The organism is Streptomyces sp. NPDC086023, assembly GCF_044540325.1.
Lineage (GTDB): Bacteria > Actinomycetota > Actinomycetes > Streptomycetales > Streptomycetaceae > Streptomyces.
This window is the reverse complement of record NZ_JBITRX010000007.1, coordinates 227933-339836: the sequence shown is the minus strand read 5'-3', so window position 1 is coordinate 339836 and position 111904 is coordinate 227933. Positions and strand designations below refer to the sequence as shown.

General features: G+C 74.2%; 103 protein-coding genes and 2 pseudogenes (2 of these 105 cut by a window edge). 48 read left to right on the top strand and 57 right to left on the bottom strand.

From position 1 onward, the window contains the following. The 20 genes and pseudogenes from ACIF6F_RS17175 to ACIF6F_RS17080 all read left to right on the top strand — a co-directional run. On the top strand, positions 1-1464 hold the 3' portion of the coding sequence (locus ACIF6F_RS17175; protein ID WP_399947231.1) for a carboxylesterase family protein. 147 nt of this gene lie to the left of the window's left edge; 1464 of the gene's 1611 nt are visible here — the last part of the coding sequence; the start codon falls outside the window, past its left edge; it ends in the stop codon at positions 1462-1464. A gap of 92 nt (positions 1465-1556) precedes the next feature. Continuing rightward, a complete protein-coding gene (locus ACIF6F_RS17170) occupies positions 1557-2738 on the top strand; it encodes a 3-deoxy-7-phosphoheptulonate synthase (protein ID WP_399947229.1) in 1182 nt (393 codons plus the stop codon). 87 nt (positions 2739-2825) lie between these two features. Further along, complete coding sequence (locus tag ACIF6F_RS17165) at positions 2826-3722, top strand: SDR family NAD(P)-dependent oxidoreductase (protein WP_399947227.1); 897 nt, start codon at positions 2826-2828, stop codon at positions 3720-3722. A gap of 128 nt (positions 3723-3850) precedes the next feature. Continuing rightward, entirely contained in the window at positions 3851-4474 is a 624-nt protein-coding gene (locus ACIF6F_RS17160) for an isochorismatase family protein (RefSeq protein ID WP_399947225.1), read from the top strand. Then, positions 4471-6399, top strand: coding sequence for an anthranilate synthase family protein (locus tag ACIF6F_RS17155; protein ID WP_399947224.1), 1929 nt, complete (start codon positions 4471-4473; stop codon positions 6397-6399). The genes ACIF6F_RS17160 and ACIF6F_RS17155 overlap by 4 nt, the downstream gene beginning before the upstream one ends. Further along, positions 6396-6722 (top strand): hypothetical protein, encoded by a 327-nt coding sequence (locus ACIF6F_RS17150; protein WP_399947222.1) that lies wholly within the window; start codon positions 6396-6398, stop codon positions 6720-6722. The genes ACIF6F_RS17155 and ACIF6F_RS17150 overlap by 4 nt, the downstream gene beginning before the upstream one ends. Beyond that, the gene (locus tag ACIF6F_RS17145) at positions 6719-7696 is read left to right on the top strand and encodes an aspartyl/asparaginyl beta-hydroxylase domain-containing protein (protein ID WP_399947220.1); all 978 of its coding nucleotides are present in this window, start codon (positions 6719-6721) and stop codon (positions 7694-7696) included. The genes ACIF6F_RS17150 and ACIF6F_RS17145 overlap by 4 nt, the downstream gene beginning before the upstream one ends. A gap of 173 nt (positions 7697-7869) precedes the next feature. After that, positions 7870-8964, top strand: coding sequence for a thiamine pyrophosphate-dependent enzyme (locus ACIF6F_RS17140; RefSeq protein WP_399947281.1), 1095 nt, complete (start codon positions 7870-7872; stop codon positions 8962-8964). After that, the gene (locus tag ACIF6F_RS17135; RefSeq protein ID WP_399947219.1) at positions 8961-9989 is read left to right on the top strand and encodes an alpha-ketoacid dehydrogenase subunit beta; all 1029 of its coding nucleotides are present in this window, start codon (positions 8961-8963) and stop codon (positions 9987-9989) included. The genes ACIF6F_RS17140 and ACIF6F_RS17135 overlap by 4 nt, the downstream gene beginning before the upstream one ends. Beyond that, a complete protein-coding gene (locus ACIF6F_RS17130; protein WP_399947217.1) occupies positions 9986-11809 on the top strand; it encodes a dihydrolipoamide acetyltransferase family protein in 1824 nt (607 codons plus the stop codon). The genes ACIF6F_RS17135 and ACIF6F_RS17130 overlap by 4 nt, the downstream gene beginning before the upstream one ends. Next, on the top strand, positions 11806-12444 hold the full coding sequence (locus tag ACIF6F_RS17125; protein WP_399947215.1) for a TetR/AcrR family transcriptional regulator: 639 nt from the start codon (positions 11806-11808) through the stop codon (positions 12442-12444). The genes ACIF6F_RS17130 and ACIF6F_RS17125 overlap by 4 nt, the downstream gene beginning before the upstream one ends. A 30-nt stretch (positions 12445-12474) precedes the next feature. Beyond that, on the top strand, positions 12475-12882 hold the full coding sequence (locus ACIF6F_RS17120; RefSeq protein WP_399947213.1) for a chorismate mutase: 408 nt from the start codon (positions 12475-12477) through the stop codon (positions 12880-12882). Positions 12883-12958: 76 nt separating this feature from the next. Then, positions 12959-13408: a transketolase-like TK C-terminal-containing protein gene (locus ACIF6F_RS17115; protein WP_399947211.1), complete on the top strand. Its 450-nt coding sequence runs from the start codon at positions 12959-12961 to the stop codon at positions 13406-13408. 15 nt (positions 13409-13423) lie between these two features. Next, positions 13424-14710, top strand: coding sequence for a 3-phosphoshikimate 1-carboxyvinyltransferase (aroA, locus tag ACIF6F_RS17110; RefSeq protein WP_399947209.1), 1287 nt, complete (start codon positions 13424-13426; stop codon positions 14708-14710). 9 nt (positions 14711-14719) lie between these two features. Further along, positions 14720-15904, top strand: a complete 1185-nt coding sequence (gene aroC / locus ACIF6F_RS17105) for a chorismate synthase (RefSeq protein ID WP_399947279.1) — start codon at positions 14720-14722, stop codon at positions 15902-15904. Between the two features lie 95 nt (positions 15905-15999). Next, positions 16000-16482, top strand: a complete 483-nt coding sequence (locus ACIF6F_RS17100; protein ID WP_399947277.1) for a shikimate kinase — start codon at positions 16000-16002, stop codon at positions 16480-16482. Then, positions 16479-17576, top strand: a pseudogene (gene aroB, locus ACIF6F_RS17095) (3-dehydroquinate synthase); the annotation flags it as partial. The gene ACIF6F_RS17100 and the pseudogene aroB, both read left to right, overlap by 4 nt. Before the next feature lie 63 nt (positions 17577-17639). Beyond that, positions 17640-18074: a type II 3-dehydroquinate dehydratase gene (aroQ, locus tag ACIF6F_RS17090; RefSeq protein ID WP_399947275.1), complete on the top strand. Its 435-nt coding sequence runs from the start codon at positions 17640-17642 to the stop codon at positions 18072-18074. Positions 18075-18227: 153 nt separating this feature from the next. Then, positions 18228-19553, top strand: a complete 1326-nt coding sequence (locus tag ACIF6F_RS17085) for a hypothetical protein (RefSeq protein ID WP_399947207.1) — start codon at positions 18228-18230, stop codon at positions 19551-19553. A 97-nt stretch (positions 19554-19650) separates the two neighbouring features. Further along, entirely contained in the window at positions 19651-20145 is a 495-nt protein-coding gene (locus ACIF6F_RS17080; protein ID WP_399947205.1) for a hypothetical protein, read from the top strand. Between the two features lie 77 nt (positions 20146-20222). Here ACIF6F_RS17080 and ACIF6F_RS17075 read toward each other — a convergent pair whose 3' ends face one another. The 8 genes from ACIF6F_RS17075 to ACIF6F_RS17040 all read right to left on the bottom strand — a co-directional run bounded on the left by ACIF6F_RS17075 (position 20223) and on the right by ACIF6F_RS17040 (position 27344). Beyond that, on the bottom strand, positions 20223-20804 hold the full coding sequence (locus tag ACIF6F_RS17075) for a flavodoxin family protein (protein WP_399947203.1): 582 nt from the start codon (positions 20802-20804) through the stop codon (positions 20223-20225). Beyond that, on the bottom strand, positions 20804-22402 hold the full coding sequence (locus ACIF6F_RS17070) for an FAD-dependent oxidoreductase (RefSeq protein ID WP_399947201.1): 1599 nt from the start codon (positions 22400-22402) through the stop codon (positions 20804-20806). Before ACIF6F_RS17070 ends, ACIF6F_RS17075 begins: the two co-directional genes overlap by 1 nt. After that, a complete protein-coding gene (locus ACIF6F_RS17065; protein WP_399947199.1) occupies positions 22399-23973 on the bottom strand; it encodes a class I adenylate-forming enzyme family protein in 1575 nt (524 codons plus the stop codon). Before ACIF6F_RS17065 ends, ACIF6F_RS17070 begins: the two co-directional genes overlap by 4 nt. 98 nt (positions 23974-24071) lie before the next feature. Next, entirely contained in the window at positions 24072-24914 is an 843-nt protein-coding gene (locus ACIF6F_RS17060) for an arylamine N-acetyltransferase (protein ID WP_399947197.1), read from the bottom strand. 149 nt (positions 24915-25063) lie between these two features. Beyond that, on the bottom strand, positions 25064-26287 hold the full coding sequence (locus tag ACIF6F_RS17055; RefSeq protein ID WP_399947195.1) for an MFS transporter: 1224 nt from the start codon (positions 26285-26287) through the stop codon (positions 25064-25066). Positions 26288-26491: 204 nt separating this feature from the next. Beyond that, on the bottom strand, positions 26492-26737 hold the full coding sequence (locus tag ACIF6F_RS17050; RefSeq protein ID WP_399947193.1) for a hypothetical protein: 246 nt from the start codon (positions 26735-26737) through the stop codon (positions 26492-26494). Continuing rightward, on the bottom strand, positions 26734-27159 hold the full coding sequence (locus tag ACIF6F_RS17045) for an ATP-binding protein (RefSeq protein ID WP_399947191.1): 426 nt from the start codon (positions 27157-27159) through the stop codon (positions 26734-26736). Before ACIF6F_RS17045 ends, ACIF6F_RS17050 begins: the two co-directional genes overlap by 4 nt. Beyond that, entirely contained in the window at positions 27156-27344 is a 189-nt protein-coding gene (locus ACIF6F_RS17040; RefSeq protein WP_399947189.1) for a hypothetical protein, read from the bottom strand. The genes ACIF6F_RS17045 and ACIF6F_RS17040 overlap by 4 nt, the downstream gene beginning before the upstream one ends. Before the next feature lie 195 nt (positions 27345-27539). On the opposite strand from ACIF6F_RS17040, the gene ACIF6F_RS17035 reads away from it, so the two are divergent. Beyond that, positions 27540-28124: a hypothetical protein gene (locus tag ACIF6F_RS17035; RefSeq protein WP_399947187.1), complete on the top strand. Its 585-nt coding sequence runs from the start codon at positions 27540-27542 to the stop codon at positions 28122-28124. Next, on the top strand, positions 28111-28578 hold the full coding sequence (locus ACIF6F_RS17030; RefSeq protein ID WP_399947185.1) for an NUDIX hydrolase: 468 nt from the start codon (positions 28111-28113) through the stop codon (positions 28576-28578). The genes ACIF6F_RS17035 and ACIF6F_RS17030 overlap by 14 nt, the downstream gene beginning before the upstream one ends. Positions 28579-28643: 65 nt before the next feature. On the opposite strand, the gene ACIF6F_RS17025 is transcribed toward ACIF6F_RS17030, so the two are convergent. The 10 genes from ACIF6F_RS17025 to ACIF6F_RS16980 form a co-directional block, all read right to left on the bottom strand. Continuing rightward, positions 28644-29825: an NAD(P)/FAD-dependent oxidoreductase gene (locus ACIF6F_RS17025; protein WP_399947184.1), complete on the bottom strand. Its 1182-nt coding sequence runs from the start codon at positions 29823-29825 to the stop codon at positions 28644-28646. Continuing rightward, positions 29822-31621 carry an FAD-dependent oxidoreductase gene (locus ACIF6F_RS17020; protein WP_399947182.1) on the bottom strand — a complete coding sequence of 600 codons (1800 nt, stop codon included), beginning with the start codon at positions 31619-31621 and terminating at the stop codon, positions 29822-29824. The genes ACIF6F_RS17025 and ACIF6F_RS17020 overlap by 4 nt, the downstream gene beginning before the upstream one ends. Continuing rightward, complete coding sequence (locus tag ACIF6F_RS17015; protein ID WP_399947180.1) at positions 31618-34008, bottom strand: molybdopterin-dependent oxidoreductase; 2391 nt, start codon at positions 34006-34008, stop codon at positions 31618-31620. Before ACIF6F_RS17015 ends, ACIF6F_RS17020 begins: the two co-directional genes overlap by 4 nt. Positions 34009-34081: 73 nt before the next feature. Continuing rightward, positions 34082-35500 (bottom strand): MFS transporter, encoded by a 1419-nt coding sequence (locus tag ACIF6F_RS17010; protein WP_399947178.1) that lies wholly within the window; start codon positions 35498-35500, stop codon positions 34082-34084. 32 nt (positions 35501-35532) lie between these two features. Beyond that, positions 35533-36993 carry a 3-carboxy-cis,cis-muconate cycloisomerase gene (pcaB, locus tag ACIF6F_RS17005; protein ID WP_399947274.1) on the bottom strand — a complete coding sequence of 487 codons (1461 nt, stop codon included), beginning with the start codon at positions 36991-36993 and terminating at the stop codon, positions 35533-35535. 188 nt (positions 36994-37181) lie between these two features. Further along, positions 37182-39176: an FAD/NAD(P)-binding protein gene (locus ACIF6F_RS17000; protein WP_399947177.1), complete on the bottom strand. Its 1995-nt coding sequence runs from the start codon at positions 39174-39176 to the stop codon at positions 37182-37184. Further along, positions 39173-40438, bottom strand: coding sequence for an FAD-dependent monooxygenase (locus ACIF6F_RS16995; RefSeq protein WP_399947175.1), 1266 nt, complete (start codon positions 40436-40438; stop codon positions 39173-39175). Before ACIF6F_RS16995 ends, ACIF6F_RS17000 begins: the two co-directional genes overlap by 4 nt. A gap of 18 nt (positions 40439-40456) precedes the next feature. Continuing rightward, entirely contained in the window at positions 40457-42034 is a 1578-nt protein-coding gene (locus ACIF6F_RS16990; protein ID WP_399947173.1) for a class I adenylate-forming enzyme family protein, read from the bottom strand. Positions 42035-42190: 156 nt separating this feature from the next. Further along, a complete protein-coding gene (locus tag ACIF6F_RS16985; RefSeq protein ID WP_399947171.1) occupies positions 42191-42733 on the bottom strand; it encodes an SRPBCC family protein in 543 nt (180 codons plus the stop codon). Positions 42734-43016: 283 nt separating this feature from the next. Continuing rightward, positions 43017-43457: a GNAT family N-acetyltransferase gene (locus ACIF6F_RS16980; protein ID WP_399947169.1), complete on the bottom strand. Its 441-nt coding sequence runs from the start codon at positions 43455-43457 to the stop codon at positions 43017-43019. 103 nt (positions 43458-43560) lie between these two features. On the opposite strand from ACIF6F_RS16980, the gene ACIF6F_RS16975 reads away from it, so the two are divergent. Both ACIF6F_RS16975 and ACIF6F_RS16970 read left to right on the top strand, forming a co-directional pair. Then, entirely contained in the window at positions 43561-44535 is a 975-nt protein-coding gene (locus ACIF6F_RS16975) for an NADPH:quinone reductase (protein WP_399947167.1), read from the top strand. Between the two features lie 21 nt (positions 44536-44556). Further along, positions 44557-45861: a transaldolase family protein gene (locus ACIF6F_RS16970; RefSeq protein WP_399947165.1), complete on the top strand. Its 1305-nt coding sequence runs from the start codon at positions 44557-44559 to the stop codon at positions 45859-45861. On the opposite strand, the gene ACIF6F_RS16965 is transcribed toward ACIF6F_RS16970, so the two are convergent. After that, entirely contained in the window at positions 45773-46555 is a 783-nt protein-coding gene (locus ACIF6F_RS16965; RefSeq protein ID WP_399947163.1) for a 50S ribosomal protein L11 methyltransferase, read from the bottom strand. The genes ACIF6F_RS16970 and ACIF6F_RS16965 overlap by 89 nt on opposite strands. Positions 46556-46817: 262 nt before the next feature. Between ACIF6F_RS16965 and ACIF6F_RS16960 the strand changes: the two genes are divergently transcribed. Then, a complete protein-coding gene (locus ACIF6F_RS16960) occupies positions 46818-48737 on the top strand; it encodes a helix-turn-helix domain-containing protein (protein ID WP_399947161.1) in 1920 nt (639 codons plus the stop codon). Positions 48738-49119: 382 nt separating this feature from the next. On the opposite strand, the gene ACIF6F_RS16955 is transcribed toward ACIF6F_RS16960, so the two are convergent. Next, positions 49120-50481: an IS701 family transposase gene (locus tag ACIF6F_RS16955; protein WP_399947159.1), complete on the bottom strand. Its 1362-nt coding sequence runs from the start codon at positions 50479-50481 to the stop codon at positions 49120-49122. Positions 50482-50701: 220 nt separating this feature from the next. Here ACIF6F_RS16955 and ACIF6F_RS16950 point away from each other — a divergent pair, with 220 nt between their 5' ends. Both ACIF6F_RS16950 and ACIF6F_RS16945 read left to right on the top strand, forming a co-directional pair. After that, positions 50702-51670: an arylamine N-acetyltransferase gene (locus ACIF6F_RS16950; RefSeq protein WP_399947157.1), complete on the top strand. Its 969-nt coding sequence runs from the start codon at positions 50702-50704 to the stop codon at positions 51668-51670. A 114-nt stretch (positions 51671-51784) separates the two neighbouring features. Continuing rightward, positions 51785-52630 (top strand): indole-3-glycerol-phosphate synthase, encoded by an 846-nt coding sequence (locus tag ACIF6F_RS16945; protein WP_399947155.1) that lies wholly within the window; start codon positions 51785-51787, stop codon positions 52628-52630. Here ACIF6F_RS16945 and ACIF6F_RS16940 read toward each other — a convergent pair. Further along, the gene (locus ACIF6F_RS16940; protein WP_399947154.1) at positions 52627-53049 is read right to left on the bottom strand and encodes a DUF3151 domain-containing protein; all 423 of its coding nucleotides are present in this window, start codon (positions 53047-53049) and stop codon (positions 52627-52629) included. The genes ACIF6F_RS16945 and ACIF6F_RS16940 overlap by 4 nt on opposite strands. 292 nt (positions 53050-53341) lie before the next feature. Between ACIF6F_RS16940 and ACIF6F_RS16935 the strand changes: the two genes are divergently transcribed. The 13 genes from ACIF6F_RS16935 (at position 53342) to ddaH (ending at position 64936) form a co-directional block, all read left to right on the top strand. Then, on the top strand, positions 53342-53764 hold the full coding sequence (locus ACIF6F_RS16935) for a hypothetical protein (protein ID WP_399947152.1): 423 nt from the start codon (positions 53342-53344) through the stop codon (positions 53762-53764). Positions 53765-53835: 71 nt separating this feature from the next. Next, entirely contained in the window at positions 53836-54585 is a 750-nt protein-coding gene (locus ACIF6F_RS16930; RefSeq protein ID WP_399947150.1) for an ATP-binding cassette domain-containing protein, read from the top strand. Beyond that, the gene (locus ACIF6F_RS16925) at positions 54582-55820 is read left to right on the top strand and encodes a hypothetical protein (RefSeq protein ID WP_399947148.1); all 1239 of its coding nucleotides are present in this window, start codon (positions 54582-54584) and stop codon (positions 55818-55820) included. The genes ACIF6F_RS16930 and ACIF6F_RS16925 overlap by 4 nt, the downstream gene beginning before the upstream one ends. After that, positions 55817-56395, top strand: a complete 579-nt coding sequence (locus ACIF6F_RS16920) for a hypothetical protein (protein ID WP_399947146.1) — start codon at positions 55817-55819, stop codon at positions 56393-56395. The genes ACIF6F_RS16925 and ACIF6F_RS16920 overlap by 4 nt, the downstream gene beginning before the upstream one ends. Positions 56396-56573: 178 nt before the next feature. Next, the gene (locus tag ACIF6F_RS16915) at positions 56574-57419 is read left to right on the top strand and encodes a tryptophan 2,3-dioxygenase (RefSeq protein WP_399947145.1); all 846 of its coding nucleotides are present in this window, start codon (positions 56574-56576) and stop codon (positions 57417-57419) included. After that, entirely contained in the window at positions 57412-58665 is a 1254-nt protein-coding gene (gene kynU, locus ACIF6F_RS16910; protein ID WP_399947143.1) for a kynureninase, read from the top strand. Before ACIF6F_RS16915 ends, kynU begins: the two co-directional genes overlap by 8 nt. A gap of 207 nt (positions 58666-58872) precedes the next feature. Beyond that, entirely contained in the window at positions 58873-59745 is an 873-nt protein-coding gene (locus ACIF6F_RS16905) for an alpha/beta hydrolase (RefSeq protein ID WP_399947141.1), read from the top strand. Between the two features lie 132 nt (positions 59746-59877). Continuing rightward, complete coding sequence (locus ACIF6F_RS16900; RefSeq protein WP_399947139.1) at positions 59878-60282, top strand: RidA family protein; 405 nt, start codon at positions 59878-59880, stop codon at positions 60280-60282. Positions 60283-60479: 197 nt separating this feature from the next. Beyond that, positions 60480-61220 (top strand): 2OG-Fe dioxygenase family protein, encoded by a 741-nt coding sequence (locus tag ACIF6F_RS16895; protein ID WP_399947137.1) that lies wholly within the window; start codon positions 60480-60482, stop codon positions 61218-61220. A 127-nt stretch (positions 61221-61347) separates the two neighbouring features. Further along, a complete protein-coding gene (gene yedA / locus ACIF6F_RS16890; protein WP_399947135.1) occupies positions 61348-62250 on the top strand; it encodes a drug/metabolite exporter YedA in 903 nt (300 codons plus the stop codon). Between the two features lie 60 nt (positions 62251-62310). Then, a complete protein-coding gene (locus ACIF6F_RS16885; RefSeq protein ID WP_399947133.1) occupies positions 62311-62904 on the top strand; it encodes a formyltransferase family protein in 594 nt (197 codons plus the stop codon). A gap of 22 nt (positions 62905-62926) precedes the next feature. Next, entirely contained in the window at positions 62927-64120 is a 1194-nt protein-coding gene (locus ACIF6F_RS16880) for an argininosuccinate synthase (RefSeq protein ID WP_399947132.1), read from the top strand. A 3-nt stretch (positions 64121-64123) separates the two neighbouring features. After that, positions 64124-64936, top strand: coding sequence for a dimethylargininase (ddaH, locus tag ACIF6F_RS16875; protein ID WP_399947130.1), 813 nt, complete (start codon positions 64124-64126; stop codon positions 64934-64936). Between the two features lie 89 nt (positions 64937-65025). Here ddaH and ACIF6F_RS16870 read toward each other — a convergent pair whose 3' ends face one another. Then, positions 65026-66309 (bottom strand): adenylosuccinate synthase, encoded by a 1284-nt coding sequence (locus ACIF6F_RS16870; RefSeq protein WP_399947128.1) that lies wholly within the window; start codon positions 66307-66309, stop codon positions 65026-65028. A gap of 163 nt (positions 66310-66472) precedes the next feature. On the opposite strand from ACIF6F_RS16870, the gene ACIF6F_RS16865 reads away from it, so the two are divergent. Continuing rightward, complete coding sequence (locus ACIF6F_RS16865; protein ID WP_399947127.1) at positions 66473-67300, top strand: diacylglycerol kinase; 828 nt, start codon at positions 66473-66475, stop codon at positions 67298-67300. Positions 67301-67307: 7 nt separating this feature from the next. Here the strand turns inward: ACIF6F_RS16865 and ACIF6F_RS16860 are convergent, their stop codons facing one another. Further along, positions 67308-67844: a GbsR/MarR family transcriptional regulator gene (locus ACIF6F_RS16860; RefSeq protein WP_399947273.1), complete on the bottom strand. Its 537-nt coding sequence runs from the start codon at positions 67842-67844 to the stop codon at positions 67308-67310. An 83-nt stretch (positions 67845-67927) separates the two neighbouring features. Here ACIF6F_RS16860 and ACIF6F_RS16855 point away from each other — a divergent pair, with 83 nt between their 5' ends. Next, positions 67928-68881 (top strand): ATP-binding cassette domain-containing protein, encoded by a 954-nt coding sequence (locus ACIF6F_RS16855; RefSeq protein ID WP_399947125.1) that lies wholly within the window; start codon positions 67928-67930, stop codon positions 68879-68881. After that, positions 68878-70449, top strand: coding sequence for an ABC transporter permease (locus ACIF6F_RS16850; RefSeq protein WP_399947123.1), 1572 nt, complete (start codon positions 68878-68880; stop codon positions 70447-70449). Before ACIF6F_RS16855 ends, ACIF6F_RS16850 begins: the two co-directional genes overlap by 4 nt. Positions 70450-70485: 36 nt before the next feature. On the opposite strand, the gene ACIF6F_RS16845 is transcribed toward ACIF6F_RS16850, so the two are convergent. From ACIF6F_RS16845 to ACIF6F_RS16805, 9 genes and pseudogenes are all read right to left on the bottom strand, one after another. Continuing rightward, positions 70486-71703: a cytochrome P450 gene (locus tag ACIF6F_RS16845; protein ID WP_399947121.1), complete on the bottom strand. Its 1218-nt coding sequence runs from the start codon at positions 71701-71703 to the stop codon at positions 70486-70488. A gap of 16 nt (positions 71704-71719) precedes the next feature. After that, positions 71720-72310, bottom strand: a complete 591-nt coding sequence (locus tag ACIF6F_RS16840; RefSeq protein WP_399947119.1) for a Uma2 family endonuclease — start codon at positions 72308-72310, stop codon at positions 71720-71722. Positions 72311-72403: 93 nt separating this feature from the next. Then, the gene (locus tag ACIF6F_RS16835) at positions 72404-73063 is read right to left on the bottom strand and encodes a response regulator (RefSeq protein WP_399947117.1); all 660 of its coding nucleotides are present in this window, start codon (positions 73061-73063) and stop codon (positions 72404-72406) included. Beyond that, positions 73060-74382 carry a sensor histidine kinase gene (locus ACIF6F_RS16830; RefSeq protein ID WP_399947115.1) on the bottom strand — a complete coding sequence of 441 codons (1323 nt, stop codon included), beginning with the start codon at positions 74380-74382 and terminating at the stop codon, positions 73060-73062. Before ACIF6F_RS16830 ends, ACIF6F_RS16835 begins: the two co-directional genes overlap by 4 nt. Before the next feature lie 88 nt (positions 74383-74470). Further along, positions 74471-75148: a response regulator gene (locus ACIF6F_RS16825; protein ID WP_399947113.1), complete on the bottom strand. Its 678-nt coding sequence runs from the start codon at positions 75146-75148 to the stop codon at positions 74471-74473. Beyond that, a complete protein-coding gene (locus ACIF6F_RS16820) occupies positions 75145-76539 on the bottom strand; it encodes a sensor histidine kinase (RefSeq protein ID WP_399947111.1) in 1395 nt (464 codons plus the stop codon). The genes ACIF6F_RS16825 and ACIF6F_RS16820 overlap by 4 nt, the downstream gene beginning before the upstream one ends. After that, positions 76532-77706, bottom strand: a pseudogene (locus ACIF6F_RS16815) (acyltransferase). The gene ACIF6F_RS16820 and the pseudogene ACIF6F_RS16815 overlap by 8 nt, the downstream one beginning before the upstream one ends. A 92-nt stretch (positions 77707-77798) precedes the next feature. Beyond that, positions 77799-78755, bottom strand: a complete 957-nt coding sequence (locus tag ACIF6F_RS16810) for an alpha/beta hydrolase (RefSeq protein WP_399947109.1) — start codon at positions 78753-78755, stop codon at positions 77799-77801. A gap of 54 nt (positions 78756-78809) precedes the next feature. After that, positions 78810-80288, bottom strand: coding sequence for an MFS transporter (locus ACIF6F_RS16805; protein ID WP_399947107.1), 1479 nt, complete (start codon positions 80286-80288; stop codon positions 78810-78812). Between the two features lie 115 nt (positions 80289-80403). Here ACIF6F_RS16805 and ACIF6F_RS16800 point away from each other — a divergent pair, with 115 nt between their 5' ends. After that, positions 80404-80811, top strand: coding sequence for a MarR family winged helix-turn-helix transcriptional regulator (locus ACIF6F_RS16800; RefSeq protein ID WP_399947106.1), 408 nt, complete (start codon positions 80404-80406; stop codon positions 80809-80811). Positions 80812-81012: 201 nt separating this feature from the next. On the opposite strand, the gene ACIF6F_RS16795 is transcribed toward ACIF6F_RS16800, so the two are convergent. The 22 genes from ACIF6F_RS16795 to ACIF6F_RS16690 all read right to left on the bottom strand — a co-directional run bounded on the left by ACIF6F_RS16795 (position 81013) and on the right by ACIF6F_RS16690 (position 103404). Beyond that, on the bottom strand, positions 81013-82122 hold the full coding sequence (locus ACIF6F_RS16795) for a DUF6081 family protein (protein ID WP_399947104.1): 1110 nt from the start codon (positions 82120-82122) through the stop codon (positions 81013-81015). A gap of 106 nt (positions 82123-82228) precedes the next feature. Continuing rightward, positions 82229-83299: an alkene reductase gene (locus ACIF6F_RS16790; protein WP_399947102.1), complete on the bottom strand. Its 1071-nt coding sequence runs from the start codon at positions 83297-83299 to the stop codon at positions 82229-82231. Positions 83300-83484: 185 nt separating this feature from the next. Next, complete coding sequence (locus ACIF6F_RS16785) at positions 83485-84789, bottom strand: MFS transporter (protein ID WP_399947100.1); 1305 nt, start codon at positions 84787-84789, stop codon at positions 83485-83487. Positions 84790-84857: 68 nt separating this feature from the next. After that, positions 84858-85973, bottom strand: a complete 1116-nt coding sequence (locus ACIF6F_RS16780; protein WP_399947098.1) for an acyl-CoA dehydrogenase — start codon at positions 85971-85973, stop codon at positions 84858-84860. A gap of 172 nt (positions 85974-86145) precedes the next feature. Then, the gene (locus ACIF6F_RS16775; protein WP_399947097.1) at positions 86146-87015 is read right to left on the bottom strand and encodes an NmrA/HSCARG family protein; all 870 of its coding nucleotides are present in this window, start codon (positions 87013-87015) and stop codon (positions 86146-86148) included. A 64-nt stretch (positions 87016-87079) separates the two neighbouring features. Next, the gene (locus tag ACIF6F_RS16770) at positions 87080-87862 is read right to left on the bottom strand and encodes a class I SAM-dependent methyltransferase (protein ID WP_399947094.1); all 783 of its coding nucleotides are present in this window, start codon (positions 87860-87862) and stop codon (positions 87080-87082) included. Then, the gene (locus tag ACIF6F_RS16765; RefSeq protein WP_399947093.1) at positions 87859-88515 is read right to left on the bottom strand and encodes an antibiotic biosynthesis monooxygenase family protein; all 657 of its coding nucleotides are present in this window, start codon (positions 88513-88515) and stop codon (positions 87859-87861) included. The genes ACIF6F_RS16770 and ACIF6F_RS16765 overlap by 4 nt, the downstream gene beginning before the upstream one ends. An 88-nt stretch (positions 88516-88603) precedes the next feature. Beyond that, positions 88604-89578 (bottom strand): alpha/beta hydrolase, encoded by a 975-nt coding sequence (locus ACIF6F_RS16760; protein WP_399947272.1) that lies wholly within the window; start codon positions 89576-89578, stop codon positions 88604-88606. A 2-nt stretch (positions 89579-89580) separates the two neighbouring features. Then, positions 89581-90444: an NAD(P)H-binding protein gene (locus ACIF6F_RS16755; protein ID WP_399947092.1), complete on the bottom strand. Its 864-nt coding sequence runs from the start codon at positions 90442-90444 to the stop codon at positions 89581-89583. Positions 90445-90525: 81 nt separating this feature from the next. Then, positions 90526-91467, bottom strand: coding sequence for an ACP S-malonyltransferase (locus ACIF6F_RS16750; protein ID WP_399947091.1), 942 nt, complete (start codon positions 91465-91467; stop codon positions 90526-90528). A gap of 35 nt (positions 91468-91502) precedes the next feature. Beyond that, entirely contained in the window at positions 91503-92141 is a 639-nt protein-coding gene (locus ACIF6F_RS16745) for a 4'-phosphopantetheinyl transferase superfamily protein (protein ID WP_399947089.1), read from the bottom strand. A 167-nt stretch (positions 92142-92308) separates the two neighbouring features. After that, positions 92309-92506: a hypothetical protein gene (locus ACIF6F_RS16740; protein WP_399947087.1), complete on the bottom strand. Its 198-nt coding sequence runs from the start codon at positions 92504-92506 to the stop codon at positions 92309-92311. A gap of 5 nt (positions 92507-92511) precedes the next feature. Beyond that, positions 92512-93096, bottom strand: coding sequence for an NADPH-dependent FMN reductase (locus tag ACIF6F_RS16735; RefSeq protein WP_399947085.1), 585 nt, complete (start codon positions 93094-93096; stop codon positions 92512-92514). Further along, the gene (locus ACIF6F_RS16730) at positions 93086-94333 is read right to left on the bottom strand and encodes an MFS transporter (RefSeq protein ID WP_399947083.1); all 1248 of its coding nucleotides are present in this window, start codon (positions 94331-94333) and stop codon (positions 93086-93088) included. The genes ACIF6F_RS16735 and ACIF6F_RS16730 overlap by 11 nt, the downstream gene beginning before the upstream one ends. A 12-nt stretch (positions 94334-94345) precedes the next feature. After that, positions 94346-96691, bottom strand: a complete 2346-nt coding sequence (locus ACIF6F_RS16725) for an SDR family oxidoreductase (protein ID WP_399947081.1) — start codon at positions 96689-96691, stop codon at positions 94346-94348. Between the two features lie 4 nt (positions 96692-96695). After that, positions 96696-97649, bottom strand: coding sequence for an aromatase/cyclase (locus ACIF6F_RS16720; RefSeq protein WP_399947079.1), 954 nt, complete (start codon positions 97647-97649; stop codon positions 96696-96698). A gap of 144 nt (positions 97650-97793) precedes the next feature. After that, positions 97794-98579: a 3-oxoacyl-ACP reductase FabG gene (fabG, locus tag ACIF6F_RS16715; protein ID WP_399947077.1), complete on the bottom strand. Its 786-nt coding sequence runs from the start codon at positions 98577-98579 to the stop codon at positions 97794-97796. 110 nt (positions 98580-98689) lie between these two features. Then, positions 98690-98965, bottom strand: coding sequence for an acyl carrier protein (locus ACIF6F_RS16710; protein ID WP_399947075.1), 276 nt, complete (start codon positions 98963-98965; stop codon positions 98690-98692). A gap of 73 nt (positions 98966-99038) precedes the next feature. After that, positions 99039-100262 (bottom strand): ketosynthase chain-length factor, encoded by a 1224-nt coding sequence (locus ACIF6F_RS16705; protein ID WP_399947072.1) that lies wholly within the window; start codon positions 100260-100262, stop codon positions 99039-99041. Next, complete coding sequence (locus ACIF6F_RS16700; RefSeq protein ID WP_399947069.1) at positions 100259-101530, bottom strand: beta-ketoacyl-[acyl-carrier-protein] synthase family protein; 1272 nt, start codon at positions 101528-101530, stop codon at positions 100259-100261. Before ACIF6F_RS16700 ends, ACIF6F_RS16705 begins: the two co-directional genes overlap by 4 nt. A gap of 31 nt (positions 101531-101561) precedes the next feature. After that, positions 101562-101891 carry a TcmI family type II polyketide cyclase gene (locus ACIF6F_RS16695; protein ID WP_399947066.1) on the bottom strand — a complete coding sequence of 110 codons (330 nt, stop codon included), beginning with the start codon at positions 101889-101891 and terminating at the stop codon, positions 101562-101564. 43 nt (positions 101892-101934) lie between these two features. After that, entirely contained in the window at positions 101935-103404 is a 1470-nt protein-coding gene (locus ACIF6F_RS16690; protein ID WP_399947064.1) for an FAD-dependent monooxygenase, read from the bottom strand. Between the two features lie 274 nt (positions 103405-103678). Here ACIF6F_RS16690 and ACIF6F_RS16685 point away from each other — a divergent pair, with 274 nt between their 5' ends. After that, positions 103679-104419 carry a response regulator transcription factor gene (locus ACIF6F_RS16685; protein WP_399947060.1) on the top strand — a complete coding sequence of 247 codons (741 nt, stop codon included), beginning with the start codon at positions 103679-103681 and terminating at the stop codon, positions 104417-104419. A gap of 131 nt (positions 104420-104550) precedes the next feature. Here ACIF6F_RS16685 and ACIF6F_RS16680 read toward each other — a convergent pair whose 3' ends face one another. The 3 genes from ACIF6F_RS16680 to ACIF6F_RS16670 all read right to left on the bottom strand — a co-directional run bounded on the left by ACIF6F_RS16680 (position 104551) and on the right by ACIF6F_RS16670 (position 107629). Next, on the bottom strand, positions 104551-106377 hold the full coding sequence (locus ACIF6F_RS16680; protein WP_399947058.1) for a serine/threonine-protein kinase: 1827 nt from the start codon (positions 106375-106377) through the stop codon (positions 104551-104553). 129 nt (positions 106378-106506) lie between these two features. Continuing rightward, complete coding sequence (locus tag ACIF6F_RS16675; protein ID WP_399947055.1) at positions 106507-106995, bottom strand: MarR family winged helix-turn-helix transcriptional regulator; 489 nt, start codon at positions 106993-106995, stop codon at positions 106507-106509. Beyond that, a complete protein-coding gene (locus ACIF6F_RS16670) occupies positions 106988-107629 on the bottom strand; it encodes a type 1 glutamine amidotransferase family protein (protein ID WP_399947052.1) in 642 nt (213 codons plus the stop codon). The genes ACIF6F_RS16675 and ACIF6F_RS16670 overlap by 8 nt, the downstream gene beginning before the upstream one ends. A 170-nt stretch (positions 107630-107799) precedes the next feature. Between ACIF6F_RS16670 and ACIF6F_RS16665 the strand changes: the two genes are divergently transcribed. The 3 genes from ACIF6F_RS16665 to ACIF6F_RS16655 all read left to right on the top strand — a co-directional run. Then, positions 107800-109161 carry an aspartate aminotransferase family protein gene (locus ACIF6F_RS16665; RefSeq protein ID WP_399947049.1) on the top strand — a complete coding sequence of 454 codons (1362 nt, stop codon included), beginning with the start codon at positions 107800-107802 and terminating at the stop codon, positions 109159-109161. A gap of 87 nt (positions 109162-109248) precedes the next feature. Then, positions 109249-109932: a GntR family transcriptional regulator gene (locus tag ACIF6F_RS16660; protein ID WP_399947045.1), complete on the top strand. Its 684-nt coding sequence runs from the start codon at positions 109249-109251 to the stop codon at positions 109930-109932. 56 nt (positions 109933-109988) lie between these two features. Continuing rightward, a protein-coding gene (locus ACIF6F_RS16655; RefSeq protein ID WP_399947270.1) for a dolichyl-phosphate beta-glucosyltransferase crosses the window boundary here: on the top strand, positions 109989-111904 show its 5' portion. 493 nt of this gene lie beyond the right edge of the window; only the first 1916 of its 2409 coding nucleotides appear in the window; the start codon lies at positions 109989-109991; the stop codon falls past the right edge of the window.

Genomic DNA, 111904 nt, shown 5'->3' with positions numbered 1-111904 from the left:
GCCCCGCCCGTGGGCCCGCTGCGGTTCGCGTCGCCCCGTCCGCCGGCCGCCTGGAGCGGCGTACGGGACGCCAGTCAGGCGGCAGGAACGTTTCTCCAGCCGGACGGGAGCGGGTCCGAGGACGCCCTCCACGTCAACGTCTGGACCCCCTCGACCCACCAGACCACCGCCCGCCCCGTCCTCCTCCACGTGCACGGCGGCTCCTGGAGCTCCGGTGGCGCGGGCGGCGTCGACGGTGCCCGGCTGGCCGAGCGCGGCGACGTCGTGGTCGTGACCTTCGGCCACCGCCTCGGCGTCTTCGGCTTCGGCCTGCACGAGGAGCTCGCCGACCCCGAGACGGGCTCGTACGCGAACTGGGGCCTCCAGGACCAGGTCGCCGCCCTGCGCTGGACCCACGACAACGCCGCCGCCTTCGGCGGCGACCCCGGCAACATCACCCTCGTCGGCGCCGAGGCCGGCGGTGCGAGCGTGCACCAGCTGGCCCTGCTGCCGGTGACCCGCCCGCTGATCCGCCGCATCGTCCCCGTCAGCCCCGCGCACGTACGCGCCCCGGGCCTCGCCCTCACCGCCGAGGACGCCCGTACCGTGTACGACACCCTCGCCGCCCGCTTCGCCACCACCGTGCCCGGCCTGCGCGCGGTGCCGGCGGCCGAGCTCAACGCCGCCTGGCACCGGCTGTTCTCCGTACGCCCCGAGGAGCGCCTCGTGCGCAGCGGCCGCCACTACCGCGGGCCGGTGCTCGACGGCGTCTGGCTGCGCGCGTACGACCACGAACAGCCGCCACCGGAACTTCCCGTGCTCTCCGTGTACGCCGCTCCCGGCCGCCGGCCGGCCGGCCCCGGACCGGCCGACGAGGCCGAACTGCGTACCTGGATAACGGAGTTGCTGCGTCAGGCCGACCCGACAGCCGACCGTACGGCGGCGGACGAGGTGCTGCGCGCCTACCGCGAGGCGGCCCTCGCCGAGGGCCGGACCGCCGACCTCCCGTCCCTGTGGGCCGCCCTCCGCGAGGACGCCCACTTCCGCCACCCGGTGCTGCGCATGGCCGACCGCCACGCGCGGGCCGGTCGCTGGCCGCAGTACGTGATGGAGCTCGCCCTCCCCGCGGCCGCCGACCCGGCGGAACCCGGGCAGCCGGCCGCCCACCCGGGCGCCGCCCACGAGGACGCCGTGGCCCTCCTCTTCGGCACCCCCGGACCGGCGGGACGCCCCGCCGGCGCCGCCGGCGGGCAGCCGGACGGGGAGGTGACGGAGGCCGGCGAGGTCTTCGCCGACCTGGTGGTCTCCTTCGCGCGCACCGGAGTGCCGCGCGCTCCGCGTGTCCCCGACTGGCCGGCCCTCTCCCCCGGCCGGCCACGCGCGCTGGTCCTCGGCGGTGCTGCCGTCGCCGGGACCGGCGCGCTCCCCCCGCAGGGGCAGCTGCGCTTCTGGGACGACACGGGACGGGTGCCCGGCCGCGCCTGACCGCCCCGCCACCCCTCACCCCGGCGCGTGCCGAAGACGACGCGCGCCGAGTCACTCGTACCTCGGAACGATCTACGCACCAGGAGACACCCGTGGACAACACCCTGCTCGACATCGGCCTCAAGACGGCCCTCCAACAGCCCGAATGGGAAGACCACGCACAGGTCGAGCTCGTCCGCCAGGAGCTGGCCGCCCACACCCCGCTGGTCCGGGCCCAGGACGTGCGCACCCTGCGCGAGGCGCTCGCGCGGGTCGCCCTCGGCGAGGCCAAGCTGGTCCAGGCGGGGGACTGCGCCGAGGACCCCGACGAGAGCACCGCCCGCGACGTCCACCGCAAGGCAGCGGTGCTCGACCTGGTCGCCGGCGCGCTCAAGATGATCACCCACAAGCCGGTGGTCAGGATCGGCCGCCTCGCCGGCCAGTTCGCGAAGCCCCGCTCCAACCCCACGGAGATCATCGACGGCGTCGAACTGCCGGTGTACCGCGGTCACCTGGTCAACGGCCCCGAGCCGGACCCGGCCTCGCGCCGGCCCGACCCGCTGCGCATGCTCACCGGCTACATGGCCGCCTGTGAGATCAACAAGCACCTCGGCTGGTACGCGGACCGCCGCGACGGCAACGACGTGCTGCTGGAGCCGCCGGTGTGGACGAGCCACGAGGCGCTGCTCCTCGACTACGAGCTGCCGCAGGTCCGCCAGGACGGGGAGGGCGGCCGCTACCTGGCCTCCACGCACTTCCCGTGGATCGGCGAGCGCACCCGTCAGCTCGACGGCGCGCACGTGGCGCTGCTGGCGCAGGTCGAGAACCCGGTGGCCTGCAAGGTCGGCCCCTCGATGAGCCCCGAGGACGTGGTCACGCTCTGCGGGATCCTCGACCCGCGGCGCGAGCCGGGCCGGCTCACCCTGATCGCCCGCATGGGCGCGGACGCGGCCGCCGACAGGCTGCCCCCGCTGGTGGAGGCGGTGCGGCGGGCCGGGCACCCGGTGATCTGGCTGACCGACCCGATGCACGGCAACACCGTCTCGACGCCCGGCGGCTACAAGACGCGGTACCTGGAGACCGTCGAACGCGAGGTACGGGCCTTCCAGTTCGCCGTCGAGTCGGCCGGCGGCGTCGCCGGCGGCCTGCACCTGGAGACGACACCCGACGACGTCACGGAGTGCGTGGTCAACGCGTCCGCCGCCGACCGGGTGGGCGACGCGTACACGAGCTTCTGCGACCCGCGGCTCAACCCGTCGCAGGCCATCTCGGTGGTCACCGCCTGGCAGAAGTGACGCGGCCGCCGGCGGTGTCCGGCCGGCCGCGGTGACAACGCGGCCGCCGAGATGGGGCGGCCCCGCGATTTCCTTGGAGGGGAAAGCATGTTGGACAAGGTCGCCGTCGTCACGGGCGCGGCGGGGGGCATCGGACGGGCCGTCGTCCGCGCGCTGGCGCGGCGCGGGGCGCTGATCGCCGCCGTGGACCGGGACGCGGACACGCTGCGCACGGCCGTCGAGGAGCTCAACGAGGAGCTCCGGGTGGAGTGCGCCGCGGCCCGCGCCGCGGAGGCCGCCCACCTCGCCGAGGTGCGGGAGGCGGTGCGGATCGGGTCGGACGGCCAGTACGTGCCGGAGGCGCCGGCCGCCGAGTACAAGGGGCCGCGCATCTACGCGTTCGCCGCGGACGTCGCGTCCAGCGCGGCCGTGGACGAGCTGACGGAGCGCGTCGAGAACGAACTGGGTCCGATCGAGTACCTGGTGAACTCGGCGGGCGTGCTGCGGCTGGGCAAGGTCACGGACTACAGCGACGAGGACTGGCAGACCACCTTCCGGGTCAACGCGGACGGCGTCTTCCACCTGTCCCGCGCGGTCACCCGGCGGATGCTCACCCGCCACCGGGGCGCGCTGGTCACGGTCGCCTCCAACGCGGCCGCGACGCCGCGCGCCGACATGGCCGCGTACGCCGCGTCCAAGGCCGCCGCGGCCATGTTCACCAAGTCCCTGGGCCTGGAGGTCGCCCGGCACGGGATCCGCTGCAACATCGTCGCCCCCGGCTCCACGGACACGCCGATGCTGCGGTCGATGTGGCCGGACGAGTCCGCCGCGCGCGGCACGCTGGAGGGCAATCCCGAGGCCTTCCGCATCGGCATCCCGCTGGGCCGGATCGCCCAGCCGGACAACGTCGCCGACGCCGTGGCCTTCCTGCTGTCCGACGAGGCGGAGCAGATCACCCTGCACGTCATGACCGTCGACGGCGGTGCCTCGCTCGGGGCCGCCTGACCGGGCCCGTCCCTCCGCGGGGCCGGACCCCCTGTCCCGGGCCGGCCCCGCCCCGGGCCCGTGCGGCCCTGTCCCGAGTGCCGCACGGGCCCGTCCCTTCGCACCACTCCAGCCACGAGAGGACCGACATGGCCGGGATCCCGCCCATCACCTCCTACCCGCTGCCCACCGCCGGCGAGCTGCCCGGGAACACCGCCGACTGGACGGTGGACCCGGACCGCGCCGTGCTGCTCGTCCACGACATGCAGCGCTACTTCCTCAAGCCCCTCCCCGGCGACCTGCGTGAGTCGCTGGTCCACAACGCCGTGCAGGTACGGGAGTTCGCCGCCCGGCACGGCATCCCGACGTACTACACCGCCCAGCCCGGCAGCATGAGCGAGGCCGACCGCGGCCTGCTGAAGGACTTCTGGGGGCCCGGCATGCGGGCCGACCCGGCCGACCGGGAGATCGTGGAGCCGCTCGCGCCGCGCGACGGCGACACCGTGCTCACCAAGTGGCGCTACAGCGCCTTCTTCCGCACGGACCTGCTCGACCGCATCAGGTCGGCCGGCCGCGACCAGCTGATCATCGTCGGCGTCTACGCGCACGTGGGGATCCTCGCCAGCGCCGTCGAGGCCTTCACCCACGACATCCAGCCGTTCCTCGTCGCGGACGCGATCGCCGACTTCTCGGCCGAGGACCACTGGATGACCGTCCGGTACGCGGCTTCGCGCTGTGCGGTGGTCACGACAGCCAAGGAGGTCACCGCATGACGACCCAGGACCGCACCACCGGCACCACCGGCCACGACACCACCGGGCAGGACGACCTGCTCCGCCGGATCCTCGGCGAGCGCCCGCCCTCCTTCGCCGTACTGCACCGCCCGGAGACGAACGGCAGCCGCCTGGAGGTCCTCACCGGCGACGTGACCTCCTCCGAGACGCTGGCCGGCGTCCCCCTCGACCCGGCCGCCGGGCCCGGCCCCGAGGTGCTCACCCTCATCCCGTACCGCCAGCTCGCCGAGCGCGGCTTCCACGCGCCCGACGACGGCGCCCCGCTGCTCTCGCTGCGCGTCACCGGCCGCCAGGTCCTGCCGGTGTCCACCGCGCTGGAGCGGCTGCCGGACATCCCGCTGGGCGTGTCCGAGGGCGGCTTCGACGTCGACGACGAGACGTACGCCGACACCGTCCGCCGGATCATCGAGGACGAGATCGGCCGCGGCGAGGGCGCCAACTTCGTCATCCGCCGCTCCTTCGTCGCCGACATCTCCGACTACTCGCCGCGCCACGCACTCGCCTTCTACCGGCGGCTGCTGCGCACGGAGTCCGGCGCCTACTGGACCTTCATCGTCCACACCGGCGAGCGCACCCTGGTCGGCGCCAGCCCCGAGCGGCACGTCAGCCTGCACGACGGCACCGCCGTGATGAACCCGATCAGCGGCACCTACCGCTACCCGCCGCAGGGGCCCGAGCTGTCCGGGCTGCTGGACTTCCTCGCCGACCGCAAGGAGGCCGACGAGCTGTACATGGTGGTCGACGAGGAACTGAAGATGATGGCCCGCATCTGCGACGCGGGCGGCATCGTCACCGGGCCCCACCTCAAGGAGATGGCCCGCCTCGCGCACACCGAGTACTTCATCAGCGGACGCACCGACCGCGACCCGCGCGAGATCCTGCACCAGACCCTCTTCGCGCCCACCGTCACCGGCAGCCCGCTGGAGAGCGCGGCGCGCGTCATCGCCCGGTACGAGCCCGAGGGCCGCGGCTACTACAGCGGCGTCCTCGCCCTCATCGGCCGCGACGAGCGGGGCGCCCGCACCATGGACTCGGCCATCCTGATCCGCACCGCGGAGATCGACCGCACCGGCCAGGTCCGCATCGGCGTCGGCGCCACCCTCGTGCGCCACTCCGACCCCCAGGGCGAGGTGGCGGAGACCCGCGCCAAGGCGTCCTCGCTGCTCGGCGCCCTCAAGGACACCGGCCCCGCGTCCTTCGCCCGGCACCCCGAGGTGCTGTCCGCGCTGGCCGCCCGCAACGAGACGGTGGCCCGCTTCTGGTTCGACGACGCCGACGAGCGGCTCACCGCCCACCCCGACCCGGCCCTGGCCGGCAAGCGGATCCTGGTGGTCGACGCCGAGGACACCTTCACCTCGATGATCGAACAGCAGCTCCGCTCGCTCGGGACGCGGGTGACCGTACGCCGCTTCGACGAACCGTACGACGTGACCGCGTACGACCTCGTCGTGATGGGCCCCGGCCCCGGCGACCCGCGCGAGACCGGGCACCCGAAGATCGCGCACCTGCGCGGCACGGTCCGGCGGCTGCTCGACGAGCGGCGGCCGTTCTTCGCGGTCTGCCTGAGCCACCAGGTGCTCAGCACCCTCCTCGGCTTCGACCTGGTCCGCCGGGACACCCCGAACCAGGGTGTCCAGAAGCCGGTCGAGCTGTTCGGCGCCGACGAACTCGTCGGCTTCTACAACACGTTCGCCGCCCGCTCCGCCGAGGACAAGGCGGAGGTCGAGGGCGTCGGCGTCGTCGAGATCAGCGGCGACCGGGAGACCGGAGAGGTGCACGCGCTGCGCGGACCGCACTTCGCGTCCGTGCAGTTCCACGCCGAATCACTGCTCACCCGCAACGGGCCCCGGATCGTCGGCGGCCTGGTGCGGGAACTGCTCGCGGGAGAGGGGGAGGCCGAGTGAAGGCCGTCATCGCCTGGTGGGACCTGGAGGGCACCGGCCACACGCCCGAGTCGCTGCGGGAGTTCCTGCGCGACGAGGCCGTGGACCGCTGGGCCGGCTACGAGGGCCTGCTGCTGAAGGTGTGGATCAGCGACGAGGAGCGCGGCCGCTGGGGCGCCGTGCAGCTGTGGGAGTCGGCGGAGGCCCTCGGGCAGCCGCTGTCCACCCGCGCCGCCGAGATCATCGGCAGGATGCCGGACGAGCGGATGGTCTTCGACGTGGAGGCCACCACCGAGGGCGTGCACGCGCTGACGTCGCTGGCCCGGCTCGGGACCGCGCTGTGAGCACGGAGGTGCTCGCCGGGGCGGCCGTGGTCGCGATGCCCTCGGCCGCCGCCCGGCTGAGCACCTCCTTCAACGCCGGCTGGCTCGCCGCGGAGCTGCGCGGCGTACGGCCGCCCGCCGACGACTGGCGTTGCCTGGTGCTGCGTTCACCGGGCGGGCCGGGCGACTGGACCGATGCGCCGCTGCTGGAGCGCTTCCCGCACGTCCGGTACATCCTCGACACCTTCCCGGCGCCGGTGTTCGGCGCGCGCTTCATGTGCCGCCGGCCCGGCACCGGGGCGGCGGGGCGGATCGAGGCCGCCCAGGGGCTGCGCTGGGGCACGGCCCGGCTGCACGTCCCCGTGCAGACCAACACCGAGACGGCGCTGGTGCTGGACGGGGAGGTGCACCGGTGGGCTCCGGGGGACCTGTGGTTCGGGGACTTCACCCGGACCCACCAGGTGCTGAACCACGGCAAGGACCACTGTGTGCACCTGGCGCTCGACGTGCCGGTGACGGAGCGGCTGGTGCGCGCCTTCCCGGTGGCCTGGCGGGAGTTCTTCCTCCGCGGCGACGTGCTGGTGAACCGGCCGCCGCGGCCGCTGGCGCCGGGCGGGGCAGCGGTGCTGGCCGGGGAGCTGAGCGTGCCCGCCGGCTTCCTGGTGCGGGAGGACGAGGACCCGTTCCGGGCGGGGCAGGCGCGTACGGCCGTGACGCTGGAGCCGGCCGACGACCGGGCGGACCGGCTCTGGCTGCGCACCGGGGGCGGGCGGGTGCTGCCGCTGACGCACCTGGGCGGCGGCGAGTTCCGGTTCGCCGGGCGGAGCGAGGAGCGGACGCTGCGGGTGCGGCGGGCGGGCGGCCCGTACGGGGCTGGCGGCCCGTACGGGGCCGTGCTGTACGCACGGACCGGGCGCGGCACGGCCGAGCTGGCCGTACCCGGCGTGAGCAAGGGATCCACAGACCCACGAGGGCAGGAAGAAGGGAAGTCGTGAGCACCGTCGAACAGACGCGTTCCGCCGCGGGAGCCGGGGCGGGGGCGGGGGCCGAGACCAAGCGGCGGCCCGCCGCTGCGCGGGCCAGGCGGCCGCGGACGGCCGCGGCCGCGAGCGCGGCGGGGACGACCGCCGGGGGGCAGCCCGCCGGGGAGACGACCGCGGCGGCCGCCGTGCCGGGGCCCGGGCGGCATCCGCTGCTGCCCAGCGAGCGGCCCGTACGGTTCGTCGAGGCCGACGGCACCCTGACGGACGGGGCGGCGGACCGGCTGCCCGACGGGGCGCGGCTGCTGGCCGCGTACCGGGCGATGGTCGCCGGCCGGCGCTTCGACCAGCAGGCCACCGCCCTGGCCAAGCAGGGCCAGCTCGCGGTGTACCCGTCCGCGCACGGGCAGGAGGCCTGCCAGATCGCGGCCGCCCTCGCGCTGCGGGAGGACGACTGGCTGTTCCCGACGTACCGCGACTGCGTGGCGGTCGCCGCCCGCGGGGTGGACCCGGTCGAGACGCTCACGCTGATGCGCGGCGACTGGCACTGCGGCTACGACCCGGTCCGCTGGCGCACGGCGCCCCAGGCCACCCCGCTGGCCACGCAGGCCCCGCACGCAGTGGGCGTCGGGCACGCGGCGCGGCTGCGCGGCGAGCCGACCGTGGCGCTGGTGCTGATCGGTGACGGTGCGACCAGCGAGGGCGACTTCCACGAGGCGCTGAACTTCGCCGCGGTGTTCCGGTCCCCGGTCGTCTTCCTGATCCAGAACAACGGGTTCGCGATCTCCGTGCCGTTGGAGAGGCAGAGCGCCGCGCCTTCGCTCGCGTACAAGGGCATCGGGTACGGGATCCCGTCCGAGCAGGTCGACGGGAACGACGCGGCCGCGCTGCTGGCCGTGCTGGACCGGGCCGTGGCGCGGGCGCGCGCGGGTGAGGGGCCGACGCTGGTCGAGGCCCACACGTACCGCATGGACCCGCACTCCAGCGCCGACGACCCGTCCCGCTACCGGGACCCGGCGGTCACCGAGAGCTGGGTGGCCCGGGACCCGCTGGCGCGGCTGGAGGCGTACCTGCGCGGGGCCGGGCTGCTGTCCGACGCGGAGGCCGCCGACGCGGCGCGCGTCGCGGAGGAGCGGGCCGCGGACCTGCGGGAGCGGCTGGTCCGCTCGGCGCCGCCCGAGGCGGGCGAGCTGTTCCGGCACGTGCGCAGCGGCGGGTCCGCGCAACTGACGGAACAGGCGGCCCTGCTGGCCGCCGAGACGGTGCTGGAGGAGGGCCGATGAGCGCGCCGACCCTTGGGGTGGCCGATGCCGTGGCCGGCCGGGCCGCCGAGCGGGTCACGATGGCGGGCGCCCTGAACCGGGCGCTGGCCGACGCGATGGCCGAGGACCCGTCGGTCGTGGTGCTCGGCGAGGACGTGGGCCCGCTGGGCGGCGTCTTCCGGATCACGGACGGGCTCCAGGCGCGGTTCGGCGAGGAGCGGTGCTTCGACACGCCGCTGGCCGAGTCCGGGATCATCGGCATGGCGATCGGGATGGCGATGAACGGCTTCCGGCCGGTCGCCGAGATGCAGTTCGACGCCTTCGCGCTGCCGGCCTTCGAGCAGGTGGTGGGCCACGTGGCGAAGATGCGGAACCGGACGCGGGGGCGGCTGAACCTGCCGATGGTGATCCGCATCCCGTACGCCGGCGGCATCGGGGGCGTGGAGCACCACAGCGACTCCTCGGAGTCGTACTACGCGCACACCGCCGGCCTGACGGTGGTGGCTCCGGCGACCGTCGCGGACGCGTACAGCCTGCTGCGGGAGGCGGTCGAGCTGCCCGACCCGGTCGTGTTCCTGGAGCCCAAGCGGCTGTACTGGGCGAAGGAGCCGGTGGCGCTGCCGGTGCGGACCGAGCCGGTCGGCCGGGCGGTGGTCCGGCGGACGGGCACGGACGCGACGCTGGTGGCGTACGGGCCCTCGGTGCCGGTGGCGCTGGAGGCGGCCGGGGCCGCGGCGGCGGAGGGCCGCTCGCTGGAGGTGGTCGACGTACGGTCCCTCGTGCCGTTCGACCAGGAGACGGTGGCCGCTTCGGTGCGGCGCACCGGGCGGGCCGTGGTGATCGCGGAGTCCTCGGGCTTCGCGAGCGTGGCGTCCGAGATCGCCGCCCGCATCGGAGAGCAGTGCTTCCACGCGCTGCACGCTCCCGTGCGGCGGGTGACCGGCTTCGACATCCCGTACCCGCCGCCGAAGCTGGAACGGCACCACCTGCCCGGGGTGGACCGGATCCTCGACACGGTCGACGAACTCCAGTGGGAGAGCGCATGAGCACCGCGGTGAACACCGCAGCGAGCACCGGCCCGGCCACGACGGACTTCCTGCTCCCCGACCTCGGGGAGGGCCTGACCGAGGCGGAGGTCGTCCGCTGGCTGGTCGCGGAGGGCGACGCCGTCGCCGTCGACCAGCCGGTGGTGGAGGTGGAGACCGCCAAGGCCACGGTGGAGGTGCCGTCCCCGTACGCGGGCCGCGTCGCCACCCTGCACGCGGCCGAGGGCGCGGTGGTGGAGGTGGGCCGCCCGCTGATCTCGTTCGCGCCGGACAGCGGGGTGCCGGTTGCTCCGGGTGCGGCTGCCGGTGCGGATGCCGCCGGCACCGGCGCGGCGGAGCCGGAGGGCTCGGGCCGCGTCCTGATCGGCTACGGCACCCAGCCGTCCGGGGTCGGCCGGCGCCGCCCGCCCCGGCGCTCCCTGGCGGGCGCGGGTGTGGCGGCGGCCGGTCCTGATGCGGGCGCGAGTGCGGTCGCAGGCGTCGGTCCGGGGCCGGGGGCCGACGGCCCCGGGGCCCAGGCCGCCACAGCGGGGCCGGGGGCCGACGGCCCCGGGGCCCAGGTCGCCACAGCGGCCCGTGCCGCCGCACCGCGCACGGCCACGGCCGGCGTGGTTCCCTCCGCCGCGCCGGCCGCTCCGGCCGCCCCGGTTGGGCTGCCTGCTTCGGCCGCCCCGGCCGCCCCGGCCGCCTCGGCCGCCCCGGGCGCTCGGGCCGTGCTCGTCGTGTCGCCCGTCGTGCGGGCGCTGGCCGCCCGGCACGGGCTGGACCTGGCGGGCGTGAGCGGGTCGGGTGCGGGCGGGGTGATCACCCGTCAGGACGTCGACGCGGCACTCGCCGAGCGCGACCTGCGCCGCGCGGCCGAGCAGGCCCGGGCGGAGGCCGTGGCGACTGCCGCGAAGCCTCTCGGCGCGGCAGGCGCGGTGGTACCCGGCGGGGTCGTGGGCTCGGCGCCAGGCTGGGCACCGGCCGTGGCGCCTGGGGGAGTTGCCGGCGCGGCAGCGCCCGTCGCCGCCGCCCGAGCGGGCGATCAGGCGGATGCCGGGCCGTCCGGCGTCCATGCCGCGCAGGGCGCGGACCGGCACGGTCCGGCGCGGCACGGCGGCGATCGCGGTGCCCAGGCAGGGGACGGCACCGGCACCGGCGCGGACGGTGTCGACAGGGTTCCGCTCAAGGGCGTTCGGGGGGCCATCGCGCGGAAGCTGGTGCAGGCCGCCGCCGTGCCCACGGCCACCGTGTGGGTGGACGTCGACGCCACCGAGCTGCTGGCGCTGCGGGCCCGCCAGGACGCGGACGGGCCCGGGCTGCTCGCGCTGCTGGCGCGGTTCACCGTCGCCGGCCTGCGCCGGTACCCCGAGCTCAACGCCACCGTGCGCGACGACGAGATCCTGCGCCACCGCGACGTACACCTCGGCGTCGCCGCCCAGACCGACGCCGGACTGCTCGTACCCGTGGTCCGCGGCGCCGACCGGAAGTCGGCCCGCACCCTGCACGCCGAGGTGTCCGCCCTGATCGGCCGCGCCCGCGACGGCGGGCTGTCCCCGGCCGAGCTGACCGGCGGCACCTTCACCCTCAACAACTTCGGCGTCTTCGGGGTCGACGGCAGCTCCATGCTGCTCAACGCCCCCGAGGCCGGGATCCTCGGCGTCGGCCGGATCGTCGAGCGGCCCTGGTCGGTCGGCGGCCAGGTCCTCTCCCGGAAGACCACACAGCTCTCCCTCGTCTTCGACCACCGCGTGTGCGACGGCGGGGCGGCCGGCGGCTTCCTGAGGTTCGTGGCCGACTGCATCGAGGACCCGGTCCGGTCCCTGGCCGACCTGTGACGGCGGTCCGCACGGCCCCACCGGCCGCACCGCCCCCGCCGGCCGCACCGCCCGGGCGTGCCGGGAGCCCGCCCGCCCGGCGGACCCCGCACTCCCGCCACACCCTGCTCGCCGAGGCGGTCCGCCTCTTCAACGAGAAGGGCTTCGCCGGAGCCGGCATGGGCGTGCTCGCCGCACGCCTCGGCATCACCAAGTCCACCCTCTACCACCACGTCAGCGGCAAGGAGGAACTGCTGGAGATGGCCCTGGACCGCGCCGGCCGGCACCTCCTGTCCGCACTCCGCCCGTCGGAGGACGCCCACCCGGCGTTCGTCCGGCTCGAACGGTTCGTGCGGTCCGTGCCCGACCGGCCGGCCCGCGAACTCCCCTTCGTCCAGTTGCTGCTGGGACCCGACGGACGGTCCGTCACCGGCGCGCGCGCCGACCTGGAGCGGCGGGTCGCCGAGCTGATCCGCGACTGCGCCCGCGAGGGCTCCGTACGGCAGGACCTGCCGCCGGACCTGTGTGCCGGGCTGCTGCTCGACACCCTCGGCGCGGCCGTCGCCCGCCACACCGGCCGGGGCGCCGTCCCCGCCCGCGTGGTCGCGGCCCTCGCCCTCGGCGGGCTCCGCGCGCCCGCGCCCGCAGCCGTCTGATCGTTCGTCCCGATCACCAAGGGAGTTCCCATGTCCACCCTGTCCCTCGACACCGCGCTCGACGCGCCCCTCGACCTGGCCTTCGACCTGGCCACCGGGGTGCGCGCCGAGGCGCACAACGCGACCGAGGCCGTGGAGGCCGTACTGGCCCACCGGGCCGCCATCGACGAGGCGGACCGGCGCCTTATCGAGCTGATCAAGGAGCGGTGCCGGCTGTCCGGCGAGGTCCAGAAGGCCCGCATCTCCTCCGGCGGGCCGCGGGTCGTGCGCGGCCGCGAGCAGCTCATCGTCAGTTCCTACGAGGCCGAGTTCGGCGTCGTGGGCCAGGAGTTCGCCCGGCTGCTGCTCGAACTCGGCCGTGGGCGGCTCCAGCCCGTCAGGTCTCAGGGCCAGGTCCTGGGGTCGGGTCCGGCGTCGGGTCCCGGCGCCGGGACCTGACGTACCGGGGCACCGACCTGACGAGCGGGCCCCGGGGCCGTTGGAGGGTCCCGGCCCCCTGGCCCACGATGACCGCATGATCGACGAAGCGCGTGGCGGATACGTCCTCGCTGAGGCGGAGGCCTGCGGCGGTGAGCCGCAGACGGTACTCATCGCCGCCGTCGGCGAGACGGCCGTGGCCCTGGAGGCCCGGGACATCCTCGAACGGGACGGCATCGGCACCCGCGTGGTGTGCCTGCCGCGTCCCGAACGGTTCGCGGCCCAGGACCGCGCCTACCGCGACCGGGTGCTGGCCCCGCACGTGACCGCCCGGGTCTCCGTGGCGGCCGGGGCGGCACTCGGCTGGTACGCGATGGTCGGCGGGGCGGGGGACGCGGTCGGCCTCGAACGCTTCGGCGCCGACGGCCCGTTCCGCCGCCTGTACGGCCAGTACGGGCTCACCGCCGACCGCGTCGCGGCCGCCGCCCGCCACTCGCTCGCCCGGAGCCGTGCCCGCAGCCGTGCCCGCAGTCCACGCACCCGCTGAGACCCAGGAGTCACCATGCCGCTCGACACGTCCCGGCCGCCCGTGCTGTCGGCCCGCGTTCCCGGATCCAAGAGCCTCACCAACCGCGCCCTGCTGCTGGCCGCCGCCGCGTCCGGCACCTCCGGCCTGTGGGCGCCGCTGGTCAGCGACGACACCGTCGCCTTCCGGCGGGCGCTCGGCACCCTCGGCATCGCCACCTCCGCCACGCCCTCCGACGAGTGCTGGGAGGTCACCGGCAACGGCGTCGGCCCGTTCGCGCCCGGCCGGGTGTGGTGCGCCGACGCCGGCACCGCGGCCCGCTTCCTGCCGCCCTTCGCGGCCACCGGACGCGGCACCTTCGTCTTCGACGGCTCCGACCAGCTGCGCGCCCGCCCGCTCGGCCCGCTCACCCGGACGCTGGCCCGCCTCGGGGCCGACGTACAGGCCGCGCCCGGCGGCGGGCTGCCGCTGACCATCGCGGCGAACGGGCTGGCCGGCGGCCGGGTCGAGCTGGACTCCGGGCTGAGCAGCCAGTACCTGAGCGGCCTGCTGATGGCGGCGCCGCTGATGGGCGGACCGCTGACGGTGGACGTGCCGCGGCTGGTGAGCCGCCCGTACCTGGACATGACGATCGCGCTGATGCGGTACTTCGGCGCCGAGGTCACCGAGACCGGCGGCACCGTCGAGGTGGCCCCGACCGGCTACACGGCCACCGACTTCGTCGTGGAGCCGGACGCCTCCACGGCCTCGTACTTCTTCGCCGCCGCGGCCGTCACCGGCCGCACCGTCACCGTGCCCGGCCTGGGCTCCGGCAGCCTCCAGGGCGACCTGGGCTTCGCCGAGGTGCTCCGGCTGACCGGCGCAGAGGTGGAGATCGGCGACCACGCCACCACCGTCACCGGCCCGGCGGGCGGGCTGACCGGCGGGTTCACCGTGGACATGGGCGAGATCTCCGACACCTTCATGACCCTGGCCGCCATCGCCCCGCTCGCCGACGGGCCCGTCACCATCACCGGTGTCGCCCACGCCCGGCTCAAGGAGTCCGACCGGATCGCCGCCATGGCCGCCAACCTGCGGGCCTGCGGGATCCGCGTCGACGAGACCCCCGAGTCGCTCACGGTCCACCCCGGCCTGCCGCGTCCGGCGCTGATCGACTGCCACCGCGACCACCGGATCGCGATGTCCTTCGCGGTCCTCGGGCTCGGCAGCGGCGTGCCGCTGACGCTGGACGACCCGGGCTGCGTCGCCAAGACCTTCCCCGAGTTCCACACCGAACTCGCCCGCCTCTTCCCCCTGTACGAAGTCCCCACCAAGGAGAAGTGAGAGAAAGTGCTGAGCAGGCTGCGTTGGCTGACCGCCGGTGAGTCCCACGGACCGGCGCTCGTCGCCACCCTGGAGGGGCTGCCGGCCGGGGTCCCGGCCACCACCGCCCTGGTGGCCGACCACCTCGCACGACGCCGCCTGGGCTACGGGCGGGGTGCGCGGATGAAGTTCGAGGAGGACGAGGTGACCTTCCTCGGTGGTGTCCGGCACGGGCTGTCGCTGGGTTCGCCGGTGGCCGTGATGGTCGGCAACACCGAGTGGCCCAAGTGGGAGAAGGTCATGTCCGCCGACCCGGTGGACCCGGCGGAGCTGAAGGAGACCGGCCGCAACGCGCCGCTCACCCGCCCGCGCCCCGGGCACGCCGACCTGGCCGGCATGCAGAAGTACGGCTTCGACGAGGCCCGCCCGGTTCTGGAGCGCGCCAGCGCCCGGGAGACGGCCGCCCGCGTCGCCCTCGGCGCCGTGGCCCGGTCCTTCCTCAAGGAGGCCGCGGGCATCGAGATCGTCTCCCACGTGGTCGAACTGGGTGCCGCGAAGGCCCCGTACGGCTCCCTGCCCGCACCCTCCGACGTGGAGAAGCTGGACGCCGACCCGGTGCGCTGCCTCGATGCCGCGGCGAGCAAGGCGATGGTGGCCGAGATCGACCAGGCCCACAAGGACGGCGACACGCTCGGCGGCGTCGTCGAGGTCCTGGCGTACGGGGTCCCCGTCGGCCTCGGCTCCCACGTCCACTGGGACCGGCGGCTGGACGCGCGTCTGGCCGCGGCCCTGATGGGCATCCAGGCCATCAAGGGCGTGGAGGTGGGCGACGGCTTCGGGCTGGCGCGGGTGCCGGGCTCGCAGGCGCACGACGAGATCGTGCCGACCGGGGACGGGATCCGGCGTACGTCGGGCCGCTCGGGCGGAACGGAGGGCGGGCTGACCACCGGTGAACTGCTGCGTGTGCGGGCGGCGATGAAGCCGATCGCGACGGTGCCGCGGGCCCTGGCGACGGTGGACGTGGCGACCGGCGAGGCCGCCGCGGCCCACCACCAGCGGTCCGACGTGTGCGCGGTGCCGGCGGCCGGGATCGTCGCGGAGGCGATGGTGGCGCTGGTGCTGGCGGACGCGGTGCTGGAGAAGTTCGGCGGTGACTCGGTCGCCGAGACCCGCCGCAATGTCGCGTCGTACCTCCGGCACCTCAACTACCGGTGACGGGCCGGGCGGTGACGGGCCGGGCGGTGGCGGGCCGGGCGGTGGCGGGCCGGGCGGTGGCGGGCGGCGGGCCGGCGGTCGTGCTCGTCGGACCGATGGGGGTGGGGAAGTCCACCGTCGGCGCGCTGCTGGCGCGCCGGCTGGGTGCCGTCTACCGGGACACCGACCAGGACGTGGCCGCCGAGACCGGCCTGACCGTGGCGGAGCTCTTCGCCCGGGAGGGCGAGGCCGGTTTCCGCGAGCGCGAACACCGGGCCGTGGCACGGGCGGTGGCCGAACCGGGAGCGGTGCTCTCGCTCGGCGGCGGAGCGGTGCTCCACTCCGGGACACGTGCTCTCCTCACCGGTCTGCCGGTCGCGTTCCTCGACGTCTCGGCCGAGGTGGCCCTGCGCCGGGTCGGCGACGGCCGCACCCGCCCCCTGCTCGCCGCCGACCCGGACCGCCGCTGGCGCGAGCTGCGCGACCGGCGCCGCCCCCTGTACTCCGCGGTCGCCCGGGTCGTCGTGCCCACCGACGACCGCACCCCCGAAGAGGTCGCCGACGCGGTCCTCGACGCACTGGAGCTGGAGACCCCATGACGACCGCATCCCCCGCCGTGGCCCGCGTGCCCGTCGCCGCCTCGGCCGGCCATCCCGCGTACGAGGTGCTGGTCGGCCGGGCCCTCCTCGGCGAGCTCCCGCCGCTCGTGGGCGAGGAGCCCCGCCGCGTGGCCCTGATCCACCCCGACGCCCTCGGCGCGCGCGCCGCGGAGGTGCGGGACCGGCTCACCGGCCTCGGCCACCGCGTCACCACGCTCCCCGTCCCCGACGCCGAGGAGGCCAAGACCCTCCGGGTCGCCGGGGAGTGCTGGGCGGCCCTGGGCCGGGCCGGGTTCACCCGTACCGACGTCGTCGTCGGCCTGGGCGGGGGCGCCACCACCGACCTGGCCGGGTACGTCGCCGCCGGCTGGCTGCGCGGGGTGCGCTGGATCGCCGTACCGACCACCCTCCTCGGCATGGTCGACGCGGCCGTCGGAGGCAAGACCGGCGTGAACACCGCCGAGGGCAAGAACCTGGTCGGCGCCTTCCACCCGCCGGCCGGCGTGCTGTGCGACCTCGACGCCCTGGCCACCCTGCCCGCGGCCGACTACGCCGGCGGCCTCGCCGAGATCATCAAGGCCGGGTTCATCGCCGATCCGGCGATCCTGGACCTCGTCGAGGCCGATCCGGAGGCCGCCCGGACCCCCGAGGGACCGCACACCGCCGAGCTGGTGGTCCGCGCCGTACGGGTCAAGGCCGAGGTGGTCTCCGCCGACCTCAAGGAGGCCGGGCCGCGCGAGGTGCTCAACTACGGCCACACCCTCGCCCACGCCATTGAGAAGGCCGAGGGCTACACCTGGCGGCACGGCGAGGCCGTCGCCGTCGGCATGGTCTTCGCCGCCGAACTCGCCCGTGTGGAGGGGCGGCTGGACTGGGCCACGGTGCGCCGCCACCGCGCGTTGCTCGGTGCCGTCGGCCTGCCCCTGACCTACCGGGCCGACCGCTGGCCCGAGCTGCTGGACACGATGCGGGTCGACAAGAAGAGCCGCGGCGACCGGCTGCGGTTCGTCGTCCTCGACGGAGTGGGCCGCCCCGGCATTCTGGAGGGCCCCGCGAGGAGCACCCTGGACGCCGCCTTCGCGCAGCTCTCGGCCCCGGCGGCAGCGCCGTCCGAGGCTTCCGCCCCCGCAGGCGGCGACGGCACCGCCCCGCGCCGGGTGCTCGTGCTGAACGGCCCCAACCTGGGCCGCCTTGGCCTGCGCGAGCCCGGCATCTACGGCGCCACCACGCACGCGGAACTCGCCGACGGCTGCGTACGGCTCGGCAAGGAGCTGGACCTCGACGTCGAGGTGCGCCAGTCCGACGCCGAGGCCGAACTGGTGGGCTGGCTGCACGAGGCCGCCGACCACGGGATCCCCGTCGTCCTCAACCCGGCCGCGTTCACGCACTACTCGTACGCCCTCCGCGACGCCGTGGCCCAGCGCTCGGCCCCGCTGATCGAGGTGCACATCTCCAACCCGCACGCCCGCGAGGACTTCCGCGCCGTCTCGGTGATCTCCGCCGTGGCGAGCGGCACCATCGCCGGCTTCGGCCCCGTCTCCTACCACCTGGCCCTGCGCGCACTCGCGGACCCGCAGCGCCCGACCGCCTGACGGCGCCGCCCCGGGCGCGGACTGCCGGCAGGACGTATCCAGCCAACCGCGTTGGCCCGAAAGCGAGCAGACGCGCACATGTGTACGACATAGGGTGCTGTCGATCACGCCGGGGGACGTCGATCTCCTCGGCCAATCCGGCATGGAGGACGTGTGAAACGCAGACACATGCCCGTAATCCTCGGCGCGGCCGCGTTGGCACTCGCGCTGGGAATCACCCCCGGCACCGCCACGCCTCGGCCCGACGCTCCTACGCCACAGCAGCCCGCGCTGAAGACGGCCGCCGCCTACGCGCCCCTCGAACGCTCCGCCTGGACCGTGGAACCCGGACCGCTTCCCGCCGGACTCGATGCCACCGCCCCGGCCGACGACGTCATACCCGTCGTCGCGGAACGTCTCTACGAGCTGGGGGCGGCCCGGGGATTCACCCGTCAGGAGACCGACTACCCGCGCCGGGCGATCACCGTCCTGTGGAAGGGGACGCCCCCGGCCGACGTCACCGCCTACGCCGAAAGCCGTCCCTACGGCGTCACGGTCACGATCCGCACCGGGGCGAAGTACTCCCGCGCCGAAGCGGAAGCCGCCCGCACGAGGCTGCTCAACAGCCCTGCCGCAACCCGCCTGGGCATCACCTGGAGCGAGCTGAACGCCGACGGCAGCGGCGTCACGGTGGGTGTCGCCGCCCGCGCCCGGGCCGCAGCCGACCCCATGCCCGAGCTGCGCAACGCGGCCCGCATGCCGGACGTCGCGCTGAAACTCGGTGTCGCGGGGATCACCGACGACGCCCTGTTCTCCCGCGGCAACGACGCCCCGCCCTGGAAGGGCGGCATCCGCACCACCAACACCGAAGGGCTGTGTTCCACCGGGTTCGCCGTGCTGGCCGGGTCCACGGGAAAACTCCTCAGCGCGAGCCATTGTGACCCCTCCGGAAACCTTGCCGTGCGGGACGGGGCCGGGCAGACCATTGCCCCTGGCGGGGCGTCCGTCGCCGTCATCGCCGGCATCGACTCGATGCTGATCGACCCGTCCGACTCGCCCGCCACCACCCCGCGCGTCTTCCGCGGCGGCCACTCCTCCACCTCCACATCACTGGTGAAGGGCTGGTACTCCAACTGGCCGGGCGACCCGGTGTGCTCCTCGGGTGCCAGTACGGGCGAGCACTGCGGCACCGTCTACGACGACTCCGACGTCTACGTGAACGGAGACGGTGTGAGGATCGGCGTCATCCAGGTCGCGGCGCCGGCTGGTCAGATCATGGGCGGCCAGGGAGACAGCGGCGGTCCGATGTTCAAGACGGTGTCCGGCGGCGTGCAAGCCCGGGGCATCCTCATCAGTGCGGACACCACGGCGGGCTCCATGACGTACTCGTGCGGTTCCGTGGCCCCCGACGCCTCGGGCATCCTGTGCTCCCGGTGGGTCAACTACGTGCCGATCAGCACCATCCTGAACACGTGGGGCGTGTCGTTGGAAGTCGGCTGATGCGCGGCTGTGCCGGCGTGCGGAACGCGTACGGCGGCGTGGCCGTCCCATCTTGGAGCGCACGCCGGCCGTGCGCCTGGCGAACGGACGGGATGCCATGACAGACCAGCTCGACACGCCGATGCGAAAGACCGTGCCCCGCGGCGTAGCGGCTGTGGCGGCGGGTGTACTGCTGTTGTCCGGGCTCGCCGGCTGCGGCTCGTCCGCCGGTGAAGCCCCGGCGGACCGGACACCGAAGGCGACCGGCACGGCCAAGGACCCCCAGGGGCCGCCCCGGATGATTCTGCGCGGAAAGGGCGAGCCCACGGCCGCCCTGCTGGGGCTCCTCCCGGGAACCCTGGTGGTCACGGACAGGAACTGCGTGGCGGTGAAGGCGGAAACCGGCGGACGGATCGTCGCCCTCAACTGGGGGTACGGCTGGACGGTCCGCGTCGAGGGGGACAAGGCCGTCGTCTACGACGCTCGCGGAAAGGTCTTCGCGAGGGAGGGCGACAAGGTGAGTCTGGGCGGGGGAGCATCCGACCGGTTCACCGATCACCCGTGCGCCGGAGACGGCATGTTCGCGGTCAACAACGCCCCCGTCGACGAATAGAGCAGGCGGGGAGGCCCGGCCCCCGCTCTCCGCGAGCGGGGGCCGGGCCGTCGCCGTCGTACGCCGGGCCGGCCGGCTCAGACGGGCCGCGCCACCCCGTGCAGGGCGACCGCGACCTGCGCGATGCGCCGGCCCAGGTGGCGGACGGTCTCCGCGTCGGCCTTCGTGACGCCCTCCGCGCCCTGGTCGGTGTTGGCCTGGGCGCCGGCGCCCAGGTTGATGCCGAGGCGGTTGAGGTCGTGCTCCGAGCCCGTGGTGGAGTTCCAGCCCGGCGGGACGTCCAGGTTCACCCAGTGCATCCCGTGCTGGGCCGCGAAGATCGAGAAGTACTGCAGGGTGTGCAGCTTGTCCCCGTTCATCGAGCCGGCCACCGTGAAGCCGGCGGCCAGCTTGTCCTGCCAGGCCCGGGCCGCCCACCGCTTCGAGCTGGCCTCGGCGAAGGCGTGGAAGGCCGCCGAGGCGCTGCCCATGTAGGTCGGGGCGCCGAACACGATCGCGTCGGCGCCGTCCAGCAGCGCCCACCCGGCGTCATCCACCGTCTCCACGTCCACGAGCACCGCCCGGGTCCCGCCCTCCTCCGCGCCCTCCCGGGCGGCGGCGGCGAGGACGGCGGTGTGTCCGTATCCGGAGTGGTAGGCGACGACGACGAGGGGGCGCATCAGCGGGATCCGATCGGGAGGAGAGCCGCGGCCAGCTCGGCTTCGAGCCGGTTGAGGTCGCGGTCGTGGCCGTGCGCCGCGATGTGGCCGTCCGGCCGCACCAGGTAGTACCCGGGCCGCCAGCAGCCGGTGGCCCGCAGGGAGTTGCGCCGGCGGAGCCGTTCGACGCGGACCTGCGGCCAGCGGTCGACGATGTGGCCGATCTCGGTGAGCCAGTCGGAACCGCCGCTGGAGGGCGGCAGCACGGCCAGCGACCAGGCCTCCGGGTCCGCGTCGGGACCGGAGATCCGGTGGGAGACGGCCAGCCTGCGCGGGAAGACGGCGCCGACCTTCAGGCCGCCGGGCAGCTTCTCGTGCAGACCGCAGCCCGCCTTGCGGGAAGGCCGCTGGGTCTCCCGGACGATGTCGTACGCCAGCCGGCGCCCCGCCATCACGGGTGCGTAGAAGTGCGAGACGATCCCGGTGCGGTCCAGCACGCGGAACGCCGCGTCCCGCGCCCGCACCTGCACCCGCCCGTTGAACATCCAGGCCCGCGTCTGCAGGTCGGTGTCGCGGACGATGCGCTGGGTCGCGGCGGAGCGCTCGGGGCCGTACGTGTCGAGCAGCGCGGCGGGGGAGCGGCCCTGGATGACGGCGGCGAGCTTCCAGGCCAGGTTGTGGGCGTCCTGGAGGCCGTTGTTCATGCCCTGGCCGCCCGCGGGACTGTGCACGTGCGCCGCGTCGCCCATCAGGAAGATCCGGCCGCGCTGGAAGTCGGTCGCGGTGCGCGCGTGGACGCGGAAGACCGTCTCCCACACGGGCTCGGTCAGCTTCACGCCGCGCGGCCCCCGGTCGTACAGGATCCGCTGCATCATCTCGGTGCCGACCCTGCCCTCGCCGCCGCGCGGCATGACGGACAGGAAGCGGAAGACGCCGTCGGGCTGCGGGACGATGACGAGGGTGCCGTTCGGGTTCTGGAAGTACAGGATCTGGTCGGCCGGCAGGTGGCCCTCGATGCGGGAGTCGACCAGCGCGAACTCCATCTCGTACGTGCTGCCGGTGAAGCCCGAGCCCAGCTCGCCGCGCACCTTGCTGCCCGCGCCGTCCGCGCCGATCAGGAAGGGCACGCGGGTCCGTTCGATCATCCCGTCGCCGTGCTCCAGGACGGCCGTGACCCCGTCGGTGGCACTGATGTCACCGGAGTAGTCGACCTTCTCCACGCCCAGCAGCCGCACCCCGCGCTCGATCTTCCCGCCGAGCGCGTGCAGCCGGGCGGTGAGCGCCCGCTCCGTCTCGGGCTGCGGCAGGTGGCGCGGCGCGAGGTCCTCGGGGAAGTCGAAGGTGGCCAGGTGCTGCCGGTCGGAGTAGTAGCTGAAGCCGTTGATCTGCGTGGACGCGGCCCGGATCGCGGGACCGGCGCCCATGTCCTCCAGGATGTCCAGCGCGCGCGGCCACAGCGCCAGCGCCTTCGGGACCTCCAGCGGTTCCAGGGCCATGTCGATGACGCGGACGCGGACGCCGCGGCGCAGCAGCTCGCAGCCGGCCATCAGGCCGGTGGGGCCGGCGCCGACGACCAGGACGTCGTAGTCCGTGGCCGTGCTCTGGATGTGCTCGGTCACGACGCCTGCTCCAGCTGCGCGCGGAGGTCGGCCGCCAGCTTGATCCGCTGCACCTTCATGGTGGCGGTCCTGGGCAGGTCGGCCAGGGGGATCTGGATCGGGGCGGCCATCCGCGGCAGGTCCGCGACGGCCTGCGCCCAGCGGGCCTCGTCGAGCGGCTCGCCGTGGCGGGTGCACACGACCGGCAGCGGCTCCTGGTTCGGGCCGGGTACGAGGACCAGCTCGGCCAGCTCCTCCAGGCGCTGGAGCACCGCGTCCTCGACCTCCAGGGTGGAGTGGATGCCGGGGATCACGTCGACCTCGCGGTCGAGCAGGTGCAGGCAGCCGACCTTGGTGCGGAAGCCGACGTCGCCGCCGCGCCACCACTGGCCGAAGGCCTGCTGCGCGAAGCGCTCCTTCTCGCCGTAGTAGCCGATGGCCCGGCCCGGGGTGCTGACCTCGATGTAGCCGGGGTGCTCGCGGGAGGGGCGCTGCCCGTTGCGCGGCACCAGGCGGTACCTGGTGATGCCGGGCATCGGGAAGCCGAGGCAGCGGCCGTCCGCCTTGTGCGCGTTCTTGCGGGTGTACGAACGGCCGGTGAGGGGGCCGCACTCGCTCTGCCCGTAGATCTGGAAGAAGACCGCGTTGTCCCGGTCGGAGGCCTTCAGCAGGCGGTCCATCGTGCCGGGGTGGATGGCGTCGAACGTCGACGAGAAGTACTTGACGTTCGAGAAGGGGCGGCGCGGGTCCGAGGCCAGCTCCTCCCACTCCATGAAGGAGTTGGGGTGGGTCTCGACGAACCCCGGCCGGACGCGGGCGAACAGGTCCGCGACCTTGTCCGGCTCGGTGTCGTTCATGACCACCACGTGCATGCCCTTGCCGAGCAGCACCGCCATGCCCAGGTACATCCGGGAGTGGACGTACGACAGGTGGATGGCCGCCGTCTCGCCGCTCTTGATGAGGCGGGCCAGCCGGCGCTGGGGGCGGAAGCGCCCGTACAGGCTGCGCGCGGAGTGGATGACCAGCTTGGGCAGTCCGGTGGTGCCCGAGGTGTGGGTCATCAGGGCCGGCTGGTCGGCGTCGAGCAGCACGGGCTCGCGGCGCGGCGAACCGGCCAGGTCGTGCAGCGAGACGACGCCGTCGCGGGCGGGCGACGCCGAGATCACGCCGCGGGTGACGGCGGCGACCTCGGCGGCGTCGAGCACGCCGTCGAGCTTGGTGTCGTCCGTCAGCAGGTGCGGGGTGTCGAGGCGGCCGAGCAGCGCGGTGGCGCTGGGCCCGTCGAGGGCGGGGGACAGCATCACGGGCACGGCGCCGAGCCGGGAGGCGGCGCTGGCCAGGAGGTAGATGTCGAAGTTGTTGTTCTTGTAGATCGCCACGTGGTCGCTCGCCCGGACGCCCGCCGCGTACAGGCGTGCGGCCATGTCGTCGACGTGCTCGGCGAGTTCGGTGACCGTCAGGTGGCGCGAGACGTCCGGCAGCACGTCCAGGGCGTGGTCCACCGTGATCGTGGTGCCGGGGCGGGTGGCGGCGGCCTGCTCGGGCACGGTCCCTATGTAGAGCCCGCTCGTTCGGGCGGGATTCCGCAGCATCAGGTGTCTCCTCGTACGGGGTACGGGCAGGTGGGTACGGGCAGGGGGTACGGCAGGGGCCTGCTCCCGCATCGCGGGGAGCAGGCCCGTGGGAGCCGCTAGCGGGACAGGACGCCCTCGCGCAGCGCGCGCTCCTCGTCCGGCGTGAGGGTGATGCGGAAGGTCTCGCGCAGGTGCCGGACGGTCTCGTCGGCGGTCAGCTCGGTGACCTCCTGGCGGCCGTCGGGCCAGGTCCCGGTCAGCGTGCGGTGGCGCAGGACGTGGCGGACGGTGTCGCCGCCGCGCTGGGCCACCAGCTTGCCGATGAACGGCGAGGAGGGGTTGGTGCAGGTGTAGACGTTCGACACCTCGAAGTCGACCGGCGCCTGGAGCTCCTCGCGCAGGCTGTACACGTCGAACCAGCCGTCGTGGTGCAGGCAGCGCAGGATCCAGTCCTCGCCCTCCCGGTCCAGCCGCCAGGTCCAGTCGCCGGTGGTGACCTGGGCGCCGTCCTCGAACGGCAGCGGCTCCAGCGGGCCCTCGTCGCCGAAGCCGACGTCGGCCAGCCAGCGGCGGCCCCCGGCCTCGACGACGACCACCGCGTGGGAGCGGTAGCGCAGCGCCGTGCTGCCGCGGCGGACGCGGGCCAGGTGGCGGGTGACGGTGAAGCCGGCCTGCTCCAGCGCGGCGGCGAAGAGCAGGTTGGACTCCAGGCAGCAGCCGCCGCGGCCGGCGTCGACGATCTTCTTGTAGAGGCTGGGGACGTCGAGGGTGATCGGGTTGCCGAGGGCCAGGTCGACGATCTCCCAGGAGACGGCGTCGGTGTGGGCGCGGTGCAGTGCGCGCAGCGTCTCGGCGTCGGTGGCGATCTCGCCGGTGTAGCCGATGCGGTGCAGGTAGGCGTCGAGGACCAGCGCGTCGGAGTTCCAGTCCGTGCTCGGCGCGGGCGGCAGGGTGCTCATGTGGAAGAGACCTCTCGTACGGGGATCGGCGGACCTGGGGGGATCGGCGGACCTGTGGGGGGCGGCGGGCCGTGGGGATCGGCCGGGGCCGGTGGGACGGCGGCCGGTGGGGATCACTGGGCGGGTGGGGGTCAGCCGGCCGGTGGGGATCAGCGGGCCTGGCTGAGGACGGGGGTCGCCTTCTGCTCGGCGGCGGCCGTGCGGGCGGACGCCCTGGCGGCGAGCGTGACCAGCACGATGGCGGCGACGAAGGCCAGCGCGATCCAGAGGGCGAGGTGGGTGAAGACGTCCGTGGACTGCGGGACCTGGGCGCCGAGGCCGGCCCCGAGGTTGAGCAGGAAGCTGTAGACCGCGATGGCGGTGGCGCGGTCGGCGCCCGCGGCGCCGCCGACGGCCTGCACCAGCGCGGGACCGGCGGTGGAGGCGCCCACCATCGTGACGAAGAGCGCGACCCCGAGCACCAGCACGCTCTCGCCGGACAGCGCCGCCCCGACCATGCCCAGCGCGGCCAGCGCGAGGGCGCCGCAGGCGCGGGTGGTGGGCTTGATGTGGGCCAGCTTCGGGGCGGCGAGCACGGCCACCAGCAGGGAGGGCAGGGCGCTGGCGCGCAGCGCGAACATCGCGTCGGGGTCGCCGAGCGCGTCCGGGCCGTACAGCTGGACGCCGGTGTAGATGGCGGTCACGCCGCCGAGCACCGCCAGGGCGGTGACGAACAGCGGGACGAGGCGCGGGCTGCTCAGCACGTTGCCGAAGGCGAAGCCGCCGCGGGTGGTGCGCGGGGCGTCCGGGAGCATCACCTTGCGGGCGGCCACGGCGCCGAGCCCGAGCACCACGGCGGTGACCCAGAAGACGGCGCTCCAGCCGAGCTGGGCCTCCAGGAACTGGGCCGCGAGCTGGCCGAAGACCAGTGCGCCGCCGAGCGCGGCGGAGACGGTGGTCAGCGCGAGCGCGAGGCGCTGGGCGGGCAGCCGCTCGCCGAAGTACGCGAACACGACGGGCGCGAACACGCCGGCCGCGACGCCCTGCACGGCCCGCAGCGCGAGCCCGGTGCCCTGGCCGCCGGCGAGCGGCACGGCCACGGTGGCCACGGCCATCACCGCGAGGGTGGACCAGATGGCGCTGCGGCGGCCGAAGCGGTCGGCGAGCGGGCCGCTGAGCAGCGAGCCGCACGCGTAGGCGATGGCGAAGGCGGACGTGGCCCAGGCGGCCGAGGACTGCGAGACGCCCCAGGCCTCCGCGATCTGCGGCATGAGCGGGATCGTCACGTACGCCTGGCTGCCGAGCACGAGCCCGACGACGGCCATCACCGCGACCGTGGCCCCGAACGGGGCCTGGCCTGTCTGGTCTTGTTCTGCTGGGGCGGTACCGGACATGGTTCGACTTCCTCCGTCGGGGGAGCGTGCGTGGTGAGTCGCATGCATCCTGTTCCGGCCACGTTTCCCCGGCCATCGCGAACCCCGCACTCCGTCAGGTGCGGCCCGGGGTCCATCACGTAGGGGTCCGTCATGTCCCGGGTGGGGCCGTAGGGGTACACGCACCCCCGGAGCGACGGGCGGCGCCCGTCGCTCCGGCTCAGCTCAGCCGGCGGCCACCACGCGGAGGAAGTCGGTCACGATGCGGCGGAATCCGGTGTGGCCGGCGTGCCGGGCGTGGGCCGTACACCAGGCCGTCACGACCAGCTCGCCGCCGACCGGCCCCGACCCCTCCATGCACGTCGTGCACTCGACCTCGGTGATCGGCCCGCTGCCCCGGCGGTCTGCGACCAGCATGCGATCCGCGGGGCTGTCGACACGGGTCGGCGCCACGACTCGCGGCGCGCTCACCGCCAGACTCCCGCAGCGTCCGCCACCCCGCCCGTCGCGGGAGTCCACAACTCGGCCCACACGCGCTTGCCGACCCCGTCGCGCTCACCCACGGCCCACCGGTCCGCCAGGGACGAGACCACGAACAGTCCCCTGCCCCCGTCCCGCGCATCGTCCGGCACCGGCATCTCGGGGCGGGTGGCGCACGCATCGTGCACCTCGATCCGGACCCCGCGCGGCACGACCGAGAACCGTGTTTCGATCTGCCGGTCACCCGGTCCCGTGGCATGCCGGACGGCATTGGTGACGAGCTCGGACAGCACCACCATCGCGTCGTACTCCAGGCCGGTCAGCCCCCAGCCGGCCAGCGCTTTGCGCAGCTCGGCGCGGGCGCGGGTCGCGGACCGCGGCTCGCGGGCCCACCGCCGGACGACGTCGTTCATCGGACCGCCTCCCGCCCGTGGATGAAGCGCGGGCCGAGGTCGATGCCGTAGGTCGCGAGAACCAGTGCCCTGCGCCGTGCGCGTCGCAGCCGCGCGGCCCCGAGCATGCCGGCTCGGGGCCGACCTGTCGGCGGAAGGAACAGACGCAGCATCGGCGTCAGAAGGAGAGCGATAAGGTGCAGCACGTTGACGCTCCTTGAAAGCGTTGGCCACGCCCCCGGATCGGTTGCACGGTCGCGGGGGTCTTCGAGCGGCAGCTCGCGGAGGTCTGTGGGGTCGACGCGAAGACGGTCGCCCGCTGGATCACCGAACCGAACCGCATCCCCCATGCCCGGCACCGCTGGGCGGCCTGTGAGGCGTTAGGCGAGGAGGAGAAGACCTTGTGGCCCAAGGCAGTCCGCTCTCTGCTTGCGACGGGACCGGACCGAGAGATCGTCCAGGTCTTCCCCTACCGCTCCGCCGCGCCGGCGGCGCTGTGGCGAGGCCTGATCACCAAGACGCAGCGCGACATGGTCTTCGCCGGATACACGAACTACTTCCTTTGGCTGGAGCAGGCGAATCTGGGGAGCGCGCTGCGCCAGAAGGCGCGCGCCGGGTGCCGGGTGCGCTTCCTGGTCGGTGACCCTAGTAGTCAGGTGACGGCGGACCGGGAAGTCGAAGAGGGCGTGCCACTCACCCTGTCGACGCGAATCAGTGTGACGCTCGCCGAGTTGGAGAAGCTGCGGGACGTGGCCCCCATCGAAGGCCGGTTCGAGACGGGACACGTGAACCTGTCCGTCTTCCGGTTCGACGACGAGATGATCGTGACGCCGATCCTCGCCCGCAGGGTCGGGCACGACTCACCGATGATGCACCTGCGGCGCTGCCAGCCGGACGGAATGTTCGACCGCTTCGCCGCGCACGTCCAGGAGTTGTGGAGTCGCGGGCGGGACATCCAGGAGGTGCGGGCCGATGGCACGGCGTGACTACGAGGACGATCCGGACGCCCCCGAGGCGAACAGTCTGGTGCCCGCGGCCTCGGTGGTGGTCGTCGACGGAGAGAGCCGGATCCTTCTGCAGCGGCGCACGGACAACGGGATGTGGGCCCTGCCCGGCGGCAGGATGGAGATCGGCGAGTCCATCGGTGAGTGCGCGGTCCGGGAGACCTGGGAGGAGACCGGGCTGACGGTGGAGATCACCGGGATCGTCGGCACCTACACCAATCCGCGGCACGTGTTCGCCTACGACGACGGCGAGGTCCGGCAGGAGTTCTCCGTCTGCCTCCTGGCCCGGCCGACGGGCGGGGAGATCCGGGTCTCGGACGAGTCCCACGAGGTGGCGTGGTTCGCGCCGGTGGACGTGGACCGGCTGCCGATGGTGGCGGGTATCCGTAAGCGGGTCGACGACTGGCGGGCGGGGCTCGGGCCGGTGGTCCGGTAGCCGGGCCGCTCGTGCTTCCGCCCGGGTGTCCGGAGGTCCGGCCGGGGCGTTGCCGTCCGGCTCTCTCAGGTGGACGGCAGGAGGAGGCGGTCGGCTGAGGCCGGGAGGGGGGTGTTGTGGAGGGCGCGGAGGCGGGCGTACGGGCGGGTGTCGCCGGAGAGGACGGCGCCCAGGAGGGTTTCGGACTCCGGGTCGAGGGTGAGCTTGGCGTAGCTGCCGGTGGTGTGGCAGTGGCGGCTGAACTCCACCGCGCCCGGCTCGCGCGCGTGGACGTCGCCGAAGCCGGCCACCTCGACGCCGAGGACCTTCAGGCGGGCGGAGAGGTCGCCGCCCGGGAAGGCGGCTTCCGGGTCGCCGGTGAGCTGGGCGGCGACGGCCTCGGCCATGCGCTGCCCGGGGGCGACCATGCCGTAGCAGCGGCCCTCCACGGCCGCGCACTCGCCGACGGCCCAGATGCCGGGGGCGGAGGTGCGGCAGTGGAGGTCGGTGAGGATGCCGCCGCGTTCGGCGCGGGCCAGCCCTGCGGCCGCTGCGAGCTCGTCGCGGGGGCGGACCCCGGCCGCGAAGACGACCAGGTCGGCGGGGATGCGGCCGGAGTCGAGGTCGACGCCGGCCGGGTCCACGGAGAGCAGCGAGGCCCCGCAGCGCACCTCGACGCCGAGAGCGGTGATCTGGCGGGCGAGCGCTGCTCCGCCGCCCTCGTCCACCTGGAGGGCCATCAGCCACGGCGCGCGTTCGACGACGTGCACGCGCATGCCGAGGTCGCGCAGGGCCGCGGCCGCCTCCAGGCCGAGAAGCCCGCCGCCGACCACGACGGCGGGCCGGCCCGGGCGGGCGGCGGCGCGGATGGCGCGTACGTCGTCGACCGTGCGGAACACGTGGCAGGTCGGCGCGTCGTGCCCGGGTACGGGCGGTACGAAGGGCCGTGAGCCGGTGGCCAGGACCAGCGCGTCGTACCGGATCGCCTCACCCGTGGCGGTGGTGACCGTGCGGGCCGCCGGGTCGAGATGGGTGGCGGTGGTGGCGAGGCGGAGGGTCGCCGCGCCGGGTTCCGGGGCGGGGAGGGCGAGTTCGTCCGGGTCGCGGCCGGTGGCGCAGGTGGTGAGGGCGATCCGGTCGTACGCGGGGCGGTCCTCCTCCCCGAGCACGGTGATCCGCCACTCGCCCGCGCCGTCCCGGGCGCGGGTCTCGGCCACCAGGTGGTGGCCGGTCATTCCGTAGCCGACGACGACCAGGTGCCGGGTCATTTCGCTCCGTTGCTGGTGAGGGTGGAACAGAACGCGCGGACGTCCTCGGCGCAGCCGCCGCAGCCGGTGCCGGCGCGGGTGCGGGTGCCGGCCGCGTGGGCGGCGGCGAGGTGCCGGCCGGTGACGTTGTTGCAGTGGCAGATCACGTCGTCGAGCGGGTCGGTGGTACGGGGGAGCACCGCGGGTGCGCCGAGGAGCAGGGCCAGCAGGTCCCGGGGCGCGGGGGCGCCGGATTCGTGGAGGCGGGTGAGGGCGGCCGCGCCGTGCGGGAGGCCCACGGTGACCGCCCCGGCCACCCGCCCCTCCCGCAGCGCCACTTCGGCGTGGCGGTGCCGTGCCGGGTCGCTGAAGGTGACGGTCTCGTGGGCGCCGTCGAGCGTCCCGAGGCGGAGTACGTCGGCCTCGGGTGCCCGGAGGCGGAGCAGGCCGGGGGTGGCGGCGTGCCGGTGTTCCCGTGGGGGAGCGGGGTGGGTGGTGCTGGTGGTGCCGGACGTGGTGGTGCTGGTCCTGGTGGGATCGGCGGCGCGGTCGGCAGGGTCGGCGCCGGTGGCGCGGTCGCCCGGAGTGGTGCCGGGGGCGTGATCGGCGGTGGTGCCGGCGGGGGCGTGGCTCGGCCCGCCCCCGGCGTGGAGGGCCGCGGTCAGGGCCGACGCGAGTGCGTCCGCCTGCCGGAGGACGGCGTCGAAGCCGGGGGCCGTGTCGGTCGGCAGGGGGGCGGTGGGGCTCGTGCCCGGTGCGGGCGTGCGCGCCGGGGTGCCGGGGGCGGCCGTCGCCGCGGCAGGTGCCGGCTGCGGGGTGGCCGGGTCCGCGGGTCCGGGTGCGGGCGACGCGGTGGTTCGGTGCGCCCGTACGGCTTCCCGCCGCGCTGCTGCGGGTCCGGCCGCCGTCGGCGTGGCCGCGGGCCCGGCCGCGGGGGCCGGTGCTGCCGACGTGGCCGCGGGGCCGGCCGCGCGTGCCCGGGTGGTGCCGGCGGCCTCGTACGCGCGCCGTAGCGCCGTGAACTCCCGCGGAGCGACGGGCTCGGCGCAGGTGCCCAGGGACCAGACGTGCGGGTCGGGAGTGCGGAGGGAGGGGTCCACCAGGACGCCGGTGGCCGTGGGGAGGCCGGCGGCGCCGGCGAGGGCGGTGTCGGGGGACGCTCCGGTGCACGGCAGCAGCACGTCGGCGGGCAGCATCGTGCCGTCGGCCAGCAGCACCTTGCCCGGCGTGAACTCGGCCGCCTCGGCGTCCAGGTGCAGGGAGACGCCGGCTGCGGTCAGCCGTCCGGCCAGTGCGGCTCCCGCGCGGGCGCCCAGGTGGCGGTCCAGCGGCCAGGGGCCCCGATGGACCAGCGCGACCTCGCGGCCCGCCCGCCGCAGGGCGAAGGCGGCCTCGACCGCCAGCGGGCCCCCGCCCAGCACCACCGCCGCGCCCTCCGGCAGTGCCGCGCAGGCCGCCGCGGTACGGGGCACCACGACGCCCGGCCCGTCGATGCCCGGCAGCTCCGGCAGCCGGGGCACCGTGCCCGTGGCCAGCACCAGCTGCGCGTACGGCACCTCCGTACCGTCGGCGCACCGCACGACTCGGCGTGCGAGGTCGAGGCCGGTCACCCGTACCCCGGCCCGCGTGCCCGGCACCGGCGGCAGTTCAAGCGCCGCCGCCGGCAGGGCGCCGGACAGCACGCCGACCAGCAGCGGCCGGTGGTACGCGGCCTCCTCGCCCAGCACGGTCACGGCGGCCCCGCGGGCCACCAGCCGCTCGGCCACCGCCCGCCCGGCCGTACCGTTCCCGACGACCACCACTCCGGGCGCGGTCATGGCGCACCCGCCTTTCCGGTGGCCCCCGACTCCGTCCGCCCCCGGGGCGCCGTCGAAGTCGAACCCGCCCTGGACGCAGGCGAGTTCGGGTTTGACGCCGAACTGCCGCTGTAGTGGCCCGAGTTGGCGGTGAATGCCGAACGAGGGTCGAGAGAGCCCGAGTTCGTGATCCTGCTTGAACGTGGGGAGTCGGCAGTCGAGTTCAGCGCCAGGCGCGAACAGGTGTCAGTGGGCGTTGAGTTGGCGGGCGAGCCTGAAGCGGCGCCGTCGGCAGCGGAGTTCGGAGCCGCCCCCGAGCCGCCCGCCTCCCCCGCCGGAGCGATCCGTACCGCGCACACCTTGAACTCCGGCATCCGGCTGCGCGGGTCCAGGGCCGGGTTCGTGAAGAGGTTCGCGCTCGCTTCGCCCGGCCAGTGGAAGGGCAGGAAGACCGTGTCGGTGCGCAGGGCGCCGTCGTAGCGGACCCGCGCCACCGCGCAGCCACGCGGCGAGGACACCCGCGCGAGGGACCCGTCGCCCAGACCGGCGCGTTCGGCGGTGTCGGGGTGGACCTCCAGGTACGGCTCGCCCGCGGCGGCGACCAGTTCCGGCACCCGGCGGGTCTGCGCACCGGACTGGTACTGGGCCAGGACGCGGCCCGTGGTCCCGTACAACGGGTATTCCGCCGACGGCATTTCCGCGCTGTCCCGGTGGTCCACCGCCGCGAAACGGGCCCGGCCGTCGGGGTGGGCGAAGGCGTCCAGGAAGAGCCGGGGCGTGCCGTCGCCGCCCTCGGGGCAGGGCCAGTGCAGCACCTCGCCCGCGTCCAGCCGCTCCCAGGTCACCCCGGAGTAGTCCGCGATGCCCCCGCGCGTGGCCTCGCGCAGCTCCGCGAAGACCTCCCGCGGGCAGGACGGGAAGCCGGTCGCCCCTAGGCGTGAGGCCAGGCCCGCCAGCACCTCCAGGTCGGTCCGCACGCCCGGCGGCGGGGAGAGCAGCCGCCGCCTGCGCAGTACCCTGCCCTCCAGGCTGGTCATCGTGCCCTCCTCCTCGGCCCACTGCGCAACCGGCAGCACGACGTGCGCCATCCGGGCCGTCTCCGAGGGCACGAAGTCGGCCACCACCAGCAGGTCCAGGGCCGCCAGCCGGTCCCGGATCCGGCCCGCGTGGGGCGCGGACACGACCGGGTTGGAGCCGAACACCAGCAGTCCCCGCGGTCCTCCCTCGGTGCCGAGCGCGTCGAGCAGCTCGTACGCGCTGCGCCCGGGGCCCGGCAACGAGTCCGCCGGCACGCCCCACACCCGCGCCACGTGCTCACGGGCGGCCGGGTCGGTGATCATCCGGTATCCGGGCAACTGGTCGGCCTTCTGGCCGAGTTCGCGGCCCCCCTGGCCGTTGCCCTGGCCGGTGAGGCAGCCGTGGCCGCCGCCCTCGCGGCCGGGCAGCCCCAGTACGAGGGCCAGGTTGACGAAGGCGGCGACCGTGTCGGAGCCCTTGCTGTGCTGCTCCGCGCCGCGCCCGGTCAGCACGTACGCGCGCTCCGCCCCGGCCAGCATCCGGACGGCCTCGCGGAGCTGGGCCGCGGGCACGCCCGTGACGCGCTCGGTGCGTTCGGGCCACCAGGCCGCGGCGCGCTGCCAGGCGGCCTCGAAGCCGGTGGTGCGCCGCTCGACGTACGCCCGGTCGGCCAGCCCCTCGGCCACGGCGACGTGCAGCAGCCCGAGGGCGAGCGCCAGGTCGGTGCCGGGCGCGGGCTGGAGGTGGAGTGCGGCCTGACCTGCGGTGCGGGTGCGCCGCGGGTCGATGACGATCAGGTCTGGGTGCTCCAGGTGCCGCATCAGCGGCGGCATGGTCTCGGCCGGGTTGCCGCCCGCGATCAGGACGACGTCGGCGGTGCCGAGGTCGGTGACGGGGAACGGCAGGCCGCGGTCGGCGCCGAAGGCCGCGTTGGCGGCGGCCGCGGCGGAGGACATGCAGAAGCGGCCGTTGTAGTCGATCTGGCTGGTGCCGAGGGCGACTCGGGCGAACTTCCCCAGCTGGTAGGCCTTTTCGTTGGTGAGGGAGCCGCCGCCGAAGACGGCCGCGGCGTCCCTCCCGTACCGGTCCTGGATCCGGCGCAGGCCGTCGGCGACGGTGTCGAGCGCCTCGTCCCAGGTGGCGGGGCGGCCGTGGACCAGGGGCGTGCGCAGCCGGTCGGCGACGCCCAGCACCTCGGGCGCGGTCCAGCCCTTCTGGCACAGGCCGCCCCGGTTGACGGGGAAGTCCTCGCGGGGCCGGACGGTGACGCCGTGTTCGTCCCCGCCGCCCCCGCCGCCCCCGCCGCCCCCGCCGCCCCCGTCCCACTCCAGCACCGTCCCGCACTGGAGGGCGCAGTACGGGCAGTGCGTGTCGACACGGGCCGTGGGCACCCCGAGGCCCCCGGCCGTGGGCACTCCAGCACCCCGGGCCGTACGCACCTCCGACCCCCCGGCCGTACGCACCTCAGACACCTGCGCCGCTCCGCACCCGGGCGGCCGGCCCGGCCGCGGACGACGTGGCCGCGGACGACGTGGCCGGGTCCTCGCCGTGTCCCGGACCGCGCCGCAGGTACACCGCGCGCACCAGCAGCATGCACAGGCCGTAGTACGCGAGGAACACGGCGAAGGCGGCGGTGCCGGAGCCCCAGGTGCCGTACGCGGTGCGGAAGGCGAAGTTGATGCCCACGCCGCCGAGGGCGCCGACGGCTCCGGCGATGCCGATGACGGCGCCGGACAGGCGACGGGAGCGCGTGAAGGCGGCGGCGGCGTCGTGCCCGGCGGCCACGGCGCGCTCGGCCTCGGCCGCGTGCACGGCGGGGATCATCTTGTACGTCGAGCCGTTGCCCAGCCCGCTCAGTACGAACAGCACGGTGAAGGCACCGATGAACAGCCCGAAGGAGCCGCGCGCCGACGCGGCGAGCAGCACCGCGGTGCCCGCGGCCATGGCGAGGAAGTTCCAGAACGTCACGCGGGCGCCGCCGAACCGGTCGGCGAGCCGGCCGCCGACGGGCCGGGAGAGCGAGCCGAGCAGCGGGCCGAGGAAGGTGGCCGAGGCGGCCTCCAGCGCGGTGGAGCCGAACTGGCTCTGCAACACCAGGCCGAAGGCGAAGCCGTAGCCGATGAAGGAGCCGAAGGTGCCGATGTAGAGGGCGGAGATCCACCAGGTGTGGGGGTGGGCGGCCGCCTCGCGGAGGGCGCCCTTCTCGGTCCGTACGCTCGCCAGGTTGTCCATCCTGAGCGCGGCCAGCACGGCCGCGAGGGCGATCAGCGGGAGGTAGACGGCGGCGACGTACGAGGGGTGGGTGTCGCCGGCGGTCGCGATGACCAGCAGGCCGAGCAGCTGGACGACGGCCACGCCGAGGTTGCCGCCGCCCGCGTTGAGGCCGAGGGCCCAGCCCTGGTGGCGCAGCGGGTAGAAGGCGGTGATGTTGGTCATCGAGGAGGCGAAGTTGCCGCCGCCGACGCCCGCGAGGGCGCCGACGAGCAGGAACACCCACAGCGGGGTGCCGGGGCGCTGGACGAAGTACGCGGCGAGGCCGGCCGGCACGAGCAGCACGCCGGAGGCGAACACCGTCCAGTTGCGGCCGCCGAACCGGGCGACGGCGCTGCTGTACGGCAGCCGCAGCACCGCGCCGACCAGGGTGGGGGTGATGACGAGGAGGAACTTCTCCGACTTGGTGAAGTCGAAGCCGATCTCCGGGGACATGAAGAGCACGAGGACGGACCACATGCTCCACACGGAGAAGCCGATGTGCTCGGAGAGCACGGAGAGCCAGAGGTTGCGGCGGGCGACGCGGCGGCCGGTGCGCTCCCAGAAGACCGGGTCCTCCGGGTCCCACTCGGTGATCCACCGTCCGCGGTGGCGGCCGTTGTGCACGTTCATCGGGTCCCTTCCGAAGTCTCCGGGGTCCTGCCCTATCCGTGTTCTCTGCGGTGCTCGCCGCCGAGCGGGCTGCCGTGCTCGCTGCCGTGCGGACTGCCGTGCTCGCCGCCGTGCTCGCCGCCGAGCGGGCTGCCGTGCTCTCCGCCGTGCTCCCTGCGGTTCAGCGCGCGGTCGACCAGGAGGCCGGCGGCGCCCGTGTACCGGGCCGGGTCGCACAGTTCGGCCCGTTCGGCCGGGGTGAGCCGGCCGGCCAGCTCGGGGGCCTCGGCGAGCGGGCCCGGGTGGGCGGAGGCGGCGGTGAGCAGCCGTTTGGCGGCGGCCTTGCCGAGCTCCGGGGTGAGCCGGGCGGCCAGCCGTTCGGAGACGATCTGGCCGCGGGTGAGGGCGAGGTTGGCCCGCATCCGCTCCTCGTCCACGGCCAGCCCCTCGGCCAGTTCGACCGCGGTGTGCGCGGCCCCGCCGGCGAGCCGCAGGCACTCGCGCAGCAGCAGCCACTCGGCGTGCCAGGCCCCGCCGGACCGCTCGTCCTCCGCCAGCAGGCACTGCGTGAGCCCGGCGGCCAGCGGCGGCACCTGGATCGCGGCGCTGCGCAGCAGGGTGGCGAGTACGGGGTTGCGCTTGTGCGGCATGGCGGAGGAACCGCCCCGGCCGGCCGGGCCGGGCTCGCTGACCTCGCCGGTCTCGGTCCTGGCCAGGCCCTGCACGTCCACGGCGATCTTGCCGAGGGCGCCGGCGGTGAAGGCGAGGGCCGCACCGAGGTCGGCGAGCGGGGTGCGCAGGGTGTGCCAGGGCAGTACGGGCCGGGCGAGGCCGGTCTCGTCGGCGAAGGCGTCCACCAGGTCGTCGAGGTACCGCTCGCGGTCGAAGCCGGGGCCGAAGTCGAGTTCGGCGTACTCCAGGTAGCCGGCGAGGGTGCCGGCGGCGCCGCCGAGGGAGACCGGCAGTCCGGTCTCCAGTACCGCGGACAGCCGGTGCTCGGCGTCGAGGACCAGCTCCCGCCAGCCGGCGGCCTTGAGGCCGAAGGTGGTCGGGACGGCCTGCATGGCGAGGGTGCGGCCGGCGACGGGGGTGTCGCGGTGGTCGCGGGCCAGCTCCGCGAGGGCGGCGGCGGTCCGGCGCAGGTCGGCGCGGACCAGCCGCAGGGCCCGCCGGGCCACCAGCATGGCGCCGGTGTCGAAGACGTCCTGGCTGGTGGAGCCGCGGTGGACGAAGTCGGCGGCCGCCGGGTCGCGGCGGGCGACCTCGGCGGTGAGCGCGGCGACCAGGCCGACCACGGGGTTGGCGGTCTCGCGGGCGGCCAGCGCCAGGGCCCGTACGTCGTACAGGTCGGGGTCGGCGGCGGCGGTGATCACCTCGGCGGCCGTGGGCGGCAGGGTGCCGAGGCGGGCCTGGGCCCGGGCGAGGGCCGCCTCGGCGCCGAGCATGGCGGCGAACCACGCCCGGTCGTCGGTGGCGGCCTCGACCGGCGTCCCGGCCCGGACGGGGGACAGCAGACCGGCGTCGACGGGAACCCGCCCGCCGCCCGACCGCCCCCCGTCCGACGGGGAACCCCCGGCAAGGGGCGCCCCGGCCGGTGCGAAGCCCTCCGCAGAGGGCCCCCCGGCCCGCGGGGAACCCCCGGCAAGGGGTTCCCCGCCCGCCGGGAGTCCGCCCCGCGGCGGCCCTCCGGCAAGCGGGCCGGTCACACGATCACCCCGGTCAGCGCCGCGTCGGAGACGACCGGCCGCACCCCGGCGGGCACCTGCGTGGCCGGCGGCAACGCCAGGGCGGCGCCGGCGATGGCGTCGGAGTCGCCGAGGGTCACGGAGTCCACGCCCGGGCGGATGCCGGCGGCGGTGACCCAGTGCACGGCCTCGGTCGGGACGCCGTACGCGAAGCGCCGCGGGTGGGCCTGGCCGCGCCCGTCGATCAGGTGGTACGGCCGCTCGGTGACGGCGAGGCCACCGGTCTCGTACGAGGTGCCGTGCGTGCCCGCGATCCGGTACGGGGCCGCCTGGTCGGTGTTGAGCAGGTGCTGGAGCAGCGGGTCGGCGGTGCGGCGGATGTCCGGTTCCGGCAGGCGCGCCTCGATGAGGGCGGTGGAGCGGATCGCCTCGCCGGGGACCTCCGTGGACTCGGCGACGTACTGCTTGGCGGCGGTGTCGATGCGGACGACGGTGCCCGGGCCGGTGACGGTGAGCACCCCGGCCTCGATCAGCGCGATCATCTCCTCGATGCGGGAGGCCGGCGGGCCGATCGAGAGGAAGGCGTTGAGCGGCGTGTACCAGCCCTCCAGGTCGTCGCGGTGGGAGTTGCCCTCCAGGCCGCCGTGGTCGACGGCGAGGCGGATCTCGTTCCGCAGGTCGCGCATGACGTCGAGGGCGGCCTTGAGGGGCCCGCTGACGTTGCCCTCCTTGGCGGCCTCGACGTCCGCGGCGAGGTGCTCGACCAGCCAGGCGTGGAACTCGGCGCGGCTGGTGAACTTCCGGTCGCCGTAGGGGCGGGAGAGCCGCTCCCAGTCCCACCGGTCCGCCTCGCCGATGCCGTACTCGGTGAGCAGGCCGCCGGCGTCGACGCCGTGCGGGAAGGCGAGGTACCGGCGGGTGAACCGCTCGCGGTCCTCGTCGCCGAGGCCGCGGGCGGCGAGCAGGGTCGCGTAGTAGACGGACTCGACCTCGCGGGAGATCACCGGCCACAGGTCGGCGGAGAAGTTGACCGGGACGCCGCCCTCGGCGCGCTCGCGCAGCCCGGAGATGAACTCGGCGGTGAGCAGGCGGGGGAAGTAGCGGCCGTCGGTGCCCTTCTCGTTCTCGCCGCGGGCGTGGTACGGGACGCCGCGCCGCGAGAAGGCGTACAGCTTCGGCTCGCGTCCGGAGGGAAGGTAGCCCAGCGTGCCGTCCGCGCGCCGCTCGTACGTGCCGCCGCGGCCGGCGGTGAACAGCGCCATGTGGTCGAAGAAGTTGAGGCCGAGGCCGCGCAGCAGGACCGGCTGTCCGGGCTCGATGGTGCTGAGGTCCACGTCGGCCGGGTTGCCGGGGGTGACGTAGGTCAGGTGGTGGATGCGCGAGAGGCTCGCGGTGCGCTCCTCGCGGACCGAGAGGCGGGCCGGGACGTGGCCGAGGGCGAGCACGATGCCGTCGAGATTGTCGAGGCGGGTGCCGTTGTCCAGGCGGACGCCCTGGGGGCCGCCGGGGATGCCCTGGGTGTCGGCGATCGCGACGGCGCGGGCGCGGTGGACCTCGACGGTGACGTGCGCGGGGGCGCCGGCGACCAGGCGCCGGAAGCTGTCGCGCAGGTACTCGCCGTAGAAGGCGCGCGAGGGGTAGGTGTTGGGGCCGAGGGAGCGGGCCTCGGCGAGGGTCTCCTCGGAGTGCTCGCCGTCGGTGCCGAGCAGGGCGAGGGAGCGGGCCCACTCGTAGAGGCTGGGGCCGGGCTCGATCGGGCCGTCGATCCTGGAGCTGGCGTCGGTGTAGACGGTGATCTGCGAGCTGACGGTGTTCATCAGCAGGTGCCGGGACTGCTCGGTGCGCCACACGGCGCCGGCGCCGGGCGCGGCCGGGTCGACGACGTGCAGCGTCACGGAGGCGTGGCGGGGGGTGTGCCGCTCGCGGGCGAGGAGCCGCTCGATGACGGAGAGGCCGCGCGGGCCGGCGCCCACGACGCACAGTTCGGCATGGTTCTCGGTGGACGCGGTCATGCGGTGGCTCCGATCGGGCTGGTGGCGGGACGGGTGAGGGCGGCGCGGGTGGGCGCCGTCCCCGTGAGGGAGTCGCGCAGCGGGTCGCGTACGCCGTGCATCCAGGTGACGTGGTCGGTCAGCTCGGCCGGGGTGAGGGACTCCAGCAGCGTGTTGCGTGACGCCGCAGCCTGGCCGGAGGGATGCCAGAGGGCGGTGGACCAGCGGGCAGCGAGCTGGATGCGGGCGGTGCGCTCGCGGCGCAGGGCGGTGTACTCCTCGAAGCGGGCGGCGAAGGAACCGGCCGGGCAGTCGAGCAGTTCGCCGAGCACGACGGCGTCCTCCAGGGCCTGGCAGGCGCCCTGGGCGGCGTAGTGGAGCATCGGGTGGGCGGCGTCGCCGAGGAGGGCGACGCGGCCGTCGGTCCAGGTGTCGGCCGGGTCGCGGTCGACGAGCATCCAGGTCCTCCAGTCGCGGCCGAGTGCGAGGAGCCGGCGGGCGGTGTCGCCGAGGCCCGCGAACTCCCCGAGCACGGTGGCCTCGTCGACCGGGCGGCCGGCGAACGCCTCGGTGCCCCCGTCGTCCTTGCTGGCGGCCAGGTTGAGGTGGCGGCCGCCGGCGATCGGGTAGTGCACGAGGTGGCAGTGGGGACCCGCCCACCAGGCGACGGCACGGTCCGTGTGCGCCAGTTCGCGGAGCTCCGCCGGCACCTCGTCCATCGGGATGACGGCCCGGTAGACGGTGATCCCGGAGATCCGGGGGGCGCCGTCGCCGACGAGCTGGGCGCGGATCGCGGAGTTGATCCCGTCGGCGCCGATGACGGCGTCGGCGGTGAGCTGCCCGCCGTCCTTCAGGAGGACGGTGGCGTCGTGCGGGGTCTGGCCGTAGCCGGTGACCTCGCAGTCGCCGCGCAGCTCGACGCGCTCGTCGGCCAGGCAGCGCTCCAGGAGGATGCGGTGGAGTTCGGCGCGGTGGACGACGGCGTACGGGTTGCCGAACCGCTCCCGGTACTCCTCGGTGAGCGGCAGGCTGGTGACGTGGCGCCCGGAGACGCCGTCCATGAACCGGAGTTCGTCCATGCGGACGGTGATGGCGCGGGTCTCCTCGCCGACGCCGAGCCGGTCGAGGGCGTGCAGGCCGTTGGGTGCGAGCTGGATGCCCGCGCCGATCTCGGCGAACTCCGGGGCGCGTTCGAGGACGAGGACCCGGTGGCCCTGCGCGCTCACGCTGAGGGCGGCGGCGAGTCCGCCGATGCCGCCGCCCACGATGATGATCCTTGACATGTGGTCTCCGGGCAGCGGTCAGGCGCCCACGGGGAGGCGGTCGGCGAGCAGCCGGGCCAGCTCCAGGCGCTTGATCTTGGTGGTGGCGGTCTGCGGCAGCTCGTCCAGGCGCATGTGCACCGGCTCGGCCATCGGGTTGAGCAGGGACGCGGCCGACTGCCAGCGGACGGCGTCCAGCGGCTCGTCGTTCCTGGTGCAGACGATGGGGGTGGCACGGCCGTCGGGGCCGGGGATGATGATGACCTCGGTCAGCTCGTCGAGCCGGCCGAAGAGGGTGTCCTCGGCGGCGAGCGTGGAGCCGAAGTCCTCGATGAGGTCGACCTCGCGGTCCAGCAGGTGCACGCAGCCCCACCTGGTGCGGTAGCCGACGTCGCCCATGCGCCACCAGCCGCCCTCGGAGAGCTGCTTGTCGTAGCGCTGCTGCTCGCCGAGGTAGGTGACGATCCGGCCGTCGCTGCGGACCTCGATGTAGCCGGGGTTGTCCGCGGAGGGCGGGTTGCCGTCGCGGCTGACCACGCGGACGTCCGTCATGCCGGGGAAGGGGACGCCCACGCAGCGGCCGTCCTCGTCCTCGCCGCGGCGGCGGGAGAAGGCGCGCACCACGGCCGGGCCGACCTCGCTCTGGCCGTACAGCTGGCCGAAGAGCGCGCCGCGGCGGCGGGTGGCGGCGAGCAGGGTGCGCACGGTGCGCGGGTGGATCGCGTCGAAGGTGGAGCTGAAGAGCTTCACGTTGGACAGCGGGCCGCGCGGGTCGTCCGCCAGCTCCTCCCACTCCATGAAGGAGTTGGGGTGGGCCTCCAGCACGCCGGGCTTGAGGCGGGCGAAGAGGTCGGCGACGTGCGCGGGCTCGGAGTCGCGCAGCACGACGATCGGGAAGCCGCGCAGGAGCGAGATCGCCAGGGCGGTGAAGAGCCGCGAGTGGACGAAGGAGACGTGCAGCGCGATCGTCTCGCGGCCGGGCAGCACCGGGCGGACGGCGGTCGCCTGCGGCAGGTAGCGGGCCTGGAGGCTGCGGCCGGTGTGGACCGCGAGCTTCGGGGTGCCGGTGGTGCCGGAGGTGTGGGTGATGAGGGTCGGGTGGTCCGGCGGCATGGTGACCGGCGGGATGCGCCGTACGCCGGCCAGCGAGGCGAGGGCGGTGGCCTGCTCGTGGTCGCCGGAGGTGAGGAGCACGCGCTCGGCCAGCGCGAAGACCTCCTCGGGCAGCTCCGTGTCCAGCTTGGTCCGGTCGGTGACCAGGAAGGGCTGCTCGGTACGGCGGACCAGCTCGGCGGCGGTGGCGCCGTCGAGCTGCGGGGAGAGCAGCACCGGGACCGCGCCGACGCGGGCGGCGGCGCAGGCCATGAGGGTGATGTCGAAGCCGTCGGTCTTGTAGACGACGACGCGTGTGCCGGGGCGGACGCCGACGGCCCACAGCCGGGAGGCGAGGTCGTCCACGGCGTCGGCGGCCTCGGCGATGGTGGCGCGGCGGCCGAGCTGCGGGGCGGTGTCGAGGTCGTGGTCGAGGATCAGGACGTTCGAGGGGTGCCGGGAAGCAGCTCGCTCGAAGAGGGTTCCCAGGCGGATTCCACGATTTCCTATGCGCTGCAGAAGCATATGGCCAATCTCGTCTTTGGGTACGGGAATCCGGTCGGGGAAACCGCGACTCCACTGCGTGGGATGGTGGGGAGGGGCGCCGGAATTCCGGCAGGCTTCCGCCCTCCGGGAATTCCCTTTCCCGCTCCCGGCGGGCAGGGGAATTCCCGGAGCCGGTCAGTTCTCCTCGACGACGTCCTTGATGCGGGCGAGCGTGGCACCGAGGTCGCCCTCGACCTTCGCCCCCCACTCGGTGAAGAACTGCTGCCTGCGCTCGGCGCTCATCTCCGCCGTGATGCCCTTGATGCCCTCGGTGGCGGAGCCCATCCGGAAGTGGTGGGTGAGGCGGGAGCCGGTGCCCTCGGGGGCGATGGCGAAGCCCCAGACGCTCTCCTGCCTGCGGCCGGCGCTGTCGCGCATGGCCCAGTCGAAGGTCCGGCCGGGCTCGGCGGCCACGACCTCGGACTCGGTGAACCAGGTGCCGCGCACGACGGGCGCCCAGCCGACCACGTCGTCGGCGCGCAGGTTCTCGCCGCGGAAGACCGAGCCGACGGTACGGGGCTCACCGCTGATCCATGCGCCGCCGACGCATTCCGGGCTCCATTCGCCACTGCGGCCGAGATCGCTGACGACGGCGTAGACCTCTTCCGGGGCCGCGTCGACGTGGAGCGAGGCGCTGAGTTCGAAGAGCGGGGTTTCGGTGTGTGTCGTCTGAGCCATGGCCGAGAGCTTGCTGAGCGTCGCGGCGGAGGGTCAAAGGATGCCCGGGAGGTCCGTCAAGTCCCCTGTTCGGATGCGGGGTTGACGGTACCGGAATGCGTCAGGTGGGGCGGTGCCGGGATATCGGGGACCGAACGATTCCGGAATTCCGGCGGCTCGGGTCGGGCCCGCGGTCCAGCCCGCCGCGGGAAGTCGTACGCGGCCCGCGGTCCAGCCCGCCGCGGGAAGTCGTACGCGGCCCGCGGTCCAGCCCGCCGCGGGGAGGTCGTACGGGGTGGGTGGGTCAGCCCGCCGCGGGCAGCTCGTACGCGAAGTGGAAGGCGGCCACGGACATCCGCTGCCGGTGGTAGAAGCGGTGCGCCCCGCGGTTGACCACCCCCGAGTCCAGCTCGATGCGCACGCAGCCGGCCGCCCGCGCCCGGCGCTCCAGCTCACCGAAGAGCGCCGCGCCGAAACCGCCCCCGCGCAGCGCCGGACCGGTGACCAGGTCGTCGACGAACAGCACCCGGCCCCGGCTGGTGGCCAGCACGCGGTGGCCGGCCACCCCCACGGCCTCGCCGCCGCTCAGGCCCACGGTGAACACCAGGCCCTGCCCCGCGGCCTCCCGGGCGAAGTCGGTGAAGGAGTCGTCCGTCAGGGCCGGACGGAGGTTCCGGTAGAGGGTCCGGACCGGCCCGTCGAGCAGGGCGGATCCCGGTTCTGCGTCAGTGAATTCCAGTTCCACCCGGCACACCGTACGGAAGGAAGCCCGCCGGCGTCAGCGAGAGTTGACAGACTGGCCGGCCCCAGGGTGCCGGGCCGTCGGGGCCCCGCCAGACTCCCGTGGTATGCGTGCTGCCTTCATCGAAGACCTCGGGACCCCGGACGCCATCCGGTACGGCGAACTCCCCGACCCGCTTCCCGGGCCGACCGACGTCCTGGTGCGCGTCACGGCCACCACGGTGAACCCGGTGGACACCTTCGTCCGCTCCGGCCTCTACCGCACCCCGCTGGGCTTCCCGTTCGTGATCAGCCGCGACCTCGTCGGCACCGTCGTCGAGGCCGGCCCGGGCGCCGCCGGCTTCCGTCCCGGCGACCGGGTGTGGAGCAACAGCCTCGGCCACGCGGGCCGTCAGGGACCGGCCGCCGAACTGGCCGTGGTCCCCGGCGACCGGCTCTACCGGCTGCCCGAGGGCGCCGACCCCCACGAGGCCGTCGCCGTGGTCCACCCGGCCGCGACCGCCTACCTCGGCCTCTTCACCCACGGCGACCTGCGCGCCGGCGAGACCGTCCTGGTCGCCGGTGCCGCCGGCAACGTCGGCTCCGCCATGACCGTCATGGCCGTCGAGGCCGGCGCCCGCGTCATCGCCACCGCCCGCGCCGAGGACGCCGAGTACGTGCGCTCGCTCGGCGCCCACGAGGTGCTCGACTACCGCGACCCCGCGGCCGCCGAGGCCCACGCAGGGCGCATCGACCTGCACCTCGACACCTCCGGCCGCAACGACCTGGCCGCCGCCGTCGCACTCCTCGCCCCCCGCGGCCGCATCGTGCTGCTCGCGGGCGCCCGCACCGAGCCCGTACTGCCCGCCGGAGCCCTGTACATGAAGGACGGCTCGGTCCGCGGCTTCGTCATCTCCGGCGCCACCGCCGCCGAACTCGCCGAGGCCGCCGCGGCCATCAACCGGCTGCTCGCCGCCGGCACCCTGCGCCCCCGCTCCGTCGAGCGGCTGCCGCTCAGCGCCGCCGCCGACGTGCACCGGCGCATCGAGCAGGGCGGGCTGCACGGCCGCCGCGCCCTGCTGCTGCCCTCCCTGGACGCCTGACCACCCGAGGGGAGCGGCCCCATGACCTGCGCCGACCTGTCCGAAACCCCGGACGTGCTGCGGCAGCTCACCGACGAGGGGGTCACCCCCTGGCTGGAGGGCATCGGCCGGGCCGGGCTGGACGGCGGCCAGCTCCGGAGGCTGGCCGGGCGCACCGGTGTCCAGGGGCTGCTCTGCGACCTGGGCGCGCTCGTCCAGGGCCTCCGCGAGACCGGCGCGTACGCGGCCCAGCTCGCCGAACTCGCCGCACGGGGCATCCCCGCCCGGACCGCGCTGGAGGAACTGCTCGTCCACGACGCCCGGCGCGCCTGCGACGCGCTGCTGCCCCTGTACCGCGCCACCGACGGAGCGCAGGGCCTCGTCGCCGTCCCGCTCGCGCCGTGGCACGGCGGTGTCGACGGCACCGTCGAGGCGGCCCACCGCACGGTGCTCGCGGTGGACCGCCCCAATGTCGTCGTCGTCCTGCCGGCCACGGAGGAGGGGCTCGCGGCCTCCGAACGCTGCCTCGGCGCCGGCCTCGGCGTGCACACCGGCCCCGTCTTCGGCCCCGACGGCTACACCGCGCTCGTCCAGGCCTGGTTCTCCGGCCTCGAACGCGCCCGGGCCCGCGGCCTCGACCTGCGCGCCATCGCGTCCTTCGCCTCGGTCCGCGTCCAGGACCTCGGCGCCACCGCCGTCGGCCTCGCCCGGCTGCTGTACGAGTGTTACGAGGCCGCCCTCGGCGCACCCCGCTGGCACGACCTCGTACGGGCCGGGGCCCGCCCGCAGCGCCTGATGTGGACCGGTCTCGGGGACGGCGGCGCCGTCGAGCGGCTGGTCGGCTGGGGGACCGGCATGGCCCTCTCCCTGCCGGCGCTGGCGCGGGTCGCCCGCAGCACGCGGCTGCGCGGCGACACCCTCAGCGGTACGGGCCCCAGGATCGGCCGCCTGCCGTCGCGCGGCGGCACCGCCCCGGCCACCGCAGCCGCCCTCGCGGCCGCGCACACCCGGGCCGCCCTCGCCCTCTGGTCGCGCGCGGTGCGGCTGGTGACCCGGGAGCTGGCCGCGGGGGAGCCCGTACCTCCGGGGGGCGCGGGGGGTCCCGCAACGGCCGGGGCCGCGCAGGACCCCGTACGGGACGGCGCCGCGCAGAACTCCGTACGGGACGGCGCCGCGCAGGACCCCGTACGGGACGGCGCCGCGCAGGACCCCGTGTCGCCGGGAACCGCATCGGGCCCCGGACGACCCGCGGCGTCCCTCAGAGGTGTCCCCGCCCCCGCAGCGGGACCGTGCGGCGCGGCACCGGCTTCGGCAGCGGCATCGGCACCACCGCCTCCGCCACGGTGATCTCGAACAGCATGTGCTCCACCGTCTCCGCCCCCTCCCTGATCCGGCGGCTGCGCAGCACGCGCAGCTCCCGCCCGCAGGAGTCCGCCATGTTCCACAGCCCCGGCACGTCGCCGCGGTCGCTGAAGTGCAGCAGCGCCGAGCCGCCCGGCTCCGTCCACAGCGGGGCCTCGCGCAGGTAGCGCAGGTGCGCCGCGTAGCCCGGGTCCACGTAGGCCCGCTCGTGCACGTGCCGGTACGTGTAGTCCGCCGGGGCCAGCACGAAGTTCGAGTGCCAGTAGACGGTGGAGAAGCGCTCGCCCGGCGTCAGGCCCTCGAAGAGGTCGCCCTGCACCGCGCGCAGCCGGTCCGAGACGCCGTGCCGCTCCGCGTTCAGCGCGGTGTTCCGCACCGCCTGGGGGCTGATGTCCGAGCCGACGACCCGCTCGCAGCCGGCCAGCGCCGCGGACACGGCGATCACGCCCGTACCGCTGCCGATCTCCAGGAAGGAGCCCGCACGCGGCACCTCCAGGTCGTCGTCGAAGCCGAGCAGCTTCATCGCCACGTCCGTGGACCGGGAGTGGGATGGCGCGAACACGTCGGGCAGCAGGTCCCATTCCCGCCCCCGCAGGGCGAATGTGCCGGGCCGGTCCCCGCTCGCGCGCGACAGCCTGCTGCGCTCCAGCGAGCGGCGGTAGTCGCTGATGTGTGACATGGCGTTCCCCCGGTTACGGAGCCTTGTGCGGACAGCTGTGGACAGGCAGGGGGGAGCACCCCCCCCCGGTGCCTGTGACCGCCACACTCCCCGCCCCGGGAGGCGCGCGGGAAGGTGACCCGGTGACACATATCCGCCCCCCGGTGGTGGTCCGGCCACCGCTCGACCCGCTGGTCAGGAGCCCGCTTGACCCGTGGATCACAGGAACCTAGGTTCAATCACCGTGGCTTGATTCCGCTGACGGGGAGGGAGGGGAATCGCCATGGCCGACGACGAATCCGCGGGGGGCGGTGCGCTCGCCGTGCTGGAACTCCTGGCCCAGGAGGCGCCGGGGAGCCGGTTCGAGGACCTGCTGCACGAGGCCCGCCGGTCCGGCGCGGCCCCGGAGGAGCTGGAGGAACTGTCCCGGGCCGTCGAGCTGGCCCGGTCCGTACGGGACAGCGCCGGCCGGCGCAGACAGCGGGAGGCCGCGCTGGCGGCGCTCGTCGACACCGCGCACGACCTGACGTCCCCGTACGACATCGACGGGCTGCTGCGGGTCATCACGCGGCGCGCGCGCAGACTGCTCGACTTCGACATGGCGTACGTGAGCTTCAACCGGCCGGACGGGTCGGCGTACGTCCGTACCTCCGAGGGCGAGACCACCGCCCTCAACGTCGGCCTCGAACTGGGCGACGGGCAGGGGCTCGGCAGCCTCGCGCAGGCCCGCAAGGCGCCGGTCTGGAGCGCCGACTACCTGGCCGACGACACCATCCCGCACGCCCCCGGCATCGACGAGGTGGTGCGGGCCGAGGGCCTGCACGCGATCATCGCGGTGCCGCTGCGCCACGGGGACACCACGCTGGGCGCGCTGTACGGCGCCGAGCGGAAGGTCCGGCACTTCACGCCGGACGAGATCGGGGTGCTGCTCTCGCTGGCCGACCTGGCCGCGGTGGCCATCGAGAAGGCGCGGCTGCTGGAGCAGACCCGCGACGAGGTGACCGAGCTGGAACGCTTCGGCTCGCGCACCAACACCGCGCTGACCAGGGTCCGTTACCTGTGGGAGTGCCACGCGCGGATGGCCGGCCTGGTGCTCGACGGCGCCGGCCTGGGCACCCTGGCCCGGGCCATCGCGGACGCGCTGGACGGCGTACTGGAGGTACGGGACCCCGGCGGCCGGCAGCTCACCGTGACCGGTGTCTTCCCGCCGGGCTGCCTGGCCGAGGAAACGATCACTCGGGCGGTGCTCCAGGCCCAGACCGACCGGCGGCCGGTCGCGGCCGACGGGGGCGCGTGGGTGGCGCCGGTCCTGGCGGGTGCGGAGGACCTCGGCGTGCTGGTGCTCAGCCCGTCGGCGCCGCTCACCGACGAGGACGTACGGCTGCTCCAGCTCGCGGGCCAGTCGGTGGCCTCCCTGATGCTGATCCAGCGCGGCACGGCGGCCGCCGAGGGCCCCGTGCACGACGAGCTGCTCCAGGACCTGCTGGACCGCCCGCAGGGCTCCGACCTGCACCTGCGCGAGCGCACCCGGCGGCTGGGGATCGACCTCGACACCCCGCACGTGATCGTGGTGGCCCGGCCGGAGGGCGGGGAGCTGGGCAAGGCGGTGGCGTGGGCGTCCTCGTACGCGTACCGGATGTCCGGCCTGAAGAGCGTGCGCCGCGGCTGCATCGTGCTGATGCTGCCGGGCACCGACGCCTCGGCCGCCGGCCACCAGGTCTCCGCGGAACTGTCGCCGCTGCTGGGCCACCCCGTCTCGACGGGGGCGGCCGGGCCGGCGGAGGGCGCGTCCTCGATGGCGGGCGTGTACGAGGAGGCCGTCCGCTGCCTGGACGCGCTGACGGCGCTGGACGGCGTGGGTGGCACGGCATCGCTGCGCGAACTCGGCTTCCTCGGACTGCTGTTGTCGGCCGACCACGACGTGGACGCCTTCATCGGCCGGACGATCGGGCCGGTCCTGGAGTACGACGCGGGCCGCTTCACGGAGCTGACGCGGACGCTGGACGCGTACTTCGACTCGGGCGGCAGCCCGACGCACGCGGCCGATTCGCTGCACGTGCACCCGAACACGGTGTCGCGGCGCCTGGAGCGGATCGCGGAACTGCTGGGCCCGGACTGGCAGAAGCCGGCGGCGGCCCTGGAGATCCAGATGGCCCTCCGCCTCCGCAAGGCCCGCACGTCCCTCCGCCGCCGCGTCCCGTAGCCCGGTCCCCCGTGCCGGGTGCGGTCCGTTGCCGGGGGCGGTCCGTTGCCGGGTGCCGGTCCCGTGCCGGGTGCCGGCGCCGTTACCGGGTGCCGGTCCCGTGCCGGGTGCGGCGCCGTGCGTGCTGCGGGCCGTTGCCGCTGCGCGGAGCCGTTCCCCCACCCCGCCCTCCCCCCAGACTTCGTCCGGGGGGACCCCCATCCCGAAACTCGGGGCGGAGCCCCCGAAGGGGTCCGGGGGCGGAGCCCCGGGAAACGGAGAAAGGGCGGGTAGGGGACATGCCCCGCAGGGCAACGCACCCGCACCCGGCAACGCACCCGCACCCGGCAACGCACCCGCACCCGGCACGGGACCGGCACCCGGCACGGGACCGGTACCGGGCCTAGGCCAGGGCCGCCCGCGCGTACGCCGGCACCGCCAGCCGCCCGGCACCGGCCGAACCGGCACCACCCCAGCCGGCGCCGGCCGAACCGGCAGCACCCCAGCCGGCCCCGGCCGAACCGGCACCGGCCGAGCCCGCCCCAGCGGAAAGGCACCGCGCCGCATGCGCCACGGAGGCCATCGTCACGTGCCGGTGCCACCCCGGAAGCGACCGCCCGGCGAAATCCCGCAGCCCGACCTCCTGCACGCTCTGCGTCGAGGCCACCGCCACCCGCCGCGCCTGCTTCGTCAGCCGCAGCAACGGCGCCGCAGGCATCCGCACCAGGTCCGTGACCCACAGCTGCGACGGCAGCCGGCGCGGGTCCGTCCACTCGCCCAGCAGCAGCAGGTGCCGCCGCCGTGCCGGGGACGGGTCAGGCATCATCACCCGCACCGCGGCCACCAGCGAGTTCCGCCGCATCCCCGGGTGCACCGGGTCGGGCCACTCCACCGGCGCCCGCAACCCCTTCACGGACTGGAGGATGTCCCGCGCGGCCAGCGTCCCCGCCCCGTGACCCGGCAGCGCCGGATCCGTCACCAGCAGCCGGGTGGACGGGCTGATCCGGGCGATCACCGGCAGCCGCGCCTCCGCGAAACGGTTCATCGTCGACCGCGTGCCGATGTCCCGGATATCCATGATCACCGGCCGCGGCGGCATCCCGCACTGCCGGACCGTGTCCAGCACACCGGTCGTCGCGCACTCCTCGTACGACTCGCCGGGCACCGGACCCGAGCCGGGCACCGACGCCCCGTCACCACCACCACCGGCGGCCTGCGCCTCGTACGCCGCCGCCTCGCCCTCCTCCCCCTGCTCCGGCAGGAAGAGCCGCCACCCGACCGGCGTGATCACGTCGGCCGAGGTGAACCAGATCCCGAAGGCCTGCTGGCCCCGGAACATCTGCCCCTGGTGCGGGTCGAAGCGGTGCCCCACCCCCACCGAGTGGTCCCCGCCCTTCGGGATGGCCATCGGCTGGGCCACCCACGCGGTCAGCGGCGTGGAGGACTCCAGGTAGCGGGAGAGCGCCGTACGGATCGGCTGCCAGTCCCAGGTCGAGCTGGAGATGAAGTGGTGCAGGCTCTGCTCGGCGGCCGGGCCGCCGATCTGGGCCGCGATGTTGCGGATCGACTTGCGGCCGCGCGTGGCCAGCAGCCCCCGTACGTACTGCCGCCCCTTCTCACGCTGGTCCCGGCGCCGCAGCGAGGTGAAGACCGTGGAGCACAGGTCCTCGGTCACCTCGGCGACGTGGTCCCGGTGGAGCCGGGCCGGGCCTCGCCCCGCCTGCGCCCCCACGACGGACAGTTCCTTCCTGACAACGGTGTTCACGCCATGCCCCCTCTGGCTGAGTCGGTTGCCTTCCCACCGTCGTTCCGGGGGCGGTCCCGCGGGGAGGTGCGCCGGGCACCTGGCTCGGGCGCCGGGTGGTGGGGTGCCCACCACCCCCGTCGCGGAAAGGGGCCGCGAGGTGACGGACCGGGGGCGGGAGGTGACGTTCTCGCCACGGGGCGTGAGGCGGATGGTGGCCGGACGTGCACGATGGGGCGCCATGACCGCCGCCCCGCTCTCCCCGCCCGCCCCGCTCTCCCCGCCCGCCCCGTTCACCGCGCCCGCCGCCTCCTGGGACGGCCGGCGCCTCGACCTCGACGCGTACCTCCGCCGGATCGGGTACGACGGCGACCTCGCCCCCACGCTCGCCGTGCTGCGGGCCCTGTCGCGGGCGCACGTCACCTCCGTCCCGTTCGAGACCGTGGACATCGCGCTCGGCCGGACCCTCTCCCTCGACCTGGCCGACCTCCAGGACAAGCTGGTCCACCGCCGCCGGGGCGGCTACTGCTACGAGCACGCCCTGCTCTTCGCCGCCGCCCTGGAGCGCATCGGCTTCGGCGTCACCGGGCTCTGCTCGCGCGTGCGCACCGGCGCCGCCGGCGTCCGGCCCGCCACCCACGCGCTGCTGCGGGTCGAGACCGCCGAGACCGCCGACACCGGGCGGGCCTGGATCTGCGACCCCGGCTTCGGCCGCAGCCCGCTGGAGCCGCTGGAGCTGGCCGACGGCGCCACGAGCATGGACGGCTGGGGCTTCCGGCTGCGCCGCGAGGCGACCGGGCTGGGCCGGGGGGTGTACGCGCTCCGGGCGCGCGGCCCCGAGGGATGGTTCGACCTGCACGCCTTCACGACGGACGAGCGGCACCCGTCGGACTGGCTGGTCGCCAGCCACTTCATGTCGACGCACCGCCGCTCGCCGTTCGCCGTACGGCTGGTAGCCCAGCGGATGGCCCCCGACCGGCACCTCTTCCTCGACAGCACCGTCCTGACCACCGTGACGCCGGACGGTACGGCGACCGAGCGGCGCTTCGCGCCGGCCGAGGTGCCGGACCTGCTGGAGGAGGTGTTCGGGCTGGAACTGTCGTACCCGGACCGGGCGCAGATCGTCAGCCGGGCCGCCATCGCCCTGCCGGGCGAGGCGCCGTACCGGGACCGCCTGCCGGCACCCCCGGCGGCCCTCCCGCGCACCTGACCCGGGTCCCTGACGGTCTGACACCAGAGCCGGGACCCGACCCGCCGGCCGGGATCTGACACACCGGGCGGGCGCCGATTGTGCCCCGCTCGCCCCGGCCCGGACCATCGGCCTGTGAATCGAAGCGGAACCCCTCGTACCGGCAGCATGCGCTCCCACTCCCCCCTCGCCACACTGATGGAGGGGGTACGGGCCGACGTCGTGGTCCGCCAGCTGGCGGTGCCCTTCAGCGATCTGCGCGAGCGGGTCTCGACGGCCTGCCGGCCGGTCGACGCCGGCGCCGTCCTGCGCGGGCCGGACGGGGTACGGGTGATCGGCGAGGTCAAGCGGGCCGACCCGGCCCGGGGCCCGCTGGCCGACGTACCCGACCCGGGCGCGCTGGCCGCCGCGTACGTGGCGGGCGGCGCGGCGGCGGTGAGCGTGGTGACCGAGCAGCGCCGGCACCGCGGCGCGCAGCGGGACTTCGACGCCGTACGGGCCACGGTGGACGTACCCGTCATGCTGCGGGACTTCGTGGTGACGGAATACCAGGTCTGGGAGGCCCGGGCGCGCCGGGCCGACCTGCTGCCGCTGATGGCGGCCGCCCTGCCGGGCCGGAAGCTCGAACGCTTCCTCCACCTGGCCGAGGACATCGGCCTCACCCCGGTCGTCGAGGTGCACACGGAGGAACAGGTGACCCGCGCCCTGGCCGCGGACGCCCGGATCATCGCGATCGACGCCCGCGACCCGCACACCCTGGCCCTGGACCCGGACGCCTTCGCGAAGCTCTCCGCGCCGGTCCCGCCCCACGTCATCCGCATCGCCCAGTCGGGCATCACCACCCCGGCCGACGCGACCACCCTGAGGGAAGCCGGCGCCGACACCCTCCTCGTGGGCGCAGCCCTGGGCACCTCCCCCTCCCCGGCGGCCCTGGTGACGTCGCTGGCGGAGGTGTCCGGCGCCGCAGCCGGCGAGAGCTAGGAGCGCTTCAGCTCCGCGTACGCCTCTTCGCTGCTGTCCTTCAGGAACTGCCAGCAGCGCTCGTACTCGTCCTGCTCCTTGATCTCGCCGGCGGCGCGGGCCAGGGCGGCGAGGCAGCGGAGGAAACCACGGTTGGGCCGGTGCTCCCACGGGACGGGCCCGTGCCCCTTCCACCCGGCGCGGCGCAGGGCGTCCAGCCCGCGGTGGTAGCCGGTGCGGGCGTACGCGTACGACTCGACCACGCGTCCGGCCTCGAAGGCGTCGTCGGCGAGCATCGCCCAGGCGAGCGAGAACGTCGGGTACGCCGCGGCCACCTCGGCGGGGGCTTTGGACTCCTCACCCAGCAGGCGGTACGCCTCTACGTTCTCCGGCAGCAGCGTCGGCTCGGGCCCGCCGAGCAGGTTCTTGTGCGTCGTCATGCCAGCAGTCTGCCACCCCGCCTCCTGACGGCCCGTCGCACGGCGCGGGGCCGCTTGATCCGGGGATTGATTCACGCCATGACCAGAGCCGGAATTGGCCAGTGCTGGAGAAATGTCGGATTGGCAATGCATTGCGCCGATTATTTCATTGCACTTCTTTGATCGTTCACCTACAGTCCCGGATCGTTGGTGTGAGGCAGGGGGTCTTCATTCTTCTCGTGTGCGCCATTGTCGAGGGATTGTGTCTTTCCTCTGTGTTCTGTAGGTGATTCGCAGATCGAAGGAAACATACGTGAGTTTTCTCAATTCGGGCGCTGTGCGTCGTCCTGGTTCGGCGCTGCTGGGTGCCGCAGCGATGGTCGGGCTGATCGCTTCGCCGGCTCAGGCGTCTGGCAGCTGGGATTCCTACATCTACGCGGCAGGCCCGCTCTTCGAGTCGCGCCGCTGGTACCAGGGGTCCCTTGATGGAGGAACCACCATCAAGTTCACCGGCTGTCGTGGTGATGGTGATGTCAGCGTGACGCTCGCGAAGGCGCTGGACTTCCAGCCCGACCCTTACTACTCAACGGCGAATTTCACCTACTGCTTCACCAGCAGCAGCGCCACATCCACTGGTAACTGGAGCGATCACGGAGCCGGTGACTACTACTTCGTGCTCGATGTCGGGCTCATCGGAACTCGTACGTCCGTCGACAAGGTCGTCGTTTCCTGGTAAACCAGCCCACTCCGGACCGTACTGCAATGCAGTGCGGTCCGGGTCCGTTCCGGCGATGAGAGTTGCGCCCTATGCCCCTGTACTACGAGTCCTGCACCTTCCGCTACGGGCGCAGGGCGCGCCCCGTGATCGACGGCCTGGACCTGCGGTTCGCGCCCGGGCACACCGTGCTGCTCGGACCCAACGGTGCGGGCAAGAGCACCCTGCTCGCGCTCGGGGCGAGCGCCACCACCCCGCAGGCCGGACGGGTCCGGTACGGCGGCCTGGAGGTGGGCCGCCGCCGGGACCTCGGCGCCTACCGGCGCAGGGTGTCGTGGCTGCCCCAACGCCCCTCCTTCTTGCCGGGGATGACCGCGCGCGAGCACGTCGCGTACGTGGGCTGGCTCAAGGGCATGCGTGAGCGTGACGCATGGCGCGCGGCGGCCGTTGCCGTCGAGCGCGTCGGGCTGTCCGAGAAGGCCGGCCACAAGGTGGGCACCCTGTCCGGCGGGCAGCAGCAGCGGCTGGCCATCGCCCAGGCGCTGGTCCACGACGCCGAACTGCTCCTGCTGGACGAGCCCACGGTGGGCCTCGACCCCAGCCAGCGACGCCGGTTCCACGACCTGCTCCTCGAACTCCGCGGCTCGGTCAGCGTGATCGTCTCCACTCACGACATCGCGGACCTGGACCAGTCGTACGACCAGGTTGTCGTCCTGGAGGGCGGGGCGGCCCGTTTCCAGGGCGGTGTGGCTCTGTTCGCGGCGTACGCCCGGCCGGACTCGGCGCCGGGACGTCACCTCGAGAGCGCGTACGCCGAACTGCTCGGGTCGGTGGAACTGTGACGACTCTGGCCAACCTGCGTACTTCCGCGGCTCCTTGGCTGGTGCTGCCGGCGTTCGTCTACATGGTCCTCACCGCCGGCAGCAGTCGGGAGTCGGTCCGGGACGGCGTCCTCGCGGGAGAGCTTGCCGCCTGGGCGGTCGTGGCGATCGTGCCGGCCGTTGCGGCGGCAGCCTCCTGGGAGGCGGGCCGCCACCGCCGGATCGCGGATCTCCGCTCCGTCGCGGCCCGGCGCCCGCTGCGGCTGTGGGTCTGGGCGACCGTGCCCGTACTGGCTCTGCACCTGGTGCTCGTCGCCGGAGCGCTCGTCATCGCGCGGTCGTCGGCCGAGGTCTGGCCCTCGGGCCGTGGGCTGCTCGCCGTGGCGCACCTCGTGGTGCTCCCGTTCGGCTGGAGCGCGGTGGGGTGGTCGCTGGGGATGCTGCTGCCCCGCGCGGCGGCGGCCCCGTTGGCCGCCGTCGCCTCCTGGGCCTGGATGGCGATGACACACGCCATGGGCACGCCGTTCCTGCGGCACCTCGGCGGTTTCGTGATGGAGAACTCCTCCCTCACCGATCTCGTCGATCCGCTCGCCTACCTCGTGCCCTGGCTGGTCGTGGGCGGTCTGGCCGGAGCCGTCGGTCTGCTCACGGGGGTGCGCCGCAGGCCGGTGCCCGCCATTCTCGCCGCCGCGCTGGTGGCCGCCAGCACCCTTGTGGCCGGCCGTTCGCTCGTCCTCGACTGGGGCTTCAGCCCGCGGACAGAGCCCCGGGCCATGCCGACCGTCTGCGCGGGCCGCGCACCGGCCGTGTGCGTGCCCGAGGCGTACGGGCGGGTCCATGCGGAGAAGGCCCGTGAGGCCGCACTCCCCGCGCTCGGCGCTCTGCGGAGTGCCGGGCTGCCGGGTCCCGAGGTGGTACGCCTGGCGTCGGCCGCTCTGCCGCCCGTGCGAGGGAGCTGGCCGCTCCTGTGGTCCTCTGACATGCCGGCCGACCAGATTGCGATCAGCGTGGCCCGCTCGGCCGTCACGGGTGTGGCCGCCGACGCCGGCGTCCGCGACTGCCGGCAGTCCTCGGTGGCCGACGCGTGGGCTTCGGTCGTGGCGGGACTCGACCCCCGGGAAGCACGCGATCGGATGGCGCCCGGGGACTGGGCCGTGGTCAGCGAGGTGCGGTCGCGGCCCGCCCCCGAGCAGGCCCGCTGGTTCACCGAAACGGTACGGGCGCAGAAGCACTGCGTACGGAGCGTGGCCCGGTGATCTATTTCCGGGTCGTCCGGCGCTGGTGGGCGGTGCCCTTGGCGGTAGGCCTGCTGTGCGCGCTCTGCTGGGCGGCGGGCGGTACGGAGGTGCCGGTGCCCACTCTGCTGGGCGGCATGGCCGGGACCAGAGTTGCGTACTTCGCCCCGCTGATCGTGGTCGTCACGGTCCTGTACTGCCTGGAGCGGCGGGTCGGTGCGGCGGAGGGCACCGCGGTGGTACCGGTCCGGCGGCTGGACCACGGCGCCCTCCTGGCCACGCTCGTACTCGTGCACCTGGCCGGCCTCGCCGTCGGCATGGACGTGCCCCGGAACCTGATGATGCTGCTCGCGCTGGCCCTGGTCGTACGGCACTACGCGAACGAGGCCGCGGCCGGCGGTGCCTGCCTGGCGTTGCTGCTCACCACCGCGGTAATCGGCCGTGTACACGACGGTACGGGGTACGCGAGCGCGAGGTGGTGGGCCCTGCCACTCCACCCGGCGGGGAGCGTCGCGACCTGGCTCGCCGCCCTGCTCCTGCTGTCCGGGGCACTCCTTGCGACCGGCAGGCCCCGGCACGGCGTGCCCGGCGGCTGAGCCGTCCCCGGGGCGGAGGGCTGCTTTCCGGTTGGGCTTGAGCGCGGCCGGAAAGTGGCCCATATCACCCCGGGACGGGCCGGGGGATGCGGCTTATGATGCCCGCAGGGGACCGGGGCTCCACAGCCACCAGGAAGGAGCGGACCGCTACCCGGAAGTTCGTGTCGAGGAGACAGCGATGTCGCACGCCCTTGATGCCTCCGGAGCCGGTTCGGACACCCCGAACCTCGACTTCGCCGGCACCACCCCCTACGAGGACTACGTCCAGGCGGACGTGCTCACCCACCTCCAGCACCCCCTCTCGGACGACCCGGGAGAGATGGTCTTCCTGGTCACCACCCAGGTCATGGAGCTGTGGTTCACGGTCATCGTCCACGAGTGGGAGACCGCCGCGCGGGCCCTCCGCGAGGACGACCTCGGCGTCGCCATGGACGCCCTGGCCCGCTCCTGCCGCGAGCTGGAGGCCCTGAACGCCTCCTGGCGGCCCCTGATCAACCTCACCCCCGCGCAGTTCAACGCCTACCGCAGCGCCCTCGGCGAGGGATCCGGCTTCCAGTCCGCGATGTACCGCCGCATGGAGTTCCTGCTCGGCGAGAAGTCCGCCTCCATGCTCGTCCCGCACCGCGGCGCGCCGCGCGTGCACGCCGAGCTGGAGAAGGCGCTGCACGAGCCGAGCCTGTACGACGAGGTGCTGCGGCTGCTCGCGCGCCGCGGCCTCGGGGTGCCGGCGGCGGTGCTGGACCGCGACCTGTCCCAGAAGTACGAGCCCTCGCCCGAGGTGGAGGCGGTCTGGGCCGGCATCTACTCGGCCGACGACCAGCACGGCGAGCTGGTCCGGCTCGGCGAGGCGCTGACGGACGTCGGCGAGCTGGTCTGGCGCTGGCGCAACGACCACCTGGTCGCCACCCGCCGCGCGATGGGCGCGAAGGTCGGCACCGGCGGCTCCGCGGGCGTGGCCTGGCTGGAGAAGCGCGCCGCCAAGAACGTCTTCCCCGAGCTGTGGACGGCGCGCAGCCATGTCTGAGCCGACCGCGACCCCGCACACCGACCTGTCCATACGCGCCGCCGAGCTCGACGCCGCGGACGAACTCTTCAAGCTCCGCGAGCGCTTCGCCCTCCCCGAGGGCGTGGTCTACCTCGACGGCAACTCCCTCGGCGCGCTGCCCGCCGCCGTGCCCGGCCGCGTCGCGGACGTGGTCTCGCGCGAGTGGGGCGAGCTGCTGATCCGCTCCTGGGACGAGAGCGGCTGGTGGACCGCCCCCGAGCGGATCGGCGACCTGATCGCCCCGCTGGTGGGCGCGGCTCCCGGCCGGATCGTGGTGGGCGACTCCACGAGCGTGAACCTCTTCAAGGCTCTGGTGGGCGCGGCCCGGCTGGTCGCGGCGCGCGGCGGCGCCGAGTCCGGCGCCGAGTCCGGCGGTGAACCCCGTACGGAGCTGCTCGTCGACGCCACCACCTTCCCGACCGACGGCTACATCGCCGCCTCGGCGGCCCGGATGACCGGGCTGACCGTGGTCCCGGTGGAGCCGGCGGAGCTGCCGGCCGCGCTGGGTCCGCGTACCGCCGTGGTGCTGGTGAACCACGTGGACTACCGCTCGGGGCGCCTCCACGACCTGCCGGGTCTGACCGCGGCGGTCCGGGCGGCCGGGGCGCTGGCCGTCTGGGACCTGTGCCACTCGGCGGGCGCGCTGCCCGTGGGGCTGGACGCGCACGGCGTGGACCTCGCGGTGGGCTGTACGTACAAGTACCTCAACGGCGGCCCGGGTTCGCCCGCGTACCTCTACATCGCCGAGCGGCACCAGGCGGCCTTCGACTCCCCGCTGCCGGGCTGGAACTCGCACGCCGAGCCCTTCGCGATGAGCCCCGGGTACGTGCCCGCGGACGGCGCGCTGCGCGGCCGCGTCGGGACCCCGGACATCCTGTCGATGCTGGCGCTGGAGGCGGCCCTCGGCGTGTGGGACGGGGTGGACGTCGAGGCGGTGCGCGCCAAGTCGCTGGCCCTGACGGACTTCTTCCTGGAGTGCGTCGAGGCGTACGTGCCGGCGGGCCGCGTCGAGTCGGTCACCCCGGCCGCCCACGCCGAGCGGGGCAGCCAGGTGGCGCTGCGCACGGACGACGCGGCCGCGGTGATGAAGGAGCTGATCGCGCGCGGCGTGATCGGCGACTTCCGCCACCCGGACGTGCTGCGGTTCGGCTTCACGCCGCTGTACGTGGGCTTCGCCGACGCGGAGCGCGCGGCGCGGACGCTGGCCGGGATCCTCGCGGCCTGACCGCCCCGCCCCGGGTCACGTTTCCGGGTGATCATCACCGCCGGGGGCGGTGCCCGGGGCGAAACGACACTGCCCCGCTGCGCGGGCGGGACCCCGGTCCCGCCCGCGCCGGGCCCCGCGCCCCGGCCGGAAGAAGACGCTCCGGTGGATGCTGATACGGTCCCGCTGCCCGGACCGACGGGTCCCCTGTCCCAGAGAGGCTGAGCCGTGACGGACCCCGCAGTGGAACGGGACGCCGCCGAGGAGGCGTCGGCCTTCTCGCACCCGCCCGTGGCCCCCGACGCGACGGCCGCCTACGGTCCGCACCCCGACCAGGTGGTCGACTTCTACGCGCCGCGGGACGGCGGGGACCGGGTGCCGCTGGTGGTGGTGCTGCACGGTGGCGCGTGGCGCGCCCCGTACGACCGCGAGCACATCACGCCGCTGGCCGACTTCCTGGCCAGGCAGGGTTTCGCGGTGGCCAACGTGGAGTACCGGCGCGGGAGTTCCGTACCCCGTCAGGGCGGCGCCGGTCCGGTGGCGGGCCGCTGGCCGGAGACCTTCGACGACGTGGCGGCGGCGATGGACGCCCTGCCGGGGCTGGCCGCGGCGGCGCTGCCGGGGGCCGACGTACGGCGGACGGTGGTGACCGGGCATTCGGCCGGCGGGCAGCTGGCGCTGTGGGCGGCGGCACGCCACGTGCTGCCGGCGGACTCGCCGTGGCGGCTGGCGGAGCCGCCGCCGCTGCGCGGGGTGGTGGCGCTGGCGCCGATCGCGGACTTCCGGCTCTCCGAGGAGCTCGCGGTCTGTGGTGGGGCGTGTGCGCAACTCCTGGGCGGGAAGGCGAGGTTCGAGGAGCGGCTGCGGTACGCCGACCCGGCCGCGCTGCTGCCGACGGGCATCGCCACGACGGTGGTCCACGGCCGGGAGGACATCGTCGTGCCGTGCCGGGTGACCGAGTCGTACGTGGCGGCCGCCGCGAAGGCCGGCGAAACGGTGGGCCTGACGGTGCTCGACGGGGTAGGGCACTTCCCGCTGATCGACCCGGCCGCGGACGCCTGCGCGGTGGTGTCCGAGGAGATCGCCCAACTCGCTTGGTAAAGCGCGTAACGGGGACGTTAACGAGCCAGGGTGAAGGACGGGTTACGAAGTCGGACATGTCCGTCACTTGATCGGGGTAAGCGCGGGCGCTGCTGTCCTGATTGGTTCGTACCTCCTGCCAGGATCCGTCACATGAGCGAGATCACCCTTGCGGAGACCCGTACCCACAACCCCGACCGCGGCGTGTACCCGGCGAGCGGCGACTACGTCCACGCCATGGAGGTCGTGAACCCGCAGCGGCTGTTGTTCGTCGCGGGAACGATGGGGCTGGACGAGAGCGGCGCGGCGGGCGCGACGCTGGAGGAGCAGCTGGACCTGATCTGGTCGAACCTGCGGACCATCCTCGGATCGGCCGGTATGGGCGTCGACAACATCGTGCGGCTGACCAGCTACCTGCGCGACGCATCGTATGCGGGCGCGAACGCCAAGGCCCGGACGGCGGCGCTCGGCGGGCGCCCGGTCCCCACGACGGCGATCGTGGCGCAGACGCTCTCGGAGTCCTGGATGGTCGAGATCGAGGTCATCGCCGCCGCCTGAACCGGCCCGTCCGGCTGACCAAAAATGCTCCAACTGTGCTAAAAAACAGGCCAGTTCTTATCCAGAACTGCTTGAGTGTGATTGGGGTCACATTTCAATGGCTTGCCTTGAGTGACCCCGATCACCTCCGTCACAGTCGTTCCCGGGTGCGTCTCCTTACAAGGCTCACAAGGCACCCGAAAGGGCGTGCACGGCACATGGCAGTTGCAAGCAGCACGAAGCAGATATCCGACGACCTCGCAGGACAGGGCTACTCCTTAGTCCGCGGGGCCGAGATGCGCGCGGCACTGACGAGCACCGCCTACGAGGCGGAGCTCGCCGCGGAATGGGACCGCCTCGGCCCCGACAACTACCTGAAGGACAACGCGCGGTTCCGGGAGCGCCGCTACGGCCGCTTCCTCTACAGCCCGCGCGCGAAGAGCTTCCGCCTCCTCGCCCACCAGCCGTACTTCCAGTCGGAGACGGCCAACCGCTACGCCGGCGGCATCCACCGCGTGGTCGAGCCCGTCACCGAGGCGGCCGTCAAGAACCCGCTGATGCGCGAGCTGGTCGAGTTCGACTTCGACCACTTTCCCGTCGAGGACGAACGCCTCGACCACCCCTGGCTCGTGGCCTGCCACCAGTTCAGGATCATCGCCCGGCCGGAGGAGATCGGCGAACCGACCCCCGAGGGCGTGCACCGCGACGAGATCGACTTCGGTGCGATCCACCTGATGTCCCGCACGAACGCCGACGGCGGCATCTCCAGCGTCTACGACAACGACGAGCGGCTGACCGCGCAGTTCCAGCTGCAGGGCCCGATGGACACGATGTTCTGGGCGGACCGCAAGGTCCTGCACTCCGTCAGCCCGATCACCGTCGTGGACCCCTCCGCTCCCGCCGTACGGGACATCCTCATCCTCGGCTACACCTGTTCGCCGGGCTTCGAGGAGCAGTAGCCGGACCCCCGGCCCCCCACACACCCGCGCCCGCATTCGTGCCCGCGCTCGCCGTACGCGTCCCCGCGGACGCGTTCTCCGTGTTTCCCGCGTGTTCCCCGTCCCCCTGTGAGAAGGCGAGTCATTCGTGACGGCCATTGACACCCCCCAGACCAAGACCGGGCTGGCACCGCTCGCGATCGTCGCGGTGATCATCACGTACATCGTGTGGGGCTCCACCTACCTGGCGATCGACTACACGCTCGCCACCATGCCGCCCTACGTCATGACGGGCACCCGCTTCCTGCTCGCCGGGCTCCTGCTGCTGCCCTTCCTGTACCTGCGGAAGCACTCGCTGCCCACCCTCAAGCAGTGGGTGAACTGTGCCGTCATCGGTGCCCTGATGCAGGGCGGCTGCGTCGCCAGCATCGCCGTGGCGCAGAAGTCCATCACCAGCGGCCTGGCCGCGGTCGGCATCGCCACCGTGCCGATCTGGACCGCCCTCATGGCGGGCCTCTACACCAAGAAGTGGCCCAACCGCTTCGAGATCGTCGGCATCTCCTGCGGCTTCCTCGGCGTGATCCTGATCAACCTCGAAGGCGGCATCTCCGGTGCCACCAAGGGCGCGGTCATCATCAGCATCGCCGCCCTCTGCTGGTCCCTGGGCTCGGTGATGAGCCAGCACGTCGACATCCCCGAGGGCCCGATGGCCTACGCCGCCGAGATGCTGGCCGGCGGCACCCTGGTCACCCTCGTCGGCCTGATCGGCGGCGAGCGCATCACCGAGATGCCCGACTCCGGCGCGGTCTGGTCGTGGCTCTACCTCATCGTGGGCGGCTCCCTGCTCGCCTACACCGCGTACATGTACCTGCTCAAGACGGTCCGCACGGCGATCGCCACCAGCTACACGCTGGTCACGCCCGTGATCGCGGTCTTCCTCGGGTACTGGCTGCTGTCGGAGGACATCACTCCCGTCACCGCCGCCGCCGTCGTCGCGGTGCTCTGCGGCGTGGCCTTCATCTTCAAGGGCCGTTCCGTGCAGTCGGAGTAGCAGCGGACGGCGCTCGTGTTCGTACGACGAAAACGACAACAGAGAAGAAGAGGCTCCATCATGTCGAACGACTCCGTCTTATTCATCGGCGACAACTCGCGCTGGAGCGAACTCGCCTCCGCGTACCTCACCTCCCTCTTCCCCCATACCGACACCGTGCTGTGGGACCACGGCGGTAAACGCCCGGCCTTCGTCGACTCCTGGCAGGGCGACCGGATCTTCTGCTTCAAGGCGGACCTGATCCTCACCCCGGACAACCTGGCCAGTGCCAGGAAGTCCGCGATCAACTTCCACCCCGCGATCCCGACGTACCGCGGCATCGGCGGCTACGACTGGGTGATCAACGACGGCGGCACCGAGTTCGGCGCCACCGCCCACCACATCAACGCGAAGATCGACGCCGGCCCGATCATCAAGGTGGTCCGCTTCCCGATCAACGCGGCCGAGGAGACCGCGGAGGGGCTCAGCGAGCGCACCGCCGCGTACTGCCTCACCCTCTTCTACGAGATCGTCGGCCTCCTCCACGACGGCGCCGACCTGCCCCTCTCGCCGGAGGTGTGGGGCCCCCGGCTCTACACCCGGGCCATGCTCACCCGCTTCCGCGCCGGAGAGGGTGCGCCCTTCGCGCACGAGCTCTCCGCCGTCGGTTCCTGATCCGGTCGCAGAGAGGGTGCCAATGAAGATCGTTCTGGCGTATTCGGGCGGACTCGACACCTCCCTCGCCCTGGGCTGGCTGCGGCAGCACTACGACGCCGAGGTGATCGCGTTCTGCGCGGACATCGGCCAGTTCGAGGACCTCTCGGACGTCGCCGACCGCGCGAAGCGCAACGGCGCGTCCGGGGTGTACGTCGACGACCTCCGGCAGCAGTTCCTGGAGGAGTACGCCTTCCGGGCCCTGAAGGCGGACGCCGTCTTCGAGGGCAAGTACTACATGGCCGCCTCCCTCAGCCGCCCGCTCATCGCGCGGCGGCTGGTGGAGATCGCCGAGGCGGAGGGCGCCGACGCCGTGGCACACGGCGCCACCGGCAAGGGCAACGACCAGGTCCGCTTCTACGCGGGCATCTCGGCGCTCAACCCGGACCTGCGGATCATCTCCCCGGTGATGGAGTGGGACCTGACCACCCGAGGCCGGCAGATCGCGTTCGCCGAGGAGCACGGCCTGTCCATCCCGGCCTTCAAGACCAGCCCCTACAGCCGGGACACCAACATCTGGGGCACGAGCGTCGAGTGCGGTCCGCTCGACGACATCTCGGCCGCGCCGCCCGAGGAGGTCTACAAGATCACCGCGGCGGCGGAGGCGGCCCCCGAGGAGCCGGCCACCGTCACGATCGGCTTCGAGCGCGGCGTACCGGTCGCGCTCGACGGCGTCCGGCTCGGCCCCGTGGAGCTGGTCTCCCGGCTCAACGAACTGGGCGGGGCGCACGGCGTCGGCCGGATCGACATCATGGAGAACCGGCTGGTCGGCTTCAAGGTCCGCGGCGTGTACGAGGCGCCGGCCGCGGCCGTCCTCTACGAGGCCCACCGCGAGCTGGAGAACCTGGTCCTGGAGTCGGACCTGTTCCACTACAAGGAGCTCGTCTCGCGCAAGTACGCCGAACTGGTATACGAGGCGAAGTGGTTCGGCGGGCTGCGGCAGAGCCTGGACGCCTTCTTCGACCACGTGCAGGAGCGGGTCTCGGGCGAGGTGTCCGTCCGCCTCTACAAGGGTTCCGTCACCGTTCAGACCCGCCACTCCGGCCATTCGCTGTACCGGCTGAGCATCGCCTCGTACGAGTCCGAGGCCGAGTTCGACCACGGCGCCGGTACGGGCTTCTCCTACATCTGGTCCCTGCCCGGCCGGATATCCGCAATGCAGCGAAAGGACCAGTAAGGCATGACCCGCCAGGCAACCGTCCGCCATCTGCTGATGTGCCGACCGCACCACTTCGACGTCCGCTACTCCATCAACCCGTGGATGGAGCCGGAGGACGGCGCGGACAACCCCCTCGCGGTGCGCCAGTGGGTCCAGCTGCGCGAGCTGTACAAGGAACTGGGACACAAGGTCGAGGAGATCGACCCCGTGGAGGGCCTGCCCGACATGGTGTTCGCCGCGAACGGCGCCACCGTCGTCGGCGGCAAGGTGCTCGGCGCGCGCTTCCGGTACCCCGAGCGCGCCGCCGAGGGCCCCGCGTACCTCTCCTGGTTCCGCGAGCAGGGCTGGGCCGACCTCCTCGACCCCGAGTACGTGAACGAGGGCGAGGGCGACTACCTGCTGGTGGGCGACCGGCTGCTGGCCGGTACGGGCTTCCGTACCGACCCGCGCTCGCACGCCGAGGCCGAGGCGTTCCTCGGCGTCCCGGTCACCCCGCTGCACCTGGTGAACCCGCGCTTCTACCACCTGGACACCGCGCTCGCGGTGCTCAGCGAGACCGAGGTCATGTACTACCCCGCGGCCTTCTCGCCGGAGAGCCGCGAGGTGCTGGAGCGGCTCTACCCGGACGCGCTGCTCGCCACCGACGGGGACGCGGAGGTCTTCGGGCTGAACGCCTTCTCCGACGGGCTCAACGTGGTGCTGCCGAAGGCCGCGGAGCGGCTGGCCGGCGAGCTGGCCGCCCGCGGGTTCAACCCCGTCGGGGTGGACCTGTCCGAACTGCTCAAGGCGGGCGGCAGCGTCAAGTGCTGCACGCTGGAGCTGCGGGACAGCTGAGTCCGCGGCACCCGGGAACGCGAGGAGCCCCCCACCGCGCTGCGGTGGGGGGCTCCTCACGTGCGTGTCACCTGTGCCACGTGCGTGCCCTAGATGAACGAGTTGATCTCGATCGTCTCGGTGCGGCCGGGGCCGACGCCGATCGCGGAGATCGGGGCGCCCGACATCTCCTCCAGGGCCTTCACGTACGCCTGCGCGTTCTTCGGCAGGTCGGCGAAGGTCTTGGCCTTGGTGATGTCCTCCGACCAGCCCGGCAGGTACTCGTAGACCGGCTTGGCGTGGTGGAAGTCCGTCTGCGAGTACGGCAGCTCCTCGACGCGCTTACCGTCGATCTCGTACGCGACGCAGACCGGGATCTGCTCCCAGCCGGTCAGCACGTCCAGCTTGGTGAGGAAGAAGTCGGTGAGGCCGTTGACGCGGGTCGCGTAGCGGGCGATCACCGCGTCGAACCAGCCGCAGCGGCGGTCACGGCCGGTGGTGACACCGCGCTCGCCGCCGATGCGGCGCAGGTCCTCGCCGTCCTGGTCGAAGAGCTCGGTCGGGAACGGACCGGCGCCGACGCGGGTGGTGTAGGCCTTGAGGATGCCGATCACGCGGGTGATCTTCGTCGGGCCGACGCCCGTGCCGGTGCAGGCGCCGCCGGCGGTCGGGTTCGAGGAGGTGACGAAGGGGTACGTGCCGTGGTCGACGTCGAGCAGGGTGCCCTGGCCGCCCTCGAACAGCACGACCTTGTCCTCGTCGAGCGCGTTGTTGAGGATCAGCGTGGTGTCGGCGACGAAGGGCTTGATCTGCTCCGCGTACTGGAGCATCTCCTCCACGATCGCGCCGGCCTCGATCGCGCGGCGGTTGTAGAGCTTGGCGAGCAGCTGGTTCTTGTTCTCCAGCGCCGCCTCGACCTTCTGGATGAGGATCGACTCGTCGTAGAGGTCCTGGACGCGGATGCCGACACGGTTGATCTTGTCCGCGTAGGTGGGGCCGATGCCGCGGCCGGTGGTGCCGATCTTGCGCTTGCCGAGGAAGCGCTCGCCCACCTTGTCGAGGGTGACGTTGTAGGGCGTGATGAGGTGCGCGTTGCCGCTGATCAGCAGCTTCGAGGTGTCGACGCCGCGCTCGTTGAGGCCCTTGAGCTCGGAGAGCAGCACGGCCGGGTCGACGACGACGCCGTTGCCGATGACCGGGGTGCACTCAGGGGTGAGGATGCCGGACGGGAGGAGGTGCAGGGCGTACTTCTGGTCGCCCACGACTACCGTGTGGCCGGCGTTGTTGCCGCCCTGGTAGCGGACGACGTAGTCGACGGAACCACCGAGGAGGTCGGTGGCCTTTCCCTTGCCCTCGTCACCCCACTGGGCTCCGAGCAGCACAAGAGCGGGCACAGGCGTACACCTCTTCCGGATGGGGCATGTCCAAGGTCAGGGGGCGTACGACGATGTACACCGCAGGCTGAGCCGTCGGACCGGTGCCCCGGAATAGACGAAGCCCCTGGCGCAATAGCGCAAGGGGCTCTTGCACAAAGATGCTACCCGAGGAAGGACCGAGGTGTCGGCTCCAGAGCCCACCATGAGCCACGCGGGCGCGGCGGAGGCCGGCCTGCTCGTGCTCGTCGACCCGGTCGCCCGCCGCCTGGACGGCGAGTCCGTGCGGATCGCGAAGGACGTGCTGAGTGCCGGTGCGGAGGCCAAGATCTGCCTCCCCGAGGGGCCGGAGGAGTTCGCGCGGGCACTGGCCCGGCGGGGCCATCGGCGGCCGGTGATCGTGGGGGACGACGGCGCTCTGGTGCGGGCCGTGTCGCTGCTGCACCGGGAGCGGGAGCTGCGCGAGGGCGCCCTCTCCCTGGTGCCGGTGGGGCCGTCGGGCTCGCTGGCCGTGGCCCGGTCCCTCGGGGTGCCGACGAGCGCGGTGCTGGCGGCCAGGGCGGCGCTCGACGGGGTGGTGGAGCGGCTCGACCTGCTGGTCGACGACAGCGACGGGGTGGTGCTGGGGGGCCTGCGGATCCCCGCCGTCGGTGCGGCGCCCCCGCCCGCGCCCTCGGTGTGGAGCGCCTGCCGGTCGCTGGTGCGGACCCTGGTGCGGCCGCCGGTCGGCGCGCACGCCGGGGCCCGGCTGCGGGTGGAGGCGGACGGCGTGCTGCTCAGCGACGTGGACCGGCCGGTGCGGGACGTGTCGGTGGCGTCGGCGGGCGGGCTGGCGGAGGTCACCGTACGGACCGGGCTGTCGCGGGACCCGGTGACGGCGCGGGCCCGGACGGTGACCGTCTCCGGCGCGGACTTCCGCTACCGCGCCGACCACCGCGTCAGCGGTCCGGTGCGGCGGCGCACGTGGACCCTGCGGCCGGGGGCGTGGGGGCTGACGCTGCCGCGCGGGTAGGCACCCCCTAGGGGACGTCGGGGAGGCCGAGGGTCGCGCGGTGGGCGCGCCAGCGGTCCATCATGCCCAGGATCTCCTGGCGGAGGAACGCGAAGAAGGCCGCCGTCTCGGCCACCCGGGCCCCCGCGGGGGAGTCGGGGCCGAGGGTGGCCGCGCCCTCGCGCAGGGTCGTCTCCCACCGGTCCAGCAGCTGGTCGCGGCGGGTGAAGGTCTCGTACCAGATCGCGTTGTGCAGCACGTACCGGTCGCGCCGGGAACCCGGCTCGCGCTCGCGGCTGACCATGTCGACCCGGGAGAGGTAGGCGATCGCGCCCGACACGGCCGCCGGGCTGATGCTCAGGGCCTCGGAGAGCTCGGCGGAGGTCATCGCGCCGCGGTCGCTGACCAGCAGGGCCGCGAAGACGCGGGCGGCCATGCGCTGCATGCCGGCGTCGGTCAGCTGGGCCGCGAAGCGCTCGACGAAGCGCGAGACGGCTTCCGCGTCCCGGTGGTCCTGGCTGTCCCGGTGGTCCCGGCTGTCCCGGGTGTTGCCGGTCGTCTCCATCCGCTCCATCCTCCGGACTCTACGTGAGATTTCGAGACTTCCCGAGGTTCACAAAGTTGTGAAATAAGCGTACGTTCGGAGCCATGACGAAGGCAATCAGCGTCGCCGGACTCCACAAGTCCTTCGGGCGCACGCACGCGCTGGACGGCCTCGACCTGACCGTCCGGACCGGCGAGGTCCACGGCTTTCTCGGCCCCAACGGCTCCGGGAAGTCCACCGCGATCCGGGTGCTCCTCGGACTGCTGCGCGCCGACTCCGGCACCGCGCTGCTCCTCGGGGGCGACCCCTGGAAGGACGCGGTGGAGCTGCACCGCCGCATCGCGTACGTGCCCGGCGACGTCACCCTCTGGCGCAACCTCACCGGCGGCGAGGTCATCGACCTCTACGGCCGCCTGCGCGGCGGACTCGACCGCGCCCGCCGCGCGGCCCTGGTCGAGCGTTTCGAGCTCGACCCGGCCAAGAAGGGCCGCACCTACTCCAAGGGCAACCGCCAGAAGGTGGCCCTGGTCGCGGCCTTCGCCTCGGACGCCGAGCTCCTCGTCCTCGACGAGCCCACCAGCGGCCTGGACCCGCTCATGGAGGAGGTCTTCCGGGAGTGCGTCGCCGAGGCGCGTGCCGCCGGCCGGACCGTGCTGCTCAGCTCGCACGTGCTCAGCGAGGTGGAGGCGCTCTGCGACCGGGTGAGCATCATCCGGTCCGGCCGCACCGTCGAGACCGGATCCCTGGCCGACCTGCGCCACCTGACCAGGACCAGCGTCGCCGCCGAGCTGGCCACACCGCCCAACGGCCTGAGCGGCCTGCCGGGGGTCCACGACGTCGACGTGCAGGGGCTGCGGGTCCGGCTGCAGGTCGACACCGACAAACTGGACGCCGTACTGCGCTCCCTGACCGAGTCCGGGGTGCGGTCGCTGGTTTCCACGCCGCCCACGCTGGAGGAGCTGTTCCTGCGCCACTACGCGGCGGACGGCTCCGGCGCGGGCGGCGACGGGGCGGGCGGATCCGCGGCGGGCGGCTCCGGGGCGGGAGGCGCGCGGTGAAGCGGCCGTTCGCCGGGACCGGCGCGCTGCTGCGGCTGGCCCTGCGCCGGGACCGCGTGCTGATCCCGGTCTGGGTGCTGGTGATCGCGACGATGCTGGTCAGCATGCCCGGCTCCCTCGGGAGCGTGTACGCCGGCGCCGCCGAGCGGGCCGCGGTGGCCGCCACCATGAACGCCAACAGTTCGATGCGGGCCATGTACGGGCCCGTGTTCAGCGATTCGCTCGGCGGTCTGACGGCGTGGCGGATGGGGGTCTTCGGCGCCCTGCTCGCCGCCGTCATGAGCCTGGTGGTCGTCGTCCGGCACACCCGCGAGGAGGAGGAGACCGGCCGGCAGGAGCTGGTCTCCGCCGCCATGGTGGGGCGCCGGGCGCCGCTGACGGCGGCCCTGCTCGCCGCGCTCGCCGCCAACGCGCTGCTCGCCGTACTGGTCGCCGCCGGACTCGCCGGACAGGGCGCCGCCGGCGCGGCCGCCCTGGGGCTGGCCGTCGGCGGCACCGGGATGCTCTTCGCCACCATGGCGGCCCTCGCCGCCCAGGCCACTGAGAGCGCCCGGGCCGCCAAGGGGCTGACCGCGGCCGTGCTGGGCGCCGCCTTCGTGCTGCGCGCGGCGGGCGACGCGGGGGCGGCCGACGGCTCCTCGGCGCTGACCTGGCTCTCGCCGCTGGGCTGGGTCGAGCAGGTACGCGCCTTCGCCGCCGAACGCTGGTGGGTGCTGGGCCTGCTCGTGGCCGCGGTGGCGGCGCAGGTGCTGCTGGCGTACGCCCTGGCCGGGCGGCGCGACGTCGGGATGAGCTTCCTGCCGGCCCGGCCGGGGCCGGCCGAGGGGCGGCTCGGGTCTGCGGGGGCGCTCGCCTGGCGCCTCCAGCGCGGCGGGCTGCTGGCCTGGGTGCTGGGCTTCCTGGTCGCCGGGGTGGTGTTCGGCGGGATGACCGAGGGCGTCGCGGACCTGGTCGGGCAGAACGCGAAGACCCGCGAGATCTTCGAGCGGATGGGCGGGCAGGCCGCGCTGACCGACGCCTTCCTGGCGGCGATGGCCGGGATGTTCGGGATGGTGGCCGGGCTCTTCACCGTCGGCGCGGTGCTGCGGCTGCGGGGCGAGGAGACCGGCGGGCGGGCCGAACCGCTGCTGGCCCACCCGCTCGGCCGGCTGCGCTGGGCCGGGGGACACCTGGCGGTCGCCTTCGGCGGTTCGGCCCTGGTCCTGCTGGCCGGCGGGGTCGGGCTGGCGGCCGGGTACGGGCACCGGTTCTGGCCCCTGGTCGGCGCCTGCCTGGCGCAGCTGCCGGCCGTGTGGGCGCTCGGGGGGCTGGCGGTGCTGCTGTACGGGGCCGTGCCGCGGGCCGCGGTGGCCGCCTGGGCCGCCGCGGGGCTCGCGCTGGGCCTGGGCTGGATCGGCCCGGCGCTGAACCTGCCGGGCGCCGTCCTGGACCTGTCGCCCTTCGCGCACCTGCCGAAGCTGCCGGGGGGTGAGGTGGCCTGGGCTCCGCTCCTGGCGCTCGCGCTGCTCGCGGCCGCCCTGGCGGCCGGAGGCCTCGCGGCCCTGCGCCGCCGGGACCTGACGACGTAGGCGGGGCGCCGCCCCGGCGGGTGCTGCGGCCGCGGGTCAGAACTCGACCAGCAGCTCCTTCAGACCCCTGATCACATAGCCCTCCTGCCACTGCGGCTCTGCGACGAGCCGCAGTGGCGGCACGCCGTCCGCGAGCAGCGCGCCGAAGGAGGCGGACAGCTCCAGCCGCGCCAGCGGGGCGCCCAGGCAGTAGTGGATGCCGGCGCCGAAGGTGATGTGCGGGTTGTCGGTGCGTACGAGGTCCAGCTCGTCCGGGCGGGCGAACCGGGCCGGGTCGCGGTTGGCCGAGCCGAACAGCAGCGCCACCTCCGAGCCGCGGGGGATCTTCACGTCCCCGACCTCGATGTCGTCCAGCACCCAGCGCTCGAACATCTGGAGCGGGGTGTCGAAGCGCATCAGCTCCTCCACAGCTGTGGACAGCACCCCGGCCGGGTCGGCGCGGAGGGCGGCCAGCTGCTGGGGGTGGCGGAACAGCGTCCACCAGCCGTTGCCCGTGGTGTTGACCGTCGCCTCGTGGCCGGCGTTGAGCAGCAGCACGCAGGTGGAGACCATCTCCTGCTCGCTCAGCCGCCCCTCCTCGTCGTGCGCGGCGATCAGCGCCGAGATCAGATCGGTGTCCGGCTCCCGGCGGCGCTCCTCGATCAGCTCCCGCAGGTAGAGGTCGAACTCGCCGCAGGCCCGCACCGCCGCTCGCGCGGTCTCCTCGGACGGGTTGAGCTCGAACATCCCGCAGATCGCCGCCGACCAGGGGCGCAGCAGGTGCCGGTCGCCCTCGGGCACCCCGAGCAGCTCCGCGATCACCGCCACCGGCAGCGGCTCCGCGACCCTGGCGATCAGGTCCCCGCCGCCGTCCGCGAGCAGCCCCTCGACCAGCTCGCCCGCCAGCTGCCGGACGGTCGGCGCCAGCCGCTCCACCATCCGGGGCGTGAACGCCTTCGCCACCAGCCGCCGGACCCGCGCGTGGTGCGGGTCCTCCAGGTCCAGCAGCCCGTTGCCGTTCATCACGTGGAAGGGCTCGTGGGCGGCCGGCGGGGGAGTACGCCCGAACTCCTCGTGCGTGAACCGGTGCAGGTACGTGCGGCCCAGCCGCCGGTCCCGCAGCAGCGCGCTCACGTCGTCGTGGTGCGGGATCAGCCACTGACCGGTGGGCTCGTAGAACACGGCCCGCCCCTCGCGCCGCAGCCGGGCGTACGCGGGATAGGGATCGGCGACGAACCCGGCCGACCACGGATCGAAAACAGCGCCCTCGTCCATGCCCCGACGCTACCGCCTAGCGGACGTAGTCCTTGAGCTTCCCGGTGTCGAATGCGAAGCCGACGGGCTCCGGCAGCATCACTTCGTGTCCGAAGCTCACCGCTTGCACGGTGGCATAGTCGCCGTCCTCCGGGGTGCTGTGGACGACGACCTTGCCGGCTTCGCGATCGATGAGCAGGTAGACCGGGATGCCGGCGGCGGCGTAGGCGGCGGGCTTCTCCCGTCGGTCTCGGCGGTCGGTGTCGGAGTCGTACGAGGTGATCTCGACTGCCATGAGGACAGTCTCGGGATCGGCCCATTCGCCACCGCCCGTGAATGCCTCGCGCGGCGCGAGCGATCCGTCCGGGCGTGCCCTGCCCTTCCGGTAGTGCTCGACCTTCAATCCCTGCGACTCGGGAAACAGACGCAGGTCCGGCCGATGCTCCAGGCAGATGTCCGCCAGCCACCACCAGATCTGGTTGTGATCGCCGTCCGGCACGGCCTTCTCTCCGATCCTTCCACCGACGAACTCCAACCTGGCGGAATCGGATTCCCTGGCTGCGAACGCGGCGATCTTCTCGAAGTCACGGACCGACATGCTTGACGTGCGCTCTGCCATAAGCGTCATGGTGCCCCTCCTTCCAGGCCGAGGCCAGCGTGTCGGCCGTAGCCGAGGGCGGCAACAGCTTCCGGCATATGCCACCCGAGGGGGTGAACGCGCCTACCCCGGCGTGACCAGCCGAGCCTCGTACGCGAAGACGGCGGCCTGGGTGCGGTCCCGGAGCCCGAGCTTCACCAGGATCCGGCTGACATGGGTCTTGATCGTGGACTCGGCGATGACCAGCCGCTCCGCGATCTCCGCGTTGGACAGGCCCTGGGCGATGAGGATCAGCACCTCCGTCTCCCGGTCCGTCAGCTCACCGACCTGGGTCCGGTCACCCACCTTGGGGGACTCCGCGAGCTTCGAGAACTCCGCGATCAGCCGCTTCGTCACCGAAGGGGCCAGCAGCGCCTCCCCCGAGGCCACCACCCGGACCCCGTCCGCCAGCTGACGCGCCGAGGCGTCCTTGAGCAGGAAGCCGGAAGCCCCCGCCCGCAGTGCCTGGTAGACGTACTCGTCGAGGTCGAACGTGGTCAGCACCAGCACCTTGGCGTCCGCGTCGGCCGCCACGATCTCCCGGGTCGCCTCCAGGCCGTTCAGCACCGGCATCCGGATGTCCATCAGCACCACGTCCGGCCGCAGCGCGGCGACCTGCGTGATCGCCTCGCGGCCGTCGACCGCCTCGCCCACCACCTCGATGTCGGGCATCGCGTTCAGCAGCACCGAGAAGCCCTCGCGGACCATCATCTGGTCGTCCACGATCAGGACCCTGATCGTCATGCGGCGTCCTCGTCCGTCCGCGCCCGCACCGGTATGAAGACCGCGACCTCGTAGCCGCCGTCCGCCGTGGACCCGGCCGTCATCTCGCCCTCCAGCATCGCCACCCGCTCCTGCATCCCCGTGATCCCGTGCCCTGCACCCGGCGAGGGCCTGACGTCCCCGGTCGGCGCGTCGTTCACGATCCGCAGCCCGAGCCCGCCCAGGACGTACCCGATCTCCACACCCGCCCGCGCCCCGGGCGCATGGCGCAGCGTATTGCTCAGCGCCTCCTGGATGATCCGGTACGCCGACAGCTCCACGCCCTGCGGCAGCTCCCGCACCGCTCCGGTCACCGTCTTGTCCACCGTCAGCCCCGCGTCACGGACGTTGGCCAGCAGCCCGTCCAGGGAGGCCAGCGTGGGCTGCGGGGCCTCGGGGGCCTCGTAGTCGGCGGACCGCACCACACCCAGCACCCGGCGCAGCTCGGTCAGCGCCGCCACCGCGTTCTCCCGGATGGTGAGGAAGGCCTGCTCCAGCTCCGGCGGAGGGTTCTCCACCCGGTACGGGGCGGCCTCCGCCTGGATCGCGACCACCGACATGTGGTGCGCGACCACGTCGTGCAGCTCCCGCGCGATGGTGGTGCGCTCCTCCAGCAGCGTCCGCTTGTCCCGCTCGACGGCCGTCACCTCCTGCTGAGCGGTGACCTCCTTCGCCGCCTGGCTGCGGATCTTCAGCACGCTGACGGCCAGCAGCGCGATCGCGGACACGACCGCCAGCGGGCCCGTGTTGTCCGTCCCGTCCAGGCTGAGCGCACTGCTCAGCAGGCCCCCGACCAGCACCGTGACGAACCACATCCACCCCCCGACCCGGGGCCGGGTACGGGCCGTCACCAGCACCATGACCAGGACATGGGCCACGAACGTGGCCGGCGACCAGGGCCAGAAATCGGTGCGGCCGACCACACCGAGCACCAGCGTCGCCGCCAGCGAGGCCCAGAACGCGCCCACCGGCCGCACCAGGGTCATCAGCACCGGCGCCGCTGCCGCCACGCCGAAGACGAAGGCGCTGAAGGGCCCGTCGGCGCCGCTGCCGTTGGCCAGGCCCATCAGCATGACGAACCCCGCACCACCGACGATCAGGGCGTGCGGCGTCCAGGCCGCCCGCGGACGTATCCGCCGGGGCAGCAGCCGGGTCAGCGGCCCGTCCGTGCGCATCCGCTCCAGCGGCCGGTACGCGAACGCGTCCGTGAGCAGGTCGTGCCGCAGCTGGGCAACGATCCCGGAGGCCAGCCTCAGCTCCGGCGAATGGGTCCGGGTCCCCCCGGTGGTCGTCTCGGTCACGTACAGAACGGTAGGCCGCCCCACCCCTCACCCACGTCGGGCCGGAAGGGGATTTCTGCAGGTCCCCCTCAGGTACTACGCCCCACCCTCAGTAGCCCGTCGGACGGATCAGCCCGGTTTCGTACGCGTAGACCGCCGCCTGGGTGCGGTCGCGCAGGCCCAGCTTCACCAGGATCCGGCTCACATGGGTCTTCACGGTCTGCTCCGCCACGTGCAGGTGGGCGGCGATCTCCGCGTTCGACAGGCCCTGGGCGACCAGCGCCAGCACCTCGGTCTCCCGCTCCGTCAGTTCGCCCAGCCGCTCCTTCAGCGGTGCGCGGGGCGCACCCAGCCGGGAGAACTCGGTGATCAGCCGCTTGGTGATGTTCGGCGAGAGCAGCGCCTCGCCCGCGGCCACCACCCGCACCGCCTCGGCGAGCTGGTCGGCGGACGCGTCCTTGAGGAGGAATCCCGAGGCACCCGCCCGCAGTGCCTCGTACACGTACTCGTCCAGGTCGAAGGTGGTCAGCACCAGGACCTTCACGGTGGCGTCCGGCTCACCCGTGATGCGCGCGGTCGCCTCGATCCCGCCGACCCCGGGCATGCGGATGTCCATCAGCACCACGTCCGGACGCAGCTCGGCGACCTTGGCCACGGCGTCGGCCCCGTCCACGGCCTGCCCGACGACCTCCATGTCGGGCTGGGCGTTGAGCAGCACGGTGAAGCCCTGGCGGACCATCATCTGGTCGTCGGCGATCATCACGCGGATCGGTGGCGGCGTCGTCATACGGGGTCCTTCTCGGTGGTCGTCCGGGCGGGGGTGTCCATCGGGAGGACCGCGGTCACCTCGTACCCCCCGGAGGGGCGTGGGCCCGCGGCCAGTTCGCCGCCGAGCATCCCGGCCCGCTCGCGCATCCCGAGCAGGCCGTGGCCGGCGCCGGGTGAGGGCGGCACGGACCGGGTGGGCGCCGAGTTGGCCACGCACACGTGCAGCTCCCTGGGACCGTAGGCGATGCCCACCTCCACCTCGGAACCGGGTGCGTGGCGCAGGCAGTTGCTCAGCGCCTCCTGGACGATCCGGTACGCGGTCAGCTCCACGCCCGGCGTCAGCGGCCGGGCCACCCCGGCGATCTCGGTGGTGACGTCCAGGCCGGCCCCACGCACGTTGTCCACCAGCCCGCCCAGGTCGGCCAGGGTGGGCTGCGGGTGGTGCGGGTTGGCCGGGTCCGCGGCGCTCTCCGAGCGCAGCACGCCCAGCACCCGGCGGAGTTCGGTGAGCGCCTCCAGAGCGTTCTCCCGGATCCCGGCCAGGTTCTCCTTGAGCTCCTCGGAGGGGTTCTCCACCAGGTGGGGGGCGACCTGGGCCTGGATCGAGATGACCGACATGTGGTGGGCGACCACGTCGTGCAGCTCGCGGGCGATCCGGCTGCGCTCCTCCAGCAGCGTGCGCCGGGCCCGCTCCTCCGCCGTCAGCGAGGTCTGCTCCACCAGCTGGGTCCTGGCCACCCGGCGGGCCCGCAGCGCCGAGCCGATCACCACGGTGAGGCCGAAGTAGACGAGGGCCCCGACCGCCGTGCCCCGGTACCCGACACCGAAGTTGTTGAACGCGACGGCCAGGAAGCCGAAGCCCACCGACAGCACCAGGGCCTCGACCGCGACCCGCGGCCGCACCCGCAGCGCGAGCAGCAGCAAAACCAGCCCGTGCAGTGCGAGTTCGGGCAGGGTCCAGGGCCAGGGGTTCTCGCCGACCCGGGTCACGGCGGTCTGGGTGATGAACGCGGCACCCAGCGACAGCCACCAGCCGAGCACCGGTCTGCTCATCGCCATCAGCAGGGCGGCCGCCTGGACGACGACCTGCATCACGACCAGCTCGCCCCGCGCCTGGTAGGAGTTGAGCAGCAGCTGGACGGACGGGATCGTCGCCACCCAGCCGTACAGGAAGACCAGGACGTGCGGCAGCCGGGCCAGCCACCGCGGCCGGGACATCGGCGGCAGGGGGTCCCGCTCCAGCGTGAACAGGTCCTCCCGCAGGGTCCGCGCGGCCACCCGCACCAGTCTCCGCGTGGCGTGGGCGGTCCAGTCGAGGGCGGCCGTCAGCTCGTCCGGACCCTGCCGGTCGGCCGGCGGTCCGGGCGCCCTGGTCGTCTCGTGCGGGTTCACGTCGTCCACCCTAGGCATGCAATGCCCCCTGACCGGACGGGTGGTGCTCGCGGACCACCAGAGACGCCCCGCGGGACCGTCGCCGCCCGCCCTGCTCGTACGTACGGAACGCCGCCCAGCACACCAGCAGCGCGACCGCGAACACCGGCAGCCACATCAGCCGGGCCGGTATCCACCCCGGGCCGTCCGGCACCGTGTGCAGGCCCGGCAGCCGGGTGCCGAACAGCAGCCCCGTGGCGGTGACGGCCATCATCGCGGTCTGGTGCCACAGGAAGACGGTCATCGCGGACAGGTTCACCAGGGCCACCGCCGCCCAGGCCGCCGGCCTCCGCAGCACCCGGCCCAGCGGCTCGCGCACCAGCAGCGCCAGCCCGCACTGCGCCAGCCCGAACGTCACGGCGGCCAGCGTCGGCGGGTTGAGGTTCGACACCTCGGCGCCGGGCACCCCCACCATGGAGGCCGGATAGCCGCCCCACACCACCAGCAACGCGGTGGCCGGCGCCCCGCCCGCCAGGAGCAGCACGGCCGGCCGCCGCCGGGCGAACGCCCCCCGGGCCCACAGCGCACCGAGGCAGTACGGGACCAGCCAGCCGGCCGCGACGTTGGCCCAGCCCAGCCAGGCGGGCCCGTCGCACGCGAACCGGACCAGGTCCACGCCCGCCACCACGGCCAGCGGCCACACCGGGTGCAGCCGGGCCACCAGCGGGGTGGCGGCGGTCAGCGCGGCGAACACCAGGAGGAACCACAGCGGGGACAGCACCAGCCGCAGCAGCGTCCGCAGCGTGTCCGCGCCGACCCCGGCCGCCAGCATGGCCCCGGCGGCCACGGTCCACAGCACGAGGACGGCCGCGACCGGCCGGAACAGCCGGGCCAGCCGCCCCCCGGTCCACTGCGCGAACGTCACCCCGTGCGACCTGGCCGAGGCGTGGCTCCGCGCGGCCACGTACCCGCCGACCAGGAAGAACACGGCCAGCGTCTGGAAGATCCAGGACACCGGCGCCAGCCAGGGCAGGTGGGCCAGCGGACTGGTGCCCCGCAGCGCGCCGTCCGCGGGGGTCAGCGCGGTCACCAGCCGCCGAGCACCACGCCGGTGATGGCGAGGGCCCGCAGCCCGTCGACGGCACGGTCGCGGCCGGAAGGGGTGGCGGCGTCTATCCGGTGGGCGAGTCCGGCGGGTTTCGGCATGGCGGGCCTCCGAAGGCGAGGGCGTGGCTCCGGGCCGACGTCAAGGAAGGGGTCGGAGGGGAGAGAGGGCGGCGGGGTGGCCGGTGCGCGGGTCACGGCCGCTCACCCGCGGCGATGCGCGCGAGCCGGGCCAGCGAGGCCGTGCCCGCCCCGAGGTAGTCGCTGTGACCGCCGTCCCCGGCGTCGAACACCCGCGCCCCGAAGCCGGGATCGACCGGATCGGTGCCGAACCCGAGGGAGGTGCCCGGGAGTTCCATGCGCACGTGGGGCACATCGGCTATCCAGTCCCCGGCACCCCGCCCCGCCCAGACCCGGGCCGAGGTCGGCAGGTCCGCGGCCCGGTCGGCACCCGTGCCCGGACTGCCGTACAGGACCACGTCCGTCACGGCGGCCGGAGTGGCGGTACGCGCGCACACGACCGAGCCGTACGAATGGCACAGCAGGGATATCCCGGCGCCGGGCGCCAGCCGCGCCAACCCGGAGAGGAAGGGCGCCAGTTCCCGGGCGGCATCGTCGGCGCGCCCCGTGGTGGTCACCGCGGGGCTCACCGTGCCCGGAGTGTCGTACCCCAGCCACGCCACCACCGCCGTGTCCCCACCACCCTCCCGCGACAGGCGCTCCCGGAGCGCGGCGGCACCGGCACGGAAGCGCGCGTACGTGTCCAGCGTCGTGTCGGAACCCGGCACCAGCACCGCCACCCGCCGGGCGCCCGCCAGGTCCCCCAGCACCTCCACGGCCCGCCCGGTCCCGTGGCCGTCGAAGGCCAGGAACCGCCCGGACGCCATGGCCCGCAGCCTCGCTGCACGGCTGTCGTGCCCCGCATCGGCCGCCATCCGCGCGGCTTCGGCCAGCGCGGAGCGGTTCGCCGCGTACCGCTCCCGGACCGGGACCGCCTCCCCGAAGTGCACCGGGGCCGGCGCCGGGGCGTCCGGCAGCGCCGCGGCGGACACCGGCACCACCACCGCCGCGGCGACCAGCGCGGCCAGCAGGGTGCGGCGCAGCCGGCCGAAGCGCGGGGGGCGGGCGGCACGGTCGTGCTGGGTGGACATCGCGGCACCTCCGGGTCCTGGGGGACACCCGTCGCGCCCCCACAGGACCCGAAGCTACGAACCGCGCCGCGTGGTCGGCGTCCCGCTGCGGAGCGCCCTTTCCGCGTAGCTCTCAAGTACTACGGGGGTGACAGCCCCGTCCCCCGAAGCCCCCACCCCGTCCCCCGAAGCCCCCACCCCGTCCCCCGAAGCCCCCACAACACCCGAAACCCCCACAACACCCGAAGCGCCAGCAGCCCCCACAGCCTCCACAGACCCTGCACCCACCACAGGCCCCGAAGCCTCCACAGACCCAGAGCCCCCCAGAGCCCCCGCAGCCCCCACCCCGTACCCCCGCCGCAGCAGCCACCACGCGCCGAGCCCCGCCGCCAGCGAGACCAGCCCGCCCGCGGTCATCCCCCAGCGCGCCCCGAACTCCTCGGAGACCAGGCCCGTCAGCACGGCCCCCATGGGCGTCGACCCCTGGAAGATCAGGGTGTACACCGCCATCACCCGCCCCCGGTACCGCGGATCGGAGCCCAGCTGGATGCGGTGGTTCGAGGACTGCGCGAAATGGCTCATGGCGTACCCGGTGGCCGCGAGCAGCACCAGCGCCACCGGCAGCGTGGGCGCGAACCCCGTCAGCGCCTCCAGCGCCCCGAACGCGACCGCACCGCCCGTCACCACGCCCGCGGAGGGCCGGCCGCGCCGGGCGGTGGTGGCGAAGGCGGCCACCAGTGAGCCCACCGCCAGGGAACTGCTCAGCAGCCCGAACGTCGTCGAGCCGGCCCCGAACACCGTCTTGGCCAGCAGCGGCAGCGTCAGCTGGAAGTTGAAGGCGAACAGGCCGTTCACCGCGACCAGTCCGATCGGCAGCAGCAGGTCGGACCGCGACCGCAGGTACCGCAGCCCGTCCACCACCCGCGTGTCCCGCGCCCGCCCGGCACCCCCGCCCCGCATCTCGCCCGGCCGCATCAGCACCAGGCTCACCACGGTCGCGAGGTAGCTCACGGCGTTCAGCAGCATCACGGGCCCCACCCCGTACCCGCTGATCAGGAGCCCCGCCAGGGCCGGCCCGGCCACCCGGGCGGTGTTGAAGTACGCCGCGCTCAGGGCCGAGGCGTTCGGCAGCAGCTCCGTACCCACCAGCTCGCTGATGAAGGACATCCGGGTCGGCGCCTCCACGGCGTTGACCGTGCCCAGCAGCACGGCGAACACCCCGATGTGCCACAGCCGCACGCCTCCGGCCACCACCCACAGCGCCAGCGCGAGCGCGAGCACGCCGGCGGCCAGGTTGGCCAGCACGAGGATGCGCCGCTTGTCGTGGCGGTCGGCCAGCCGCCCCCCGTACAGGGTCAGCAGCAGCACGGGGGCGAACTGGGCCGCGGTGATCGCGCCGAGGGCGGTGCCGGAGTCCCCGGACAGGCCCAGGACCAGCCAGTCCTGGGCGACGATCATCATCCACGTACACGTCACGGACATCAGCTGGCCCAGTGCGTAGAGGCGGAAGTTCCGCACCGAGAGGGACTGGAACGTCCGCCTGATCGTGTTCAAGGGACCCCTTCCGGCGCCGCTGTAGTGTGTGGCCGGGCCACGGACGTGTGCCCGGCGACGAATTGTGGGACGGCGGCGTGGAGGCCCGGTGGAGGAGTACGGGGAGATCGGGCACATGATTCTCCGGCTGGCCCGCGCCCACTGGGCGGCCGCTTCGCCGCTGCTGGGCCGGATCGGCCTCTACCCCGGCCAGGAGCTGCTCCTGATGCGCCTGTGGGAGAACGACCACCAGTCCCAGAGCGCGCTGGCGAACGCGCTCAAGCTGGACCGCTCGACGGTCACGCGCACCGTGCAGCGCCTCGAACAGCAGGGTCTGATCACCCGCGAGACCGCGCCCGACGACCGCCGCTCGGTGATCGTCTCCCTCACCTCCGAGGGCCGGGCGCTGCGCGGCGAGGTCGAGCGCGCCTGGGCGGACCTGGAGACGATCACCACGGCCGGGATGTCGGAGCGCCAGCGCACCGAGGCCCTGCGGCTGCTCCGCCGCATGGAACGCAACCTGGTGGCACCGCGCGAGGCCTGAGCCCTCCCGCTGAAGAGGCGACCGACGCCGGCCGCCCCGGGCCAGTGCGCCCGACGCCGGCCGCCCCGGGGCCAGTGCGCCCGGGGCGGCCGGTCAACGGCAGCCGGCACAGCGTCGGCGGCCGGTCAACGGCCCGCCAACGGCGGCCGGCGCAACGTCGGCCGGTCAACGGCCGCCAACGGCAGCCGGCGCGACGTCCGGTCAGCTGCTCGTCACCTCGACGCTGCCGACCCTCAGCTGAACGCCCTGGCCCCACAGCCGGTTCCCCGCCAGGCCCGCGCCGTCCACGAAGGTCTGCGCGGCGGGGGCTCCCTGCCGCGGGTTGAAGTAGTCGACCGTCGAGTCGATCTTCACGAGCCCCTTGCCGTCGGCCCCCGTCGCACCGTCGAGCAGGGTGAAGGTGCCCAGACCGCAGTTGAGCTGGCGCGGCCGGACCGTCTCCTCCGTGCCGCCGTGGTCCAGGGTCATGTACCTGCGGTCCGGCACGCGGTTGCCGATGCCCCACACCGACAGGACGTTCGCGCCGTTGACCGTCCAGGTCACGCTCGCGTTGGCGCGGTTGACGGAGATCTTCAGGGTGTCCGTAGAGGTGCTGGTCCGAGAGGCCACGGGCACGGCGTACGAGTAGGCGGCGTAGGTGGTGCCCGGCTTGCGGAGCCGTTCGTAGACGGCGTAGATCTTCTTGTTGGTCACGAAGAAGTCGAAGACGACGTTGGACTCGGGGTCCGTGAACAGCAGCGCACCGGAGCCCAGGCGCGGATCGGCCTCGGCATCGGAGACGGCGGCGCCGAACGGGTGCGCGCCCATGCCCGTGCCGGTGGCCGAGAGGGTGGTGGCGCAGCTGAGCGTGCCGGCGGCCGGGGTGTCGAAGCCGGCCAGGCCGGTGGACGCGGTGTGGGTGGTCATCGAGGCCCACTTGATGTGGTCCAGGGTGCCCATCCCGCCGGCCGACTGCTGGCCGGTGGTCCACTGGAAGGCGGGCTGGCCGGTGGCCGGATCGGTGCCGGAGGGGACGACCTTGAGGCCGGCGGCGGACGTCGTCACGACGCCGTCGGTGAACGGGGTGCTCCACTTGGCGCCCGCACCGGAGTTGGCGAAACCGGCCGTGAAGTCGTCCCGGAACAGCACCCGTCGGGGCGCGGCCAGGCCGTCGGACTCCTCGGCCACGGCGGCGGTCGCCGGGAGCAGCGCGGCGGTCATCGCGACGGCGGACACGGCTGCGGCGAAGGCTGCGCCGGCGGCGCCGCGCAGTCCGGCAGGAGTACGGCGTATTCGGAAGGCGGACGGAGTACGGGTGGTACGGCGGGCCATGCTCTGGTCTCCTCGGGATGTCGTCCGGACGGGCAGGCGCCCGGTCCGGTCACCGCGTGGGCGGGGCCGGGCCGGGCGCCTGGGGGAACCCCGGCGGTGCCGTCGGTCAGCCGGCGAGCGCCGGGTAGTCGGTGTAGCCCTCGGCGCCGCCGCCGTAGAACGTGGCCGGGTCGGCCTCGTTGAACGGGCCGCCGACGGCCAGGCGGGCCGGCAGGTCGGGGTTGGCGAGGAACAGCGCGCCGTAGGCGAGCAGGTCGGCCGTGCCGTCCTCGACGAGCTTCAGCTCCTCGACGCCGGTCGGGCGGCCCTCGGTGGCCGGGTTGAGGATGAAGGTGCCCTGCCACTCCTTGCGGATGGTGAGCATGAGGTCGCGGTCGGCGCCCTCGATCATGTGCAGGTAGGCGAGGCCCAGCGGGTTGAGGGCCTCGATCAGCGCCGCGTACGTCGGCTGCGGCTCCGGCTCCTGGATGTCGTTGAACGGGTTGGTCCCGGGGGAGATGCGCAGGCCGACGCGGTGGGCGCCGATCTCGGCGGAGACGGCCTTGGCGACCTCGACCGCGAAGCGGATGCGGTTCTCGACCGAGCCGCCCCACTCGTCGGTGCGCTGGTTGCTGACCGGGCCGAGGAACTGCTGGATCAGGTAGCCGGCCGCGCCGTGCAGCTCGACGCCGTCGAAACCGGCGTCGATCGCGTTGCGGGCGGCGGATACGAAGTCCGCGATGGTGGCGCGGACCTCGTCGCCCGTCAGCTCGCGCGGGGTGACGAAGTCCTTCGGGCCCTCCGGCGTGTAGACCTGGCCCTTGGCGGCCACCGGGGAGGGGCCGACGGGGGTCATGTCGCCGGGCAGCAGGACCGGGTGGCCGATGCGGCCGGCGTGCATGAGCTGCGCGAAGATCACGCCGCCCTTGGCGTGCACGGCGTCGGTCACGACGCGCCAGGCGGCGACCTGCTCGGCGCTGTGGATGCCGGGGGTGAAGGGGTAGCCCTGGCCGTTGACGTTCGGCTGGGTGCCCTCGGTGATGATCAGGCCGGCCGAGGCGCGCTGGGCGTAGTACTCGGCGGTCAGCTCGGTGGGCAGTCCGCCCTCGGCGGCACGGCTCCGGGTCATCGGGGCCATGACGAGACGGTTGGCGAGCTTGGTCCCCGCCAGGTCGGCCGGGTCGAATGCGGTGGTCATGAGTGTCCTCACTAGGTGATACGGAGTCGGGCGCCGGTACGGGGGAACGGGCGCCCCGGATGGGGATCCGGCGTGCGGGTACGGGTGCACCCGCGGGCGGTACGTGGTGCGCGGGTACGGGTGGCCCGCGCGGCGGTACGGAGGCCGGGTGGCCGTACGGGGATCAGGCGTCCCCCGTACGGAGATCAGGCATCGGCGGGCTCCGCTGCGGCCGGAGCCGCACCGCCCGGAGCCGCATGACCGGCGGCCGCTCCGTCCGGTGCGGCCGCCGGCCCGCCCGCCTTGAACGGCAGCAGCAGGAGCAGCACCACCGCGGAGAGCCCGGCGGAGGCCAGGAACCCGGTGGTCACCGAGGTGGCCCCGATCAGCGGCCCGAGGAGCAGCGGCGAGGCGAACTGCCCGATGAAGGTGGCGGTGCCGGACAGGGAGGTGGCCTGGCCCCGCAGCTCGGGCGGTGCGCCCTCGCCGATGAGCACGGCCAGGGCCGGGAAGGCCATGCCCAGGCCCAGGCCGAACAGCGCCGGGGCCAGGAAGAGCAGCAGGGTCTGGTCGGCGACGCCCAGGATCAGGAAGGCGGCGACCCAGGCCACGGCGGCCAGCCGGAGCAGCAGGGTGTAGCCGAGGCCGGCGCGCAGTTTGGCGTACACGAGGCCGACCAGGCTCATCACCACGGTCATGACCACGTTGTAGAGGGCCACCAGGAACGGCTCCTCGACGCCCAGTTCCGCCAGCCGCTGCGGCAGGAAGACGCCGATCGCGTAGAGCAGGACCGAGCAGACGGCCTGGAGCAGGTAGAAGCCGATGAGCGCGGGCCGCTGCCGGAGCAGCTGGAGCACCGTGCCGCCCTTGGCGGGGCCGCCCGCGCCGCGGGTGTCGGGCAGGGCGGCCAGCGTGGCGAGGCCGAGCGGGACGCCGAGCAGGTAGATGGCGAACGGCGCGTGCCAGGAGATCCCGCCGAGCGCGCCGCCGATCAGCGGCCAGACGACGCCGCCCAGGGACTGGGCGGTGGCCCGCCAGCCCATCACCCTGTCGCGCTCGGGCCCCTGGTAGAGGGCGAGCACGGCCACGGTGGTGCCGGTGAAGACGAAGGCCGCGCCGATGCCGAACACGATCCGGGTGAGCAGCAGCGACAGGTACGAGTCGGTGAGCAGGCCCGCTCCGCCTGCCAGGCCGTAGAGGACCAGGCCCGCCGCGAGGGGCGTGCGGACGCCCATCCGGTCGACCAGCCAGCCGGTGAGCGGGCTGGCGACGGCCAGGGAGAGGCCGTGCGCCGTGAGGATCAGGCCGGCCTCCGTGCCGCTGATCCCGAGGTCGCCGCGGATCACCTCGACGACGGGCATCACGATGGCGCCGGCCATCACGGTGAGCGTCGTGGCGAGCAGCAGCACGGAGAGGATCGCCGGCGTGCCCGCGGACTGCGCGGGGCCGCCGGCCGGGGCCGGTACGGCTGGTCCGGCCGGGCCTGGCGTGGCCGGGCTGGGTGAGCTCATCTGGTCCTCACAGGGGAGAGCGGAGGGGACAGGAAGCGGGAGGGGCAGGAAGTGGGAGGGGCGCGGGGTCAGCGCTTGGTGAACTCCAGCGCCGCGGGCTCGAACTGGAGCACGCCGTGGGTGGCGGCGCTGGTCACGTCGCGCCAGTAGCGCTGGAGCGGGGCGCCGGTGGCGGTCGAGCGCACGCCGTTGCCCTTGAAGAGCCGGTCGACCGCGCCCGCGAGCATCCGGGTGGCGAGCGCGCTGTCCCGCCGGGCGCGGGTGACCAGCTCGGGGGTGACGCCGCCGAGGTCGGCGGTGGCGGCGACCCGCTGGAGCAGCAGCCCGGCCGCGTCGATCTCGCCGGCGGACAGGGCGAAGGCGGTGCGGTACGCGTCGCGGGCCGGGGGACGGCCGTCCGTACCGCCGAGGGACTGCCCGGCCAGGGCGAGGGCGCCGCGGGCGGCGCCCAGGACGGGGGCGGCGAAGGTCAGGCCGTTGACCGCGAAGATCGGCAGGCCGTCGCCGGGCAGGCCGTCGCGCGCACCGCCGGCGGCCTCGGACCGCCGGCCCTCGAAGAGGTCGGCCTGCCGGAAGGTCCGGTGGTCGGGTACGAAGGCCTCGTCGACCCGTACGGAATGGCTGCCGGTGGCGCGCATGCCGAGCGTGTTCCAGGTGTCCTCGATGACGAAGTCGTCCCGTCGGACCACGAAGAATCGTTCCTGCCCGGTGGGGCGGCCCCCGGGCGCGGCCGGGCCGAGCAGCAGCGCCCAGTCGCAGAACTCGACCCCGCTCAGGAAGTTCCAGGTGCCGGAGATCCGCCAGCCGCCGTCCACGCGCTCGGTGGTGCCCTGCGGCACCACGGCCGCCACGAGCCGGGTGTCGGGGCCCTTCTCCCAGACCTCCTCCTGGCCCTCCAGGGGCAGGTACGTGGCGAACCGCCCGACGTGGGCCGTGAGCGAGGCCACCCACGCGGCGGAGGCGCACCCCTCCCCGACCGCGGCCACGGCCTCGGTCAGCTCGGCGAAGGTCACCGGCTCGCCGCCCAGGTGCGCCGGCACGAACCGCCGGGCGAACCCGGCGTCGGCCAGCGCCGCCACGACGTCGACGTGCAGACGCCGGCCGGCGTCGGCCTCGGCCGCGTGGCGCGCCGCGACCGCTCCGGCGGCGCGGGCGGCCGTGATCGCGGCAGTCGGTGCGGACATGGGGGTACCTCCAAAGGGCGGGGCGTGGGTGCGTGGCGGCACGGTCGGGGCCGGGCGTGGACCGGGGGCCGGGCTGCGGGTCGGGGCTGTGGTCCGGGCCGCGGGGCCGGGCTGCGGGTCGGGGCCGCGGGTCCGGACCGGGGGTGCCCGGCGGCGGCCCGGCGGCTACGGGTCAGCCCTGGGGTGCGGTCCAGTTCCGCGCGGCCCAGGTTTCGAGGGTGATCAGGTCGGAGTGCCGGGCGCGCAGGGCGGGCAGGTCGGCCCGGTAGCCCTCCTTGTTGAACCAGTCGAACATCGTGGCCATCTCGGCGCTGAAGGAGCGGAGCTGCTCGATCGGCTGCTGCTGGAAGCGCACCGGGACGCCGGCCGCCTTCGCGAAGGCGTCGGCCATCTCCGGGCCGGTCAGCTCGTCGCCCGCGATCTCGATGGTGCGGCCCAGGTGGCCCTGCGGGTCCGCGAAGACGTCGGCGGCGAAGACGCCGATGTCGCTGGAGGCGATCATCTGGAGCCTGGTGTCCGGCTCCAGGGCGAGGTTGAGTACCAGCTCGCCGTCGACCGGCGCGGGGCCGATCCACTGGAAGTTGTCGAGGAACATGGTGGGCTGCAGGACGGTCGCGGGCAGGCCCAGCTCCTCGATGTGGGCCTCGATGCGGCCCTTGCTCTCGAAGTGCTCGACACCGCTGCCGCGCCGGGCGCCGCCGACCGAGCCGTAGACGAAGTGAGCGACGCCTGCTCGGGCGGCCGCGTCGGCCACGGCCTTGCCCTGCCGCTCCTCGCCCGCCGCGCCGTCGGGTCCGGTGAAGGTCTGGACGCTGTAGACGCCGTAGACGTCGCGCAGTGCGGCGTCCAGGGAGGCGGTGTCCTCCAGGTCGCCGCGCACCAGCTCGGCGCCCGCGGCCGCGAGGGCCTGCGAGGCCTCCGAGGCGGGGTCCCGGACGAGGGCGCGCACCGGCCAGCCGCGGCGCAGCAGCTCACGGGCCACGGCGCCGCCCTGACGGCCGGTGGCACCGAGGACGAGCACGGTTCCGGCAACAACAGACATGGCAATGCCTTCCACTCAGAAGAACTGTTGGCCCACCAACCATATTGCTTGGCTGGCCAACTATCTACTCTTGGGGCCTGCGTCCCCAAGCCGAAACCATCAGGGTCGTCATGTCGCGCGCCTGCGGAGTGCCCAACGCGTCGATGAAAGCGGCCAGTTGACCGGCCTCGACCAGGCCGCTCTCGACGAGCGTGTGACCCTCCTGCCGCATGCGCAGGCCGATCAGCTCGTCGTCGGCGGCCGACTGCCCGGGACCGGCCGGGGTCACCCGCGAGCCGACCTCCGTCAGCCCGGCGCGCGCGAGCGCCGCGGGCAGATGACGGGCCCAGCCCAGATCCGCTCCCTGTGCTTCCATCCGCCGGACGTACGCGCCGACGAGGGCCCGTCCGACGCTGGTGGGCGCGTGCTCGGCGGGCAGGTAGTAGAAGTCCTCCACCACCAGCCAGCCGCCGGGCGCGACCCAGCCCGCAGCCCGCTCCAGCAGTTCGTCGGGGTTCGCCGCGTGCTCGACCGTGGCGCGGGCGAGCACGAGGTCGAACGTACCCGGGGTGAAGTCACCGGCGCTGATGTCGGACCGCTGAATTGTCAGGTTGGGCGCGCGGCCCTCCTCCAGGTACGCCGTGTCGACGTCCACGGCCAGCACGCTGCCCCGGTCGGCGCGGTCCGCCAGCCAGTACGCCATCGAGCCGCCGCCCGCACCCAGTTCCAGGCACCGCCAGCCGCGCCCGACCGGCAGCGACTCCAGGATCGAGACGGTCACCGGGTCGTACTTCTTCTCGAAGAGCCGCACCTGGTCCAGCCGCGAGAGCTGGTCCTTCGTCAGCGACCCCGTGCTGTACGAGCTCACGCCACCCTCCCCGCGCCCGCCTCGTCCGCCGCCGTGACCTGCGCGTGGACCACCGCCATCACGAACTCCGGCGGCGCGACCTCCAGGGCGGCGATCCCGCCCTGCGCGGCCGCGTTGCGCGGATCCGTCATGTAGGCCCGGTACGCCGCCTCGTCCGTCCACTGCGGGTAGTTGAGGTACGTGCCGCCGTCCAGGCTGATGAAGGGGGTGGCCGACACGAAGCCGGGGAAGGTGCGCTTCCAGTCGGCCGTGTCCAGCAGGTGCCGGAGCAGTGAGCGGGCCGCCACGGCGGTGCCGACGTGCCGGGTGGCGATCGAGACGATGCCCGGGGCGGTGCCGGCCTCGGGGCCGGCCACGTGGGCCGCGCGGGTGCCGCGGAAGGCGCTGCCGGGCTCCGTGCGGAGCGCCGCGCCGGCCGGCAGCGCGGCGGCGGCGGCCGTCCAGTGCGCCTGTGCGTCCCACTCGGTGCAGGTCACGACCGTGCGGCCGTCGAGGCCGAGGTGCACCCGGGCGAAGGCGAAGCCGGGCGCGGGGGCGTACCGGTCGCGGAGTTCCGCGGCGAGGGCGTCGGCGAGGCCGGACGCCGCGGCGCGGCTCTCCGTGTGCCAGGTGTCGAAGGTGACGAAGGGCTCTGGGCTGGGGGTGGTGGACATGGGCTCCTCCGGAGCGACGGGGATCGAAGGGAAGGGGCACGAGCGCCGGGCACGCCGGCAGGTCCGGCCGCGCCGGCGCCGGGGCGCGTCAGGCGGCCGCCGCGCGGGCCCGGCCGGGAGCGGCCGCGTCGCGGGCCAGCAGGCATTCCTCCAGGAAGCCGAGGGCGCGCAGGTGGTACGTACGGGCCGCCCAGCCCAGGCTGATGTTGTGGCCGGCGTCGGGCTGCCGGTCGACCCGTACGACGGCCGAGCCGAGCGGCGCGGTCAGGGCCGCCACCGCCTCCTCGTCGTGCCGCCACCAGCGCTCCTGCTCGGCGAAGGTGAAGCGGACCGGCACCCGCACCCGGGCGGCGATGCCCGGGTACAGCTCCGGCCACCGGGGGCCCTCCAGCGCCTCCGTGTCCGGCACCCGGGCCAGCAGCTCCTGGCCCCGCCGCAGCGCGTCCGGCGGATAGCAGCGCAGGGCACCCCAGTGGCGCCGCCAGTCGCCCGCGGTGTCCGGGCCCGGCATCAGCTCGGGCCCCACGGCGAACCGGCTGCCGATCCCCGAGACGTCGAGCCCCAGCAGCACGGGCCCGGAGCCGGGGGCGGGGCCGGGGCCGGAGCCGAAGCCGGGGCCGAAGCCGGGCCCGAAGCCGGAGCCGAAGCCGGAGCCGGAGCCAGGGCCGGAGCCCGCGCCGGAGTCGTCCGCCGCCAGGGCCAGCGCCAGCTTGCCGCCGTTGGAGTGCGCGAGGACGAACACCCCCGCCCCCACCGCGTGCTCCCGCGCGAAGCCGGCCAGCGCCGCGCGGACGGTACGGGCCTGTCCGGCCACCGGCTGCCCCTCCGGCAGGGCGGCGGCCGAGGCCCCGTACCCGGGCCGGTCCAGGGCCAGTACCGCGTACCCCAGCCGGGCCCCGAGCTCCAGCAGCGAGAGCCCCGGCACGACCCGGCTGTCGAAGTACCCGGCGCGCATCCCGCCCCCGTGCAGGGCCAGCACCAGCGCCCGGGGCCGCCCCCCGGCCGGTTCGGCCAGCAGCCCGGACAGCGGGACCCCGCCGGCGTCGAGCAGCACCTCCCGCACGGTCACCGGAACACCGCGGTGTGCTCCAGCGCCCACTCCCGGAAGGTGCGGGCCGGCCTGCCGGTGACCTCCTCGACCACCGTCGAGCCGACCTCGGCCTCGGTGGTGAGCATCCGGAAGTAGTCGAGTGCGCCGTCCGCGTACGACGGCGGCCAGCCGGCGCCCACCATCGCGTCCCTGGCGGCCTGGTGCTCGATGTCCCGCCACTCCAGCTCGCGGCCGATCACCTCGCCGATGATCCGGACCTGCTCCTCCTGCGACTCCGCGAGCGGGCCGGTGACCAGGTACTTCTGCCCCGCGTGGGCCGTGCCCCGCTCGGTCAGCGAGGCCACCGCGACCGCGGCCACGTCGGCCTCGTGCACGGAGGTGCGGGTGGCCGCGCCGTACGGGAAGTGCACGGTGCCGCCGTTCCTGATCTGCCCGGCGAAGCCCAGGGCGTTGGCCTGGAAGCCGGTGGTGCGCAGGAAGGTCCACTCCAGGGCGGTGTCCTCCAGCAGCTCCTCCAGGTAGGCGTGGCAGTTGTTGTCCACACGCTCCAGCCCGATGTGGACGCCGACCGAGGAGACCAGCACCACCCGGCGGGCGGCGGCCTCGATCTTGCGGACCACGGCGGGCGCGGTCTCCACCGAGGTGGTGAAGAACGGCCACATGAGGAAGACCGCGTCCACGCCCTCCAGGGCGGCGTCCAGGCTGTCCGGGTCCTCCAGGTCGCCCTCGAAGAGCTCGACGCCCTCGGGGACGCGGCCGATGTTCGGGTCGTCCTTGAGGACCAGGGCGCGGGCGGTCACGCCCGCCTCCAGCAGCTGGGCCAGGGCGTGCGGGCCGACGTTGCCGGTGGCGGCGGTGACCAGGACGGTCTGCGGCATCGGGGAGTGCCTTTCTCGTGAGGTGGGGGATGGGTCCGCGCGGCGGAACGGATCGGGCCGCGCGGCGGGTGGGCGGATCGGTTACGCGGCCAGCGCCGCGGTCGTCAGGGAGAGCTGGGCGGCCGTGCCGGTGGCGTGGACGCGGGCCTTCGGGTCGAGCCGGCGCAGCAGGCCGCCGAGGGTGCGGCCGGGGCCCACCTCCACGTACCGGCTCACGCCGAGGGCGGCCATCCGGTCGGCGGCCGCCGCCCAGCGCACCGGCCGGCTCAGCTCGCCGCGCAGGCTCTCCCGCGCGGCCGCGCCCGTGGTGAGGAACTCCCCGGTGGAGCCGCAGACCAGCGGGACGACCGGGTCCCGGAACTCGGTGGCGGCCAGTGCCTCGCCGAACTCCGCCTCGGTCTCCCGCATCAGGCTGGAGTGCAGGGCCGCGCCCACCGACAGGCCCGTGGCGCGGATCCCGGCCGCCCGGGCCGTGTCCAGCACGTGCGCCACTGCCCCGAGCTGCCCGGAGACGACGACGCGGCCGCCCTCGCCGTCGTTGGCGGTCTCCACGGTCTCGCCGGTCGCCCGCCGGGCCTCGGCGCACAGCCGCCCGGCCGCCGCGAGCGGCAGCCCCCAGAGGGCCGCCATCCGCCCCGGCACCCGGTCGTCGGCCGCGGCCACGAGCTCGCCGCGCAACCGCACCAGCCACAGCGCGTCCGTCCAGTCCAGCGCGCCCGCCGCGACGAGCGCCGTGTACGCGCCGAGGCTGTGGCCCACCACGACGTCCGGCTCGGCACCGCGCGAGCGCAGCACGTCCAGCGTGACCAGGCTGGTCAGCAGCACGGCCGGCTGGCTCACGGGCGCCTCGCGCAACGGGCCGTCGGGGCCGTGCAGACAGGCCCACGACAGCGGGATGCCCAGCAGCCGGTCGGCCTCCAGGTAGTACCGGTCGGCCAGTTCGGGACGGCCGGCGAGCAGGTCCCGGCCCATGCCGGCGCGCCGCGCGCCCTGTCCCGGGAAGAGGAATGCGGTACGGGTCATGCCAGTTGGTTCCTTCTCTGTTCGGGCCGCTCCGGTCAGGCGAGCCAGTCCGGCGGCAGCCAGTGGACGCGCAGCTGCCGGGGCGCGGGCCCCTGGACCGCCACCGCGGCGGTGTGGGCGGGCGGGCAGGACACGTCGAACACCGTCCAGCCGTGGGGCCGCAGGCGGTGGTCGGAGCCCAGGTAGTCGGCGGCGGGCGAGCGGCGCAGGCCCGTGCCGATGCCCTTCAGGTAGGCCTCCTTGCGCGTCCACATGCGGCCGAACAGCTCGGGGCGGGCCTCCTCCGGCGCCGCCTCCAGCTCGGCGCGCTCGGCCGGGTGGAGCGTGCGCGCGACGGCGTCGACGGTCCGGTCCCCGGTCCTGCGCTGTACGTCCGCCCCGACAGGGGTGGCGGCCACGGCGAAGAGGGCGAGCCCGCCGCTGTGCGACACCGAGAAGTGCAGCTTCAGGCCCGGGCACGGGATCACCGGCCGGCCCAGCGGCTCCCGCCAGATGGGGATCTCCTCGGGGCCGATGCGCAGCCAGCCGGCCAGCAGCCGCCGCAGCGCGATGTGCGCGGCGGCGTACGCGCGGGCGTCGGTGGGCCGTACGAAGGCGGCCACCCGGTCCCGCTCCGCCGGGTCGAGCACGGACAGGTCCAGGGGGCCGGCCTCGGGCGGGGGCGCCTTCAGCATCCACAGGTCGACCAGTCCCGGTCCCGGCAGCCCCTTGGGGGGCAGCCGGCGCCGGGGTACGCCGGGTGACGCGGGTCCCCGCGCGCCCGGCGCCCGCGTGGGGTCCTCCGGCACCTCCGCCGCCGCGGTGCGGGTCCGCGCGGCGGGTCGCCTCGTGCGTGTTCCGTTCAGTTCCGCACGGCTCCTCTCCGGCTTCCGCCGGCCGGCCCGCCCGACGGGTCGGCCAGTTCGGGGCCCAGCCCCAGGACGGTGCCCAGCACGCCGTACACGTACCGGTTGACCACCTGGGTGCGGGCGTCGGTGTCGGTGGCGCCGAGCGCCGGGTGCCGGGTGGGGCGGACCGTGCCGCTCCTGATCGGGCCCACCGGGATCAGCTCCCGTACGGCACGCGGGTGCGCGCCTCCCGCAGCGCCGTGCCCCACCAGGTCAGCTGGTCCAGCAGCACCTTGGCGGCGCGCTCGGGGCCCGTCTCGTCCCGGGGGCGGCCGTCGGCGTCGAACTGCTCGTGCGCGGAGTGGAAGCTGACGCAGTCGCGGACGGTGACGGCGTGCAGCTCGGCGAAGACCGGGCGGAGCTGCTCCACGGCGCGCAGGCCGCCGGAGAGGCCGCCGTACGAGACGAAGCCGACCGGCTTGGCCTGCCACTGCGTGTAGTGCCAGTCGATGAGGTTCTTCAGCGGGGCCGGGAAGCTGTGGTTGTACTCCGGCGTGACGACGACGAAGGCGTCGGCGGCCTGGAGCCGGGGAGAGACCTCGGCGAGCACGGCCCGGGCCTCGGGGGAGGGGTCCTGGGAGAGCTCCAGCGGCAGGGCGTGCTCCCCGAGGTCGATGAGGTCGACGTCGAGGTCGCCGCGCTCGCGGGCGATGCCGGTGAACCAGGAGCTGATGACGGGGCCGAAGCGGCCGGCGCGGCTGCTGCCGACGATCACGGCGAGGCGGAGCGGTTCAGTGGACATGGGATTCCTTACGTGAGGTCGGGGAGGTGGTCCGGGGGACGGCCGGCGCCGGTGCGGGCGCGCGGCGGCCGGGGAGTACGCCGGCCAGCGCGACGCACAGCCCGGCCAGGCCGACCCCGGTCACGAGGAGCAGTGCGGCGCGGTACCCGGCGGTGCTCAGGGCCGCCACCGCGGTGAGGGTGACGGCCGCGCCCGTCTGGACGGCGGTCTGGTAGAGGCTTCCGGCGGTGCCGCGCAGCTCGGCGGGCACCGCGGCGGTGGCCTGGGTGTGGAGGGCGGTGAAGGACAGCACGAAGCCGGCGCCCACCAGCAGCATCACGGGCAGGACCTGGCTCGCGTACCGCGCCGGCATGCCGACGCCGAGGGCCAGCAGGTAGCCGGCGGGCGGCGCCACCGCGCCCAGGGCGATCAGCCGGGCCGCGCCGAACCGGCTGACCAGCCGCCCCGAGTGCAGGGCGGTGAGCATCAGCGGCACGCTGGCGGGCAGGAAGGCCAGCCCGGTCGCGAGCGGTCCCCAGCCGGCGCCGTTCTGGAGGCGCAGGGTGAGCAGGAACAGCAGCCCGAGGTACGAGCCGTTGAGCGCGGCGGCGCCGAGCGCGGACCGGACCAGGGCGGGGCTGCGCAGCAGCACCCCCGGCACCAGCGGACCGCGCACGGCGCCCCGCGGGGTGTCGTCGGCCGGGATCAGCCGCAGTCCGAGGACGAACAGCACGAGCACGACCGGCGCCGGGAAGGCGAAGGTGAGCCGCCAGCCGGCTTCGGTGAGGGCGCCCGACAGCAGCAGTCCCCCGGTGAAACCGGCGGCCCCGAAGAGCGTGTACACGGACAACGCCCGTTCCCGCGGCCGCCCTTCGGGGAAGGCGGTGGCGATGATCGCGAGCCCGGTGGGCGCGGTCAGCGCGGCGCACACCCCCTTGACCAGCCGGGTGCCGAACAGCACCGCGGGCTCGTCGGTGAGGGCGCCGGCCACGGAGGCCGCGGCGAAGCCGAGCAGCGCGGCCAGGTAGACGGGGCGGCGCCCGTAGCGGCCGGTGATCCGCGTGCCGAAGAGCAGCAGTCCGCCGAAGCCGAGCGCGAAGGCGCTGAGCACCCAGTGCAGCCGGCTGTCGGGGATGCCCAGGTCGGCGCCGATCGAGGGGGCGGCGACGACGGCGGTGGACACCTCCAGGGCGTCGATGAGCATGTTGCCCGCCAGCACGCCGAGCAGCCCCCACAGGGCGGTCTTGGGAAGGGTCATGGTCCGTGCGGCTCAGCCGAGGAGGGTGCCGCCGGTCGCGTCGACGAACGAGCCGGTGATCCAGCGGGCGTCGTCGGAGGCGAGGAAGGCGATGATGTCGGCGACGTCCCGCGGCTCGCCCACCCGGTTGAAGGCGGACAGTCCCGACATGGCCTCGACGGCCTCGGGGATGTCGAAGAGCGGGTTGTCGTTGCGGGTGATGCCCGGGGCCACGGAGTTGATGGTGATGTTCCGGGGGCCGAGCAGCTTGGCGTAGTGCAGGGCGAGCATCTCGACCGCGCCCTTGCTCATGGCGTAGGCGATCTCGTCGGGGTTGGCGAACTTCGTGAGCCCGGAGGAGATGTTGACGATCCGTCCGCCGTCCGGGATGTTCGCCAGAGCCCGCTGGATGATGAAGAACGGCGCCTTGGCGTTGACGGCGAACAGCCGGTCGAACTGCTCGGGCGTGGTGTCCTCGGGCTTCACCCCGCCCATCACCCCGGCGTTGTTGACCAGGATGTTCAGCTCGGTGGAGCCGGTGCGCTCCTTCAGGCCCTGCTCCAGGGCGAGGAAGAGCTCGTGCACGTCGCCGGGGACACCGAGTTCGGCCCGGACGGCGAAGGCGCGGCCGCCGTCCTTCTCGATGCCGGCGACCACCTCGGCGGCGGCGTCCGCGCCGGTGGAGTAGTGGACGGCGACGAGCGCGCCCTCGCGGGCGAGGCGCTCTGCCGTGGCGCGGCCCATGCCCCGGCTGGCGCCGGTGACCAGGGCGGTCTTACCCGTCAGATTTCCCATGGGGGCACTCCTGTCGACGCGCTGGGGCGTCCGTGTGGTGGGGGTGGTCGGTGGTGTGGTGGGGGGCGCGGCGGCGGGCCGGCCGGCCTTGCCGGCGCGGTCCGCGTCGGACCTGTCGGACCCGTCGGACCCGTCGGACCGGAACCAGCGGTCCAGCGCCGCCGTCAGCCCGGCCGGGTCGCCGCCGGCCCAGGCGACGTAGCCGTCGGGGCGCACCAGCAGCGCCGGTACGCCGGCCGGCCCGCCTCCCTCGGGGGCGGCGGGGGCGGTGACCGTGTCCACGGACCCGGCACGGGACCGGGCGGCACCGGCCAGCGCGGCCGCGTCGGGACCGGGGAAGAGCAGCAGCACGCCGCGGCCCGCACGCAGCGGCCCGAGGGCGGCGGCCGTGCCCGGCTCCGCGTACGGGAGCCTGGCTCCGGTGAGCGGGTGGGCGCCTGGGTCCGCCTCGTACCGGATGTCGAGGCCGCTGATCATCCCGGCGAGGTGGGCCCGTACCCGTTCGTACCCGATCAGCTCCCCGAAGACGGAGCGCAGCGCGTCCACCTCGGGGCCGCCGAGCAGCAGCCGGGCCTGGGCGGAGATGTTGCCCAGCACCCGGCGGCCGACCTCGTGCCGCTCGCGGTGGTAGGAGTCGAGCAGCCCGGGCGCGGCGCGGCCGAGGGCGGTGGCGGCGAGCTTCCAGCCGAGGTTGACCGCGTCCTGGAGGCCGAGGTTGAGGGCCTGGCCGCCGATCGGCATCTGCTGGTGCGCGGCGTCGCCGGCGAGCAGCACGCGGCGGTCGCGGTAACGGCCGGCGTGCCGGGACGCGTCGCCGAAGGCGTTGACCCACAGCGGGGTGCCGCCGGCGATGTCCTCACCGGTGACGTTCCGCCAGGCCTCGGCGATCTCCGCGAACTCCGGTTCGGCGGACCGCTCCCGGGCGGTCCGGCCGAACTCGTGGACCATCACGCGGGTGACCCCGTCACCGCGGCGGGCCGCGATGGCGAGTCCGCCGGGCAGCCGCTGGAAGCGCCGGTTCGGGATCTCGACGCCGGCCACGTCGGCCCGGATCAGCTCGCGCTCCGCGTCGTGCCCGGGGAACTCGAAGCCGGCCAGCCGCCGGACGGCCGAGCGCTCCCCGTCGCAGCCCACCACGTAGCGCGCGGTGAGACGGACGGGCCCCGCGGGGCCGTGCGCCTCGACGGTGACGTGGTCCGGGTGCTGGGCCAGGCCCGTCACCTCGTGGCCGCGCCGGAGGTCGGCGCCGAGGCCGGTGGCCCAGGTGCCGAGCAGCTCCTCGGTGCGGATCTGCGGGACCTTCCACTGCCCGGGGTGCGGGCTGGGGAGGTCCAGCGAGAGGGGGACGCCGCCGAAGTGGCCCATGGGCTCGTGCGGGGGCGTGCCCAGCCCGTCGAGGAGGCCGCGCTGGTCGAGCAGCTCCATGGTGCGGGCGTGCAGGGTCGAGGCGCGGGACTCGGTGGTCGGCGCGTCCCGGGCCTCCAGCACGATCACGTCGGCGCCGCCCAGGCGGAGTTCACCGGCGAGCATGAGGCCGACGGGACCCGCCCCGACGACGATCACATGGGTGTCCACGGCGTCCATGGGCTCAGCGCTTGCCTTCGGCGTACGCCTTGGCGTGGCCGAGGGTGGCCCGGCTGTTGGTGCTGAGGGCGGTCCGCACGTACTCCCTGGCCTGCGCGACGTCCGCGTCCGGGCCGAGGATCTTCCGGATGTTCTCGGCGCGCAGCACGACCGTGTGCTGGGAGGAGGCGGCCACGCCGGTGGCGGTCTCGCGGAAGGTCCAGTACCCGGTGTGCAGGTTCATCAGCGCGGGCAGCGTGGTCTGCTTGTACGCGATCCTCTCGGTGGGCAGGCAGACGCGGTAGGACTTCGTGGTGTGCGTGGAGCCGTCCTTGGCGCGGGTGTCCATCTCCAGCGTCTGGAGGCCCGGGGTGTCCTCGGTGAGGCGGACGGTGGCCACGTGCGGGAGCCGCTCGGACCACAGCTGGGCCTCGTTGATGAAGTCGTAGACGTCCTTGGCGGAGCCGGCGATCTCGACGGTGTCCTCGAAGGAGAAGGTCAGCTCCTCGGAGGCGGTGGCGAGTTCGACGTTCGTCTTCAGCGCGGCCAGCTCGGAGCGCGAGTTGCGGTCGACGGCCTCGTCGATCCAGGCGAGGCCGGCCGGGTCGTCGTCGACGGCCGTGTAGTCGTGCAGCAGCCGGATCCGGGACTCGGTGTCCGAGAGCGGCTCGATGATCCAGGTGCCGCCCATGGAGGCGACCGGCGGGGTGGAGACCTGCTGGCGGAACTCGATGCGCAGCGCCCCGGGGTCGAGGACGCGGCGCGAGGTCCAGTTCTTGGCCTCGCCGTTGGCGGTGGCCCAGATCCGGATGAGTTCCTCGTTGCCGGAGCGCTCCAGGTGGTCGACGTAGAGGGTGGGCGGGAAGATCCGCGGCCAGTTCTCCACCTCGGCGATCAGCCGGTAGACGGCGGCTGCCGGGGCGGAGACGGTGATCTCGTGCTCCACCTCGCGCACCTCGCGCGGGCCGGACACAGACATGCTTGTCCCTTCTGGGTGGTGGGGGCGGACCGACGGTGGTGCGCCGGACGGGGTGTCGCGGCCGGACCGGGGTCGGGGCCGGACGGGCAGCGCGGCCGGACGGGTCGGGGCCGGACGGGTCGGGGCCGGACGGGCGCCTGGGGCCTAGAAGTTGCCGAGGCCGCCGCAGACGTTGAGTGCCTGCGCGGTGATGGAGGCGGCGGTGTCGGAGGCCAGGTAGCCGACGAGGCCGGCGACCTCCTCCGGGGTGGAGTAGCGGCCGAGCGGGATCTTGGCCTGGAACTTCTGGAGGATGGCGTCCTCGGAGGTGTCGTAGGCGGCCGCGTAGCCCTGGCGGACGCGCTGGGCCATCGGCGTCTCGACGTAGCCGGGGCAGACCGCGTTCACGGTGATCCCGGTGGGCGCCAGCTCGTTGCCCAGCGCCTTGGTGAAGCCGACCACGCCGTGCTTCGAGGCCGAGTACGGGGCACCGAGGACGACACCCTGCTTGCCCGCCGTCGAGGCGATGTTGATGATCCGGCCGCGGTCCTTGTGGCGCATGCCGCCGGCGTTGAGCACGGCCTTGGTGAGGCGGAAGACGCTGTTGAGGTTCGTGTCGATCACGTCCTCCCACAGCTCGTCGGCGATGTCGGCGGTCACGCCGCCACCGCTCCGGCCGGCGTTGTTGACCAGCACGTCGACCGTGCCGAAGCGCTCGACCGCGGCGGTGACGAACGCGTCGACGGCCTCCTGGGAGCGCACGTCGAGGGTCTGGCCGTCGACGTCGAGGCCCTCCTCGCGCAGCTCCTCGACCGTGCTGCGGACGTTCTCGGCGTCCCGGGCGCCGATGAAGACGCGGTGGCCCTGCTGGGCCAGCAGGCGGGCGGCGGCCCGGCCGATGCCGCTGGTGGCGCCGGAGACGAGGGCGACCCGCTGCTCGGTGTTCGACATGAAAGGGCTCTCCTGTGGAAGGGGGCGGGGACAGGGGGGGGCGGTCCGCCGCCGCGGCGGGGTGCGGGCCCGCCGCGGCGGCGTACCGGAAGGTGCCGGGGCGGCTCGGGTCAGGCGGCGACGGGGGCGTTCGCGGCGACCGCCGCGTTCACGGCCGCGACCAGGGCGCGCGGGGTGGGGTTGTCGGCGAGCACGTCGTCGTCGAGGGTGATGCCGTACTCGCGCTCGATGCGGCTGGCGGTCTCCAGCATGGCCAGGGACTCGTAGCCGAGCTGCTCGAACTCGGTGTCGAGGATGTCGCCGTCCAGGTCGACGCTCTCGTCGGCGCCGGCGCCCTCCAGCAGGATGCGCTTGAGGTCCTCGGTGGTGAACTCGTGCTGGGACATGCGTGTGCCTTCCTGTCTTCCGTGTGCGTGCGTGGGGGACGGTCCGGGCCGCGCGGGGCGGACCGGACCGCGGTCAGCCGGCGGCCCGGACGACCAGGGCCGAGTTGAAGCCGTGGTGGCCGCGGGCGAGCACCAGCGCGGTGCGCACCTCGGCGGTGCGCGCCTGGCCGGTGACCAGGTCGAGCCCGTACGCGCCGGCCGGCTCGACGTTGGTGGTGGCGGGGATGACGCCCTCCCGGACGGCCAGCAGCGCGGTGGCGACGTCCAGCGGCGCGGCGCCCGAGTAGAGGCGGCCGGTCATGGTCTTCGGCGCGGTGACGGGTACCCCGCGCGGCCCGAAGACCGCGGTGATCGCCTCGGCCTCGATCCGGTCGAGCTCCGGCACGGCCGCGCCGTCCGCGAAGACCACGTCGACCTCACCGGCCGTCACCCCGGCGTCGGCCAGGGCTAGTTCGATGGCCTTGCGCAGTCCGGGCCCGCGGCCGCTGCCCGGCCGGGGGTCGAAGGTCGAGCCGTACCCGGCGATCTCGCCGTAGACGCGGGCGCCGCGGGCGCGGGCCGCCTCCTCGTCCTCCAGGATCAGGATCGCGCCGCCCTCGCCCGGCACGTGCCCGTGGGCGTCGGCGTCGAAGGGCAGGTAGGCGCGGTCGGCGTCCTCGCTGGTGGACAGGCGGTCACTCGCCAGCTGCGCCACCCAGCCCCAGGGGCAGATGGAGGCGTCGATCGAGCCGGAGACGATCAGGCGGGTGCCCTTGCGGATCTGGCGGCGCGCGTGGGCGAGGGCGTCGAGGCCGCCCGCCTGGTCGCTGACGACGACGCCGGATGGGCCCTTCATGCCGTTGCGGATGGAGATCTGGCCGCTGTTGACGGCGTAGAACCAGGCGAAGGACTGGTACGCCGAGACGTGCTGGCTGCCCTGGCTCCACAGCTTCTGCAGCTCGCCCTGGCCGAACTCGAAGCCGCCGGAGGAGCTGGCCGTCACGACGCCCATGTCGTAGGCCGCGAGTTCCTTGGGGTCCACGCCCGCGTCGGCCAGCGCCCAGTCGGTCGCGACGAGCGCGAGCCGGGTCATCCGGTCGGTCTGCGGGATCAGCCTGCTGGGCAGGTGGTCCTCGGCACGGAAGTCGTGGATCTCCCCGGCCAGGGTGGCGGGGTAGGAGTCGGCGGGGAAGCGGGTGATGCGGGAGATGCCGCTCTTGCCGACCCGGGTGGCCTCCCAGTAGTCCTGGTTTCCCAGGCCGTTGGGGGCGGCGATGCCGATGCCGGTGACGACCGTCCTGACGGGCCTGTCGCTCATGCGGCGCTCCTTCCGGGGCGGGCGAGCACCATGGCGCTCTGGAAGCCGCCGAACCCGCTGCCGACGGTCAGCACGGCGTCCGTCTTCCACTCGCGCGCCGTCAGCGGCACGTAGTCGAGGTCGCACTCGGGGTCGGGGGTGTGCAGGTTGGCGGTCGGGGGCACGACGTTGTGCTCCATCGCCAGCACGGAGGCGGCGATCTCGATGGAGCCGATGGCGCCGAGCGAGTGGCCCACCATCGACTTGATGGAGGAGACCGGGGTCCGGTAAGCGTGCTCGCCGAGGCTCTTCTTGAACGCGGCCGTCTCGTGGCGGTCGTTCTGCTTGGTGCCCGAGCCGTGGGCGTTGATGTAGTCGACGTCCTCCGGGTTCAGCCGCGCCTCCGCCATGGCGACGCCGATCGCCTCGGCCATCTCCGCGCCGTCCGGCCGCAGGCCCGTCATGTGGTACGCGTTCGAGCGGGTGGCGTACCCGGCGATCTCCGCGTAGATGTGCGCGCCGCGCCGGCGGGCGCTCTCCAGCTCCTCCAGGACGAAGACGGCGGAGCCCTCGCCGAGCACGAAGCCGTTGCGGGTGCCGTCGAAGGGCCGCGAGGCGTGTGCGGGGTCGTCGTTGCGCGGGGTGGTCGCCTTGATCGCGTCGAAGCAGGCCAGGGTGATGGGGGAGATGGGCGCGTCGGTGGCGCCCGCGACCATCACGTCGGCCGAGCCCTCGCGGATCAGCTCGACGGCGTGCCCGACCGAGTCCAGGCCGGAGGTGCAGCCGGTGGAGACCACCGTGGAGGGGCCCTCGGCGCCCACGGCCCACGCGACCTCGGCCGCGAAGGAGCTGGGCACCAGGTAGTTGTAGAGGTGGGGCACCGCGTACGTGTGGTCCACCTGCGCCAGCCGTCCGCCGTCGCTGACCACCCGGTACTCCTCGTCGAGGCCCATGGTGGCGCCGACGGCGCTGCCGATGGTGATCCCGGTGCGGTACGGGTCACCCGCGGCCAGGTCCAGGCCGCTGTCCGCCACCGCCTCGCGGGCGGCGACGACCGCGAGCTGCGCCGCGCGGTCCATCCGGCGGATCTCCTGCGCGCCCAGCCCGGCGGCCTCGGGGTCGAAGTCGATCTCGGCGGCGACGCGGGACCGGAACTGGGAGGGGTCGAAGAAGGTGATCCCCCGGGTCGCGGTGCGTCCCGCGCTGAGCAGGTTCCAGAAGTTCTCGGCCCCCACGCCGCCCGGCGCCAGGACGCCGATGCCCGTGATGACCACTCGGCGCCCCGTCACGAGCTGCCTCCGATCATGTCCGCGGACGCCTTCACTCGGAGGCCGTCCAGTTGTAGAAGCGCGTGGCCATGGCGTCGGCGGGCGAGCGCCAGGTCGCCGGGTCGTACGCCTGGATGAAGGGCTTGAGGTCCTCGCTGATGCCCACGAAGCGCGGGTCGGTCTTGGCGGCCTCGATGCGCTCGCCGCCGTCTTCGGAGTCGAAGTCCTGGAGGTGGAAGTACAGGCCCCGGTACGAGAAGAGCTGGCGGCGGCGGGTGCCCATGCGGTGGGGCATCTCGGTGCCGTCGAACTCGCCGAAGAGCTTGGCGACGTCGAGGCTGGACCCGGGGTCCATGCGCGCGACGATCAGCGTGCTGTGCATGTGCGTCTCTTTCCGTCAGTGGATGGGGGGTCGCCGCGACGGCTCAGCGGGCGGGGCCGAACCAGCGCTCCAGCGCCATCGGCAGGTCGCCGTGGCTGCCGGGCGCCGCCCACGCGACGTATCCGTCGGGCCGTACGAGCACGGCGGCGGTGCCGGTCAGCGGGCTGTCCGCGGGCAGGCCGGACGGGGTCGCGGTGACCACGTCCACCCGGTCCAGCCAGGGGGCGGCCCGGCGGCGCAGCTCGGCGTTGTCCGCGAGGTCGAGCAGGACGCCGCGGCCCTGGTGCAGGGCCCGGGTGCTGGAGTCGACGAGCCGGTCGCCGGTGAGGGCGACCTCGGGCAGGCGGCGGCCCAGCAGCGGGTGCCGGCCGCCGTCGAGCTCGTAGCGGATCTCCAGGCCGGAGACCATGGCGGCGAAGTGCTTCGCGACCTCGGGGTACCGGATCAGCTCGGTCAGCACGTCGCGCAGCGGCTGTACCTCGGGGCCGGAGAGGAACAGCAGGCCCTGGGCCTGGGTGTTCATCAGCAGCCGCTTGCCGACCGGGTGGCGCTCGGCGTGGTACGTGTCGAGCAGCGCCTCCGGTGCCCGGCCGCGGACCACGGCGCCCAGCTTCCAGCCGAGGTTCACGGCGTCCTGGATGCTGGTGTTCATGCCCTGGCCGCCGGCCGGGAGGTGGATGTGCGCGGCGTCGCCGGCCAGGAAGACCCGGCCGCGCCGGTACTCGGTGACCTGGCGGGTGGCGTCGCCGAAGGAGGACACCCAGACCGGCTCGGCGTGCGAGATGTCGTCGCCGGTCAGCCGCTGCCAGGCCGCCGCGACCTCCGCCCAGGCGGGCGGGGTCTTGCGGCGCTGCGGCGGGGTGCCCCGCTCGCAGACGATCAGCCGGGTGATCCCGCCGGGCAGCGGGCCGACCATGACCATGCCGCCGGGCAGGGTCTCGCCGATCATCCGGGGCGCCAGCTCGATGCCCTTCACGTCCGCCAGGAACATCTCCAGCGTGGCGGCCGTGCCGGGGAAGTCGAAGCCCGACTGCCGGCGGATGGTGGAGCGGCCGCCGTCGCAGCCGACCAGGTACTCGGCGCGCAGCGTGTGCACGCCCTCCGGGCCCCTGACCTCGACCTCGACGCAGTCCTCCTTCTCCCGGACGGAGAGGACCTCGTGGCTGCGCCGGATGTCGGCGCCGAGCTGCGTCGCCCACTCCTCCAGCACCGTCTCGGTGGCCGACTGCGGGATGGTCTTGGCGGCCTGGTGGGCGCCGTCGAGCACCCCGAAGTCGACCGGCAGGCCGCCGAAGTGGCCCTGGTTGCTGACCTCGATGTCGCCGAACCGGGAGAGCAGCCCGCGCTGGTCGAAGACCTCCATCGTGCGGGCGGTGAAGCCGAGCCCGCGGGACTCCCCGGTCCGGGCGGCGAGCTTCTCCAGGACGATGACGTCCGCGCCCGCCAGGCGCAGTTCGCCGGCGAGCATCATGCCCGCGGGCCCCGCGCCCACGACAATCACGGCGGAATCCATGTACCTCTCCTCGGTCGTCCGACACAGAACTTTCGACACAGAACTGCGGAAGCTAGCGACGAGCTTCGCCGCCGGGTAATTGCCGGGACAAGGTGCGGCCATTCAGGTCCGTGCGCAGTTTGGTGATGCGCGCGCGGGAATCGCGCAGAAAAGAGAAAACAGGTCAGGGTTCTGAGCGACTTGACACACTCAATTAGGCCGGGGTGGCATGCGGCCCCCGATGCATAGAATTCCCGGTGTTCGCGCGTTCGCGGAGCACTAGAGAGGGGGAGAGATGGGCCAGGTACCGCTGTCCGTGGTGCAGACCCCCCTGCCGCTCCAGCGCGGCGGCGAATCCCGCCCGTCGGAGAGCTGGCGGGTGCTGGTGATCGACAGCCGGCAGCGCGACGCGCAGGCCCTGGGGGACCGGCTGCGCCGCCACGGCCACGAGGTCTGGACCTCGGGTACGGGCGCCTCGGCGCTGGAGTCCTACGGGGACGCCAGCCTCGTGCTGCTGGAGCTCGAACTCCCCGACCTGGACGGACTGGAGGTGTGCCGGCAGATCCGCGCCGCCAGTGACGTCCCGGTGATCGTGGTGACCTCCCGCGGCAGTGAGCTGGACCGGGTGCTCGGCCTGCAGGCGGGGGCGGACGACTACCTGGTCAAGCCCTACGGCTTCCAGGAGCTGATGGCCAGGATGGACGCCGTGATGCGGCGGGTGAAGCCCCAGCCGCTGGCCCCGGAGAGCATCGAGCACGGGCGGCTGAGAATCGACGTGGCGGCTCGCGAGGTGACCCTCGACGACGAGCCGGTCGAATTGTCGCGCAAGGAATTCGACCTGCTGCACGTGCTGGCCGCACACCCCGAGGCGATCGTGCCGAGGAGGCAGTTGATGAATCGCGTCTGGGGTGGTTCCCGTTCGCGCAGGACCGTCGACACCCATGTGAGCAGTCTGCGCACGAAATTGGGTTCCCGGGACTGGGTGATCACGGTCCGGGGTGTGGGTTTCCGCATAGGGAATGTCAACACCACGTAAATTCGGGAGCCATTTCCCGGCCCCGGGGGACGCGGCCGCCGTCGGGCCCTCGACCGAGGTCCCGACGTACCCGCGGGCGGCGGACACCCGGGCGGGGTGCCGGCCCGCAGGCTCCGGCGGCCGGGGGCGGCTCAGCCCTCCCGGGTGTAGGTCAGGGGAGGCTTGTCGCTGCCGGTCAGCCGCCGCTCCAGCCGGCCGTCCGGCAGCAGGGTCAGCACGCTCCAGGGGCCGGGCCCGCAGGTGGCGGGGTCGCCCGAGGTGACGGTCGAGGCGTCCAGCTCGACCGGCGGGCCGGCCGAGCGCAGGGTGGCCGTCCAAGTGCAGGTGTACGCCGGGTCGGTCTTGACCAGCGTCATCACCTGCTCGCCCACCGCGCCCGCGCGCAGCGTCAGGCGCCAGGTGCGCAGCTCGCTGGACCAGGTGCCCAGGTAGCCGGCGGGGATGCCGCCGCCGGCCGTCGGGTCCGGCGAGGGGGCCGACGGCGAGGGGCTTCCAGTACGGCTCCGGTCGGGCGTGCCGGAGGCGGTGGCCGGACGGCGGGGGCCGGTGCCCTTGAGGTCGTCCCGGTCGTGGTCGCCGTGCCAGCCGTTCATGAAGGCGAACACCGTGCCGCCGGCCAGCACCGCGACCACCAGCGCCACCACCACCAGGAACGCCGACGACCCGCCGCGGGGCCGCTCCGCGGGAACCGGCGGCGGAGGCGGACACGCCACCCCGAAGCCGCCGCCAGGCCCGAAGCCGCCGCCCGCCCCGAGTCCACTGCCCGGCCCGTGGCCGCCGCCCGTTCCGGAGCCGCCGTCCGGTCCGTACCCCGGGACGGCCCGCGCCCCGTACGCGGCGGGCCCCGCGGGCCCGGCACCCGGCCCGCCCGGCTGCCCGTACCCGCCCGGCTGCCCGTAACCGCCCGGAGGGGTTCCGTACCCGCCCGGAGGGCCGCCGTATGGGCCGCGCGGGGGCCCGTACCCGTACCCGTCCGCGGCCGGCGGGGGCTGCCCCACCCGTGTCGTCGGCCCCTGGGGCGGCTCCGCCCGTGCCGGGCCCGCGTCCTCCCGGTCCAGCAACTCCACCGCGTGCCGCCCCAGCTGGGCCACCAGGGCGGCCGGCAGCCAGGGTTCCAGCGCCCTGCCGTCGGCCACCGTGTCTCCGGCGCCCACCCGGGCCAGCACGTCGGCCGGTGTCGGCCGGGCGCCCGGATCCTTGTGCAGGCAGTCGCGGACCAGCGGCCGCAGCGCCTCCGGCACCCCGGTCAGGTCCGGCTCCGCGTCGGCGATCCGCAGCAGCAGCGCGGCCACCCCGCCCGCGCCCTCCGCCTCGCCGAACGGGAGTCGCCCGGAGGCCGCGTAGGCCAGCAGCGATCCCAGGCAGAACACGTCGCACGCCGCCGTCACGGCCTCGCCCCGCACCTGCTCGGGGGCCATGAAGCCGGGGGAGCCCACCAGTTCGCCGGTCCGCGTGTGGCCCGGATCGCCGGCCAGCGCCCGTGCGATGCCGAAGTCGATCACCCGCGGCCCGTCCAGCGTGACCAGCACGTTCGACGGCTTGAGGTCGCGGTGGACCATCCCGGCCGCGTGGATGTCCTGGAGCGCGTACGCCAGCCCGGCGGCCAGGATCCGCACCGAGCGCTCGGGCAGCGGCCCGAACTGCCGGGCCACGACGGCGCTCAGGCTGGGCCCGGCCACGTACCCGGTCGCCAGCCAGGGCACCGGCGCCTCGGTGTCCGCGTCCAGCACGGGCGCGGTCCACGCGCCGCCCACCCGCCGCGCGGCGGCCACCTCCTGGCGGAACCGGGCGCGGAACTCGGCGCGTTCGGCCAGCTCGGGCCGCACCAGCTTGACCGCCACCGTCCGGCCGCGCTCCGACCGGGCGAGGTACACCTGGCCCATTCCGCCCGCGCCCAGCCGCGCCAACAGGCGGTAGCCGCCGATGCGTTGCGGATCCCCGAATGCCAGCTGCTCCATGGCCGCGCGGCCCCTTCCCCCAGGACCCGGCCGGCCGGGTCCTCGTCCCGCCCCGGCCCGTCCCGCCGTCGCGTCTTCCGCGGTCGTCCCTCTCCGCCTCACGAGACGCCGCGGCCCTGGGGTTCAGTTTCAGCCCTCGGCGCCCTCTTCGGCACCCGTTCTGATCGTGTCCATCGCACGGGCCAGCCGCTCCAGCACCCGCGCGGTCTCGGCGAAGCCCTCCGGCCCCAGCTCGGCGGCCAGCCGGTGGGCGAGGTCCGCGTGCCCGGGACCGATACGGGCCACCGCGGCCCGGCCCTCCTCGGTGGGCCGGACCAGCTTTGCCCGCCGGTGGGCCGGGTTGACCGCGTACTCGGCCAGCCCCTGCGCCACCAGCAGGTCCGCCACCCGCTGCACGCTCTGCCGGGTGATCCCCATGGTCCGGGCGATCCCCGCCACCGGCAGCGGCTCGCGCAGCACCGCGCCGAGCACCTGCCAGCGGGCGGCGGTCAGCCCGGCCGGGCCGGCCAGCTCCTCGGACACCGCGAGGAACTGGCCGTTGAGCCGGAACACCCCGAGCGCGGTGCGGCTCAGCAGGTCCTGCTCGGCCCGCGTGCCCGCCGCGTTCCCGTCAGGCATCCCCGCGCTCCGCTGCCGCCGCCAGGACCCCGTACGCCGCCGGGTCGGAGTCGTGGAACAGCCGGTACCAGGCGTCGAGCACCTCGCCCCGGTAGACGTCCAGCCGGGCGAACACCTCGCGGGCGAAGGCCACCGGCTCCGTCGGCCCCGCGGTGATCAGGTCGCCGCCGGTGACCGCGTCGGCCTCGACGTACCGCTCGCCGCCCGCGTACCCCGTGGCGGCCAGGTAGAAGGACGCGGCACTGGTGTGCGGCCGGTCGTCCAGCAGACCCTCCCGGGCGAGCCCGGCCGTCGCCCCGCAGATGGCGGCCACCGGCACGCCCGCGTCCAGGAAGCGCCGGGCCGCGGCCGCGAAGGGGGTCAGCGCGTCGCCCTCGTCCCAGAGTCCGGCGCCGGTCAGGATCAGCAGCGAGGAGTCCTCGGGGCTCAGCTCGTCCAGCGACAGGTCGGGCTGGATCCGGACCCCGCCCATGGTGGTGACGGGCTTGCCCGCGTCCAGGGCCACGGTGCGGACCTCGTACCCGCGCTGGGCGAGGTGGGCGGTGGTGTGGCCGGTCTCCCAGTCCGCGTACGTGTCGTACACGGCCAGGTGGACGGGCTTGCGGCGGGTCGTGCTCCGGTCGGTCGCGCTCATGGTCGTCGCCTCCAGGATCGTCTGCCGTGCTCCAATGACAGAAGACTGTCATAACGACAGCATGCTGTCAACGAAATCCGTCGCGGCAGACACACTGCCGAGGCGCCCCCCTCCCCGGCTTACAGGACGCCGATACCGGGTCCCACCAGCAAACTCGTAGCGTGCCCGGTATGACCCCTCAGCCCGATCCGCAGGCGGGAGCCGCCGTCAAGGCCGCCGACCGCGCGCACGTGTTCCACTCCTGGTCCGCCCAGGCCCTGATCGACCCGCTCGCCGTCGCGGGTGCCGAGGGGTCCTGGTTCTGGGACTACGACGGGAACCGCTACCTCGACTTCTCCTCCCAGCTGGTCAACACCAACATCGGCCACCAGCACCCGAAGGTCGTCGCGGCCATCCAGGAGCAGGCCGCGAAGATGTGCACCCTCGCGCCCGGCTTCGCCGTCGAGTCCCGCTCCGAGGCCGCACGCCTCATCGCCGAGCGGACCCCCGGCGACCTGGACAAGATCTTCTTCACCAACGGCGGCGCCGAGGCCGTCGAGAACGCCGTCCGGATGGCCCGGCTGCACACCGGCCGCCAGAAGGTGCTGAGCACCTACCGCTCGTACCACGGCGCCACCGCCGCGGCGATCAACCTGACCGGCGACCCGCGCCGCTGGCCCTCCGACACGGCCTCCTCGGGCGTCGTGCACTTCTGGGGGCCGTTCCTCTACCGCTCGCCGTTCCACGCGGAGACCGAGGAGCAGGAGTGCGAGCGGGCGCTGCGCCACCTTGAGGACACCATCGCGTTCGAGGGCCCGGCCACCATCGCCGCGATCATCCTGGAGACCGTCCCGGGCACCGCCGGGATCATGGTCCCGCCGGCCGGCTACCTCGCGGGCGTCCGCGAGATCTGCGACCGGTACGGGATCGTCTTCGTCCTGGACGAGGTCATGGCCGGCTTCGGCCGCACCGGCACGTGGTTCGCCGCCGAGCACTTCGGCGTCGTCCCGGACCTGCTGACCTTCGCCAAGGGCGTCAACTCCGGCTACGTCCCGCTCGGCGGCGTCGCGATCTCCCCGGAGATCGCCGAGACCTTTGCCACCCGCCCGTACCCCGGCGGCCTGACGTACAGCGGCCACCCGCTGGCCTGCGCCGCGGCCGTGGCGACGATCAACACCATGGAGGAGGAGGGCATCGTCGAGCACGCCGCCCACCTCTCCGAGAACGTCATCGGCCCGGAGCTCGCCGCCATCGCCGAGCGCCACCCCTCGGTGGGCGAGGTGCGCGGCCTCGGCGCCTTCTGGGCCGTGGAGCTCGTCAAGGACAGGACCACCCGCGAGCCCCTGGTCCCGTACAACGCGGGCGGCGCGGACAACGCGCCCATGGCGGAGTTCGCCGCGGCGTGCAAGAAGTCCGGCCTGTGGCCCTTCGTGAACATGAACCGGACCCACGTCGTCCCCGCCTGCAACATCAGCGAGGCGGAGGCCAAGGAGGGCCTGGCCCTGCTCGACGAGGCGCTGACGGTGGCCGACCGGCACACCACCTCGGGCTGAATGTCCTGATTCTCACGAAAATCGACCGGCCCGACGCTCCGCTGCCTGGCCTAAGGTGTCCGAAGCCCTACAAAGGAGACGGACCCCATGGCCGGCAGCGGAGCTGTCACCCGCAACACACTTCGCCAGCAGATCGCGGACGCGCTGCGTGACGAGGTGCTCGCGGGACGCCTGCCACCCGGCACCGAGTTCACGGTCAAGCAGATCGCCGAGCAGTACGAGGTCTCCGCGACCCCGGTGCGCGAGGCGCTGGTCGACCTCTCGGCGCAGGGGCTGCTCGAATCCGTGCAGCACCGCGGCTTCCGGGTGCGCGTCTTCACCGTGGACGACTTCCGCGGCATGGTCGAGGCCCGCGCCCTGATCGTCGACGGCGTCTTCCGCAGGCTCTGTGAGCGGGGCTCGGGACCCCACGCCGGCGAGGCGCTGGTCTCGGTGCGCCGCCGGGCCGACGAGGCCCGCCGCGCCGCCCTCAGCGGCTCCCTGGAAGTGCTGATCGGCTACGACCTGCGCTTCTGGCGGGAGCTGAGCGGGCTGATCGGCAACGCCTACATCTCCGACTTCCTGCACCGCATCCGCGTCCAGTGCTGGGTCTTCGCCGTCCCGCACCTGCTGCGCGACCCGAAGCTCCGAGAAGCGCTCTGGTGCCGCCACGGCGAACTCGTCGACGCGGTCACCCGCGGCGACGCCGACGGCATGCGCGCCCTGGTGCGCGACTACAACGAGCAGGGCCTGGCCTGGGCCGAGGGGCTCGAAACGGCGGCGGGCGCGTGAGCGCCACCACCGGCCCCGCCGGTCTCGACCGCGAAGGCGACCGCGAGGCGCTCTGGCTGGGCACCGTCGAACTCAGCGTCGTCATCCCCGCGTACGACGAGGAGTGCCGCATCGGCCCCACGCTCGACGCCGTGCGCACCCACCTCGACGCGCACGTCGGCACGGCCCCCGGCGCCTGGGAGCTGATCGTCGCCGACGACGGCTCCACCGACCGCACCGCCGAGATCGTGCTCGCCGCCGCGGCCGACGAGCCCCGCATCCGCCTGGTGAGCTGCGCGCGCAACCGCGGCAAGGGCAACGCCCTGCGCCAGGGCGTCCTCGCCTCCAACGGCCGGCGCGTCCTGCTCACCGACGCCGACCTGGCCACCCCCATCGAGGAGCTCGGCCGCCTGGAGGAGGCGTACGCGGACGAGGGCGCCGAGGCCGCGATCGGCTCGCGCGCCCACCCGGACTCCCGCATCGAGCACCACCAGAACCGGTTCCGGGAGCTGCTCGGCCGGGCCGGGAACCGGCTGATCCGAGCCGTGGCCGTGCCCGGCATCCGCGACACCCAGTGCGGCTTCAAGCTGCTGGACGGCGACCGGGCGCGGGCCGCCTTCGGCGCCTCCCGGCTGGACGGCTGGGGCATAGACGTCGAGATCCTGCAGTTCTTCCGCCGCCAGGGCTGGCCCGTCGCGGAGGTCCCGGTGCGCTGGTCGCACCGCGAGGGCTCCAAGGTGAAGCCGGCCGACTACCTGAAGGTGCTCGGCGAACTGGCCCGGCTGAAGGCCGGCGCCCTGGCCGTCGCCGGCCTCTACCTGCTCGGCTCCCTGCTGCTCTACAAGGGCCTGTGGGCCGACCTGGGCACGAGCTACCTCGCGGACGCCGGCCAGGACCAGAACCAGTGGGAGTGGTTCTTCGCGGTCACCGCGGACAACGTCTCCCACCTGCGCAACCCGCTCTTCACCGACCTCCAGGGCATGCCCGACGGCGTCAACCTGATGGCCAACACGGTGATGCTCGGCCTGTCCGTGCCGCTCACCCCCGTCACGCTGGCCCTGGGGCCCGCGGTGACCTGGGCGCTGGTGCTGACCCTCGGCCTGACCGGCACCGCGGTGGCCTGGTACTGGCTGCTGCGCCGCTGGCTCGTGGAGAGCCGCTGGGCCGCCGCCGTGGGTGGCGCGCTGGCCGCCTTCGCGCCGCCGATGATCTCGCACGCCAACGCCCACCCGAACTTCTGCGTGCTGTTCATGATCCCGGTGATCGTCGACCGCGCGCTGCGGCTGTGCACCGGGCGGAACGTGGTGCGGGACGGGGTGCTGCTCGGGCTGTTCTCGGCGTACCAGGTGTTCCTCGGGGAGGAACCGTTCCTCCTGGCGGCCGTGGGCATGCTGCTGTTCGCCCTCTCGTACGCGCTGGCCGACCGGGAGCGGGCCCGGGCGGCCTGGCGGCCGCTGCTGAAGGGGCTCGGCATCGGGGCGCTGGTCGCGGTGCCGCTGGTGGCGGTCCCGCTGTACTGGCAGTTCTTCGGCCCGCAGAGCTACACCTCGGTGCTGCACGGGGACGCCGCGGGCAACAGCCCCCGCGCCTTCGTCGAGTACGCGCAGCGCTCCCTGTTCGGCGACGAGGCCATGGCCGACAAGCTCGCCCTGAACCGCACCGAGCAGAACGCCTTCTACGGCTGGCCGCTGATCGCCCTCTGCGCGGGCGTGGCGGTCTGGCAGTGGCGCCGCCCGGCGGTGAAGGCCCTCGTGGCCACCGCCGTGGTCGCGGCCTGGCTCTCGCTGGGCCAGCGGATCCGCGTACCGGGCACCGACATCGTCGTACCGGGCCCCTGGCGCGCGCTGGCCCACCAGCCGCTCTTCGAGTCCGTGATCGAGGGGCGCGTGGGCATGGTGTGCGCCCCGCCGCTCGCGATCCTGGTCGCGCTGGCCCTGGACCGGATCAGGACGTTCCCGGTGCCGAAACAGCGGGTGCTGGCGTTCATGGCGGT

Excerpts from the sequence above, each read along its gene's own strand:
- ACIF6F_RS16985 (WP_399947171.1), bottom strand. The coding sequence starts at position 42,733 with ATGGCTCAGACGACACACACCGAAACCCCGCTCTTCGAACTCAGCGCC.
- ACIF6F_RS17160 (WP_399947225.1), top strand. The coding sequence starts at position 3,851 with ATGGCCGGGATCCCGCCCATCACCTCCTACCCGCTGCCCACCGCCGGC.
- ACIF6F_RS16820 (WP_399947111.1), bottom strand. The coding sequence starts at position 76,539 with ATGCCTAGGGTGGACGACGTGAACCCGCACGAGACGACCAGGGCGCCC.
- ACIF6F_RS16900 (WP_399947139.1), top strand. The coding sequence starts at position 59,878 with ATGAGCGAGATCACCCTTGCGGAGACCCGTACCCACAACCCCGACCGC.
- ACIF6F_RS17100 (WP_399947277.1), top strand. The coding sequence starts at position 16,000 with ATGGGGGTGGGGAAGTCCACCGTCGGCGCGCTGCTGGCGCGCCGGCTG.
- ACIF6F_RS16880 (WP_399947132.1), top strand. The coding sequence starts at position 62,927 with ATGAAGATCGTTCTGGCGTATTCGGGCGGACTCGACACCTCCCTCGCC.
- ACIF6F_RS16660 (WP_399947045.1), top strand. The coding sequence starts at position 109,249 with ATGGCCGGCAGCGGAGCTGTCACCCGCAACACACTTCGCCAGCAGATC.
- ACIF6F_RS17115 (WP_399947211.1), top strand. The coding sequence starts at position 12,959 with ATGATCGACGAAGCGCGTGGCGGATACGTCCTCGCTGAGGCGGAGGCC.
- ACIF6F_RS16970 (WP_399947165.1), top strand. The coding sequence starts at position 44,557 with ATGACCTGCGCCGACCTGTCCGAAACCCCGGACGTGCTGCGGCAGCTC.
- ACIF6F_RS17030 (WP_399947185.1), top strand. The coding sequence starts at position 28,111 with ATGGCACGGCGTGACTACGAGGACGATCCGGACGCCCCCGAGGCGAAC.
- ACIF6F_RS16965 (WP_399947163.1), bottom strand. The coding sequence starts at position 46,555 with ATGTCACACATCAGCGACTACCGCCGCTCGCTGGAGCGCAGCAGGCTG.
- ACIF6F_RS17165 (WP_399947227.1), top strand. The coding sequence starts at position 2,826 with ATGTTGGACAAGGTCGCCGTCGTCACGGGCGCGGCGGGGGGCATCGGA.
- ACIF6F_RS16745 (WP_399947089.1), bottom strand. The coding sequence starts at position 92,141 with ATGCTGAAGGCGCCCCCGCCCGAGGCCGGCCCCCTGGACCTGTCCGTG.
- ACIF6F_RS16765 (WP_399947093.1), bottom strand. The coding sequence starts at position 88,515 with ATGTCCACCACCCCCAGCCCAGAGCCCTTCGTCACCTTCGACACCTGG.
- ACIF6F_RS16845 (WP_399947121.1), bottom strand. The coding sequence starts at position 71,703 with ATGGACGAGGGCGCTGTTTTCGATCCGTGGTCGGCCGGGTTCGTCGCC.
- ACIF6F_RS16975 (WP_399947167.1), top strand. The coding sequence starts at position 43,561 with ATGCGTGCTGCCTTCATCGAAGACCTCGGGACCCCGGACGCCATCCGG.
- ACIF6F_RS16940 (WP_399947154.1), bottom strand. The coding sequence starts at position 53,049 with ATGACGACGCACAAGAACCTGCTCGGCGGGCCCGAGCCGACGCTGCTG.
- ACIF6F_RS16725 (WP_399947081.1), bottom strand. The coding sequence starts at position 96,691 with ATGGACGCCGTGGACACCCATGTGATCGTCGTCGGGGCGGGTCCCGTC.
- ACIF6F_RS16690 (WP_399947064.1), bottom strand. The coding sequence starts at position 103,404 with ATGGATTCCGCCGTGATTGTCGTGGGCGCGGGGCCCGCGGGCATGATG.
- ACIF6F_RS16750 (WP_399947091.1), bottom strand. The coding sequence starts at position 91,467 with ATGACCCGTACCGCATTCCTCTTCCCGGGACAGGGCGCGCGGCGCGCC.
- ACIF6F_RS16800 (WP_399947106.1), top strand. The coding sequence starts at position 80,404 with ATGATTCTCCGGCTGGCCCGCGCCCACTGGGCGGCCGCTTCGCCGCTG.
- ACIF6F_RS17025 (WP_399947184.1), bottom strand. The coding sequence starts at position 29,825 with ATGACCCGGCACCTGGTCGTCGTCGGCTACGGAATGACCGGCCACCAC.
- ACIF6F_RS16795 (WP_399947104.1), bottom strand. The coding sequence starts at position 82,122 with ATGGCCCGCCGTACCACCCGTACTCCGTCCGCCTTCCGAATACGCCGT.
- ACIF6F_RS17000 (WP_399947177.1), bottom strand. The coding sequence starts at position 39,176 with ATGACCGCGTCCACCGAGAACCATGCCGAACTGTGCGTCGTGGGCGCC.
- ACIF6F_RS17130 (WP_399947217.1), top strand. The coding sequence starts at position 9,986 with ATGAGCACCGCGGTGAACACCGCAGCGAGCACCGGCCCGGCCACGACG.
- ACIF6F_RS16995 (WP_399947175.1), bottom strand. The coding sequence starts at position 40,438 with ATGTCAAGGATCATCATCGTGGGCGGCGGCATCGGCGGACTCGCCGCC.
- aroA (WP_399947209.1), top strand. The coding sequence starts at position 13,424 with ATGCCGCTCGACACGTCCCGGCCGCCCGTGCTGTCGGCCCGCGTTCCC.
- ACIF6F_RS17120 (WP_399947213.1), top strand. The coding sequence starts at position 12,475 with ATGTCCACCCTGTCCCTCGACACCGCGCTCGACGCGCCCCTCGACCTG.
- ACIF6F_RS17135 (WP_399947219.1), top strand. The coding sequence starts at position 8,961 with ATGAGCGCGCCGACCCTTGGGGTGGCCGATGCCGTGGCCGGCCGGGCC.
- ACIF6F_RS17045 (WP_399947191.1), bottom strand. The coding sequence starts at position 27,159 with ATGAACGACGTCGTCCGGCGGTGGGCCCGCGAGCCGCGGTCCGCGACC.
- ACIF6F_RS16990 (WP_399947173.1), bottom strand. The coding sequence starts at position 42,034 with ATGCTTCTGCAGCGCATAGGAAATCGTGGAATCCGCCTGGGAACCCTC.
- ACIF6F_RS17075 (WP_399947203.1), bottom strand. The coding sequence starts at position 20,804 with ATGCGCCCCCTCGTCGTCGTCGCCTACCACTCCGGATACGGACACACC.
- ACIF6F_RS16730 (WP_399947083.1), bottom strand. The coding sequence starts at position 94,333 with ATGACCCTTCCCAAGACCGCCCTGTGGGGGCTGCTCGGCGTGCTGGCG.
- ACIF6F_RS16665 (WP_399947049.1), top strand. The coding sequence starts at position 107,800 with ATGACCCCTCAGCCCGATCCGCAGGCGGGAGCCGCCGTCAAGGCCGCC.
- ACIF6F_RS17065 (WP_399947199.1), bottom strand. The coding sequence starts at position 23,973 with ATGCTGCGGAATCCCGCCCGAACGAGCGGGCTCTACATAGGGACCGTG.
- ACIF6F_RS16895 (WP_399947137.1), top strand. The coding sequence starts at position 60,480 with ATGGCAGTTGCAAGCAGCACGAAGCAGATATCCGACGACCTCGCAGGA.
- ACIF6F_RS16705 (WP_399947072.1), bottom strand. The coding sequence starts at position 100,262 with ATGAGCGACAGGCCCGTCAGGACGGTCGTCACCGGCATCGGCATCGCC.
- ACIF6F_RS16960 (WP_399947161.1), top strand. The coding sequence starts at position 46,818 with ATGGCCGACGACGAATCCGCGGGGGGCGGTGCGCTCGCCGTGCTGGAA.
- ACIF6F_RS16685 (WP_399947060.1), top strand. The coding sequence starts at position 103,679 with ATGGGCCAGGTACCGCTGTCCGTGGTGCAGACCCCCCTGCCGCTCCAG.
- ACIF6F_RS16720 (WP_399947079.1), bottom strand. The coding sequence starts at position 97,649 with ATGTCTGTGTCCGGCCCGCGCGAGGTGCGCGAGGTGGAGCACGAGATC.
- ACIF6F_RS16885 (WP_399947133.1), top strand. The coding sequence starts at position 62,311 with ATGTCGAACGACTCCGTCTTATTCATCGGCGACAACTCGCGCTGGAGC.
- ACIF6F_RS16855 (WP_399947125.1), top strand. The coding sequence starts at position 67,928 with ATGACGAAGGCAATCAGCGTCGCCGGACTCCACAAGTCCTTCGGGCGC.
- ACIF6F_RS16680 (WP_399947058.1), bottom strand. The coding sequence starts at position 106,377 with ATGGAGCAGCTGGCATTCGGGGATCCGCAACGCATCGGCGGCTACCGC.
- ACIF6F_RS16950 (WP_399947157.1), top strand. The coding sequence starts at position 50,702 with ATGACCGCCGCCCCGCTCTCCCCGCCCGCCCCGCTCTCCCCGCCCGCC.
- ACIF6F_RS17080 (WP_399947205.1), top strand. The coding sequence starts at position 19,651 with ATGACAGACCAGCTCGACACGCCGATGCGAAAGACCGTGCCCCGCGGC.
- ACIF6F_RS17010 (WP_399947178.1), bottom strand. The coding sequence starts at position 35,500 with ATGAACGTGCACAACGGCCGCCACCGCGGACGGTGGATCACCGAGTGG.
- ACIF6F_RS16755 (WP_399947092.1), bottom strand. The coding sequence starts at position 90,444 with ATGCCGCAGACCGTCCTGGTCACCGCCGCCACCGGCAACGTCGGCCCG.
- ACIF6F_RS16710 (WP_399947075.1), bottom strand. The coding sequence starts at position 98,965 with ATGTCCCAGCACGAGTTCACCACCGAGGACCTCAAGCGCATCCTGCTG.
- ACIF6F_RS16695 (WP_399947066.1), bottom strand. The coding sequence starts at position 101,891 with ATGCACAGCACGCTGATCGTCGCGCGCATGGACCCCGGGTCCAGCCTC.
- ACIF6F_RS17055 (WP_399947195.1), bottom strand. The coding sequence starts at position 26,287 with ATGTCCGGTACCGCCCCAGCAGAACAAGACCAGACAGGCCAGGCCCCG.
- ACIF6F_RS16675 (WP_399947055.1), bottom strand. The coding sequence starts at position 106,995 with ATGCCTGACGGGAACGCGGCGGGCACGCGGGCCGAGCAGGACCTGCTG.
- ACIF6F_RS16825 (WP_399947113.1), bottom strand. The coding sequence starts at position 75,148 with ATGACGACGCCGCCACCGATCCGCGTGATGATCGCCGACGACCAGATG.
- fabG (WP_399947077.1), bottom strand. The coding sequence starts at position 98,579 with ATGTCGAACACCGAGCAGCGGGTCGCCCTCGTCTCCGGCGCCACCAGC.
- ACIF6F_RS17020 (WP_399947182.1), bottom strand. The coding sequence starts at position 31,621 with ATGACCGCGCCCGGAGTGGTGGTCGTCGGGAACGGTACGGCCGGGCGG.
- ACIF6F_RS17060 (WP_399947197.1), bottom strand. The coding sequence starts at position 24,914 with ATGAGCACCCTGCCGCCCGCGCCGAGCACGGACTGGAACTCCGACGCG.
- ACIF6F_RS16860 (WP_399947273.1), bottom strand. The coding sequence starts at position 67,844 with ATGGAGACGACCGGCAACACCCGGGACAGCCGGGACCACCGGGACAGC.
- ACIF6F_RS16780 (WP_399947098.1), bottom strand. The coding sequence starts at position 85,973 with ATGTCCGCACCGACTGCCGCGATCACGGCCGCCCGCGCCGCCGGAGCG.
- ACIF6F_RS16915 (WP_399947145.1), top strand. The coding sequence starts at position 56,574 with ATGTCGCACGCCCTTGATGCCTCCGGAGCCGGTTCGGACACCCCGAAC.
- ddaH (WP_399947130.1), top strand. The coding sequence starts at position 64,124 with ATGACCCGCCAGGCAACCGTCCGCCATCTGCTGATGTGCCGACCGCAC.
- ACIF6F_RS16735 (WP_399947085.1), bottom strand. The coding sequence starts at position 93,096 with ATGTCCACTGAACCGCTCCGCCTCGCCGTGATCGTCGGCAGCAGCCGC.
- ACIF6F_RS16670 (WP_399947052.1), bottom strand. The coding sequence starts at position 107,629 with ATGAGCGCGACCGACCGGAGCACGACCCGCCGCAAGCCCGTCCACCTG.
- ACIF6F_RS16790 (WP_399947102.1), bottom strand. The coding sequence starts at position 83,299 with ATGACCACCGCATTCGACCCGGCCGACCTGGCGGGGACCAAGCTCGCC.
- ACIF6F_RS16835 (WP_399947117.1), bottom strand. The coding sequence starts at position 73,063 with ATGACGATCAGGGTCCTGATCGTGGACGACCAGATGATGGTCCGCGAG.
- ACIF6F_RS16775 (WP_399947097.1), bottom strand. The coding sequence starts at position 87,015 with ATGTCTGTTGTTGCCGGAACCGTGCTCGTCCTCGGTGCCACCGGCCGT.
- ACIF6F_RS16840 (WP_399947119.1), bottom strand. The coding sequence starts at position 72,310 with ATGACGCTTATGGCAGAGCGCACGTCAAGCATGTCGGTCCGTGACTTC.
- ACIF6F_RS16785 (WP_399947100.1), bottom strand. The coding sequence starts at position 84,789 with ATGAGCTCACCCAGCCCGGCCACGCCAGGCCCGGCCGGACCAGCCGTA.
- ACIF6F_RS17155 (WP_399947224.1), top strand. The coding sequence starts at position 4,471 with ATGACGACCCAGGACCGCACCACCGGCACCACCGGCCACGACACCACC.
- kynU (WP_399947143.1), top strand. The coding sequence starts at position 57,412 with ATGTCTGAGCCGACCGCGACCCCGCACACCGACCTGTCCATACGCGCC.
- ACIF6F_RS16810 (WP_399947109.1), bottom strand. The coding sequence starts at position 78,755 with ATGTCCACCCAGCACGACCGTGCCGCCCGCCCCCCGCGCTTCGGCCGG.
- ACIF6F_RS16930 (WP_399947150.1), top strand. The coding sequence starts at position 53,836 with ATGCCCCTGTACTACGAGTCCTGCACCTTCCGCTACGGGCGCAGGGCG.